This is a genomic window from Microbacterium oxydans, from assembly GCF_006540085.1.
GTDB lineage: Bacteria > Actinomycetota > Actinomycetes > Actinomycetales > Microbacteriaceae > Microbacterium > Microbacterium oxydans.
Window position 1 is genome coordinate 111,459 of sequence record NZ_BJOG01000009.1, and the last position, 109,231, is coordinate 220,689.

The following is a 109,231-nucleotide window of genomic DNA, read 5'->3' on the forward strand; positions in this document are numbered from 1 at the left end:
GTGATCGATGTCATGCTGGTCGGATGAGTTTCCCTCACCTCGACGCGGCCGGCCGCGCGCACATGGTCGACGTGACCGCGAAGCAGCCGACCGTCCGCACCGCCACCGCCCGCGGCTTCGTGCGCTGCAGCACCGATGTGATCGCCGCCCTGCGCGACGGGACGATGCCGAAGGGCGACGTGCTCGCCGTGGCACGCATCGCGGGTATCCAGGCGGCCAAGTCCACCCCTGCGCTGCTGCCGCTGGCACACGTGATCGGGGTGCACCGGGCGAGCGTCGACCTCGAGATCGTCGACGACGGCGTGCGCATCGAGGCCACGGTGGGCACCGCCGATCGCACCGGTGTGGAGATGGAGGCGCTCACCGCCGTGTCGGTCACCGCTCTGGCGGTCGTCGACATGATCAAGGGCATGGACCGCGCCGTGGTGATCGAGGACGTGCGCATCGTGGCGAAGTCGGGTGGGCGCTCCGGCGACTGGGTGCGTCCCGGCGAAGCATCTCCCGGAGAGACCCACGCCGATGGAGACGCCCGATGACTCGGGTGCGCTACTTCGCCGCGGCCGCGGAGGCTGCCGGTGTCGACTCCGAGGAGCGCGCCGAGACGACACTCGTCGCGCTGCGCACCGCCGTGGTCGCCGAGCATCCGGCGCTGGCCGACATCCTTCCGCGCTGCGCCGTCATGGTCGATGGAGTGCGCAGCGACGACGACCTCGCCCTCGACGACGCCGAGCTCATCGACGTTCTCCCGCCCTTCGCCGGCGGCTGAGCGCACGCGACCTGCCGCGTCTGCTGGTCACATGCATGACCGGGGGACACCTGCATGATCGCTGGGCGGCGTTTCCTCCGGCAGACGTCAAAAGCTCATGCAAGTGCCGCAACGGAGTCAGCCGCCGATGCCCTTCCACGACGAGGTCCCGTCGACCTCGAGCTGACGCTTCCACACGGGGAGGTCGCTCTTGATCGCCTCGATGACCGCTCGGCACACCTCGAACGCCTCGGCACGGTGTTCGGAGGCGACCGCGATCACGACAGCCGCATCGCCCACATCGAGCCGCCCGATGCGATGACTCACCGCCACCACGGCAGGGGCTTCGGATCCGGCCCCCGCTTCGGCGGCGATGCTTCGCAGCGCGGCTTCGGCATCGGGATGGGCGCTGTACTCCAGCCCGACGACCGGCGTCTCGGCATCCGGGTCGTTGTCGCGCACCCGGCCGACGAAGGTGGTCACCGCGCCGAGTCGAGGGTCTTCGACCGCGGCGAGGTGCGCGTCGAGGTCGAGGCGCTCCTCCGTCACCGCAGCGATTCGTACGTCGTTCATGAGTGGTCTCCGCCCTCCACCTGGTCCAGGATGTGCCCGGCGACGCCGAGCACCACGGGTACGCCGGAGGCCACGGCTCGCGTGGATCCGGGCAGGTTCACCACGAGCATCCCCGCGGGATCGACGACGCCGGCGAGACCGCGCGACAAGATCGAGAGCGGGGTGTCGGCGAGTCCGCTGCGACGCAGCTCCTCCGCGATCCCCGGGATCTCCCTGGTGATCACGCGCCGGGTGCCCTCCGGCGTCAGATCACGCGGCCCGACACCGGTACCGCCGGTGGTCACGACCAGGCGGATGCCACGGGCGACGGCTCTGCGCAGGGCGTCCGCCACCGAATCGATCCCGTCCGCCACGATCTCGGCGTCGGGGCAGTGCCATCCCGCGTCACGCAGCAGCCCCACGGCGATCGGACCTCCCCGATCCTCACGCTCCCCCGAGAAGGATCGGTCGGAAACCGTGATCACGAGTGCGGGGAGCGGGCCCATGGCTCCCACCCTAGGCCCGCGAGGTCGGCTGTGCACCGGACTCAGTTGACCCGGATGAGCGAACGCTGCCATCCCGAAGATCCGTTCGGGGCGATGGGGGCGCGCTCCTCGATCTGCAGATCGCCGTTCTTGTTGACCGCGCGCACGGCGACGTAGTGCGTGCCAGGGGTGGCATCCCACTCCATGAACCACTGCACCCACGTGTCGTCGTTGATCGGAGCCGACAGCGTCGCCGGCATCCAGTCACCGTTGTCGATACTGACCTCGACGCGTTCGATCCCGACCGACTGGGCCCAGGCGACACCGGCGATCGGGATCTTCCCCGCCGCGACCGCCTCCCCGATCTTGGGAGTGTCGACGCGCGAGGCGAACTTGATCGGGGCCTCTGCGCTGTACCCGCGGGGCGTCCAGTACGCCTCGTCCTTGTCGAAGCTCGTGACCTTCAGCTCGGTGAGCCACTTGGTCGCCGACACGTAGCCGTAGAGCCCTGGCACCACCATCCGCACCGGGAAGCCGTGCTCGAGGGGCAGCGGCTCTCCGTTCATGCCGACCGCCAGGATCGCATCGAGGTTGTCGTCGGTGAGCGCCGAGAGCGGCGTGCTCGCGGTATAGCCGTCGACGCTGCGCGAGAGCACCATGTCGGCCCCGGATTTCACGCCCGCCTTCTTCAACACGTCGCGCAACGGCACTCCGAGCCACTTCGCGTTGCCGACGAGCTCGCCGCCGACCTCGTTCGACACGCAGGTGAGCGTGATCGCATACTCGTCGAGGCCCATGTCGAGGAGATCCTGGAAGCTCATCTCCACGCGCTGGTCGACCATACCGTCGATCACGAGTCGCCAGGTGTCCGGGTCGATCGAGGGGACCGTGAGCGCGGTGTCGACGCGGTAGAAGTCCTTGTTGGGGGTGAAGAGCTTGCTGAGGCCCGGGATGTCGAGCTCCGCACCCTGCGGCACCGTGACCCTGGTCTTCGGGGTGGGGAGCTTGAGCGCGCTACGGATCGCCTCGACCGACGACACGGCCATGCTCACCGTCCGTGCCGTGATCCCCACGACCAGCGCGGATGCTCCGGCGAGCGCGGCGAGGACGAAGAATCGGCGTCGGTCGATGCCGGGTCGAGCGGGCTCGACATCCGCCGGCCCGACACCGCCGTCCTCCGGCTCGGCGATTACCGCGCCGGAGTCATGGGCACCGGCGGCTTGCGCCCCGGCGGTGCTGCCGGCTTCCGCCCCGGCGGTTCGGCCGGCTTCCCCGACGGCAGTGCGGGCGTCCCTCCACCCGCGCAGACGGCGGCTGAGGAGCACGAGGATGATCGACCCGGCGACGGTTCCGAGCACCGGAGGCAGGAAGGCCAGGGGTGACACGGCCGCCCTGGTCACGATGGCGGCGGTGGAGAGCACCCCGGCGACGACGAGTGCGATCACGCCGAGCGGCGGGCGCACGAACTGCAGGATGCCGGCAATCGCCGAGGCGATGAGCACAGCGAGACCGAGTCCAGCCAGCAGAGCGATCTTGTCGTACTCGCCGAAGGTGGCGATCGCGAACTCCTTGAAGGGCTGCGGCACGATGTCGATCACGAACCCGCCGACCGCGAGGATCGGGCTGGCGGCACGCGCGAAGAGCAGCGCGAACAGCTCGGCCGTGGCGAGGAACACCCCGCCGCCGATCACACCGGCCAGGGCCGCCCAGACGAGGAACCTCTTGCCACTGCGGCGTTGCGCCATGATCGTCTCCTGTTCCACCGTCTCCGATGTGCTCCCCGCTTGTTCGGAGCGACGGCGAGATCGGATGTGACCGATCAGGAGTCGGTGTCCGCCGGTCAGAGACGACGCACGGTGATGGCCTCGCGTCCCTGGAACTGGCGCAGGGTGCGCATGCACCTCGAGCACAGGATCTCGACGCGACGCGGGTGGCCCTCGCCGCACACGCAGTCCACGGTGACACGCCACTTGGCCTTGCGTCCGCACGGCTGGTAGCCGTCGTCGTCGCCGTGGTCGCACTCGCATCGCTGCGACCCACGATCGATGCCGGGGAGGTCGTCGACGTCGAGTCTCTCGTCGACGGCGCGATCATCGTCGACGGACACGGCTTCCTGCGTTCTCACCACCTGCCGATGCTCCCAGGGCCGCCCCGTGGGCGCAACAGCGTCGCGCACGGGCGCGCCCCGGTCAGACTCCGACGACGTGGGGACTGGAGGGTGCGTCCGGGGTGGACTTCGGAGCCGGAGGCGGCGGGGGCGCGAGCTGGCGCTGCGGCACCCCGTGCGCCTCACGGTGCAGGCGCTCCATGCGGCTGTCGAGCTCCGACGCCGCTTCCGCCGCATCAGAGAGGCTGTCGACGAGGTGCGAGGGCACCTGGTTGGAGAACTTGTAGTAGATCTTGTGCTCGAGGCTCGCCCAGAAGTCCATGGCTATCGTGCGGAACTGCACCTCGACCGGCACCGAGAGCGCACCTGTCGACAGGAAGACGGGCACCTCGATGATCGCGTGCAGGCTCTTGTAGCCGTTGGCCTTCGGGTGGGCGATGTAGTCCTTGACCGTGCGCACGGTGACGTCGTCCTGCGCGGTGAGCAGGTCGAACAGCCGGTACACGTCGGCGACGAAGCTGCAGGTCACCCGCACGCCGGCGATGTCGGTGATGTCGGCACGGATACGGTCGAAGTCGGGCTCGTCGATGCCCTTCCTGGCAAGCTTCTCGACGATGCTGTCGGGCGACTTCAGACGGCTCTTCACGTGCTCGATGGGGTTGTACGCGTGGTCGTGCGTGAACTCGTCTCGCAGGATCGAGATCTTCGTCTCGACCTCGCGCATCCCGAACTCGTACTCGCGCAGGAACCGCTGCAGCTCGTCGCGCAGCTCGCGGGCCTGGTTGATCGTGTCCTCGGTGACGTGAACGGTCGTCATGTCCTCGACGTTACGGCTTCGTGATCGGAAACCGCTGTGGATGCCCGATGTCCCTACGGTTCCCCTACAGCTGCCGTTCCCCCCGCGCATCGGCCCTCGCGTCGGTGAGGTGCTGGCCCGCCAGGAGCCCGGGAAGGCCCCGGCCGAGGCGAGTGGTGAACAGCATCACGACCGCGACGAGGATCAGGACCGAGGAGGCGAGGTCGAACAGGTTGCCACCCAGGGCGAGCGCGCTGAGGCCGCCGATGCCACCGACCCAGCGCAGCAGGCGGGCGAGCGGGGCGGGCAGCCGCGAGCCCGCGTAGCGCAACTGCACGGCGAAGTCGCCGACCGAGCGTCCGGTCGCCAGGATCAGCACCAGGAACAGGCCGGCGGGGACGACGGCTCCTGCCGTGGAGGCGATCGACCCGTCGAGCACGGCCGCCCTGTCACGCACGACATACTCCAGCCACACCTGCACGGTCACGCCGATGCCGGTGCTCAGGAATCCGTAGGCGAGGGCGTCGCACAGCATGGCGAGGGCACGACGCCCTCGGGTGACCGGGCGCGGGCGGTCGGCATCGGGGCTCGCCTTCGCACCACGGAGTGTCCGCGGCACGACGAGCGCCAGCGTGCAGCCGACCACCGCACCCAGGGTGTTCGTCATGAGGTCGCCCACATCGAAGAAGCGATACGCGCACGGGTAGACGCCCCACACCCCGGTCAACTGCGTCGTCTCGACCAGCAGCGACAGGCCGAAACCGGCGGCGAGCGCAGTCACCACGCCGCGCCCCGCGAGCACGCGGACGAAGAAGCCGAGCGGGACGAACAGCAGCACGTTGAACACCAGCTGGAGCAGTGCCGGCTGACGAAGGGGGTTGCCCGGCGCCGCGAAGGCCTTCTGCACATCCCGCACGACCGACATCGGATCGGTGATCGCCCCGACGCAGCGGATCGTGTCGGGGTCGGGCAACGGGAGCAGGGTGTAGGTCCAGATGGCCCAGAAGTAGATCAGCGCGGCGAGCCACAGCACGGTGCGACCGAGGCCGAGACGTCCGCGGCGGCGATAGCTGATCGCCACGAAGGGCACGAACAGGAGGATGCCGAACGCCACCCCTATCGCGATCGCGATGAATCCGAGCAGCACCTGATCTTCCACCGCGTGCCAGTGTAGCTTTGCGCGTAAGGATTCCGTGAGGACCGCGCCATCCCACCGTAGGGATTCCGTGAGGATGGCGTGAGGATGCCATCAGGAGGCGTAGTGTCGCCGGACGTGTCAGACGAAAACAGGGAGGGCGCGGAAGCACCGCCGCGCGCCAAACGCATCCTCATCGGCGAACCGCTGACGAGCCAGCAGGTCGACGACCAGCTGCTCCCGAAGCGGATGGCTCTGCCGATCTTCGCGTCCGACGCCCTCAGCTCTGTGGCTTACGCCCCGCAGGAGCTCGTGATGATCCTGCTGATCGGCGGGCTCACCTTCCTGTCGTTCACGCCGCTCGTCGCGGGCGCCGTCGTGGTGCTGCTGGTCGTGGTCGTGCTCAGCTACCGCCAGCTCATCAAGGCCTATCCGTCGGGCGGCGGTGACTACGAGGTCGCGTCGAAGAACCTCGGCGAGATCCCCGGCGTGATCGTTGCTGCGGCCCTCCTGGTGGACTACGTGCTGACCGTCGCCGTGTCGGTCGCCTCCGGTGTCGACAACATCATCTCGGCGGTGCCCGGTCTCGACCCGTTCCGCGTGGAACTCGCCGTCGGCTTCGTGATCCTCATCATCGTGGTGAACCTGCGTGGCGTGCGCGAGGCGTCTCTGGTCTTTGCGATCCCGACGTACGTGTTCATCGGGTCGGTCGGCATCATGATCGTCACCGGACTCATCCGCACCTTCCTCGGCGATGCCCCCGTGGCCTCGAGCCACGATTTCAGCGTGCAGGCGGAGAGCCTCGGCCAGGCGGCCGTGATCCTGCTGATCCTGCGCGCGTTCTCGAGCGGATGCTCGGCCCTCACCGGTGTCGAGGCCGTCTCGAACGGGGTGCCCGCCTTCCGCGCCCCGAAGATCCGCAACGCCCAGTCGACCCTCGTGCTGATGGGCAGCATCGCCGCGTGCCTGTTCGCCGGTCTGACCGCGCTCGCCCTCATCACGGGTGTGCACTACGCCGAGAACCCGTGCGACCTGGTCGGCTTCGACTGCACGAACCCGCAGCCGAGCCTCATGGCGCAGATCGCCGCCGCGACGTTCGGCGGAGGCAGCATCCCCTTCTTCATCATCCAGGCCGCCACCGCGTGCGTGCTGCTGCTCGCGGCGAACACCGCGTTCAACGGCTTCCCGCTGCTGGGGGCCGTGCTCGCGCGTGACGGCTACGCGCCCAAGTCGCTCAACACCCGCGGCGACCGCCTGGTGTTCTCGAACGGCATGATCCTGCTCGGCATCGGCGCCATCGTGGTGCTCCTGGTGTTCCAGGCGAAGCTGACCACGCTGATCCAGCTGTACATCATCGGGGTGTTCGTGTCGTTCTCGCTCGGCCAGATCGGCATGGTGCGGCACTGGCGACGCGTGCTGCGCGGACCGACGGAGGACGAGGCCGGCCCGGGGATCGACGGCGCATCGGCCGCGGACCGCCGCTCGGCGAAGGTCGGGCTCATCATCAACTCCACCGGTGCCGTGATGACCGTGCTGGTGCTCGTCATCGTGACGATCACGAAGTTCACGCACGGTGCGTATCTGGTGTTCTTCGCGATCCCGATCCTCGCCTTCCTGATGCTGGGCGTGAAGCGGTACTACCGCGATGTCGAACACGAGATCGCGATCGACGACACCACGAAGTTCGGCGCGACCGGCGACCTGGCGATCGTGCTCGTCAACCGTCTGCAGAAGCCCGTCGTGAAGGCCATCGACTACGCGATCGCGGCGAAGCACGGCAAGACCCTCGCGGTGCACGTGGCCGTGGCCTCCGACGACGCGGCGCAACTGCAGAAGGACTGGGCCGACCATCTGGTGCCGATCCCGCTCGTGATCGTCGAGTCGCCGTATCGCTCGTTCGCGCAGCCGGTGACGCAGTTCATCAAGCAGTACCGCGAGAAGCACGGCTCGTCCGTCGTGACCGTGTACCTGCCGCAGTACATCGTGGGCCACTGGTGGGAGTCGTTCCTGCACAACCGTCGCGCCCGCCGGCTCGCCAACCAGCTCATGCTCGTGCACGGGGTGTCGATCACGCTGGTCCCGTGGCTGCTCGACTCGTCGGAGCTCATCTACGGTCGCCGCTCCCGTCCGCTGCCCGGTCAGGAGCGGGGCGGTCGCCCGGTGGTCGTCAGCGGTCGGCGTGCGCACCGTCCCGCTGGTCCGCCCCAGGACGGCGTGCCCGAAGCGTGAACTCTTCGGGGCGGATCGCGCAATACAGAGTATGAGCACTCTCGACGACGCGATCTTCCGCCCGGCCCTCGACCCTGCGTCGGTCTCGCTACCGAAGACGACCTCGGTGGATCTCACCTGGCTCTGGGCCGACCTGGGCGCGAAGCCCGAACAGCGCTGAACGCCCTCAGGCTCCGTCGATCACGGCACCCAGGATGACGGCGGCCTCGGAGAAGCGGGCAGGGTCGGCGTTGGCATAGTTGAGTCGCACGTAGGAACCGGACGGTTCGGCCGGGAACCACTCCGACCCCGGCGCGATGATGAGCCCGCGCACCTCGCACTCGCGCACGACCTGCACGACATCCGTCCCGTCGGGCAGCCGTACCCACAGGTTGAGGCCGCCCGCCGGAACGCCCTCGACGTGCGCGGAGGGTGCGTGCGTCGCCAGGCTCGCGAGCAGCAGGTCGCGGCGCGCGCGCAGGTGCTCCCGGAATCCGCGGAGGTGCGTGCGCCACGCGGGCTGGGTGACCACGTCGAGCGCGGCGGCCTGCAGCAACCCGCTCACGTACATGGACTCGGCCGCCCGATCGGCGAGGATGCGATCCCGTGCCGGGCCGCGCGCGATCACGGCGGCGACGCGCAGGGCGGGCGAGGCGCTCTTGGTGAGCGAGCGCAGGTAGACCACGTGGCCGTCGTCGTCGGACGCGACGATCGGACGCGGGTCGGCATCGATCCCCAGGTCGTGCGCCCAGTCGTCTTCGATCAGGAAGGCTCCGTGGCGGCGGACCGTCTCGAGCACGGCCTCCCGCGTGGCAAGCGGCCACTGCGCCCCGGTCGGATTCGCGAACGTCGGCTGCGCGTAGAACGCCCGAGCCCCGGTCTGCGCGAACGCCCGCTCGATGTCGTCGGGATCGGGGCCGTGCGCGCCGGAGGGGATCGGCACCAGCGTCACACCGGCCTGCGCCGCGGCGAGCAGCGCGCCCCAGTACGTCGGCGACTCGATCAGCAGCGGTTGCCCGACGCCCACGACCGCGCGGAAGATCGAGCTGAGCCCGCTCTGGCTTCCCGAGATGATGAGCGCGTCCCGCGCGGAGGCCGGGGTGATGCCGACGGGAGCGGCGGACGCGAGCTCGCCGGCGAACCAGGCTTGCAGCTCCGGAAGACCCGCAGCGGGGGAACGGGTCAGTGCCGCGTCCGAGCGAGCCGCGCGCACGAGCGCCTGCCGCACGAGCCGCTCCGGCAACAGGTCGACCGCGGGATAGCCCGAGTGCATACCGATCGCGTCGGGGGCGACAGTGCGCTGCGTCGACGACAGGCCGATGAGGCCCGTGGGCGCCGCGCCGAGGGCAGCCGTCTGCCAGCCGTAGTCGACCGAGCGGGCACGCGGCACGGCACGAACGAACGTCCCCGCTCCGGGTCGCGACTCGACCAGGCCGAGTCGGACGAGCTGCTGCATCGCCTTCTGCACCGTCACCGGGCTCGCCCCGTACTCGGCCATGAGGGCCCGGTTCGATGGCACCCGTGCACCGGGCGACGCCGAGGCGATCCACGCGCGCACGCCGGCGACGATGCGGTCACTGCTATCCTGACTCATGAAAGTAGACAGTAGCGTTATCGCCTCGCGATCGACAGTGCTATCGACGCGCGACGGCCTGTGGTGGGGGCTCCTGGGCGTTCTCGCCTTCTCCTTCACCCTCCCGTTCACGCGCATCGCGATCGGCGGGCTCACGCCGCTCTTCATCGGATCCGGCCGCGCGGTCATCGCCGCCCTCCTCGCCGGGATCGCCCTGGCCGCGACCCGCCAGCGGACACCGACCGGACGGCAATGGGCACGCCTCGCGATCGTCGCCGGCGGAGTGGTGGCCGGGTTCCCCCTGCTCACCTCCTTCGCGATGACCACGACCCCCGCCAGCCACGGCGCCGTCGTGATCGGCCTGCTTCCCGCCGCGACCGCGGTCGCCGTGGTGCTCCGCACCGGGGAACGCCCCGCCCGATCCTTCTGGGTGTTCGCGCTCCTCGGCGCCGTCGCCGCGGTCGCCTTCGCCGCACTGCAGAACGGCGGGCTCGGCTCCCTCACCGGAGCAGACCTGCTGCTGTTCGGTGCCGTCGTCGCCGCGGCGATCGGATACGCGGAGGGAGGACTGCTCGCCCGCGAGCTCGGCTCCTGGCAGACCATCTCCTGGGCGTTGATCGTCGCTGCTCCGCTGATGGCCGTGCTGACCGTGGTGGCAGCGGTCCAGCAGCCTCCTGCAGCGACCCCCGTGCAGTGGCTGGCGTTCACGTACCTTGCTGCGGTGAGCATGTTCCTCGGCTTCTTCGCCTGGTACCGCGGTCTCGCGATCGGGCCGATGGCACAGGTGAGCCAGATCCAGCTCGTCCAGCCCGTGATGAGCATCGCCTGGGCTGCACTCCTGCTGCACGAGCCGATCGGCTGGGCCACCGCGGTCGGCGGATTCACCGTAATCGCGTGCGCCGCGCTCGCGGTGCGCACCCGCCTGATCGGTCACCCGACAACCACCCGCCGCACGCCCACGCCCCACACGAAGGAGTCCTGATGCGTCACACACCCCGCTACCTGATGACCGACCCCGTCGAGGTGAAGCGCCTGATCCGCGGCAACCCCTGGGCGACGTTCGTCTCCCCGACGACCACGGGACTCATCGCCTCGCACTACCCCGCGCTGCTGGTCGAGGACGAGGACGACATCGTGATAGCGAGCCACTTCGGACGGCCGGATGAGCAACTCCACGAACTCGGTCGGCACGAGATACTCGTGATCATCCAGGGACCGCATGACTACGTGTCGCCGAGCCTCTACGCGCCCGGCGACCTGGTGCCGACCTGGAACCACGTCACCGCGCACCTCTACGGCATCCCCGAGATCCTCAGCGAGGAGGAGAACTACGCCATGCTCACGCGGCTGACCGACCACTTCGAGGACCACCGGGCGCACGGCCGCCACCTGTCGGAAGACGAGGAGGGCACACGACGAGCGGCGAAGGGGACGGTCGGTCTGCGGATGCGCGTCGCCCGGTTCGACGCCCGCGCCAAACTCAGCCAGAACAAGTCACCTGAGGTGCGAGAGCGCATCACCGCGCAGTTCACCGAGACCAACGCGGCCCTCGCAGCCGAGATGCGTCGGGTCGGCGAGGCTCCCCGCTGACCGGGTCGTGACACTAGTCACCCCAGCCGGTGGCACGATGTCGACCCTGAGCCTGACGCGGCAGGTGAGCGGGCTAGCCCGCGACCAGCATCAGCACGAGCACCGCGGCGAGCACGGTCGGGATGGCGGCCACCACGCCCCACAGCATAAAGCGGCTCCACCGGATCGTCACGCCCAGCGCGACGATCCGGTTGTGCCAGAGCAGCGTCGCGAGCGATGCCCACGGGGTGATGAGCGGGCCGATGTTCACGCCGATCAGCAGGGCCATCAGGGCGACGGGATCACCGGCGGCAGGCTCGAGCACGAGGTACGCCGGGAGGTTGTTGATCGCATTGGCGCTCACGGCCCCGAGCGCGGCCAGCCGGAACAGGTCGCCGGGAGAGTCGCCGCTCGCGGTGGGCGAGGTCAGGAAGTCGAGCAGCCCCTGCGCGTGCGCGGCCTCGACCAGCACGAACAGCGACGCGGCGAGCGCGATCGCCTGCCACGGGACGAGCGAGAGCCGCAGGGCGCGGCGTCGACGGACGGCGAAGAGCACGATCAACGCGAGAGCCGCGACCGTGGCCGGGATCCACACGTCGTGGGTGAGCGCGAGCAGCGGCATCAGCACGAGGAGGATGCCGGTGGCGCTCCAGAACAGCGTCGGATCGGCCGGCCGCCGCGGCACGGGCGTCTCATACGCACCGAAGACCGTGCGCCGATGCAGGACGGTGAGGATCGCGACCGGCACCAGGATCCCCACGAGCGTGGGCGCCCAGCTCAGCGCGATGAACGCCCCTGGCCCTTCCCCCATGGCGGGCGCGGCGAGCAGGTTCGTGAGGTTCGAGACCGGCAGCGCGAGAGATGCCGTGTTGGCGAGCCAGACGGTGGCCAGGGCGAACGGCAACGGGGAGACGCCGATGCTCTGCGCCAGCACGACGACCACCGGGGTGACGATCACGGCAGTGGTGTCGAGCGAGAGGAACACGGTGCTCACCACGGCGAGCACGACCACCAGCGCCCACAGCACCGCGACGCGGCCCCGGCCCCAGCGTGCGAGACGCTGGGAGACGACGTCGAACACCGCCGCGTCGCGGGCGAGCTCGGCGACGATCGTGATCGCGACGACGAACCCCAGCACGGGTGCGATCCGTTCGCCGAGCGCACCGGCATCGGCCCGCGGCAGGAACCCCGTGAGCACGCACACGAGCGCCGCGACCACGAGGGCGGCGACGATCCACGTCCCGGTCCCGATGCGCATCCTTCTGATTCCCACCTCGTGAGCATAGGGCCCAACCGTGAGCAACCCGCATGCATCGGGGCGGAGGGCGTAGGGGAAGCGTGAGGATCGCGGCGATGGGGGCCGTGCGGGAGTTGTATCGGATCCGTGCTCGACATCATCTACATCGCGCTGACTCTCGCGCTGTTCGCCCTCGTCTCCCTGGCGGCCAAGGGGGTGGAGCGACTGTGATCGTCTTCGAGATCCTCGCGGCCGCCCTCGCGGTCGCCGCCGTCGTCTACCTCGTGGTGGCGCTCGTCGCCCCGGAGAGGTTCTGATGGACGCGACGATCTGGTTCGGCATCCTGCAGGTGGCGGCCGTCGTGGTCGTGCTCGTGCTCCTCTACCGCCCCCTTGGCGACTACATCGCCCACGTCTACACCTCGGCACGCGACCTGCGGGTCGAGCGCGGCGTCTACCGGCTGATCGGGGTCGACTCGTCGTCCGAGCAGACCTGGCGCGCCTATGCCCGCAGCGTGCTGGCGTTCTCGGTCGTCGGGGTTCTCCTCGTCTACGGGCTTCAGCGGCTGCAGGCGTTCCTGCCGCAGTCGCTCGGGCTCCCGGCCGTGCCCGAGGGGCTCTCCTTCAACACCGCCGCCTCCTTCGTCGCGAACACCAACTGGCAGTCGTACTCCCCCGAGCAGACCATGGGCTACACCGTGCAGCTCGCTGGTCTCACGGTGCAGAACTTCGTCTCGGCGGCGGTCGGTCTCACCATCGCGATCGCCCTCATACGCGGTCTCGCCCGCCGGGGTTCGACCACGATCGGCAACTTCTGGGTCGATCTGATCCGCGGTCTCGGCCGCCTCCTCCTCCCGATCGCCCTGATCGGCGCCGTGGCCCTGCTCGCAGGCGGCGTGATCCAGAACTTCGCCGGTTTCACCGACGTCACCACGGTGTCGGGCGGCACGCAGACCATCCCCGGCGGCCCTGTCGCCTCGCAGGAGGCCATCAAGCTGCTCGGCACGAACGGCGGCGGCTTCTTCAACGCCAACTCCGCGCACCCGTTCGAGAACCCGACCGGCTTCACGAACCTGCTGCAGGTGCTGCTGATCCTCGTGATCCCGTTCGCACTGCCCCGCACGTTCGGCCGCATGGTCGGCGATCATCGTCAGGGCTACGCGATCGCCGCGGTCATGGGCACGATCTTCCTCGTCTCGACCTTCGCCCTCTCGGCGCTCGAGCTCGCGGGCCGCGGTACGGCGCCCGAGCTCGCCGGGGCCGCGATGGAGGGCAAGGAGGTGCGCTTCGGCATCCTGGGTTCGACCCTGTTCGGCAGCGCGAGCACCCTCACCTCGACGGGCGCCGTCAACTCGATGCACGACTCGTACACGGCACTCGGCGGCATGATGCCGATGCTGAACATGATGCTCGGCGAGGTCGCTCCCGGTGGCGTCGGCTCGGGCCTGTACGGCATGCTCGTGCTCGCGATCATCGCGGTGTTCGTCGGCGGACTGCTGGTCGGGCGCACCCCGGAGTATCTCGGCAAGCGGATCGGGCCGCGGGAGATCAAGCTCGCGAGCCTGTACATCCTGGTGACGCCGACCCTGGTGCTGGTCGGCACCGCGATGAGCTTCGCGATTCCCGGTATCAGGGAGGACGTGGAGTCCACCAGCATCCTGAACCCCGGGGTGCACGGCATGAGCGAGGTGCTCTACGCCTTCACCTCGGCGTCGAACAACAACGGCTCCGCTTTCGCCGGACTCACCGCGAACACCCCGTGGTTCAACACCGCCCTCGGCATCGCGATGCTGCTCGGCCGGTTCCTGCCGATCGTGCTCGTGCTGGCCCTCGCCGGCTCGTTCGCGGCGCAGGAGCGCATCCCCGCCACCTCCGGCACCCTGCCGACGCACCGACCCCAGTTCGTCGGTCTGCTCCTCACCGTGACGGTCGTCGTCACCGCGCTCACCTACTTCCCTGTGCTCGCACTGGGCCCGCTCGCTGAAGGACTCGTCTGACCATGACCCTCATCACCACCCCCGCGGAATCCTCCTCCGAACAACAGGATGCTGCGGCATCCGCCCCCACCGCACCGCGCTCCTTCGGCTGGTCGCAGCTCGTGCAGGCCCTTCCCGGCGCCGTGCGCAAGCTCAACCCGGCAGCTCTCGTGCGCAACCCCGTCATGCTCCTGGTCTGGGCCGGCGCCGCGTTCACGACGGTGCTCGCGATCGCCGAGCCGTTCGTGGGCGGCCCGGCGGACTCCGGCGGCACCCCGGTGCCCGCGCCGTTCACCTGGGGAATCGCCATCTGGCTGTGGCTGACGGTGCTGTTCGCGAACGTCGCCGAGTCTGTCGCCGAGGGCCGCGGCAAGGCGCAGGCCGCGAGCCTGCGCAAGACCCGCACCAGCACGATGGCCCGGCGCGTGGTCGGCTACGACGGCACGGCGGATGCCGCGACCGAGCACGCAGCGACCGCCCAGGTCTCGTCGGCCGAGCTGCAGCGCGACGACATCGTGATCGTCACGGCGGGCGAGCTGATCCCCGGCGACGGCGACATCGTCTCGGGCATCGCCACCGTCGACGAGTCGGCGATCACGGGCGAGAGCGCTCCAGTGATCCGAGAGTCCGGTGGCGACCGCAGTGCGGTGACCGGTGGCACCCGGGTGCTGTCGGACCGGATCGTGGTGCGCATCACCTCGAAGCCGGGCGAGACCTTCGTCGACCGCATGATCGCGCTCGTCGAAGGTGCCAGCCGTCAGCGCACTCCCAATGAGATCGCGCTGAACATCCTGCTCGCGAGCCTGTCGATCATCTTCGTGGTCGTGGTGCTGGCCCTGAACCCGATCGCGTCGTACGCCGCCTCCCCCGTCAGCATCCCGGTGCTCATCGCCCTGCTCGTCTGCCTGATCCCGACCACCATCGGGGCGCTGCTCTCGGCCATCGGCATCGCCGGCATGGACCGGCTCGTGCAGCGCAACGTGCTCGCGATGTCCGGTCGTGCGGTCGAGGCCGCGGGAGATGTCACCACCCTGCTGCTCGACAAGACGGGCACCATCACGTACGGCAACCGCCGGGCGCACGAGGTGCTGGCTCTTCCGGGTGTCGATGCAGACGAGCTGCTGCGCGTCGCGGCGCTGTCGTCTCTTGCGGACCCCACCCCAGAGGGTGCCTCGATCGTCGAACTCGCGGCCGCGCAGGGCATCCGGGTGATCGCCCCCGATGACGCCGTTGTCGTTCCGTTCACGGCACAGACCCGTATGTCGGGCCTCGACCTGGCCGACGGCACGCAGATCCGCAAGGGTGCCGGCTCCGCTGTCCGCGCCTGGCTCGGACTCGACGGCGACGACCTCGAACTCACGAGTCGCACCGACGCCGTGGCCGAGAGCGGCGGCACTCCTCTCGTCGTCGCGGTGAAAGGCCCTTCGAACGCCCGCATCCTCGGCGTCGTGCACCTCAAGGACATCGTGAAGGACGGCCTGCGCGAGCGCTTCGACGAGCTGCGGGCGATGGGCATCCGCACCGTCATGATCACGGGCGACAACCCGCTCACGGCCGCCGCCATCGCGAAGGAGGCCGGTGTCGACGACTTCCTCGCCGAGGCCACCCCCGAAGACAAGCTCGAGCTCATCCGGCGGGAGCAGGAAGGAGGACGCCTGGTCGCGATGACCGGTGACGGCACGAACGACGCCCCCGCCCTCGCGCAGGCCGATGTCGGCGTCGCGATGAACACCGGCACCTCGGCGGCGAAAGAGGCGGGCAACATGGTCGACCTCGATTCCGACCCCACCAAGCTCATCGACATCGTGCGCATCGGGAAGCAGCTGCTCATCACGCGCGGAGCGCTCACCACGTTCTCGCTCGCGAACGACATCGCCAAGTACTTCGCGATCATCCCGGCGATGTTCATGGGGGTCTTCCCCGGACTCGCGGCCCTGAACATCATGCAGCTGCACTCGCCGGCCTCCGCTGTCACCAGTGCGATCATCTTCAACGCGATCGTGATCGTGTTCCTGATCCCGCTGGCCCTGCGAGGGGTGAAGTACCGCCCGGCGAGCGCCTCGCAGATCCTGCAACGAAACCTGCTGATCTACGGTCTCGGCGGTGTGATCGCCCCGTTCATCGGCATCAAGCTCATCGACCTCGTGATCAGCCTCATCCCGGGCTTCTGACCCCGGCTCTGAAACGGAATCCAGAACATGTCATCCACTCGCACCGCTCTCCGCACCACCGGTGTCGCCGTCCGCGCGATGCTCGTGCTCACGCTCCTGCTCGGCGTCGGTTACACACTCCTGGTCACCGGCATCGGCCAGCTCCTGCTCCCGTGGCAGGCGAACGGCTCGCCCCTCCCCAACGACAGGGGAAGCGCGCTGATCGGCCAGTCCTTCACGGATGCCGACGGGGAGGCGCTGCCGAAGTACTTCCAGTCACGCCCCTCTGCCGCGGGCGACGGATACGACGGAGCCGGCTCCAGCGGCAGCAACCTCGGACCCGAGAACGCCGACCTGGTCGCCGCGATCGCCGAGCGCAAGGCCGCGATCGCGGAACGCGAGGGCGTCGACCCGTCGGAGGTGCCGGCCGACGCGGTCACCTCCTCGGGCTCGGGTCTCGATCCGCACATCAGCGTGGCGTATGCGCTGCTGCAGGTGCCGCGGGTGGCCGAGGCCCGCGGGCTGTCCACGCAGGAGGTGCGCGACCTCGTGGAGTCTAGGATTCAAGGGCGGGATCTGGGATTCCTCGGCGAGGAGCGCATCAACGTCGCCGAACTCAACCTCGCGCTCGATGACCGGGAGGGCGAATGACCGCAGCACCTCTTCGTCGAGCCCAGGGCCACCAGCGCCGGGGGCGGCTCCGAGTCCTGCTCGGGGCCGCCCCCGGCGTCGGCAAGACCTACGAGATGCTCGCCGAGGGACGGCGGATGCTCGACGAGGGCCACGATGTCGTGATCGCGATCGTGGAGACGCACGAGCGCGCCGCGACACAGGCGCAGACTGCAGGGCTCCCCGAGGTTCCACGGCGAGTCGACCTGCACCGCGGAGTCGCGCTGACCGAGCTCGACGTGGACGCCGTGCTCGGCCGCGCGCCCGAGATCGCCCTCGTGGACGAACTGGCGCACACGAACGCCCCCGGCTCCCGCAACGCGAAGCGCTGGCAGGACGTGGACGAGCTGCTGGACGCCGGCATCGACGTGGTGACCACGGTCAACGTGCAGCACATCGAGTCGCTCAACGCCGTGGTCGAGAAGATCACCGGCATCGCACAGCAGGAGACGATTCCGGACGCCGTGGTCCGTGCCGCCGACGAGATCGAGGTCGTCGATCTGGCCCCGCAGACCCTGCGTGATCGCCTGTCGGCAGGACTCGTGTATCCCGCCGAGCGGATCGACGCCGCCCTGTCGAACTACTTCCGCCTCGGCAACCTCACCGCACTGCGCGAGCTGGCCCTGCTCTGGCTCGCCGACGAGGTCGACAGCGCGCTGCGCAGCTACCGTGCCGAGCAGGGCATCGAGGGCACATGGCAGGCCAGGGAGCGCGTGGTCGTCGCCCTGACCGGAGGGCCAGAGGGCGAGACCCTCCTCCGCCGTGGAGCCAGGATCGCGGCCCGCTCCGCCGGTGGGGAACTGCTCGCCGTGCACATCTCCGCGCAGGACGGTCTGCGCGACGAGACGCCCGGTGCCCTCGCCGCACAGCGCACCCTCGTGGAATCGCTCGGCGGCACCTATCACCAGGTCGTCGGCGACGACATCCCTGCCACACTCGTCGAGTTCGCACAGGGCGCCGACGCCACTCAGCTCGTGATCGGCGTCAGCAGACGCAGCCGACTGGCCGCCGCTCTCACCGGTCCCGGCATCGGCTCGGAGGTCATCCGGCGCTCCGGCGACATCGACGTGCACATCGTCACCCATGCCGCGGCGGGCGGGCGGATGGTGCTCCCGCGCATCAAGGGCGGGGCTCTGGGCTGGCGGCGGCAGCTGCTGGGGTTCGGCGTCGCCCTGGTGTTCGGTCCGATCCTGTCGTGGATCATGTACACGTATCGCAGTCCCGAGTCGATCACCGCCGAAGTGCTCGCCTACCAGCTGCTCGTGGTCGTGGTCGCCCTCATCGGCGGCATCCGTCCCGCGGTGTTCGCCGCCGTGCTCTCGGGCATCACCCTCGACTTCCTCTTCGTCGCGCCGCTCTTCACGATCACGATCGCGCACCCGCTGCACGTGCTGGCTCTCGCGCTCTACGTCGTGATCGCGATCCTGGTCAGCATCATCGTCGACCAGGCTGCCCGTCGAGCCCGCACCGCCCAACGTGCGGCCGCCGAAGCCGAGCTGCTCGCCGCCGTCGCCGGCAACGTGCTGCGCGGTGACAATGCGGTGCTCGCCCTGGTCAGCCGCACCCGAGAGGCGTTCGGCCTGAGCGGCGTGCGCCTGCTCGCACCGGATGGCGAGGTGCTGGCGAGCGACGGCGAGCCCGTGGCCGACGGACGCGCCACGACCATCCCGGTCGGAGTGGTCACCGGCGGGGGTCCCCGTGCGGTGCTCGAACTGAACGGAGAGCCGCTCGCCGGTCCCGAGCGTCGGCTGCTGGATGCGATCGTCGCCCAGCTCGCCGCCGCGATCGAGCACACCGATCTGCGGGCCACCGCCAGGGAGGCTGAGGCTCTGGCCGAGACCGATCAGGTGCGCAGCGCTCTGCTGTCGGCCGTGAGCCACGATCTGCGGCGTCCGCTCGCCTCCGCGGTCGCCGCGATCGGTGGCCTTCGCGGTGCCCACGGACTCTCGGAGTCCGACCGCGCCGAGTTGCTCGCGACCGCCGACGAGAGCCTCGCGACGCTGTCGACGCTCGTCACGGATCTGCTCGACGTGAGCCGCGTGCAGGCCGGAGTCCTGGCGGTCTCATCGTCCCGGATGGACGCTGCGGGCATCGTGCTCGCAGCCGTCGACGAGCTGGGTCTCGGCCCGTCCGACGTCGAGCTGGCCCTCGACCCCGATCTGCCCCCGCTGCACGCCGACCCCGTGCTGCTCCTTCGCGTGCTGGTCAACGTGATCGCCAACGCCCACCGGCATGCCCCTGACGACTCACGCATCATCGTCTCCACGAGCGCTCTCGGCGACCGTGCCGAGATCCGCATCATCGACCGCGGGGAAGGCGTCTCGCCCGAGCGACGCGACCGCATCTTCCAGCCGTTCCAACGCTTCGGCGACACCGACAACACCACGGGACTCGGTCTGGGACTCGCCCTGTCGCGCGGGTTCACCGAGGGCATGGGCGGTACCCTGACACCCGAGGACACCCCCGGCGGCGGCCTCACGATGGTCATCTCCCTGCCGCTGGCCGCAGGATCCCGCGACATGGAAGGCACGGAGTGAAGCTCCTCATCGCCGACGACGATCCGCAGATGGTCCGCGCCCTGCGGATCACCCTCGCCGCCCACGGCTACGACGTGGTGGTCGCCCCCGACGGAGCGGCCGCGATCGCCGCAGCCGCGCAGACGCATCCGGATCTCATCATGCTCGATCTCGGCATGCCCCGCCTCGACGGCATCGAGGTCATCCAGGCGCTTCGCGGATGGACCAACGTGCCCATCATCGTGGTGTCGGGACGCACGGGGTCCGCCGACAAGGTCGAGGCACTCGACGCCGGTGCCGACGACTTCGTGACCAAGCCCTTCCAGGTGGACGAGCTGCTGGCACGCCTGCGGGCGCTGTCACGACGGTCTGCTCCGGCGGGCGGCGAGTCCACGGTGGCTTTCGGCGATGTGGTGGTCGACCTCTCGACCAAGACCGTCACCCGCGGAGGCACGAGGGTGCACCTCACGCCGACCGAGTGGCGCATGCTGGAGCACCTGTCCCGGCACCCGGGCGCACTCGTCACCCGCCAGGATCTGCTCAAGGAGATCTGGGGCAGTGAGCAGGTGTCCGACTCCGGCTACCTGCGCCTGTACATGTCGCAGCTGCGCAAGAAGCTGGAGCAGGAGCCGGGTGCTCCGGTGCATCTGCTCACCGAATCGGGCATGGGCTACCGGCTCGTGCTCTGAGCCCCCGCGCTCCGGGCGCGCGACCGGCGCACGACCGCCGCGACCCCGGTGAGCACGAGCAGCACGGCCACGATGATCGCGGCGATCGCCGTCGCGGTGCTCTCGGGTTCTCCCGTGAGGCGACCGACCGCGAGCCAGGCGAGACCCCAGGCCGTCGCGAGGGCAGGAGCGATGCGTCCGGTGGCCCACGCCGCGGCAGCCCCGATCACCAGGACCACGATGAGCACGGCGATGGCCCAGGCATCCGCTGCCTGCGCCCAGCTCTCCGGAGCGATCTGCGTAAACCACGCGGCCGTGTTCGCCACCGTCGCGATGGTGACCCAACCGAAGTGCAGGCCGTTCGCGCCGTCGGTGAGGATGCGGTCGGCGAGGTTCCGGGAGGGAAAGCGGCCGAGCAGCACGATCACCCGCGCGAGCACGGCCAGGAGCGCCGCGATCACGACGACCGTGAGCCACAGCGTCAGGAACCGTGCGGTCACCAGCCACAGCCCGTTCAGCACCATCGAGGCGGCGATCCACCCGCCCACGGCCTGCTGACGCGGATCCTGCCGCTGAGCGGGGAGCGCCTGCCACACCGTGTAGGCGATCAGCCCGAGGTAGATCAGCGACCAGATCGAGAATGCGGGCCCCGCCGGCGCGAGGTACGAGCCCTGAGCCGAGAGCGCCCCGTCCTGAAGATCGTCGACGGACGCGCCGCCGAATGCTCCGGCCCCGACAGCGGCCGCGATCACCATGAATGTCGCCGCCGCGATGATCAGCGCCTGACGACCGATGCCCTTCGTGCGTGATTCCATGCCCCGAAGGCTACGGCTGTCCTTCCTCGATCGCACCGGCCTTGACAGAGGTGCGCCGTTTCGCTAACCAGGTTAGCCAAAATATGGATGATGCGCCGGGCGAGAGTTCAGGCGCGGGCGAAAGCCGCGTCGATCAGCACCTCGGCCGCACCCCGTGCCTGTGCGGCGACGGCCGGATCGGCCGAGATCGCCGCGGTGCTCTGCGCTCCTTCGGCGAGGATCGACAGCTGCGCGGCGAGCGCGGGCGGAGCTCCGGTGTCGGCGACGAGGCCGGCCATGTACTCCTGGAATGACGCCTTGTGCGCCCGCACGATCTCCGCGACCTCCACATTGGTGCCGCCGAGTTCGCCGAACGCATTGATGAAGGCGCAGCCACGGAAGTCGTCGGCGCAGAACCAGTTCTCGAGGTACCCGTAGACGGCCAGGATGCGCGCACGGGGGTCATCCCCCGCATCCGACACCGCCCCCGAGAGGCCGGACTCCCACTCCGCGTGCTTGCGCGCCAGCACGGCCGCGACGATGTCGCTCTTGGCAGGGAAGAGCGCGTAGAGGCGGCGCAGCGACACGCCGGCGGCCGAGCGCAGCTCGTCCATGCCCACAGCGGCGTAGCCCTTGCGGTAGTAGAGCTCCTCCGCGGCGGACAGGATGCGCTCGCGAGCCTCGTCTTCGGTCATGTCCAGAAGTCTACTTGACACGAGAACGAACGTTCTCTAGATTGAGGACATCGAGCGAGAACGACCGTTCTCACCGGAACCGAAAGGATCAGGACCATGGGCTACATCACCGTCGGAAACGAGAACAGCACCGCGATCGAGCTCTACTACGAAGACCAGGGAGCCGGTCAGCCCGTCGTCCTGATCCACGGCTACCCGCTCGACGGGCACAGCTGGGAGCGCCAGACCCGCGAACTCCTCGCCCAGGGCTACCGCGTCATCACCTACGACCGCCGCGGATTCGGCCAGTCCTCCAAGGTGAACTCCGGGTACGACTACGACACGTTCGCCGCCGACCTCAACACGGTGCTCGAGACCCTCGACCTGCGCGACGTCGTGCTCGTCGGCTTCTCGATGGGCACCGGCGAGCTCGCCCGCTACGTCTCCCGCTACGGACACGAGCGCGTCGCCAAGCTCGCCTTCCTCGCCTCGCTCGAACCGTTCCTCGTGCAGCGCGACGACAACCCCGAGGGCGTGCCGCAGGAGGTCTTCGACGGCATCGAGGCCGCGGCGAAGGGCGATCGCTTCGCGTGGTTCACCGACTTCTACAAGAACTTCTACAACCTCGACGAGAACCTCGGCTCGCGCATCAGCGAGCAGGCCGTGACCGGCAGCTGGAACGTCGCGATCGGCAGCGCGCCAGTGGCTGCCTACGCCGTCGTGCCCGCCTGGATCGAGGACTTCCGCTCCGACGTAGAGGCTGTGGCAGCGGCCGCGAAGCCCACGCTCATCCTGCACGGCACGAAGGACAACATCCTCCCGATCGATGCCACCGCGCGCCGCTTCCACCAGGCGGTCCCGAAGGCCGACTACGTCGAGGTCGAGGGCGCCCCGCACGGCCTGCTCTGGACCCACGCCGACGAGGTCAACGCCGCGCTGAAGACCTTCCTCGCGAAGTAACCCCTTCCCCGCCAGCCGTCCACTCCGGGGCAGGCAGGCCGAAACGGAGACGACCCGGCATCCGGGCGGCGCGCCCACACAAGACACGCCGGCGGATGCTCGGGTCGTCTCCGTTTCGGCAGGAAGGAGGAAGGGCAGGAAGAGGGAGGAGGGGGGTCAGCCGCGCATGGCGACACCGCGGCGCCAGTAGCCCATGAAGGCCACCTGGCTGCGGTCGATGCCGAGGTCCTTGACCAGGTGGCGACGCAGCGTGGTGACCACGCCGCTCTCCCCCGCGATCCAGAAGTAGCGTTCGGCCGGAGCGTCGGCCGTGGCGATGTCCTCGCCGAGACCGGAGTACTCCGGCGTCTCCCACAGCAGGTCCTCGCCGTCGATGTCCTTCACCCGGATCTCGTCCGCAGCGTCGGCGTCTCCGAGGTAGCCGAGCACGGCGGGGATCAGTCGCAGCCCGTGCGGCTCGCCGGCATCACGGGGAAGCCAGTGCACCTCGACCCCTGAGGGCACGTCGATGCGCAGGATGTCGGCAGGCGAGGGCACCTCGATGAAGGCGACACCGCGCAGGTCGCGAGGCGCATCTTCCAGGATGCGGGCGATCGCCGGAGCAGCCGTCTCGTCGCCCGCGAGCACGACCGATACCGCGGTACCGGGGGCGAACTCGGCCCCTCCGTGCGCGTCCACGTCCACGCCACGACGCGGACCGACCAGGTACAGCTCCTGCCCGACCGCGGCCTGGCTCGCCCACAGGGAGGCCGGCCCGGTCAGACCCGGCTCGAGGTGCAGCACGAAGTCGACGTCGACCTCGGTCCCGGTCTCGTCGTCGACCCGCAGCTCGCGCACGGAGTAGGTGCGCATGGACCCGCGCTCCTCCTCCGGCACGGCGAGGAAGGCCTGCCACCAGTTGTCCGACGTCCGGTCGAGGTCGGGCAGCACCCCGGACGCGGGCGGGAAGACCAGCTTGATACGGCTGTCGAACACCTCGCCCGGTGTGCCGAACTCGCTCAACTCGTCTCCACCGAAGGTCACCCGCACGAAGGAGGGCGAGATACGCGCGACGGCCCGCACCTCGGCGCGGGTGAGGATGTAGGTCGGGCGCTCGGTCGTGGTCGTCTCAGCGGACATGGTGCCTCCCGATGGGTGTGACCATCGGCTTGCCGGAGACCGGATCGATGGTGATCTGATTAGCGAGGCCGAAGACCTCTTCGACGAGTTCGGCGGTGACGATGTCCTGCGGCGCACCGGTCGCGTGCACCCGCCCGTCCTTCATCGCCACCAGCTCGTCGGCGTAGCGGGCCGCGAGGTTGAGGTCGTGCAGCACCATCACGATCGTGGTGCCGCGCGAGACGCTCAGGTCGGTGAGCAGGTCGAGCACCTCGACCTGGTGGGCGACGTCGAGGAAGGTGGTCGGCTCGTCCAGCAGCAGGATGTCGGTCTCCTGCGCGAGCGCCATCGCGATCCACACGCGCTGGCGCTGACCGCCCGAGAGCTCGTCGACGCTGCGGTCGGCGAGATCGGAGATGCCGGTCGCGTCGAGGGCGTCTGCCACCACCTCGTAATCGTGCGTGCTCCAGCGGGCGAGCATCTTCTGATGCGGGTGCCGTCCGCGGCCGACCAGATCGGCGACCGCGATGCCCTCCGGCGCGACGGGCGACTGCGGAAGCAGCCCGAGGATGCGCGCGACCTCCTTGGTCGGGCGTGCGTGCACCGACTTGCCGTCGAGCACGATCTGCCCGTCGCTCGGCGACAGCAGACGGGCGAGCGAACGCAGCAGCGTCGACTTGCCGCATCCGTTCGCTCCCACGATGGTCGTGATGCGGCCGGGGGCGATCTGCAGGTCGAGACCGTCGATGATGGTGCGGTCGCCGTAGGCGAGCGTGACGCCCTCGGCGGACAGGCTGTGCGAGACGGTCAAAGCGAACCCCCGGAGCGGTTGGTGCGGATGAGGAGATAGATCAGGTACGGCGCACCGACGACGCCGGTGATGACTCCGACGGGGTAGCGGGTTCCGAAGGCGAACTGGCCGATGAGGTCGCCGGCGAGCACGAGCAGAGCCCCGACGAACGCCGACGGCAGGAGCAGGTTCGCGCCTGGACCCGTGATGCGCGCGGCGATGGGCCCCGCCATGAACGCGACGAAGGCGATGGGCCCGGTGGCGGCCGTCGCGAATGCGAGCAGCGCGACCGCACCGAGGATCAGCAGCAGGCGGGTGGCGTTGACGCGGATGCCGAGTCCCGCCGCCGAATCGTCTCCCAGCTGGAGCGCTCCGAGTGCGCGGCCCTGCGACAGCATCAGCGGCACGATGATCAGCGCGGCGATCGCCATCGGCAGCACCCGCTCCCACGACGCGTTGTTGAGGCTTCCGGTGAGCCACTGCATCGCGGTCTGGATGTCCCAGTTCGCCGCGCGCGACAGCAGGTAGGAGATGACGCTCTGCAGCATCGCCGCGATGCCGATCCCGATCAGGATGAGTCGTGTGCCGGCGAAGCCGCCCTTGATCGAGAGGAGGTAGATCACGAAGGCCGTGACCACGGCACCGACGAGCGCGAGCAGCGACACGACCGGCCCGTTGACGGAGAGCACGATGATGCCGAACACGGCTGCAGCTCCGGCGCCGTTGGAGATGCCGATGATGTCGGGCGAGGCGAGGGGGTTTCGCAGCATCGTCTGGAAGCAGACGCCCGCCATGCCGAAGGCGATGCCGGTGAGCACGGCGAGCACCGCGCGCGGCAGCCGCAGGTCGCCCACCGTGAACGACGCCCCCGGCACGGTCTCGCCGAGGATCACGCGGATCACCTCGTCCGGCGTGTAGAACGTGTTCCCCACCATGAGAGCGACCGCGAAGAGGGCGAGGACCAGGACGCCGAGCACGATCGTGGCGATCGCGTGACGACGGTGGCGCGAGCGTCGGCCCGCGACGATCCGCGTGATGCGGGCGGAGGCGGACTCCTCGCCGCGTTCGAGGGTGTGCTCGGTGTGCTCGGTCGTGCTCACAGCTCACGCACCTTCTGCCGACGGACGATCCAGATGAAGAACGGCGCTCCGATGATGGCGGTGATGATCCCGACCTGGATCTCCTCGGACGACGGGGCGATCACGCGGCCCACGATGTCGCTCGCCGTCAGCAGGGCGGCGCCGGCGATGGCCGAGAACGGAAGCAGCCAACGGTGGTCGGTCCCCACCAGCATGCGGCACACGTGCGGGATGATCAGCCCGACGAATCCGATGGGCCCGGCGATCGCGGTCGCGGCCCCGGCGAGGATCACGGCGCCGAGTGCCGAGATCATGCGGGTGCGGAACACGTTCTCGCCGAGACCCTTGGCCATCTCGTCGCCGAGGGCGAGGGAGTTCATGCCCCGCGAGCACAGGAAGCAGATGAGGGCGCCGACGGCGAGCACCGGCGCGGTCAGGGCGATGCGCGGCCACTCCGCTCCGCCGACGCCGCCGATCTGCCAGGACTGGAACGTCTGCAGCAGGTCGACGCGGGGCAGCATCACGGCGCTGATGAGCGAGGCGAAGGCGGCCGATGTCGCCGCCCCCGCGAGTGCGAGCTTGAGAGGTGTCGCTCCCCCGCGCCCGAGCGAGCCGACCGTGTAGACGAAGACGGCGGCGACGCCGGCGCCCAGGATCGCGAAGGCCATCTGCCCGTAGGGGTCGGCGAGTCCGAAGAAGGCGATGCCGCAGACGACCGCCAGGGAGGCGCCGTTCGAGACGCCGAGGATGCCGGGGTCGGCGATCGGGTTCCGAGTGACCGCCTGCATGGTCGCTCCGGAGAGGGCGAGTGCAGCGCCGACGAGGAGGGCGAGCACGGTGCGCGGTATGCGCTTCACGATCGCGGCCTCGGCGATCGTGTCGGTGTGGCCCGTGAGCGCGGCGACGATGTCGTCGAACGAGACCGCGCGCACGCCGAAGGAGATCGACAGGACGCTGAGGACGACGAGCACCACCAGCCCGACGAGGAGCCAGATGGTTCGCACCAGCACCGGGCGCCGCAGGTCTGCGGCGCCCGGTTCTGGTGCGATGACGGTTGCTGAGGTCACTGAGCATTCACTCCGCTGCTGCGGATGGAACGGCTACTTGGACAGCGGCGCGGCCAGGAGTGCGAGGTAGTCGCTGAGTCCCCACGGGATCGACAGCGGCGACGGGTTCGCGGAGGCCGCGATCGGGGTGGCGTCGGGAAGGACGGCGATGCGTCCCTCGGCGATGGCCGGGATCTTCGACAGCAGCGGGTCGGCCTGCAGCAGCGGGATGATCGACTCGTCGCCATACGTGATGAACAGGTCGACGTCGTCGAACTTCTGCGCCTCTTCCGCGCTGACGGTCAGGTAGAACTGGTCGCTGTCCTTGTTCTCCTCGACGATCGAGGGGAACGGCAGGCCGAGGTCGTGGAGGTAGCCGGGGCGGGTGTCGATCGCCGTGTAGTAGCCGATCTGGCTGAGATCGGTCGGGTCGATGTAGGAGAACAGGACCTTCTTGTCCTTGAGCACGCTGTTCGCTTCGAGGGCCTTCTGCGCGTCGGCGTCGAGCTGCTCGATCAGGGCCTTACCCTCCTTCTCGAGGCCGAGGGCCTTGGAGTCCATCTCGATCATGTCGTCGACCGAGGTGCCCCAGGCGACCTTCGGGTAGGCGATGACCGGGGCGATCTTGGAGAGGGTGTCGTACTCCTCCTGCGTCAGACCGGAGTAGGCGGCGAGGATCACGTCGGGCTCGGTGTCGGCGACGGCCTCGTAGTCGATACCGTCCGTCTCGTCGAACAGCACCGGCGTCTCGGCACCCAGCTCGTCGAGCTTCTCCTCGACCCAGGGCAGCACACCGTTGTCGTCGTCGTCGCCCCAGGCGGCCTTGCTCATGCCGACCGGAACGATACCCAGCGCCAGCGGCACCTCGTGGTTCGCCCAGGCCACGGTCGCGACGCGCTCGGGCTTCTCGGTGATCGTGGTCTCGCCGTAGACGTGCTCGACGGTGACGGGGAAGGCGTCGTCGGAGGCGGGGTTGCCGCCGGCGGTCGAGGTCGACTCCGGCGCGGAGGATGCGCAGGCGGATAGGCCGATGGCGAGCGCGGCGGCCGCGCCGATGGCGAGGATTCGAGAGGTGCGCACAGGCGTTCCTTCGGTTCGGGGTGAGGGGGCGGCACGGGTGATGCGCCCAGCCTTTGGTAAGCCTGGCCTAATCTAACACGGAGGTTAGGTGATCCTCACCCTGAGATTCCCCGTTCGAATCGCGCGAATGGAAGTGAACTGCCGCCGGATGGAACCATCCGCGCGATTCGAACGGCGGCAGCGCACGAAAAAACCGGCCGGACCCGTGAGGGTCCGACCGGTTTCAGGAAGTCAGCGCGCGCTCAGAGAGCGCGGATGTTCGCCGCCTGCATGCCCTTGGGGCCACGCTCAGCGTCGAATTCGACCTTCTGGTTCTCGCGGAGCTCCTTGAAACCGGAGCCGGCGATAGCCGAGTAGTGGGCGAAAAGGTCGTCCGAGCCGTCATCGGGAGCGATGAAGCCGAAGCCCTTTTCCGCGTTGAACCATTTCACAGTGCCAGTGGCCATGTGTTTCTACTTTCTGTTGACTTAGCCGTTTTCACGGCCTACGCCGAACCGGAACATCCGAGACGCGCGCACTGTCACGCTACCACGGCAGGCTCCGCCGCAGTGCGGGGCTGGTCATTCTTCTTCAGGAGAGCTGCTTCGGTGCGTGTGCTCACGCCGAGCTTGCGCAGCACGGCGGACACATGCACGCTCACGGTCTTCACGCTGATGAACAGGCGCTCACCGATCTGGCGGTTGCTCAGGCCTTCGGCGATGAGCTCGAGCACCTGCCGCTCCCTCGCGGTGAGCGGGTCGGTGCTCGACGCTGACACCGCGTCTCCCCTCAACCCCGCGTCTGTGGCGAACCGGGAGACGGCGGACTGGAGCTGAGCGTTGCCGAGAGACTCCGCGAGGGCTTCAGCCTCGGCGAGCACAGCGCCCGCAGCGATCCGGTCTCCTTCGCGGACCAGCACGCGTGCCTGCTCCAGACGGAGGACGGCGCGGAAGATCACCGGCACGTCCTCCCCCTCCGCGCACCGCAGCGCCTCGGCGAGAGCGTCAGGGTGCGGGTCGAGGAGGGCGTCGAGGATCGTCTCCCATGCGTCGTGCTGCAGCTGCGCCGGTTGGCTGGACCACGCGGCACGGATCGCGGTGGACGCCCCCGAGACGTCGACTCCTGCCGCCCGCAGCTCGGCGATGATCGCGCCTCCCTCCAGCAGCAGACGACGCTGGTGCAGCAGCGCCGGCTCATCGTTCTCCAGCATCTCGAGGATCGTATCGAGCGCCCCGCGGAGGTCTCCTCGACTCTCGGCGACGGCGACGATCATCATCACGCGGTCGTACCAGATCTGCCTTTCGGAGACGCCCGTCTCCTCGAACGCGGGAAGCCAGGCCCGCAGGAGCTCTGCGGCCTCCGCCGACCGCCCGCGCCACGCCAGCACCCGCACGCGCGTCATGCTCATGTACATGCGGAACACGCGCAGAGTCCCCTGCACGAAGTCCCGCGACAGCATCTCCTCGACCCGGTCGATCTCGCCGAGCTCGAGCAGGGGGACGACCATGTTCTGCGCCATGATCGACCCCGAGGTGCGTTCGACCCTGAGTTCGCGAGCGCGCCGCAGCCCCTCCTCTGCGACCTCGACGGCCTCTCGGTAGCGCCCCAACAGCGTGAGCAGGTCGGAGTAGTTCACCCGATAGCGCATCTCGGCGTTGGAACCCGTCGCGAGCTCACGCGCACGCTCGTACTCGCGCACGCCTTCGTCGATGCGACCCAGGTGCGCCAGCGAACCTCCGCGCACGTTCGCGGCGATCGACAGCTGATCCGTGGATTCGGCTCCGGCCGCCCCGCGCTCGGCTTCGTCAGCGAGCCGGATCGCCTCCTCACGATCGCCCGCGATCATCCGGCGGCTCGCCAGCTGGTTGAGCAGTTCCGCCCGGAACACCTCATCGCCGATCCGCTCGTCGGCGATCGCGAGAGCCTGCTGCAGCAGCGGGATGGCTCCGAGGCGCCCGAGGTTGACGAGATACAGCGCCTTGTTGCGGAGGAGGCGAGCGTGCAGCCGCGGATCGACCGTCTCCGGGTCGACTTCGGCGAGCGCGACGTTGGCCACGGCGAGCGCCCGTTCACCATCACCCGCATTGCGCAGGATGGAGCCGAGCACCAGCAGCAGCTCGAGACGCTCGATACGGGCCGCGTCTGCGGGGTCGGGCACGAGCGGCCAGAGCTCCAGGGCCAGCTCGCCGAAACGGGCGGCACTCGCGAACGCGTACTGTCCCTTCGCGTGACGCATCGCGTCGGCGGCGGCGACCAGGGCCCTCCGATCGTCCTGCGCCAGCTGCCAGTGGTACGCGAGCGCGGCGGCATCGCTGGAATCGGACCCGGCGCACTGCGCTTCGAGCGCCTCGGCGTATGCGCGGTGCAGTCGCGCCCGCTCGCCGGGGAGCAGGTCGTCATGCACGGCTTCGCGCAGCAGAGCGTGCCGGAAACGGTAGTCGTCGTCGCCGACAACGAGGATGCCGCTGCGGGTCGCCTCGCGGATCGCTTCGTCGAGCCGCTGCTCCGGCAGCTCGACCAGGCTCGTGATGAGCGGATGCGAGAGCGGGCGTTCCGCACCGGAGACGACCTGCACGACGTGGCGCGCGTCGTCGCCGAGGCGATCGAAACGAGCCAGCAGCAGATCACGAAGGCCATCGGGGAGCGGGCCGTTCGAACATCCGGCGATCTCCTCGATGAAGAAGGGCACGCCCTCGGCCCGCTCCTGCATGCGGTCGAGCGCACTCGCGGTGAGCGCACGGCCGGTGATCTGCTCGGCCAGCTCCCGCACGGCGGTCTCGTCGAGGCGGCCCAGAGTGAGGCGCTCGAGCAGCCGGGCTCTGGTGGCCTCGCCGATGAAGCGGCTCACGGCATCGCCACGACGCACGTCGTCGGTGCGGCAGGTGAGAAGCAGCAGGATGCGGCCGCGGCTGAGGGCCCGCAGCAGGAAGGAGAGGATGGCGAGAGTGGACTCGTCCGCCCAGTGCAGGTCTTCGACCACGAGCACCTGAGGGGCACGTTCGGCAGCCGCTTCGATGAGTGAGGCGATGGCGTCGCGCAGACGCTCGGGGCTGGTGCGATCGCGGTCGGTCGGGGAATCGACGAGCTCGGGGAGCAGCATGCCGAGAGCCTCGACACCCACACCCACCGACTCTCGCACCCGGTCGACACCCATGCGCAGCACGATCGAGCGGAGGATTCCGGTGAGGGGACCGTACGGCGTGCGCGAAGCGCCGAGGTCGAGGCACCACCCCACGTGCACGTCGGCGGTCGGTGCGATCTCGGTGGCGAACTCCCGCAGCAGCCGCGACTTGCCGATACCCGCCTCGCCCTCGACGAGCAAGGCTGCGGGGATGCCGTCGCGCACGCCCGCGAACGATCGACGCACCTCTGCCAGCTCGGCCTCACGGCCGACCATCGCAGCGCTCGACGCGAAAGGGGGCATGGACTCATCGTCCCACCCCCGACCGACATTCGGGTCCGTCGGATGTGCGCTGTGCGCGATGGTTCTGCTCACTGCGCGTGCGCCGCCGCTGCCGTGTCGCACGCGGCCGTGACCCGCGCCTTCCCCGGCGTCGTCGCTGCCGAGTCGCCCGCCGAGCGACCGAACGCGTGGCGAAGCATCCGCCGGATCGCTCCTTCCGGCCGCGGCACGATCTGGTCGGCGTGCTCGATCAGGGAGAGGCGCCTCGCAGCGGCGCGCTCCATCTGCTCCTGGTCATGCCTGGTGAGCTGCTGGTGGAGATAGGGGTGCTCGAACATGGGGTTCTCCTCGACGGTTCGCTGTATCCCTACACTCCGCTCTGAGGTACCCCCGGTACATCGGACAGATGCCCTATCTTTCGCCCGGCCCCGCGCCCGCCCGCATCAGCCGCAGACGCCCGGATGGTCGAGACCTGGCCGGCACCAGGATCGCGAGCACACGCACGAGTGTCGCCATCCACAGCAGCCCGAGTCCGACGACGATCGCCTCGACCGCAGTGGTGGAGTACACGCCGAAGGGCACCCACAGGACCAGCGCGATCACGACCAGCAGACCCACACCGACCGAGGTGATCGACAGCGCGCGAGGATGTCCAGGGACCCTCGCGACCGTGGTGGCAGCGGCCGCGGCGAACAGCACGAGCGCGCCGAGAGCCGCGATGTCGTGCGGAACCGGCACGCGGTGCAGCGGCAGCAGCCCGACGGCGGCGAGCGCGATCCCGGACGCCGCCCACAGCGCCACGACGAGGGCGATGCGGGAGAGCACGGCGTCGCCGAGCATCCGGTGCAGGTCGCGGCCGATGTACGAGCCGACGGTCGCGACGAGCAGACCGGCGACCACGAGGGTGCCGTTGAACGCCCATCCGACGCCGAGCTGGGAGAAGTTCTGCTCCCACCAACGCGGATCGGCGGCGGTGACCATCGCGAAAAGCGTGCCGATCACGAGGAAGCCGAACAGGAGCGCAGCGAGGGCGGACGTGCGCAGGTCGATGCCGGCCCCGAACGCGAAGCGCCCGCCGACCGCCGCGGCCACGCCGGTCAGGACCCCGCCACCGACCGCCGCGAGCTGCAAGCCCTGGAGACCGGCCGCCAGCACCTCTGCCGCGAGCAGCACCCCCATCACGGTGACGGCCCCGAACGCGATGGTCAGGGCTCCGGTCGAGAGATCGGACACCACCGCCTGCCACCGCGGCATCGAGGCGGTCTCGCCGCGGCGGTGCACCAGGGTGCTCGTGAGGAACGCCCCCGCTGCGATGCCCCCGGCGACCACCGCCGCCGGCATCGCGAGCGCACCTTCCCCCGTGAGCGGGCGCGCGTCACCGCCCAGCACGAGCATGCCCGCGACTGCACCGACCACGAAGCAGAGCGCGGTCGCCCAGATCGCCCTCGTCTCGCCGCGCAGCTTCGCGTCGTGCTCCATGCGCCCATGCAAGCACGCGCCTCGGACGGGCGGAACCCCACCCGTCCGAGGCGTGCGGCGGGGACGTCAGGCGGCCAGGCGCCCCACCGCTCGAGCGCGGATCAGCACGGCCGTACCGTCGGAGTACGCGACGGGCAGCTCCTCCACCGCGACGACCTCGATCGTCGCCGGGTCGGCACCGGCGAGTCGGGCACGCTCTGTCGCCTCCGCCGCGGCATCCGCCCGAGAGGCCCGCTGGTCGGCGGAGTCCTCGCGGTAGATCTTCTCGATCTGTCCGGCGACCTCGCCGAGGGCGGCGCCGACCGCGTTGGCAGCCCCGAAGTGGTCGGGACGGATCAGCTCGGCGACGCCGTCGAGCACGGTCGGGGCGATGATCCCCCCACCGCCGACCAGGATCACCGGGACGGGGGCGGCATTCGGCTTCATCCGGTCGATCGAGTCCTCCAGGATCGCCCGCATCGCGCTCCAGGCCGCCGCTCCTACCGTTGCGGGGACGACGGGCGCGTCGATGCCGTCGATCGCAGCCCCGCCGACCGCCAGGGCGACGTCAGTCGCCGTGAGCGTGGAGCCACCGAAGGCGAGGCCCTCCTGCGGGAGCCGATAGCCGACGCTGTCCGGACCGACCGTGGCACCCGCCGGGGTCCCACGGATGATCGTGCCGCCGCCGAGGCCGACCGAGAGCACATCCGGCATGCGGAAGTTCGTGCGGATGCCGCCGATCTCGACCGCGTGCGCCGACTGGCGGGGGAACCCGTCGACGAGAACGCCGATGTCGGTCGTCGTACCGCCGATGTCCACCACGAGGGCGTCGGTGGCACCCGAGAGGTGCGCGGCTCCGCGGATGGAGTTCGTGGGCCCGCAGCCGATGGTGAGCACGGGGAACTCGAGCGCGTACTCGAGCTGCATGAGAGTGCCGTCGTTCTGGCCGAAGTACGGCGTGGCAGGGATGCCCCGGTCCCGCAGAGCCGCGACGAAGCCCGCGGCCATCTGCCGGAGCGTCTGCATCAGCGCGGCATTCAGCACGGTCGCGTTCTCGCGCTCGAGCAACCCGAGCGAGCCGATCCGTGCCGACCGCGAGACCGGGACGCCGAGCTCCTCGACCACGACCGTGGCGACGCGTTCCTCCTGGCTCTCATCGATGGGGGAGAACACGCCGACGACGGCGACCGCGTCGACCTCGCCGCGCATCTTCCGACAGGCTGCGCGCACCGCCTCCTCGTCGACAGGGGAGAGCACGCGGCCGTCGACCTCGAATCCGCCGGCCAGCAGGTGGACGTGCTCGCCGATCGCCGCCCGCAGATCGTCCGGCCACCCCTCCAGGGGAGGGACAGCCGTGGTGGCCGGTGCCCCGAGGCGGAGGATGCCGACGCGGCCGAGACCGCGCCGTTCGACGATCGCGTTGGTGCAGTGCGTCGTCCCGAGCATCGCATGGCCGATGAGCGCGGCGTCGACACCCGAGGCCGCCAGCACGGCGTCGATCGCAGCAGCCACGCCATCGCCCGTATCGGCCGTCGTCGGACGCTTGACCGAGGCCACCACCTCTAGACGCTCGTCGAGGATTACGGCGTCGGTGTTCGTGCCACCGACGTCGATGCCGATGCGATACCTGCCGGCCATCACGCGACCTCCCCGTCCGTCGTGCGCGCAGCGGACCGCTGTGCGATGTCCTCCACCGGAACCCACTGCACGTCGTAGCCGAAGTGAGCGGGTCCCGCTGTCTCCAGACCGATCGGCGTGCGCCACTTCTCGTGACTGGGGATCGCGATGACCGCGACCCGAGCGCCGTAGCGCAGGGACTCGGTCGTGATCGGCATGCCCGTGGCCAGGTCGAGCACCGCGATCAGGTCGGGAGTGACGGCAGCCAGCACACCATCCCTCCGTCCGAGCAGCATCTCGTTCTGGAAGTCGAGCCGGAACGCGCTCCCCCGGTCGTCGCCGACACCGACGAGCTCAGCCGCACCGCGGGTGAAGCCGCCGTCGACGGCGCGCTGCAGGTCGGCGACCTTCCCGTCGAACAGCCGCACGGCGTCGAGGTCGGCACACAGGGCGTCGATGCGCTCGTCGTCGCGCAGCTCCCTGCCGGCCGCATCCCGTCCGCGCAGGATACGACCGATGCGCTGGGCCAGCCCGAGCGTGCCAGGGATCGCGCACTCGCGCACCACGTCGCCGCCGTACGCGTAGTCGATCATGGTCGCCCCTCCGCCCATCTCGACGGTGACGGACCGCGCGATGCGCTCCGACCATGCACCGTCGACAGGACGGCTGACCACTTCGTTGCCGTGATGGTCGACGAGCACTGTCGTTCCTGGTCCATAGCCGGCCAGGTGGAAGGTGACCATCTGCGCCTCGGGGAAGGCACGACCCATGGCGTCGCCGTCGACCACCGGCAGCCCGGCGAGGGCGGCCGCGGCGATCGGGATCATCGAGTTGCCTCCGCCGACCTCGATGGGCATCACGGCCGTGGGCGTGCGACCGACCGCGCGTTCGATGGCGTCCAGCGCCGCCCTGAGCTCGGACTCGGCCTGGATGCGCTCCACGCTCACCGATGGCGCGCCGATGCCTCCGATCGGGATGACGAAGTCGTCGTCGGTCAGCTCATCGACCGCGAGCAGTCGTACGGGTCCGTGCAGGCGGATCAACCGCTTGGCCATGAGCGATCCCACGTGCGGGTCTCCTCCACCACCGGTGCCGAGCACGGCGGCCCCGAGCGCGATCTCGTCGATGTCGGCCTCGGTGATCATGGGCGTCGTGACGACAGCGCTCATGCGATCACCTCGTCCGTGGCCGGAGCCGGCGCATCGGGAGCGACGCGGCGGCGAAGCGGAAGCAGCACGAGGTACGCGACGAAGCCGACGAGCAGTCCGTCGAGGGCCGAGATCGACGTGAGGGTGAACCATCCGAAGCCGGGTCCGTCCGCCGGGTTCGTGGTCGCGACCGCCACGAAGATGCCGACCACCCAGGCGGCGATCGACCAGCCGTCGACCATCGGCACGGTGGCGCCATGGGCCCAGCGCACCGTCTTGCGGCCCGTGAAGAACGATGCCAGGTACACGCCGCCGTAGGGGGCGATGATGGTGCCGATGACGAGGATGAACTGCACGAAGTAGTCGGCGGCCCCGATCACACCGACGACGATGCCGATCACGCCGAGCACGACGGTTACGGTGCGTCGGCTCAGCCGCTCGCTGATCGACGCGAACGAGAGACCCGCCGAGTAGAGGTTGGTCGTGTTCGTTGTCCACTGCGCCAGGATCAGCACGATCACCGCGACGCCACCGAGGCCGAGCGCGAAGAAGATCGCCATCAGCTCGGTGCCGTCCATGATGCGGGCGAGCAGGATCGCGACGACCAGGATGATCGAGTTGCCGAAGAAGAAGCCGACGAAGCCGGCGATCATGGCCTGTCTCGGGGTCTTGGCCCAGCGCGCCATGTCGGGGGCGAGCACGACGCCCAGGATGAAGATGCCCATGACGAGCGAGACCGCGCCGCCGAACGTGAACGTCGCCTCGACCGGAGCATCGAGCCCCGCCGCACCGTTCACCGTGAATGCGACGATGACGCCGACGATGAGGAGCAGGAGCAGCAGCGGCACGGCGAGGGTGCTGAGGCGGTTGATCGAGCGGTAGCCCCAGAACGCGGTGATGGCCATCAGCACGCCGCCGATCGCCGTGAACACCTGCACGGGCACATCGATGCCGGTGAACTCGGCGAAGGCGATCTGCGCGTTGGCGCCGAAGAAGCCCGCCTGCACGGCGTACCAGCCGACGAGGCTGACGGCGATCGCCAGGGCGAGGATCGCTCCGCCCACCCGGCCGAACACGGCGCGCGAGATCATCGCGGTGGAGAGTCCGGTGGCTGCGCCGACGTACGCGCATGCCATCGCGAGCAGACCGAGCAGGAGCGAACCGAGCATCGTCGCGGCGATCGCCGGCCAGAAGGCCATTCCGGATGCGAGCGAGACGCCGAGGAACGCCCCGGAGAGGTCGATGCCGATCGCGATCCACACGGTGGCGATCGACAGCCAGCTCTTGCGCTGGTCCTGGGGCACGACGCCGTGCTCGTAGTCGGTGGTGGTCATCATCATTCCTTGGGATGTGGCCCTGCGAGTGCGTCGGCGGGGATTCGGGTTCCCGGAGTGCGGACGCCTCGCAGGGCGGGTCGGGGGGGGCGGCTCGCGGTGCGGCCGGGTGACGCGGTGCCGGAGGGAGCTCGTGGCTCCCTGCCGGCGATCGTCGAGGGTCACCGCATCTGTGCGGCAGGGTTCATCGGGAGAGGATCGTGGAAAGGTGTCGCCAGGCCTGGTCGAAGCGCTCGCGGTAGATCTCCGGCGTGTAATGGGTGAGTTGCAGGAACAGACCATCCATGACGACGAACACCAGCGCGGTGAAGCCGTCGGCATCGCCGGGGACGAAGGCCCCAGCCGAGACGCCGTCGTCGTAGGTCTCGCGCACGGCTGCAGCCAGGGTCGACTCCGAGTCGAGGAAGATCTGACGCAGCTGCTCGCCACCGGGCCCGTACTCGGAGACCGCGGCCCTGAGGCTGAACTCCGCGAGGTCGGGACGGTCGCGGTAGTACGCCTCGATCCCGCCCAGCAGGTGCTGCAGACGAGCGAGCGGCTCGAGGGTGCTGCTGCTGCGCACCAGCTCGTCGAAGAAGGCGGTGTGCTCGACCGAGACCGCGGCGTACACCTCCGCGTACAGCGCCTCCTTGCTCGGGAAGTGCGCGTAGAGCGAGGGGGTCTTGATCCCGACGGCCTCGGCGATCTCGCGCAGGCTCGTCTCCGCGTAGCCCTGGCGCGCGAAGATCGTGCGTGCTTCCGCGAGGATCGTTGCTCTGGTCATGTGAGTGCCTAACGACTATTAGTTAGGCAGAGCGTAACCCCGCACCTCCTGGTTCGCAAGACCGAGCCCGACATCCTCCGACATGGAGAAGGCCCGACGGCTGAGCCGTCGGGCCTTCTCTGCATCTGATCTCCGGTCAGGCTTCCACGTCGCCGCGCCATGAGCCGGTCTCGACTCCGCGGCCCTCGATGAACTCCTTGAAGTTCTCGAGGTCCTTCTTCACGGCGTGTCCCCCCACGCCGACCAGCGAGCCCAGCTTCTCGAGCAGTCCCTCAGGTTCCCAGTCGAGCTGCACCGTGACCCGCGTCGAGGTGTCGGTGAGCGTGTGGAACGTCACCACGCCCGCGTGCTCGGTCTCGCCTCCCGTGCTCTTCCACGCGACACGCTCGTCCGGGTGCTGTTCGGTGATCTCGGCGTCGAACTCGCGAGTCGCGCCACCGACCTTCACCTTCCAGTGGGTGTGCGTGTCGTCGATCTGGGTGATCGATTCGACCTCGTCGAGGAACTTCGGGAAGCTCTCGAACTGCGTCCACTGGTTGTAGGCCGTGCGGACGGGAACGTCGACGTCGATGGTCTCGATGATCTGCACCATGGGATGCTCCTCACTGTTCGTCGTTCGTGTGATCCCATTCAGCCGCAGATCGCGGGGATCGGCGACGGGGTTGACATCCGCCGCCGGTTCCCCGACATTCCGGTCGACGCGCGATGGGCGATCCTCAGCCGACCCGTAGCGGCACTCCCCGACGCACCGACCGGCACGACTAGCGTTGAGGTCATGCGCATCCCCGCCGCGATCCGTGCCTCACAGCGCTCTCCGCTGCTGCAGGTCGTGAAGTCGGCAGCCGCGACCATCGCCGCCTGGCTCATCGCCGGATGGGTTTTCCCGGCGCAACTGCCCGTCTTCGCCGCGATCGCCGCCCTCCTGGTCGTGCAGCCCAGCGTGAACCAGTCGCTGTCGAAGGCGCTCGAGCGCAGCATCGGGGTGATCGCGGGTGTCGTGATCGCCGTGGCGCTGGGTCTGCTGCTGGGGTCGCCGAGCTGGATCGTGCTGCTCGCGATCGTCGTCGCCATGCTGGTGGCCTGGATCTTCCGCGCGTCTCCAGGCACAGGGAACCAGGTCGCGATCTCCGCGATGCTGGTGCTGGCTCTGGGGTCCTCCAGCCCGGAGTACGCATTCGCCCGCATCGTGGAGACGCTGATCGGCGTGGTGATCGGCATCGTCGTGAACGCACTCATCGTGCCACCGGTGCTGGTCGCACCCGCCCGCCGGGATGTGGGCCTGCTGGGCCGCGAGCTCGCCGCGAGCCTCGACCGCCTGGCCGACGCGCTGCCCGAACCGCAGACGCCCGCGAGACTGCAGGAGCTGATGCTGGAGGTGCGACTGCTGCGTCCGATGAAGGAGGCGGCGGAAGCCGCGATCGCCGCGGGAGAGGAGTCGCTCACCCTGAACCCGCGGCGCTCGACCCACCGCGCCGACCTGCGCGAGCTGCGGGCACTGCTCGACCGGCTCTCCCCCATCGTCACGCAGACCATCGGCATGACCCGCGCGTACTTCGACCACTACGACGACACGATCGGCGAGGAGCCGGCGGTCACGGCGATCGCCGAGCAGCTGCGGCGAGCCGGCCACGACGTGCGTCTCGCCGTGCAGATCGCGGAGGCGCTTCCGGAGCCGGACGACATGACGTCGACGATCCCCGCCCTCACCGCTCCCCTGGTGATCCGTCCGCCGTCATCACAGCACTGGATCCTGATCGGGTCGCTCATGGAAGACCTCCGTCGCATCCGCGGCGAGCTGGTCGACGAGGACTGAGCGGTCTTCGAATCGCGCAACGGGGTGGTATCCGGCGCCGGAATCGAACCATCCGCGCGATTCGAACCGGCCTACGCTGGGAAGATGAACACCGTCGAAGCGCTCGGGGAACTGGCCGCGCTGGATGACCCGAAGGTGCGCGCAGCCAACGAGAAGCGCGGGGACGACCACGGCATCAACCTCAGCCGACTGCGCGCCCTGGCGAAGCGCATCAAGACGGATCAGCACCTCGCCGAAGATCTGTGGGCCACGGGCGAGACACCTGCGCGGCTGCTCGCCCTCCTGATCTGTCGCCCCAGGGATTTCGGCGCCGACCAGCTCGACGCCATGCTGCGCGAGACCCGCGCCCCCAAGGTCAACGACTGGTTCGTCAACTACGTCGCCAAGAAGACTCCACTCGCCGAGGAGCTGCGACTGCGCTGGTTCGACGACCCCGACCCGACAGTGGCCGCCGCCGCGTGGTCGCTCACGACCGTGCGCGTGATGAAGGACGCGGAGGGGTTGGACCTTTCGCAGCTGCTCGATCTGATCGAGCGGGATCTGGCGACGGCGCCGTCACGCCTGCAATGGTCCATGAACGAGACCCTCGCCAACATCGGGATCTTCCACCCCGAGCATCGCGCCAGAGCGCGGGAGATCGGCGAGCGCCTGCAGGTGCTCGCCGACTACCCGACCGCGCCCGGCTGCACCTCACCGTTCGCCCCGCTCTGGATCGATGAGATCGTGCGCCGCCGCGAGGACTGAGCCTCCCCGGGCGATCACTCCTCGCCAGGCGTGTCCGACCGCCGTCGCGCAGCACAGTCGGTAACGTTATACACTTTATCCGTTCGTCTGCGCACTGGGGGTGGCCGCACGGTGCGGTCACCTGCGCGACGACGGAACTGGGGATGCCTCATCATGGCCACGCAAGATCAACTGAACGCACTCATCACCGACATCGCGAACGACATCAACGGGTTCATCGGAGCCTCCGTGGTGGACGTCGAATCGGGTCTGCCGCTCGCCTCGAACTCGGTCCGGCCGGACTTCGACCTCGATGTCGCCAGCGCGTACAACAGCGAGATGGTGAAGAGCAAGCGGAAGACGATCGAAGCGCTCCGCCTCGAGGCCGCACTCGAGGACATGCTGCTGACGCTCGACACGCAGCTGCACCTGCTCAAGATGATCGACGACGACACGTTCATCTACCTCGCCGCCGACCGCCAGGCGACGAACATCGCCCTGCTCCGGTCCGCCGTGAACCGCCACGTGGTGGCGCTGAACGCTTGACCGGCTCCGAAGCCTCGACCGTCGACACCGCCGCAGAACCGGCGGCCACACGCGTGCGCCGACGACGTCGGAATCTGCCGACGAGGTTCCGCCTCGTCTTCGCCGGGCCGGTCGGTGCCGGGAAGACCACGGCGGTCCGCGCGTTGAGCGATGTCGTCACCGTGGATACCGATGTCCCGATCTCGGCCGGCTCAGCGGAGTACGGCGATACGGACAAGACGACGACCACGGTGGGGCTCGACTACGGCACGTGGAAGCCCACGGACGAGATCTCGGTCGCGCTCATCGGCGTTCCCGGCCAGGACCGCTTCGCCCATGCCCGGCAGAGCGTCTCCGCCTCCGACACCCGCATGCTGCTGTGGCTGCGTGCAGACCGCGGGAGCATCTCTGTGGACGCCGACGAGTGGCTCGCGCGTCTCACCGGCGACCACGAGCGGACGGTGATCGCGGTCACGCATGTGGCCGCCGAAGCCCTCGACGAGGTACGCCGGACGCTCGGTGCGAGCCTCGAAAGGTATCGGATACCCCTCACTCGCGTGCTCGCCGCCGACGCGCGCGACCGCGAGAGCGTCATGCGGGTGGCGTGCGCGGCCCTCGACCTCCCGGGAGGAGAGTCATGAACGTCCCCATCCGAGCGGACGACCCCGCGTCGACCGGCGAGTCGGGGCCGACGCAGGACGGCGTGCTCATGCATCCGGATCTCGCGGCGAACTGGGCGCTCTGGTCGGGCGTCGTGAGCCAGGCCGCGCTCACCCGGCTGCGTCATCTCGAGGAGCGATTCCCCGAACTGACCACAGCCGTCCTCTCGACCGCCGACGGCCTGCACATCGCCTCCGTCGGCACCCTCGCCGAGACCGGAGACCGCCTGGCTGCCATGAACGGTTCGCTGTTCGCCGTCGCCAGGGCCGAGGCCGAGATCATCTCGCGCGGAACGGAGCCGAGCCTCTCCGCCGTCGTCTCGGTGTCGATCGGGCAGAGTCAGCTGTCGCTGCTCAGCTTCATCCTCGCCCCCTACGGCCAGCTGCTCCTCTCGGTCTCGGCGAAGGGCGTGCAGGTCGGGACCGTGATCGTGCAGGCCCGTTCGGCTGCATACGAGCTCATCACCGCACTGGGGCTCGCCGGCGCACCGGGGTGAGGCTGGCTACGCTGAGGCCATGAGCACGCACATCGCCGCAGAGCCCGGTCAGATCGCCCCCATCGTCTTGTTCCCCGGCGACCCGCTGCGGGCGAAGTGGATCGCCGAGACGTTCCTCGACGATGCAGAGCTGTACTCCGAGACGCGCGGGATGCTGGGTTTCACCGGCACCTGGGAGGGGCACCGCGTCTCGGTGCAGGGCTCGGGCATGGGCCAGCCGTCGATGGCTATCTATGCGAACGAGTTGTTCGACTCCTACGACGTGCAGACGATCGTGCGAGTCGGTTCGTGCGGCGCCCTGACCGAGCGGGTGAAGATCCGCGACATCATCATCGCGAACGGCGCCAGCACCGACTCCGGCATCAACCGCGTGCGCTTCCACGGACTCGACTACGCACCCGTGGCCGACTTCTCGCTGCTGCGTGCCGCTGTCGAGGCGAGTGAGGCCGAACCGCTCGAGTCGACGGTGCACGTGGGGCAGCTGTTCTCGAGCGACCAGTTCTACAGCACGCGCCCCGAACTCACGGAGCCGTTCGTGCAGCACGGCATCCTCGGTGTCGAGATGGAGGCCGCCGGGCTCTACACGCTCGCGGCGTACCACGGTCGGCGCGCCCTCGCCATCTGCACCGTCAGCGACCACATCATCACGGGCGAGGAGACCACCGCGCAGGAGCGCGAGCAGACCTTCGGCGACATGATCCGCATCGCGCTGCGCGCCGCGACCCGCTAGGGGGTGTCGCCGACCGCGTGCGGACGCGGCAGCGCCACCATCGCGCCGGTGTCGGTGAACTCCTGCTGGATCTCCTCGTCGTGCCGGTATGTGAGCAGGCTCACGACGACCGCCGCGAGCATCGCGAACACGAACGCGGGAAGAAGCTCGTAGAGCCCGGTGTCGAGCGCCTTCCAGATGAACACCGTCGCGGCTCCGACGAACATCCCCGCCAGCGCACCCCAGTTGGTGAGTCGACGCCAGTAGAGGCTGAGCAGGATGACCGGCCCGAACGCGGCGCCGAATCCGGCCCAGGCGAACGAGACGAGGCCGAGGATCGTGTCGTTCGGGGTGATCGCCAGGACCGCTGCGACGATCGCGACGCCGAGCACCCCGAGCCGCCCCATCAGCATGAGCGTCTTCTGCGAGGGCGGCGTCCGGCGGAACACCCCGTACAGGTCCTCGACGAGCGCCGAGGAGCAGACGATGAGCTGACTGGAAATCGTGCTCATGATCGCGGCGAGTACCGCGGCGAGCACGAGGCCAGCGACGAACGGATGCAGCAGCGTCTGCGACATCAGCAGCACCACGGTCTCGGGGTTGGCGAGGTCGACGCCCGTCTTGGCGATGTAGGCGATGCCGACCAGGCCCGACAGCACCGCGCCGCCGAGGGAGACGATCATCCAGGAGATGCCGATGCGTCGAGCGCTCTTCGCCTCCTGCGGCGAGCGCAGTGCCATGAACCTGACGATGATGTGCGGCTGCCCGAAGTACCCGAGTCCCCAGGCGAGCGACGAGACGATGGCGAGGATCGTGCCGCCGGTGAGCGCAGTGCCCGAGAGCAGGGACAGATGGTCGGGCGCGACCTCGTTGATCAGCTCCCCCGTCTCTGCCAGCCCTCCGATCGCCACGATCGCCGCGACCGGGATCACCACGAGGGCGACCACCATCATGAGACCCTGCACCACGTCGGTCAGCGATGCGCCGAGGAACCCTCCGAAGAGCGTGTACGCGAGGGTGACGCCCGTGACCAGGAGCATGCCGGTCAGGTAGTCGCCGTCGAACGAGCTCTCGAAGAAGACTCCGCCGGCTACCATGCCCGAGGAGATGTACAGCGTGAAGAACACGAGGATGACGATTCCGGAGACCACCCGCAGGAGTCGCGTCGTGTCACGCAGCCGGTTCTCGAAGAAGCTCGGCACCGTGATCGAGTTCCGGGAGACCTGCGTGTACGCCCGAAGCCTCGGGGCGACGAGCAGCCAGTTCAGGTAGGCGCCGATCGTGAGGCCGATCGCGATCCAGGCCTCGATGAGTCCCGAGACGTAGATGGCGCCGGGGAGTCCCATCACCAGCCAGCCGGACATGTCGGAGGCTCCCGCGCTGAGGGCGGCCACCCACGGCGGGAGATTGCGCCCGCCGAGCATGTAGTCCTCGTGATCGCCGGTTCGCCGGAAGGCGATCCAGCCGATGAGCAGCATCGCGGCGAAGTACAGCGCGAGTGCGGCGAAAGTGAAGATCTGGTCGGGCATCGTCGTCCCCCCCTGGGCGGTGCAGCCTCCGGTTGTCGTCGTTCGATGATGTCAAGCGCGGCCTCGCGCATCCCGAGGCGCCTCGGCGCGGCGTGACTTCGGCGCGGTCGGCAAGATCTGACCTCGCGCCGCATCAGGCACTCATCGGCGGATGGGATGATCGAGGGATCATGACTACCCCTCCGCGGCTCGACCCCGCCCTCGTTCCGGACGCCGCGGATCCGGACGCCGTCTACCTGGCGTTCGTCGAATGGGCGGAATCGACGGGCATCAGTCTGTATCCCGCGCAGGACGAGGCGGTCATCGAGATCGTGTCCGGCAACAACCTGATCCTGTCGACGCCGACCGGCACCGGGAAGTCACTGGTGGCGATCGGCGCGCACTTCAGCGCGCTCGTGGCCGGCCGTCGCAGCTACTACACGGCACCGATCAAGGCGCTCGTGAGCGAGAAGTTCTTCTCCCTGGTCGACGTGTTCGGCGCCGAGAACGTGGGCATGGTCACGGGCGACTCCTCGGTGAACGCCGACGCCCCCATCATCTGCTGCACGGCGGAGATCCTCGCGAACCTCTCGCTGCGCCAGGGCACCGACGCCGACGTCGGGCAGGTCGTGATGGACGAGTTCCACTTCTACGCCGACCCCGACCGCGGATGGGCGTGGCAGGTGCCGTTGCTCGAGCTGCCGCAGGCGCAGTTCATCCTGATGTCGGCGACACTCGGCGATGTGACCGAGCTCGCCGCCGACCTCACGCGGCGCACCGGCCGCGAGACGGCCACCGTGACGGGAGTGGAGCGCCCCGTCCCCCTGCACTTCTTCTACGAGACGACTCCGATCCACGAGACGATCGACGACCTGCTGAACACCGGGCAGGCGCCGATCTACGTCGTGCACTTCTCGCAGGCCGCAGCGATGGAACGCGCCCAGGCACTGTCGAGCACCAAGGTGGCCACCCGCGAGCAGCGCGACGAGATCGCCGCCCTGATCGCCGAGTTCCGGTTCACGACCGCGTTCGGGAAGACGCTCTCGCGGTTCCTGCGTGCGGGCATCGGCGTGCACCACGCGGGCATGCTGCCGAAGTACCGGCGCCTCGTCGAACAGCTGGCGCAGCGCGGTCTGCTGCGCGTGATCTGCGGCACCGACACTCTCGGCGTCGGGATCAATGTGCCGATCCGCACGGTGCTGCTCACCGCCCTCACGAAGTTCGACGGTACGCGGATGCGGCAGTTGAACGCCCGCGAGTTCCATCAGATCGCCGGCCGCGCTGGTCGTGCGGGATACGACACCGCCGGCACGGTGGTGGCCCAGGCTCCCGAGCACGAGAGCGAGAACGTCGCGGCGGTGAAGAAGGCCGGCGACGACCCGAAGAAGAAGCGCAAGATCGTGCGCAAGAAGGCACCCGACGGCTTCGTGTCGTGGGGCGAGCCCTCGTTCCGCAAGCTCATCGACGCCGTGCCGGAGACCCTGACCTCCCACATGCAGATCACGAGCGCCATGATGCTCAACGTGATCGCCCGCGGCGGCGACGTGTTCGCCAATATGCGCGCGCTGGTATACGACAACCACGAACCGCGGAAGCGTCAGCGCGAGCTCGCACTCAGGGCCATCGGCATCTACCGCACCCTGCGCGGATCGGGCATCGTGGAGAAGACGCCGGATGGCGACATCCGCCTCACCGTCGACCTGCAGCCGAACTTCGCACTCAACCAGCCGCTGTCGCCGTTCGCCCTCGCGGCCTTCGAACTGCTCGACCCCGATCCCGCCGCCGGCACGGGTACGGGCTCCTACGCGCTCGACATGATCTCGATCGTGGAGTCGACACTCGATGATCCCCGCGCCGTGCTGAGCCAGCAGGAGTTCCTGGCACGCGGCGAGGCGGTCGCCGTCATGAAGTCGGAGGGCATCGAGTACGACGAGCGCATGGAGCTGCTCGAGCAGATCACGTACCCGAAGCCGCTCGACGAGCTGCTGACCGCGGCCTTCGAGACGTTCAGCGCCGCTCAGCCCTGGATCCGCGACTTCGAGCTGCACCCGAAGTCGGTCGTGCGCGACATGTACGAGCGGGCCATGTCGTTCGGGGAATATGTCGCCTACTACAAGATCGCGCGCTCCGAGGGCGTCGTGCTGCGCTACCTCTCCGACGCCTACCGTGCGGCCTCGCAGACCATCCCGGAGGAACTCAAGGACGAAGACCTCCGCGACCTCATCGAGTGGCTCGGAGAACTCGTCCGTCAGGTCGACTCCAGCCTGCTCGACGAATGGGAGGAGCTGATCGCCGGGGTGGACAACGGCCGTTTCGATCCGCATCGACCGGACGAGCCGATCGTCCCTCCCGCACCCAAGCGCCTGACGAGCAACATCCGCGCCTTCCGCATCCTGGTGCGCAACGAACTGTTCCGCCGGGTGCAGCTCGCCGCGAGGGAAGACGTGAACGCGCTGGCCGAGCTCGATCCGGGGTTCGGCGCCGACGCGTGGTCGGACGCGCTCGACGGATACTTCGCCGACCACGACGACATCCTCACCGGAGCGGATGCACGCAGCTCGAAGCTGCTGATCCTCACCGAGGGGCCGGCGGTGTGGACCGCGCGGCAGATCTTCGACGACCCGGCAGGCGACCACGACTGGGGCATCTCCGCGACGATCGATCTCGCCGACTCCGACGAGGCGGGCGAGGCCGTCGTCACCGTCACCGGAGTGGACCGGCTGTAGGCGCAGGCCCGACCACTGCCCCCACCCGCTCCACACCGACGACCCTGCCGAACCTCCCCAGCGTCTCGCGTCGGTGCGAGGCGGCGATCACGGTCCCGTCGAACCGTGCGAGCACGTCGGAGATGATGCGCTCGGACTCGGCGTCCAGGCTCGCGGTGATCTCGTCGACGATGAGCACCCGCGGCGCACGACACAGTGCCCGTGCCAAGGCCAGCCGGGCGCGCTGACCTCCCGACAGCCGGGCACCGTGCTCACCGAGCTCATCATCGAGGGTGATCCAGTCATCGGCCCCCACCGCTGTGAGGGCTTCGAGCAGCTGCTCGTCGGTGCGGGGGTCCGCTCCGCGCACCAGGTTCTCTCGGACCGTGCCGTGGAAGAGACGGGCGTCCTGCTCCACCACTGCCACGACACGGCGCAGCTCGTCGTCGCGGATGCGGCCGAGCGGATAGGCGACGCCTGCCGCGTCGACGAGCGCGACGGTGCCGGCTGAGGGGTCCCACAGGCGGGCGGCGAGCGCGATGACCGTGCTCTTGCCCGCTCCGGACGGCCCGGCAAGACCGACGTGCTCCCCCGGATCGACGTCCATCGACCACCCTCCGAGCACGTCGGTCCTGTCGTCGTAGGAGAACGACACCTTTTCGAAGCGCACTCCGACGGGGCCATCGGTCAGTGCGATCGGGCGCTCGACCGGCACCACGACCGGAGGACGGTGCAGACCCGCCCCCACACGGTCGGCGCTCGCGATCAGCGGGTGCAGCTCCGACACCGTGTGGGCAGCCTCTGCCACCGCCGCCACCCCGGCGACCGCGAGAGCGATCACCGCGGGAAGCAGCGCGGCCTGAGCGCCGCCCACCGTGCCGCCCGCCGTGCCGCCGAGGATGAGGGACGCCGCGATCACGCCGATCACCACGGCGGTGAGGATCAGCTCGCGCGTGCCGTCGACGAGATGGGCGATGGCCTCCCTCCGACGGCTGAGCGCCGCCGACCTCCGGGTGCCGGCGACCGCCTCGCGCACGACGCGACCCTGCAGGCCGTAGGCGAGAACCTCCCGCACGGCGCCGAGAGCATCGACCAGCCGTTCCGACTGATCCTCCCGTTCCTGCTGCTCGCGCGCCCCCACCCGGCGCGCCGGACCTGCTCCCGCCCAGGCGGTGAGCGCGACGGCTGCCGCTCCGCCGAGCATCACGAGCGCCGCCACGGGCATCACGACGAACGCGCAGACCACGGCTCCCAGGAACAGGGTGAGCGCGGCTCCGATCTGCGCCACCGTATGCGCGTAGAAGAACTCCAGCTTCTCGATGTCGGTCATCGCCACGGAGGCCGCGCGGCCCGAATGCTCCCGGCGCCGCCCAGGAACGCTCCGGGAGTAGGCGTCGAAGAGAGCCATCCGCAGCCGCGCCAGCACCCGGTACGCGAGGGCGTGCGACACGTCCATCTCCCGCCAGGTGAGGAAGGTGCGCAGCAGCACGAGGGCACCGAGCGCCACCCACGAGACAGCCGGAGGCCAGGTGCCGTGAACGACGGCGCCGCCGACGCCGAGTGCGGTGAGCACCCCGATGGCGGCGAGGGCGCACAGACTCGTGGTGGCGATCAGGTAGCTGCCGATGATGCGACGCCGTTCCGGTCGCAGCGGCGGAAGGAGCCGGGCGAGGATGGCCCATGACGAGGTCACGGAGCCTCCTCCACGAGCACCCCGTCACGGAGCACCCGCACGTCGGCCACGCGGGCGAGCGCCTCGGGGCGGTGGCTGATCATGAGCACGATCCTCTCTTCGGCGACGCGTTCGAGCGTCTCGGCGACGGTCAGGGCGCTGCGGTCGTCGAGGGCGCTGGTCGGCTCGTCGACGAGCAGCACGGGACGACCGGCCAGCAGCGCTCTGGCGAGGGCGAGGCGTTGGCGCTGTCCTCCCGACAGACTCGTCCCGGCCTCCGCCACCATCGCCTCGAAGCCGCCGGGGATGGCCCTGATCTCGTCGAGCACACCCGCCGCGGCACAGGCGCGTTCGACGTCCTCCCGATCCGCACCGAACAGATCGATGTTCTCCCGGATGGTGCCGGCGAAGAGGACGGGCCGCTGCGAGACGACCGCCACATCGCTCGGCTGGAGCGGACGCCCGTCGAACTCGACCGTTCCCGCTGCCGCGGGCAGGAATCCGAGGACGAGGTCGAAGAGCGTGGACTTGCCTGCGCCCGAAGGCCCGGCGATCGCGTGGACCTCTCCGCGCTCGGCGAGGAGATCGACACCGCGGAGGACGTCACGATCGGCACCGGGGTAGCGGTACGAGAGGCCGGAGATGCGGAGCACCTGACCTGCGGGACGAGCGTGCGCATCGGCGTCCGCCTGCACCGGCACGGGAGCGGGCGAGCGACGGAACGCCCCCAGGGTCGCGAGCCCGGGAACAGCAGTCAGACCGAGGAAACCCGCGTGCCAGTGTCGGGAGAGCTCACGCACCGGACGGAACGCCTCGGAGGAGAGCAGCAGCAGCGCGTAGACCTCGACGGCCGGCGGCTCACCGGTCAGGACCGCGACGACCGCGAGCCCCGCGGCGACCACCACGCCAGCCTGCACGGCGAGGTCTGTGATGGCCGTCTCCGCGAGCGACGTGCGCATCACGCGTTCGGTGGCCAGGCGCAGCGCCTCCGATCTCGTGTGCAGGCGTGCCCGTGTAGCGGGGACGTCTCCCAGTGCGCGCAACGTCGACATTCCGCGAAGGGACTCGAGAAGGTCGCCGCTGAGAGCCTCGTAGCTGTCCCAGTGCTCGAAGCCTCGACGGGCGAGCATGCGCTTCCACAGCAGCGGGCCGAGCACCGCGAGCAGGATCCCCGCCGCGACGCACAGCGCGATCAGCGGGGACAGCACCGCCACGAGGCACACGGCGATCAGGCTGCCGACGACGAGCTGCACCACGGCGGGGATGTACTTCGACACATAGGCGTCCGTGCCGTCGATCCCGTCGCCGAGCGCGAGCTGCGTCGAGCCGTCCCTGAGACCGGCATCATGCAGTCGCTCCGGCACGAGGACCGCGGAGACGGCCGCGCCCCGAAGGTCTTCCCTCACCCTCCCGCCGAGACGCGCGGCGGCATCGCCCTGCACGATGGTGAGCAGCATCCGCGTCACTCCGATCACGAGGATCACCCCGATGCCGACGACCGCGCCCTGCCCCTCACCGCGCACGAGAGCAGCGAGCGACCACGCGAGAGCCAGCGCCTGCAGCAGGTGCGTCGCGTATACGAGGAGAAGGAGGAGGGTGCTCCAGGCCAGCAGCCAGGGGTGCCGTCGCGCTTCGCGCCACAGCTCGGGGACGATCATCATCGTGAGCCTCCGGGAGAGTCGAGGAAGGCGATCGCATGGAGGATCCACCGCCCTCCGGTCGAGGAGAAGCCGGACACCGGGCGAGCGCCACAGCCTCCGTCGAGGGCCGCGCGGTAGCAGAGACCGGCCGCGGTGAGGTGGGCGTTCCAGAGCGCGGTGCCGATGACCGGTGCCGGAGCCGTGGTCGGCACGGACCAGGAACGGACGGCGCTCGCACCCCGCACCCAGGCTTGTCCGGAGGCGCGCGCGACGCGATCGATCTCCCCGCGCGGGGACAGGCGATCTCGCGCGGAGGTCCGGACGAGGAACTCGGACGTGGACGGCGAGCGCCTGGAGCCGAGAGCACGACGTGCCGCGTCGATCGGCACCGGGGTGTGCGGGAGCTCGACCGCGGCGAGCGGGATCTCGGGGACGAGCCCCCGCCGCAGCCAGCTGTCGACGTCGGAAGCGCGGGGCACGCCGAGCAGTCCGCGCAGCCGGGACGACGGCCCGAACTGCCCGCGCCCCGCCCGCGCACCCAGCAGGAAGCGCACCGCGGCGACCGCGTAGGCGGTGTCGGCGATCCAGAGCGGCCAGGCCCGATGCCGGTAGCGGCCGAAGGATCGACCCGGCTGGACCGTGAACACCACCCGCGCGATGCCGTCCCCCGCGGTGGTCGACGGCCATCCGTCCACACGATCGGAACGCGGATCACGCCGCAGGAACAAGCCTCCGTCGTGGTCGACCGCCCAGCGCACACCGACCGCGTCGACGAGGTGCGTCTGCACCGGGTAGCACGCCCCGGCTGAGGGCACCGGGCGACGGCGGATGCTCGTGGCCGTGCCGTCCTCCACCCGATGGAACTCCCCGGGGTGCCACAGTCCGTCGACGAGCTCGCGCACACCGACAGGAGGTTCGTCCGCCACGGCTCCGGTCCGTCCCCAGGCGTTCCCCCTCGGGCCGGGCGGCAACGGGCCGGACGGCACCCGCGTCGAGTGCACCTGGTCGAGCGGTGCGGACACGCCATGCTCTTCCCGCAAGCTCTGCGCCATGGTCGGCCTCACATGTGCGGGGCCGGGAGGAGCGTGAAGTCCTCCGGTCCGCCGCTCCAGGTCGTCCGCCAGCCGCGCTCCTGCGCCGCCTCTCGGAACCGGGGCATGCCGAGGTACGAGAACGCGGCCGGTGCGTTGGGGACCAGCCCCGTCACGATCGAGCGCACCACGCGCAGGTCGGTGCGCCGCACGTCGGAGGTCGTGAGGTCGCGCGTGAGCACGCGGTGGCCGCGATCAGCCAGGCGCGCATGGACCTCGTCCATCGTCACCGGTTCCACTGCGCTCAACGGGAGTACTCCCTGCACCGGATCCTGGAACCGGCGCGCCTCTCCGTGCACGGTCGGGTCCAGCCAGACCTGCACGTGTGCGCCGAGGTCGATCACCTTCTCGAACTGGACTCCGGCCGCGGTCGTGTAGTCGGCGTCCGCACGGAACTCGAGGGTGAGTCCCTTGGCCATCAATCCCTCGGCGACGGCGCGGAACACCCATCCGTCCGCCGTCGTGCAGCCCTGCGTGTAGATCCAGGTGTGCACGGCTTCCAGCACGGCCTTCCGTGCGGCGCGTGCAGGATCGAGTGCGGCCGAGAACCCCGCGGCATAGAGGCCGCGCTCCGGATCGTGCACGAGAGCACCGATCGCCGGGGCGAACTCCGACGGCATGGCGACCAGCCACACACGCAGGCTGCTCCCCTCCAGATCGTCGAGGAGGCCCGGGACCGTCGCAGGGTCGATGCCGAACGTCGGCCCGTCGAGGTGCCACCACACCTCGAGCGCATCCCGCTCGACCACCTCGATCACCCCGCGGTCGCGCGCATCGTCGAAACCCGCCCCCGTGGCGATGCCGGCGTAGTTGAGATGATGCGTGCGGGGCAGGGAGCGGAAGCGGGATTGCCGCCAGTTCAGGTGCACGAGGGAATCCGGCATCCACACCGAGCCCCCGTCGAGATCGTCGCAGCGCGCCCACAGCGTCGGCGTGGACGCCTCCAGCCGCTGATAGGGGAAGCCCGGACGGGAGAGCTGCCAATCGGCGAAGCGCGGAAGATCCGCATCGTCGATGACGGTCTCCCCGCCGGCGCGCAGTTCTTCCGCTGAGGCGACGCGGAGGTCGTGCGGCGGCAGCACGTCGGGCAGCCAGTTGCCGCAGTACCGCTCCACGCCTTCACCGATGGCCGCGATGCGCGCCTGTGCGGGGTCTCCGAACGAGGTGCCGAGCGAGACCCGATCAGCGGGCCATTCGCCGAGCAGGCGGGCATCGGCCACCGATGCGGTGAGAGCCAGATACCGGTGCGGAGCGCCGATCGGATGCGGAACCTCGCGCACGGAGCGGATGATGCCGGCCTCCGCGTCGACGAGCGCCTCGGCAGGCAGAGTCGCTCGAGCGGTGCGGTGATTCGGGGTGTCGTGCGCGTTCATGCTGTCCTCTCGTAGCGCCAGCGACCGGTCTCGGGCTCGAAGGCCGATCTGGTGCGGCGGGTCGGATGCCGATCGACGCCTGCGGGCTCGGATCCCGACGCTGTTCCCGCCGATGGCAGACCGGTCTCGGTGAGCCAGGTGTCCAGCACCCCGCCGATGCCGCCCGCCCTGCGCAGTCGGGAGCGGACGTCGTCATCGTCGATGTCGGCGGCGAGCCGGTGGCCCCAGGGCCCGTCGACCAGGTGCAGCGGCCCACGCCAGGCATCGGCGAGCCGGCCCGCATCCGTGAAGAAGAAGTCGTGGTCGCCGCGGATGAGCAGCAGGGGTACGCGGAGGTCGCCGTATGCACGGTGCAGATCGACGGCGGGCGCTGACCACAGGCGACGCCAGCCGGAGAGCACCTCCCGCGACCACCCCCATTCCGCAGCGGCCCGGTGCACGCCGACCTCGGATGCCCGCGCCACCCTGGCCTCGAGCTCCTCATCGTTCAGCGGGGGAAGGGAACGCGCCCCACGACCGTGCTGGTGCCACCACCCGATCCGGTCTCGCAGGTGTGGTCGCCCGTTCTCGTCCCACGCGGTCTCGGCGAGCCCGAGAGCCGGAACGAGGAGCACGAGTGCATCGACGTCGACCGACCTCGCCGCCTCGAGCGCGGTGTGGGCGGCATACGACCCGCCGGAGAGCACGAGCGGCAGCCCGGGGCTCTCGGCCCTGACAGCATCGACCACCGCGCGGCCGTCTGCACGCTCGGAGAGGTAGGGGTGCCATTCGCCGTCGGACGAGTGTCGGCCGCGCACGTCGTGGATCACGCAGCGGTAGCCGCGCCTCACCCACGCCCGCGCGGTGTCGGCGTGGCGCCAGGCCCCGTAGGGAGTGCGGATGACCACCACGCCTCGCGTCTCTGCGGGCGACCAGGCCCATCCGCGCAGCAGGGCGCCGTCATCGGCGACGACGATATGAGGACGGGCATCGCGCGGCGGGGTCATCGGAGCAGCCTCGGCGGTGCCGCGGGGAAGGGGAGCACCGTGTGCTCGGTGACCGCTCCGGTCGACGGCACCAGCTTCCACAGGGTCGTGCGCAGGTGGTCGAGGTCGGCGTCGGCTCGCGCCCAGGTGAGGATCACCTGCAGCAGCCGGGCGAGCACGAGCACCGCGGTCGCGTCGTCGACGGGCGTGGCCGGGGCAGGCCCGGACTTCTGCCATGCCTCGGTCGAAGCCGGCGCGCTGCTCGCGGCCAGCCGTCGCGCTGATACCTGGGCCGAGGTCGGGTCGTGCTCGTCGAGCGCGAGCGGATCGATCAGGATGCTCTCGCCCTCGCGGTGCACACGCAGCCAGGCGACACCCTGCAGGGGAAGCATGTCGAGGTCGGACCACCGACGGCGGTCGAGCGCGTCGTCGGCGTAGGCGACGACGAGGGAGGTGTCATCGGGCAGTGCGGACTCCGGATCGAGGACGGTGACCCGCGCACCCCAGGACTGGAGGACGCGTTCGAGCCCGTCGACCAACGCGCCTGCTCCCAGCACGCAGACGTCGCGGCGCTCGTCCGGCCAGCGGCGGAGCGCGTCCACCGACTCGCGCTCCTGCACCTCGAGCATCAGGCGGTCGAGGAGCGCGGAGGCCGCACCGTCCGAACCACCGTCCGGAGTCTCGAGGGCGTCGAACAGCTCGGCGGGTGGTGCGTCGATCAGGGCGAACCGTCCGGTGCGCAGGCGGATCCGGGGGCGACCGTCTGCGCCGAGGACGAGATGGGCTCCCGAGTCGGGGAGCGGCAGGATGCGGGATTCGGAAGTCATGGAGTCTCTCGGTGAAGGGCCCGGCCGGGCGCGAACGCCCGGCCGGACTGGAGTGCGCTCGAAAGCGCGGCGGAAGGATCCGCGATCAGTCGAAGGGGTTCTCGACCAGTGCATTGGAGTGCGATGCCGACAGGTGCGCCAGCTGCTCGGACTCTTCGATCTCGGCGAGGATCTGCTTTTCCATTTCGTTCTCCTTCAGTGAGTTTCCGACCCGCGGTGTGCGGGGCGGGTCCACGGTGGGACGAGATCGACCCTAATTGATAATGATTCTCAATATCTACTAGTCTGGCGAACATGCCTTCCTCCCTCCCCCTCCTCGCCGCTGATCACCGGGCCGGGACCGTCTTCGAGATTCATGGCGACTCCCGGCGTGTCGCGGTGGCCGACAGCTGGCTCGCCGAGCACGCCGGATTCCTCCGCCTGCCCTCCGGCGCGAACGACCGCTGGGCGTTCGCCGACGACCGCGGCGGCGCTCTGGTCGTCGGCGGCGACGCCGTACGACGCATCCCGATCGCCATCCCCGCCGAGCACCTCGCCTGCGACCCGTCCGGTCGTCACGTGGTCGTCACCTCCGGCCTGGGCATGAACGACGAAGCCTGGAGCGACCTGGTGACCGTCGTGGATCTCGCGACCGACTCGTCCACGCGGTTCCGCGCCCGTGTCGGCGAACCCGGGGTCGCCGTGGCTCCCGACCAGGCCTCGGGCGAACCGACGATCGTGCTCCGTCACCGCGAACCGGGAGCCGTCGAAACGATCCCCCTCGCCGCGGCGCTCGCGGTCGGCCCCCACGCGCCGGTACTCCGCGGAGGCCTTCTCACCGACCTCGCCGCAGACGGCCACGGCGACGTGATCGACCCCGCCTCCGGCATCCTCGGCATCGCGACGAGCCGCGGCCTCGAGCGCTTCGTCGTCGACGGCGGTGCGCCCCGGGCCATCGGCATCGTCCCCTGGCCCGTCGACGGACGGGCGTACTACCTGCGTCTCGCCGGTGACACCGGGCGGGTGACGGGGATCGTGCGCGGGGGTCCGGCCTCGCCGGGATCGTGGCCGGAATGGACGAACACCTTCGTCGAGATCGACCTCGCATCCGGAACCTCCCGCGCCGTGCCGCTGCCGCCGGGGCTCGCGTTCCGATTCGCGCTGGCTGCGGGTGTTGCAGCCGTCTCGGTCATCCACCCCGACGGAGACGCGGTGCTCGTGATCGATCGCGAGGAGGCACGTGTCTCCCGGGTCGTGCCGATCCCGGCGATGACGCATCCCCCTCGCGCCGGACGGCTGCCGTGGGACGGCGTCGACGGTCGCCCCGCGCAGCGCCGGTCCATCGCGATCGACCCCGTCGGCGGCACGATCGCGGTCACCAGCGGTGGCGACGGCACGATCCTCCTCCTCGACGGAACCGAGATCTCGACGGTCGAGCTCCCCACCCCGCTCGACGAGGGCGGGCATCTGCTCTGGGCGTCCGATGGCGACCGCGTCGACGACCTGGTGGGCCGATGAGCGCGCATCGGGCCGTGCTCGACGATGCCCTCGCGCGCGCCGAACGCCACGGTCGGCCGGGGCTCCCGGTCGGCGGCTTCGCCCTGGGGCGGGCCGCCGACCGCAGCCGCCGCGGCATCCATCGCCTCGACGGCTCGACCGTGATCGAGCCGGACGGCCACCTCCATCGCATCTTCCCCTCCCCCGACCGCAGCCGCATCGCGGTGGAATGGGCACCCACCGCCGACGAGAATGCCGTCTTCGGCCTCGTCGATGTCGCCGCCGGCACGCTGCGCCTCCACCCCGACATCCGTCTCCGGTACGACACCGTGCTCTGGGCGGCCGATTCGCGGAGCCTCGACGTGGTCGCCAGCCGCGACCGCCGGCTCGTGACCCTCGACGTGGAGACGGGCGAGACAGAGGTGGCTCCCCTGCCGAGCGAGGGCCGGCTGCGACTGTTCCCCGGAGGAGAGAGCGGCCTGCGCGCCCTCAGCTCCGCCGGTGCGGGAACCACTCTGACCGACCGGGCGACGGGGACGCCGCTGGGACGGTGGTCCGCGCTGTTCCGCGCCTGGCGACTCGGCACCGGGGTGCTCGTATGGCATGACCGGGGTCTGGATGCCGTGCTGATCGACGCCGCAGCCGATGCGGCAGATGACCGCGCGCCCTGGCACTGGCACGACCCCGATGTACGGATCGTCGACGTCGCGGTGCAGGACGACCGGGTGGTGGTGCTCGCCGTCACGGAAGGGCGGAGCGTGCTCATCGACCTCGACGACGGCATCGAGGTCGGCCGCACAGAACCTGCCTCCTCCGACGCCGATGTGCTCACCACGACGATGATCGGCGTCGACGACGGCGTACTGCGTCTGGGCGTCGAAGGCCCCCTCACGCCACCCCGCATCGTCGAGCGCGCACAGCTCGGCACCACGATCCTGCCGCCCTCCTCCTCCCGCGCGACCACCGTGCGCCACGACATCCCGGCCGGCGACGGCGCGACCCTCACGGTTCACGTGACGTCGCCGAGTGCCGCGGAGGGGATCCCGGGCGCGGGGACGACGGGCCCGCTGCCGCTGATCCTCACCTGCTACGGCGGCTTCGGCGTGCCGCACCTGCCCGTGTTCGAACCGACCGTGCCCGCATGGGTCGGGTTCGGAGGTGCCTACGCCTCCGCACAGCTCCGTGGCGGAGGCGAGCGCGGTGAGGCCTGGCGCCAGGCAGGATACGGCGAGCGCAAGCGCCGCACGGTCGCCGACCTCGCCGACGTCGCCCGCGGTCTCATCGCGGCCGGTGTCACCCGCCCGGATCTGCTCGTCCTCGCCGGGGCCTCGCTGGGCGGGGTCGTCGCCGCCGCGTGCGCGCTCGAACATCCGGAGCTGTGCGCGGGGTTCGTGACCACAGCGGCCCCGCTCGACCTGCTCGCCCTCGAGGATCATCCGCTCGGGTCGAGCTGGCGTGCAGAGTTCGGCGACGACGGCACACCCGCGTCCCGTGCCCGGCTCGGCGCGCTGTCTCCGCTCGCACGCGCCGAGTCGCTTCCGGTCGGTGCGCCGGTCCCCTCCTACCTGGGAGTGGTGCTCGGCGAAGACAGCAGGGTCCTCGCACGCGACACGCATCGGATGGTCGAGTCGCTGCGTCGAACGGGCGGCTCGGCCCGCTCATGGACGGCAGCGGGGGCAGGCCACGGCGCGAACGAGTCCGTCGCCCTGCACGACCTCGGCCTCGCAGTGCTCGACTTCGCAGCATCGGTCACGGTCACGGCCACGAAGCGCATCGCGTCAGGCAGCACGACCGGAGGCACCCGATGAGCGATTCGACGGCCGTTCTCACCGAACGACGCGCCAGACGCCTGCCCTTCCGACGGCAGCCGAGCGAACAGCGCACTCTGCCCCGCAGGGGAAGTCGACGGGTGCTCCCGGTAGGCCCGACCGTGACGACGATCGCCGTGCTCGCCGTTCTCGTCCTCGTGGTCTCCGCAGCCACCGGCCCCGTCGCCGTCTCCCCCCTCGATGCCGCCAAGATCGTGATCGGCCACCTGATCCCCGGCATGCCCTGGATGACGGACGGAACGCTCACCCCGCTGCAGGACCAGGCCGTGTGGCAGTTCCGGGTGCCCCGGTCGCTCCTGGCCGCACTCTCGGGAGCGGGACTGGCTCTCGCCGGAGCGATGATGCAGGCCGTCGTGCGCAATCCCCTCGCCGAGCCTTACATCCTCGGCGTCTCCTCGGGCGCGAGCGTCGGCGCCGTGCTGGTGATCGTCTCGGGCGGTGCCACCTTCCTCGGTCTGTCGATGAGCGGTGCGGCGTTCGTGGGGGCTATGGTCGCCTGCCTCCTGGTGGCCATGCTCGCACGCATCCGCGGAGAGCTGTCCCCGACCAGGATGATCCTCGCCGGGGTCGCGCTGGGCGCCCTGCTGAGCGCGGTGACCAGCTACCTCACCCTCACCACCGACGCCCAGAACGTCGTGAGCGTGATGTTCTTCCTGCTCGGGAGCGTGTCGGCCGCCGACATGTCGACGCTCTTGATCCCTGCGGTCGCGCTCGCGATCGCCTGCATCGCGGTGTTCGGACTCTCCCGCTCCATGAACGCGCTGCTCGCGGGCGACGAGTCGGCGATGGCCGTCGGAGTGCGCACGACCCGGGTGCGCGGCGTGCTGCTCGTGCTCGCCTCGCTGCTGACCGGAGCGATCGTCGCCGTGAGCGGCGGCATCGGATTCGTCGGGCTCGTCGTGCCGCACATGGCCCGACTCCTCGTGGGCTCCGACCATCGGCGGATGCTGCCCATCACGATCCTCGGCGGTGCACTGTTCCTGATGGTCGCCGACCTGCTCGCACGGACGGTCGCGATGCCCACCGAGATCCCGCTCGGCATCCTCACCGCCTTCGTCGGGGCTCCGTTCTTCCTGTGGTTGATGCGCAGCGGAGGCGATCGGGCGGGGTTCGACCGATGAGCGTGCACTTCGACGGCGTGAGTGTCGCCCGCGGTGGCCGCACGGTGCTGCACGGGGTCGACCTCGAGGTCGGCACAGGCCGCATCGTGGGGCTCCTCGGCCCGAACGGCAGCGGCAAATCCACCCTGCTGCGCACCCTGTTCACGGGTCAGCGTCCGCAGCGGGGGCGTGTCCTGATCGACGGGGTCGACGTCTCGCAGCTGCCGCCGCGTACGCTCGCGCGCACCGTGTCCGTCATGCTCCAGGACGCCCCGTCCGAGTTCGATCTGACCGTGCGCGAGACGGTGCTGGTCGGCCGCTCACCCCACCGTCCGCCGTTCAGCCGGGACACCCCGGAGGATCAGCGCATCGTCGACCAGGCCCTGCGCACCGCGGACGTGCACGATCTCGGCGACCGGCTGGTGCGTCGACTCTCGGGCGGTCAGCGCCAGCGGGTGATGCTCGCCAGAGCCCTCGCGCAGAGCGGCGAGATCCTCGTGCTGGATGAACCGACGAACCACCTCGACATCGCGCACCAGCTCGATCTCATGCGTGTGGTGAGCGGACTCGGCACGACCGTGATCGCCGCCCTCCACGATCTCAACATCGCCGCCGCGTTCTGCGATGACGTCGCGGTGATCGACGAGGGCAGGATCGTCGCCTTCGGCGCTCCGGACACCGTGCTCACCCCCACGCTCGTCGACGAGGTCTTCCATGTGACCGCCCGCATCGCCGTCGAGGTCGACACGGGAGCACGCGCGATGACCTTCCACCCCAGACAACACCGACCCCTCACCTAGGAGAAGAAGAATGACACCACGTACCCGACCCACCCGCCTGCTCGCCGCCGTCTCCGTCGGCCTCGGCGCGATCGCCCTCACCGCCTGCGGGAGCGGAGTCTCCACGGGAGCAGCGCCCGCCTCCTCCGGAGAGGCGATCAGCATCGAGAACTGCGGCCGCACGGTCGAGATCCCGGCCACGCCGACGGCCGTCGTCGGACTGCACCCCTCGCAGACCGAGCTGCTGCTGCGCCTGGGCCTCGCCGATTCGCTCGTCGGACAGGCGCAGGCCACCGCGGACGAGCTGCCGAGCGACGTCGCAGACCTCGCGGCCGATGTGCCCGTCATCGGCGGAGACGCACCGCCCAGCCGGGAGGAACTGCTCGCCGTCGAACCCGACTTCGTCTACTCGCCGACCACCTACGAGTTCACCGCGGAGCAGGGCTTCGCCAGCATCGAGCAGCTCTCCGAGGCCGGCGTCGCCGCGTACACCGCGACCGGCGGATGCTTCGACCGGCGCATGGAGGGCACGGTCGACGACCTCTTCATCGACCTCGAGAACCTCGGCGAGATCTTCCACGTCGAGGACGAGGCGAACGACCTGATCGAGTCGTCCAAGGCCGAGCTCGCGACCGTCGATGCGGCGCTCGAAGGCAAGGATCGCCCCCGCGTCGCCCAGGTCTTCGTGGAGGGCACGACCCTCACCGCGATCGGTGCCGGCATCGAGTACGACATCCTGAAGCGCGCCGGCGCCGACAACGTCTTCACGCCGGACGATCCCGCGTTCGCCGACTTCTTCGCCGCCGAGATCACCCCGGAGTCGCTCGCGTCAGAGGCACCGGACGCGATCGTCTTCGCGGTGTCCGATCCCGCGCACGAGGCGGCCGTCCGCTCCTACCTCGCCGCGACGTTCCCCGACATGCCCGCCGTGCGCGACGGTCGACTGATCGCGGTGCCGTCGACCGACCTGTTCCCCGGCACACTCGGGAACGTCTCGGCCGTGCGGCTGATCGCCGAGGGCCTCCACCCGGACGTCGTCTTCGACTGAGCATCACTTCCTCCGCCCGCACCCCCGCGTGGCTGCGCCCCCGGGAAGCTCTTGTGCTCCCGGGGGCGCAGTCTCCGCGCTAGGCCTGCATGACGGCGAGGACGTTGCCCGCGGGGTCGCGGAACCACGCGATGTCCGGCCCTCGCCCGTTCCCGCGGACGATGCCGCGCTCGTCGGAGGGGAACTCCTCGTCGCTGTAGATCTTCGTCTGGACGCCCCGGGCGATGAGCTCGTCCACGGCGGCGTCGACATCCGCCACCGGGAAGTTCAGGATCGTGAAGCTCGCCGGCGTGTGGTTCGGCTTCGAGTACACGAGGATCGAGCCGCCACGGGGCAGGCGCAGGTCGAGGAACCCCATCGCGTTGCGCTCGACGTCGAGCCCGAGCGTCGCGCCGTAGAACTCCTCCGCCGCGTCGATGTCGTCGACGCTGAATCCGCTGAACGCGTTGTCCGCTGTGAAAGCTGCCATGGCTCCAGCATCCGCCTCCTCGGCGCGCTTGTCGATGCCTTCTCGGCTCCCTCTCACCCCGCGGCGCGCACGAGCCTGCCGACCAGGTCGACGTAATCCACTCCCGCCGCGGCGAACATCCGCGGCACCTGCGACGCCGCGGTCAGCCCCGGCATCGTGTTCACCTCGTTCAGCAGGGGACCCCTGTCCGTGAGGAAGAAGTCCATCCGCGCGACGCCGTCGCACCCCAGGGCGTCGAACATCGCGATCGCAGCGCGCTTGAGGGCCGCCGCCTCGCCCGCGTCGAGCTGCGCCGGCACCGTGAAACGCGCACTTCCGTCGTACTTCGTCGCCGTGTCGAAGAGACCGGTCGCGTGGATCTCCAGCGGCGGAGCCGCCCACCGGATGCCCCCCTTCTCGCGCAGCACGGCCACGTCGATCTCGCGCGCCCTGACGACCTCCTCGACGAGGATGCGCCGGTCGAAGCGCGCGGCCTCGTGCAGCGCGGCGAGCAGATCCTCCTCCTGGGTCACGAGACTCACGCCGTGGCTCGACCCCGCCGAGACCGGTTTCACCACGACCTCGCCGTCGAACTCCACATCCCCGATGTCGTCCGCCGAGATCAGCCGCCCGCGGGCGGTGCCGATCCCCACCGCGTCCGCCACCAGCTTCGTCGTCCATTTGTCCATGCCGATCGCACCGGCGCGCAGCCCCGAGCCCACCACGCGCACTCCGGCGAGGGCGCAGAGAGCCGCCAGCGCCCCGTCCTCGCCGAGCGCACCGTGTACGGCCGGGAAGACCACGTCCGTGCGAGTGAGCAGCGGAAGCGCGAGCGCCAGCGACTCGGCGGCGGATCCCCCGTTCGGGCGCCCGTCGACGCGCCAGATGCCGTCTCGATCGATGGTCACGCACGTCACCTCGTGACCGCCCAGCCGCAGGGCTGCACCGACCGCGGCCGCCGACGCCAACGACACGTCGTGCTCGGCGTTCTGCCCTCCCCCGATGACCAGCACCCTCGTCATGCCGCGCTCCTCCGCACTCGCGCTCCGATCCCGGTGACGATGGTGTGCGGGATCGTCCCCGCCCACCGCGCCCACTCCTGCACCGAGGGCACCGCGCCCCCGTCCGGCCCGAACACGGTCGCGATCGTGCCGCGCGGGAACAGCGCGGCACCCGTGTCCACCACGATCTGATCCATCGACACCCGTCCGACGATCGGATACCGCACGCCGCCGATCTCGACGCCGGCGCCCGGCGCGAGCTCTCGCGGGATCCCATCCGCGTAGCCGACGCCCACCACCGCGAGGTGCGTCTCCGCACGGCTGACATGCGTTCCCGCATACCCGACAGCCGTGCCCGCCGGGGCGAGAGCCCCGTGCACGACGGGCGCGGTCCATCGTGAAGCCCCGATCAGTGGCGTCGTCTCCGAGGGGTCGATCCCGACGAGTCCTGCGCCGATCCGCACCATCCCGAAATGGGTCGCGGGATCGGTCAGCGCCCCGGACGTCGCCGCCAGATGCACGAGCACCGGTCCGAGGCCGGCACGCAGGACCGCATCCCTGCCCTGCCGCATGCGCAGCACGGCCGCGGCGTTCGCGCCCGGATCGCCCTCGTCGGCGCGCGGCAGATGACCCATGACCCCCACGACCTCGATCCGCCCTCTGCCGGCGCGCGCCAGTCGGAAGAGCTCTGGCCACTCGTCCAGCGGAGACCCGCCGCGGGCCATCCCGGTGTCCAGATGCAGGTGCACCCTGACCGGGCCCGACGTCTCAGCACTCAGCTGGCGAAGCTCTTCGGCGGAGCCCACCGCGATGTCGATACGATGCTCCGCCGCTGCCTCGGCGTCGATGCCCGCCGGGTTCAGCCAGGAGAGGATGGGCACCGCGAGTCCGGCGTCGCGGAGTGCGACACCCTCGGCGACCTGCGTCACCCCGAGCCACTCGGCGCCCGCCGCGACCGCAGCCGTTGCCACGACGACGGCACCGTGTCCGTAGCCGTCGGCCTTCACGACGGCCATGATCGGCACCGGAGTCGCCGCCCTGACGATCCGGAGGTTCTCGGCGACGGCGTCGGGGAGCGTGGTCAGCGTCGGCGCGTGCAGGCGCGAGGCGATCGCGGGACGAGGGGCGGTCATGGTGGTCATCGCTGCATCCTCGGGTCTTCGGTGGGATCGGCGTACATCTCGGGGCACCCCTGATCGATCGCCTCGGGGCGCAGCTCGTAGTGCCATGACTCGTTCGCGTACGTCTGGCACAGTCCGTAGTCGGAGCCGTGCTGGGCGAGCCAGTCGAGCGTGGGCAGGGGGCCGACGTCCACGGCGTCGCCCGACACGTGCGCCGAGGTCTGCGGCGTCGCCACCCAGCGGCGCGCTTCGCCCTCCGAGCCGTAATCGACGATCGCGTCCTGGAGCATCCGTTCCTGCAGCCCCGGCGAGCGCCATCCGCTGTTCACCAGGAACGTGATGCCATCGCGCTCGGCATCCGAGGCCGCCCGCTGCAGGGCGTCGAGCAGCGCGGGGTCGAGGTTGCCGACCGCGACGCGGTCCACGTCGAACACCGTGGGCTGATCCCCGTCACGGATCGCTCCGTCGGCGTCGCCCGGCACGTCGACGGGCTGCACCTCGTCGGGCACCGGGGTCGGCACGGGCGTGGGGAACGTCTTCGCCGTGTCGGCGAAAGCCACGGACAACGACTGCTGCACCGCGAACGCCAGGATCACGGCGGCGGCGAGCGCGACCACGACGCCGGCGGCCCGACGGCGACGACGTGCCCGCAGCGGGAGGGACGAGCTGTTGGTGTTCATGCTCCCAGTGAAGAAGGGAGCCGGTTGCCAGGGCGTATGCGCTTTTCCATATGCTCGCGATATGCCGGGGTGCGTAGGATCGCTGCCATGCGTGTGCTGATCGTCGAGGACGAGCCCTACCTCGCCGAGGCGATCCGCGATGGGCTGCGCCTCGAGGCGATCGCGGCCGATATCGCGGGCCACGGCGACACGGCGCTGGAGCTGCTGAGCATCAACTCCTACGACCTCGCCGTGCTCGACCGCGACGTGCCCGGGCCCTCCGGCGATGACATCGCCCGCTGGATCGTCGCGTCGGGAAGCGGCATCCCCATCCTCATGCTCACCGCAGCCGACCGCCTCGACGACAAGGCGAGCGGCTTCGAGATCGGTGCGGACGACTACCTCACCAAGCCGTTCGAGATGCGCGAGCTGGTGCTGCGTCTGCGTGCTCTCGACCGTCGCCGCCAGCGCAGTCGACCTCCCGTGCTGGAGGTCTCCGGCCTTCGCCTCGATCCGTTCCGCCGGGAGGTGTACCGCGACGACCGCTACGTGGCGCTCACCCGCAAGCAGTTCGCCGTGCTGGAGGTGCTCGTCGACGCCGAGGGCGGTGTCGTCAGCGCGGAGGAGCTGCTCGAGCGCGCCTGGGACGAGAACGCCGACCCGTTCACGAACGCCGTGCGCATCACGGTCTCCTCGCTGCGCAAACGCCTGGGCGAGCCGTGGATCATCCTCACCGTGCCGGGTGTCGGATACCGGATCGGAACGGATGCCGATGCCTAGGCGCCGCGGGATGAGCGCTCGCCTCAAGCTCACCCTCAGCTATGCGGGCATCGTGGTGGTCTCCGGGCTGCTGCTGCTCGCCGCGGTGGCCCTGTACCTGCTGCGCTACGTGCCCGACGTGCAGATCTCCGCGGACATCCGCGTTCCCAACCGCTCCGACCTGATCAGGGCGTTCGTGCCGGTCGCCTCGACGGTCATGGTGGCACTGCTGGCCATCGGGCTCGGCGGCGGATGGCTGCTGGCCGGACGCATGCTGGCACCTCTGGAACGCATCGGCGACGCTGCGCGACTGGCGGCGCAGGGCTCGCTCTCGCACCGGATCGCGCTCCCCGGCCCTCGCGACGAGTTCCGCGATCTGGCCGATGTCTTCGACTCGATGCTCGAGCAGCTCGAAGCCCACGTCGCCGAGCAGCAGCGGTTCGCCGCGAACGCCTCGCACGAGCTGCGCACGCCTCTCGCGATCTCGCAGGCGCTGCTCGAGGTCGCCCGTGACGACCCGGACCGCGACGTGGACGAGCTGATCGCCCGACTGCAGCGGGTGAACACGCGTGCGATCGACCTCACGGAGGCGCTGCTGCTGCTGAGCCGGGCGGATCGTCGGACGTTCCCGCGCGAGATCGTCGATCTCTCCCTTCTCGCCGAGGAGGCCGTCGAGGCGCTGGTTCCCCTCGCCGACCGTCGAGGAGTCGCACTGGAGGTCGGCGGCGTCCCCGCGTCGGTGCTCGGGTCGGCGGCGCTGCTGCCGCAGCTGGTCATGAACCTCGTCCTCAACGCGATCGTGCACAACCTTCCGACCGGCGGGGCCGTTGCCGTGCGCACGCACTCGATGCCGCACGCGGTCGCGCTGGTCGTGGAGAACACCGGTGAACAGTTGCCTGCACATCAGGTCGCCACCCTTGTCGAACCGTTCCAGCGCGGGGCGGAGCGCACCCGCGGCGACGACCATGCGGGGGCGGGGCTCGGCCTTGCGATCGTCGACCGCATCACGCAGGCGCACAACGGCACGCTCGTCCTCACCCCGCGGACGGACGGCGGTCTGATCGTGACCGTGTGGCTGCCGCACCCCTACCCGACGGGCCTTCCCGGCTGACTGTCCGCAGGTGTTTCGAATCGCGCAAACGGTCGGATGCGGGGCCCAGAAGGAACCATTTGCGCGATTCGAAGACGGGGCTCAGGCCACCCGCGGGTCGCGTGTCGCGGCGAGCTCGCGGCCGTAGGTGCGGGCGTCGGCTTCGGCGTTCTCCTTGAGCTCGCGCGCGGTGTCGGCGAACGCGTCGAGCGCCGGGTTGACGCCGACCAGCGTGAACGGACGCTGCACGACGCGCAGATCGAGACCCCAGACGTCTTCGAGCACGCGTCGCAGCCAGCCGGTCGAGTGGTCCCAGCCCTCCTTGGGCGAACCGGGCGCGTAGTTGCCGCCGAGCACGGTGACCAGGGTCGCCGGCTTGCCGTTCAACGCGGTGCCGGTCGGATCGATGCGTGCGTCGGTGTAGGCGAGATCGAACCAGGTCTTGAAGTGCTGCGAGACGCCGTAGTTGTAGAGCGGCACCGCGAACAGCAGAGCGTCGGCGCCGATGAGCTCGTCGGCGAACTGCGTCGCGAGGGCGCGAGCCTCGTTCTGCGCAGGGGTCCGCTGGGCCTCGTCGACGAATCCACCCGTCACGGCATCCGCCCACGCGGTCGCGGGCACGGGGTCGCTCGCCAGATCGCGACGGAAGACGGTCGAATCGGGGTGCGACGCGGTCCACTCGGCCTCGACGATGTCGGCGAGCGCACGACTGGCGGACGACGCGGGAAGGATGCTGGCATCCAGGCGGAACAGGGACATGAGCCTACCTCTCGTTTTCGTAGTCGCTCTGTTTTTCTTAGCGACATCGGTTAACGTAGCACGGGTAGGATGGGGGGATGTCCGGGACCGACGAAGGGCGTCAGGTGTGCGACGCCGCCGTCACACTGGCCTTCAGCGTGCTCGGGAAGCGGTGGAACGGCATGATCGTGTCGTCGCTCGGGGGCGGACCCATGACCTTCGTCTCGCTGCGCCGCGCCGTTGACGGCATCAGCGACACCGTGCTCTCCGATCGCCTGGCCGAACTCGCCGACGCCGGACTCGTCGCGCGCACGGTCGAGGCCGGCCCGCCGGTGACCGTGTCGTACGCGCTCACGCCAGCGGGGGAAGGACTCCTGCCGATCCTGAACCAGCTGGGGCAGTGGGCGTCGGCGAACCTCGGCGAGCGCGCGCACTGACGCCTTTGCAGGCCGCGCCCCTCACGCCAGGGGCAGCCAGATCTCGGTGACGGAATCGGTCGGCGCCGTGGTTGCGGGATCGCTCAGGTACTCCTCGAACACGGGGTGATCTCGCGGCACCTCTCCGGAGGCCGGCAGCCACCTGCCGTAGAGCCACCGATACGCCCGATGCATCGACGAGTACGGCCCGGAGTACTCCAGCACCGCATGACGTCCCGCGGGGATGGTTCGCACCTCGAGTGATTCCGGTGCGTCGGCGGCATCGGCGATCACGACCCCGGCAGCAGAGCGCAGACTCCGCGCGGGGACGGCATCCGGATCATCCTCGTAGACCGCGACCATGCGCCCTCCTTGCGGGAACCGGTCGCGCACACGTGCGAACGCGCGGCCGATCTCGAGGTACGGACCACGGTGGGGCGAGACTGCGAGCACAACGGGGCCCGTCTCGCGAATCTCCACGGGGTGCGACTCGAGCAGTTCGCCGCCAGGGCGCTGGAACGCCGCGTGCGCCCCAGCCTCCCTGAACCTCGCCGGCGGCATCCCGTATCCACGGGACAGCGCCCGGCTGAACGTCTCGACGGTGGAGAACCCGGCACGGCGCGCGATGCGGGTGATCGGCAAGCCGGTCTCGACCAGCAGGGAAGCCGCGCGCTCCAGGCGCAACCGCAGCACGGTCTGAGCAGCTGTCTCGCCGCGCACCGCACGGTAGATGCGGTGCCAGTGATACGGCGAGAATCGAGCGACCTCGGCGAGGATGCTCAAGTCGAGATCGTCATCGAGGTGCCGGTAGATGTACTCGGTGACGTCGTCGAGCTGCTGCTGGTACTGCGCGGCCTTCACGATGCCGAGCGTAGCCCCAGCGAGATCTCGATCGCCCCGTCCTGGCCGTAGCGCTCCACGTCGGCGAGGTAGCTGAGGTCGAGATCGTCCCGCTCCCAGATGCGCTGCCACGCCTCGGCGACGAGGTCGGGTCTGCCCGGTTCGAGGATGATCACCTCGCGCTCCGATGCGGGCACGGTGACGACGACCAGGCCGTCCGAAGCAGCCACGCCCTCTGGCACCCGATGCCCGATCACGAGCGTGTAGTCGCCGAGGTTGTCGACTCCGGCGTGCTCGTGCTCGGTGTACACCGCGTAGACGTCTCCGCCTGCACCGAGCCTCCCCGCCACATCTGCCTCGACGAATGCGGCCCAGTGCGGCGGGATGGTCTCCATCGCCTCGCGGTTGTTCGTGCGCAGGGGGATCCCTGCGACGCGGAGCTGCTGCTGTGTGATCCTCATGAGATCAGGATGCCGCCGACGGATTGACGATTCTTGCGGCATCCGATCCGCTCACCAGGGGCTGGGCTCGTAGTCCTTCAGGAACACGCCCTGCACGTCTTCGCCGGCCTCGCCGCGCACGATCGGGTCGTACACGCGGGCCGCGCCGTCGACCAGATCGAGCGGTGCGTGGAAGCCCTCCTCAGCGAGTCGCACCTTCGTGTAGTGCGGGCGCTCGTCGGTGATCCATCCGGTGTCGACGGCGGTCATCAGGATGCCGTCCTTCTCGAGCATCTCGCCCGCGCTCGTGCGCGTGAGCATGTTGAGCGCGGCCTTGGCCATGTTCGTGTGCGGGTGGCCAGGCCCCTTGTAGCGACGAGAGAACTGGCCCTCCATGGCCGAGACGTTCACGACGTACTTGCGACGGGAATCGGATGCCGCCATCGACGCGCGCAGACGGCTGATCAGCAGGAACGGCGCTGTCGTGTTCGCGAGCTGCACCTCGAGCATCTCGAGCGGATCGACCTGCTCGATCGACTGCACCCAGCTGTTGACGCGGTTCACGTCGGGCACGAGGCCGCCGGCGTCGATCGCGGTGCCGTCGGCATGCTTCTCGAGCGACGACGATCCGGGCGCCATCGCGAGGCGCGCGAGATCTTCGGCCGTGAGTGCCTGACCACCCTGCTCGGCGACCGTGCCGCCGAGGGCCGCGACCGAGAGCAGCGGATGCGCATCGACCGAGGCCTGCAGCGCCTGCGGGTGCGGGTCGGCCGTGTGCCCGAAGGTCTCCATCTCGGGCAGGGGCCCGTCGGGGAGGGGCTGCAGCTCGGCATCCGCCAACAGGGAGTAAGCACCCGGCGAGCGGCGTACGGTCTGTGCGGCGTTGTTGATGAGGATGTCGAGCGGGCCCTGAGCGGCGACCGAGTCCGCCAGGCCGATCACCTGAGCAGGGTCGCGCAGGTCGATGCCGACCACGCGCAGGCGGTGCAGCCAGTCGGCCGAGTCGGGCAGGGCCGAGAAGCGTCGCACGGCGTCGCGCGGGAAGCGGGTCGTGATCGTGGTGTGCGCGCCGTCACGCAGCAGCCGCAGCGCGATGTGCATGCCGATCTTCGCGCGGCCACCCGTGAGCAGGGCGCGCTTACCGGTGAGGTCGGTGCGGGCGTTGCGCTTGCCGTGGCTGAAGCGGGCGCAGTCCGGGCAGAGCTGGTGGTAGAAAGCGTCGACCTGTGTGTACGGCTGCTTGCAGATGTAGCAGTTGCGGGGCTTCAGCAGCTCGCCCGCGATCGGGGCGTCGACGACGCTGGTGGCGAGATCGTTGCCACGGGTCTCATCGTCGATGCGGTCGGGGGCACCCGTGGCGGTGCGGGCCACCACGGCTTTGTCGGCCTCGGCGATCGCGTCACGGATCTGCTTGCGGCGCACCCGCTTCACGTCTTTGAACATCGCCGCGGTGGCCTGGCGTACCGCGATGAAGTCGGGGTGCTCGTTGTCGATCCGGTGCAGCTCGCGCAGCACGCGCAGCGTGGTGGCGAGATCTTCGGGGTCGACGCCCGGTCCGAGGTCGGGTGCAGCGTCGGAGGGGGCGTCGGTCATTGTCCCGATTTTACGCGAGTGTCCTGGGACAGGCTTGATATGCAAGCATCCACTTGCCTATCGTGATCCCATGGCCGATCTGTTCCACGCGCTCGACGACGAGACGAGGCGACTCATCCTCGATGAGCTGTCGCGGCGGGACGGACAGACGCTCTTCGAGATCTGCTCGACGTTGACGATGCAGCACGGTGTGACGCTGACCCGGCAGGCGGTCTCCCAGCACCTCGCGGTACTCGAATCCGCCGGACTGATCTCCACGGAACGACAAGGCCGTTCCAAGTTCCACTTCTTCCATCCGGAACCCATCGCCCGCATCGCCGAGCGGTGGCCGACCACACGGAGCACCCCATGAGAATCGAACTGACCAGCATCTTCGTCGATGACCAGCGCAAGGCCCTCTCCTTCTACACCGACGTGCTCGGCTTCACGAAGCACCATGACATCCCCCTCGGCGATGCCGCCTGGCTCACGGTGACCTCGCCCGAAGCGCCCGGCGGACCCGAGCTCCTGCTCGAGCCTTCGGAGCACCCCGCGGTCAAGCCCTACCGCGACGCGCTCGTCGAAGACGGCATCCCACTCGCGCAGTTCGCCGTCGACGACCTCGCCGCCGAACACGCACGCCTGACCGGGCTCGGCGTCGTGTTCACCCAGCCGCCGACCGACATCGGTGCCGCCTGGGTCGCGGTTCTCGACGACACGTGCGGCAACCTGATCCAGCTGATCCAGATGAAGGCCGACGGACAGGGCTAGGCGATCCCGCCGCCGTCCACGACGAGGGCCGAGCCGGTGACGTACGAGGAGTCGTCGCTCGCCAGCCAGACCACCGCCTGTGCGACCTCGCTCGGCTCGCCCATGCGGCGCAGCGGGCGATCGGCGGCTTCGGCGAGGAACGCGTTGGTGTCCTGCGCCAGCTGACGCGCTTCCTCCCGCAGCATCCCGGTGTTCACATCGCCGGGGTTGACCGAGTTCACGCGGATGCCGGCGGGACCGTGGTCGATCGCGAGCGCGCGCGTCATGTTCACGACCGCGCCCTTCGAGGCGCAGTAGGAGATGGCCTGGCCACCGCCCTTGAGGCCCCAGCCCGACCCGGTGTTGATGATCGAGCCTCCACCCGCAGCCTCCATGACCGGAACGATGTGCTTGCACATCAGGAAGATCGAGCGCACGTTCACGCCGAACACGCGGTCCCACTCCTCGACGGTCGTCTCGACGGCGGTGGTGCGACGGATGATCCCGGCGTTGTTGAAGACGACGTTCACTCCGCCGAGTTCGGCCACCGACGTGGCGATCACCCGTTCGATGTCGGACTCGCTCGCCACATCCGCCGCGATCGCGATGGCCATGCCACCGGCCGCACGGATCTCCTCCGCGACGGCTTCGGCCGCCTCCGTGTTCAGGTCGACGACGGCGACCGCCGCGCCCTCGGCAGCGAGTGCGAGTGACGTGGCGCGACCGATGCCGCCGGCACCGCCGGTGACGATGGCCTTCTTGTTCTCGAGACGCATGGGGTGTCCTTTCGGGTACGTGCAGACGGGTCTGTCGGGGTCGGGATGTGTCAGGTGAGGGAGAGTTCGGGTGCGGTCACGGCATAGAGACTCGTGGTGCCGACGCCGGTGATGATGCGGACATGCCCGGCGAGTCTCGCATCGAGTTCCGGGTCGCCGGTGTCGACGAGGAGCGGCCGACCCTGCAGGTCGATGAGCTTCTGCTCGGGGGCGACGACGAGGAGCGGGTCGTCGCCGAGCGCACGAAGAACGGGTGCCGAGAGCTGTTGGTTGCCGCGCCCGAGCAGGAACCCCTGCCCGCCGATCACGGTGACGACGGCCCGCGCCGGGCCCTCGGCGATCTGGGCGAGCAGCTCCTGCTCACTCGCGCCGTGGACGAGGACGGCACCGTCGAGAACGACGTCGACGCCGAGTGGCGATCCTTCGACGCCGAGCTGCCGAGCGATCTCCGCGGTCGTGCCGCCGGGGCCGAGCAGATAGCGCACGCCCGGTCGCATGCGGGAGACAGCCCCGCGGGCCGCAGCTTCGACCGCAGCCGCCTCGGTGACCGGCGTCGGCGCCTTGCGTGCCTGAGTGCGGCCCGCACGATGCGGCACCCGGAGCATTCCGTACAGCGTGGGGTCGACGCGGGCGCGCCGCATCGCGGCCTCGTCGATGTCGAGCACCTCACGCTCCTCGGTCGGGAGTCCGTTGTGCTCGATCCAGTCCGCGGCGATCGATCCCGCCGCCCGCGGACTGACCGCGAACACGGGCGAGTACATCTTCACGCCTGCCGGAACTCCGAGCACGGCCGGCAGACCGTGCGCCTGTCGGCAGCTTTCGGCATCGAGCGCGGATCCGTCGTCGCACCTTCCGCCATCGGGCTTTTCACCCGACGGATGTGCCACGGCGCCGAGCCCCGTGACCGCGTCGCGAAGGGTGCCGTCGCCGCCCACGACGAGGATCAGATCGACCCCCGCCGCGGCCAACGCTGCGACCGCACGCGAGGTATCCGCCGCCTCCGTCACCTCGGTCACACCCGCCTCGGTCACGCCCGCATCGCTCGAGCCGGCCCCGACGACGCACGGCACGAGACCTGCGACGCGCACCGCATCGGCGCCCATGGCTCCGGGCACCGTCGCGACCACGAGTCCCGGATGCCGTTCGGCGAGCGTCGTCAGGGCGAGGACCGCCCGTTCCTGCACGCGCGAACGGGCGCCGCGCGCGATGGCGAGGCGCTGCACGTCCGCACCGTCGGAGCCGGCGAGCCCCGCGGGCCCTCCGACTCCGGCGACAGGGTTGACGACGAGTCCGAGCATCGCGGTCAGTCCGCCAGTGCGGCCAGCTCCACCGCGTACTTCCGCTGGTACGCGCGCCAGGTGATCGCCCACCGCTCCGGGTCGTCCAGATCGTCATGGTGCGTGTGGTGCACGGTCTGGTTGTGCGGCGCGGTGCGCACCACCTCGGGGGTCTCTCGCGCCTCACGTGCCACCTCGGCGAGGGTCGCCGCATACTCGTCGAGCTCCGCCATGGAGTACGACTCGGTGGGCTCCAGCGTGAACGGCTGCGGCACCACGTAGGGGTGGTGACTCGTCCAATAGTGCATCCCGAAGTCGGACATGCGCACGCCGATCTCCTCCGACGAGATGCCGGTCTCCTGGTACAACTCCTCCCACGAGTAGCGCACCTGTTCGATGCGGCGGCGACCCGTGGCATACGGCGCGGATGCTCCGGGGATCGCGAGCACACGAGCCATCAGGTAGTTGTTGTTCAGCACGGCGGTCTCCGCGGCGGCGAGCAGCCCCGGAGCCCCCAGTGCCATGATCCAGGAGTAGGCCTTCACGAGCGCGGGGATGACGCCGAAGAACGGGCCGACCGCGCCGATCGACAGCTCTCCGGCCTCCACCACCCCGAAGGTCCCGTCATCCGCCCGCACCACGCGCGGTCCCGGCAGGAACGGGGCGAGCGCCGCGCTCACGGCGTTCGCGCCAGAGCCGGGTCCACCGGAGCCGTGCGGGGTGCCGAAGGTCTTGTGCAGGTTGAAGTGACACACGTCGAAGCCGGCGTCGCGGGCGCGCGTGACACCGAGGATGCCGTTCGCGTTGGCCTGGTCGTACGAGGCGAGGGCTCCGACCGCGTGCGCGGCGTCGACCCACTCCCGGATCGCCGGATTGTAGATGCCGGTGTCCTCCGGGTTCGTGACCATGATCGCCGCGGTGCGGGGCGACAACGCGGCCTTCAACGCGTCGAGCGACGGATAGCCCTCGGCGTCGGGGTAGACCGTGATGACCTCATAGCCTGCCGCCTTCGCCGCGGCCGCGTTCGAGGGGTGGCTGAAGATCGTGGTGATGACCTCGCGGCGCTGCTCGCCTTCGCCGTTCGCCTCATGGAAGGCCCGGATCATGGCGATGTTCGACCAGATCGCCGCCGAGCCGCCCTGCGTGTGCAGCGACACCTCGTCCATGCCGGAGATCTCGGCGAGCACCCGTTCCAACTGCCAGACGATCTCGAGCACGCCCTGCGCATCGGCCGGATCCTGGTGCGGGTGCATCGCGGTGAGCTGCGGGGTGTTCGCGAGCTGGTCGTTGATCTTCGGGGCGTACTTCATGGTGCAGGTGCCCTGGCCGATGTCGACGTTGAAATCGGCACCGAGGTTCTCCTGCGACAGACGCAGGTAGTGCTTGAGCACGCGCATCTGCCCCATCTCGGGCAGCTTCGGCTTCGCGGCGCGGCGCAGGGAAGCCGGCAGCGCGGCGACCACATCGCCCACCGCCTCGCGCACGCCCGGCTCGACCTGCGACACCAGCACGCCGCGTTCACCTGGTGTGGTCAGCTCGAAGATGATCGGCTCGTCCCAGCGGGCCTGCTGGAATCGGCGGAGCGCCGGCTTGGGCGCGACGGGGAGGCTCACTTCTGCTCCTCTGCGAGTTCGGGGGCGACGACTGCGGCGAGCGCGCCGGCCAGGACGTCGATGTCGGATTGGGAGACCAGTTCGGTGACGCAGACGAGCAGGCGGTGCTCGCCCACGACCACGCCGGGTTCGATGCCCCGGGCGCGGAGCGCCGTGACGACCTCCGCCGCTGGCACCGGAAGGGTCACCGTGAATTCGCGCAGATGCACGGCGTCGTCATCGAGAGAGACACCGGGAACGGCGGCGAGGGCCTGCTGCGCGTACCGGGTGCGGGCGAGCAGCACCTCGCCGAGCTCCGCCATGCCGGTGGGACCCATGAGGGCCAGGTAGACACCGGCGGCGATGCCCCACAGGGCCGCGGCCGTGCCGACCCATTCCTTCCCCTCCTCGCGGTGTGCGAACGAGGTGCGGTCGTAGGCCACGTCGCCGAAGCCGTACTCGCCGGGCACGTCGGTGGTCGCGAGCCCGAACAGGCGCGAGGGCATCTCCATCACGAAAGCGGGGTCGTCGTGCACGGCGATGAAGCCACCGTGGGCTCCGCCGAACCACTGATGCAGGCCGAGGGACTGGATGTCTCCGGTGACGATGTCGGCACCGGAGACCGAGGGCGGGGTGAGCACCCCGTAGCCGATGGGATCGGTGCCGACCACGAGCACGGCGCCGGCAGCGTGCGCGGCATCCGCGATCTCCTGCAGCGCCGCCTCCACTGCGCCGGTGGCGCTGGGCGTCTCGACCCACACGGCGGCGACATCGTCGCCGAGTGCGGTCCTGATCCCCTCCACGTCCGCCGTGCCGTTCACGGGCGGCACGTGCTCGAGCGTCAGGTGGGCCCGCACGTAGTCGTGCACCTTCGCGAGCTTCGCCGGCAGCACGTCACTGACGACCAGCACGCGCACGCGGCCGGTGAGACGCCCCGACATCGTGAGACCGGTCGCCGTCGCCTGGTAGCCGTCGTAGACCGGCACGTTCACGACGTCCATCTCCAACAGCTCCGCCATCAGCGACTGGTACTGGAACAGGGCCTGGAAGCGGCCGTGGTCCTCGTAGGGTTCGCCGGCATAGGCGGTCAGGAACTCGCTGCGGCCGATGACCTCATCCACCACGGCGGGCACGTAGTGGTTGTAGGTGCCCGCGCCGAGGAAGCTCAGTCGTTCCTCGGTCGAGCGGTTCCTGGCGAGCAGTCCGCGCACGTGACGGGCGAGGTCCTGCTCGGCCGCGAACGGTGCCGGCAGATCGAGCGCCCGGCCGAGTCGCAGCGACTCCGGCACATCGGCGTAGAACTCGTCGACCGACGCGGCGCCGACGGCCTCGAGCATCGCCGCCCTCGACTCGGGGGCGGTGTTGGGGATGTACGGATGCACGAACGGAGTGGTCATGCGTCCTCCTTCACGTCATCAGCGCCCGAGGGCGGGGTCAGGGTGGCAAGAGAGAGGGTGTCGGCACGGGGAGCGGCGAGCACCGCGACGCCGAAGCGTCCGAGCTCCAGACGGCCCGCATGACGCACGCCGGTGAGCAGGTCAACGCCCGGCGACGGGATCTCGAACGCGACGGGCGAGCGCCCGTGATTCAGGTAGAACGTGTAGTCGGTGGCGTCGTCTGCTCGGGTGACGACCTCGACGTCGACGTCCGTCTGCTCGCGAGCGGGAAGGCCCGCGGTGCGCAGGACGTCGCGGAACACCGTGAGCAGACCGTCCGGTTCGAACATCGCACTGACGTACCAGGCCGACCCTTCCCCCGCCGCGCGACGGGTCACCGCCGGCAGGCCGTCGAGCTCACCACTCGCATACGTGGCACGCGCCTCGACGTCGTCATCCGCTTCGAGCCATTCGCTCCAGGAGGTCACCGTCAGGAGCTCGCCCGCGAAGTCGATGCTCTCGGTCAGCCCGTCGGCGATCGGCCACTGCTCGTCGACCTCGATGCCGAGCAGGTCGCGCAGCAGTCCTGGCGCTCCGCCGTCGTGCACCTTCTCGGTGGCATCCACCACTCCCGAGAACGGCCCGACCACGAGGTGCCCTCCGCGTTCGACGAACGCCTGCAGCGCCTCGGCCTGCGGCTGCTCCACGATGTAGAGGTTCGGCACCACGACCACGTCGTAGCGGTCGAACGGTCCCGTCGCACGCACCGCATCCACCGGCTGGCCGAGCGTGTACAGCGCCCGGTGCCAGGCGCGGGCCTGCTGTGCCCACTGCAACCGCTGCGAGGGCAGCGACTCGACGGCGCTGGTGCCCCACCACGAGTCCCAGTCCACCACCAGCGCCACGCGCGAGCGCACCCGGGTACCGCGCACGGGTTCGAGCTTCTTCAGCTCATTGCCCAGCGCCTTGGTCTCCTGGAAGCTGCGCGAACGCTCGCCTCTGTGGCCGAGCATCGAGGAGTGGAACTTCTCCTGGCCGTACTTCGCCTGGCGCCACTGGAAGAACATCACGGCGTCGGAGCCGTGGGCGACGGCCTGCAGGCTCTCGACGCGGATCTTGCCAGGAGCCTTGGGCACGTTCACGTCGCGCCAGCTCGTGGCGCTCGCGGACGACTCCAGCAGCAGCCACGGCTGTCCGTCCTTGAGCGAACGCATGAGGCCGTAGTTGAGGGCCGCGCCGACGTGCGAGGTCGGGTCGGCCGGCTCGGGGTAGGCGTCATCGGTCACGACGTCTTCGACGGCGGCGAAGTCCCAGTAGTTCAGATCGCGGAACATGCTCATGAAGTTCGTCGTGACCGCGATGTCGGGGGTGACCTCGCGCAGCACGTCGATCTCCACCTGGAACAGCTCCAGCAGCGCATCCGACGAGAAGCGCTCGAAGTCGAGCAGCTTGGTGGGGTTGACCGGGCCCGGAGCCTTCTTCGGCGTCTCGATGTGCTCCCACGAGGTGTAGCGCTGGCCCCACACGTTCACGCCCCAGGCCTCGTTCAGGCCGTCGAGGTCGCCATAGCGGTGCTGCAGCCAGCGGCGGAAGTGCCGGGCCGACTCGGGGCACCAGCAGCGCGAGGTGTGGTCGCCGTACTCGTTCGAGATGTGCCACATCGCAAGGCCCGGGTGCTCGCCGTATCGCTCGGCCATCGCCCGAGCCATCCGTGCGACGTTCTCGCGCCAGATCGGCGAGGAGGGGCAGTAGGTCTGGCGGGATCCGAATTCGAGCCGGTGCCCGTCGGCATCCCACGGGGCCATCTCGGGGTGCGCGCGCAGCAACCATGACGGCGGGGTCGCGGTGGCGGTGGCGAGGTCGATCGCGATGCCCGCCTCCCACAGCAGATCGATGATGCGGTCGAGCCAGGCCCAGTCGAAGACGCCCGGCTCCGGCTCCAGCTGCGGCCAGCTGAAGATCGGCAGGCTCACCATGTTCACGCCCGCTTCGCGCATCAGACGGATGTCTTCGTGCCAGGTCTCTTCCGACCACTGGTCGGGGTTGTAGTCGCCGCCGTAGGCGAGGGCGTCGAGGCGGACGCGTCGGGTGGGCTGGTCGCCACCGGGTGCGGGCACGAAGTCTCCTCTCTGAGTCGTCACCGGCCGAAATCGCGGGAGCACTGGTGCGAATCCGGGATCGGCTGTATTCTGTATACACACACTAAGACGTCGTCAGAGGCCCGTCAACCCATAGGCTGACGGGCAGGCGGCAGAAGAGGGGATGCATGGCGATCGAACGCAAGAACCTGCGCTCGCAGGTTCGGCAAGAGCTGCTGACCCGCATGCGCGCCGGACTCGTGCAGCCCGGCGAGGGCATCAATGAGGTGCAGCTCGCCACCGAGCTCGGCGTCAGCCGCACCCCGCTCCGCGAGGCGCTCATCGCCCTCGAATCCGAAGGACAGATCGAGAGCGAGAACGGCAAGGGCTTCCGCTTCGTCCCGCTCAGCGCCTCGGAGTTCCGCGACCTCGCCCCTGTGATGGCGGCCCTCGAGAGCCTCGCACTCGAGCTGAGTCCGCCCGACGAGCTGCGTCGCATCGGCGCGCAGCTCAAGGAGATGGCCGACGCCTTCGCCGACGAGCTCGTCGAGCATCAGCTCGTCATCACCAAGGACGACGAGTGGCACAGCATGATGCTGTCGGCCTGCCCGAACGCCCGCCTGCTCGCCGTGATCGACAACGTGCGCAGCTCATTCCACCGCTACGAGTCGCTCCTCGTGCCCGAAGACGTCAAGGTCGAACGCGTCGCTGCCGAGCACGCCGAGATCGCCCGGCACCTCGCCGACGGCGATATCCCTGGGGCGGTCGAAGCGCTCAAGCTCAATTGGATGCACGGCATGCAGCGCATCCTCGACAACGCCACGAGCTCTTACTTCACGGCGTAGTCCTGCTCCACCCGCACGTCCTTCTGTTCCCATCCGGACGCGACTCTTCCTCGCTCCGAGCACCCTCCGCGGAGTACCGTCTGAACCAGTACGCCTGACGCGCAGGGTCGCATCCACCGACAGGAGCAAGATCATGGCCGTGATTTCCCGAGGTTTCGGCGCTCGACGCAGGGAGAGCACCCCGGAACTCCCGCCAGGGCAGTACCTCACCGAGGACTTCCCCGTGCTCTCCGCAGGGCCGACACCGAACATCCACATGTCGGAGTGGAGCTTCGGCATCCGCAACGAGGTCGGCGAGGTCGCCTCCTGGACGTGGGATCAACTGCACGAGCTGCCCATCGAAGACGTGCACACCGATATCCACTGCGTGACGCGATGGTCGAAGCTCGGCACCTCCTGGCGCGGAGTCTCTCTCGACACGCTCTTCGAGGGGATCGACACCGCCGCCTCCTTCGCGATGGCCCATTCCTACGGCGGGTACACCACGAACATCCCCCTCGACGATCTGCTGGGCGGGCAGTCGTGGATCGCATTCGAGTTCGAGGGTGAGTCGCTCGCCCCGGAGCACGGCGGCCCCGCCCGCCTGATCGTGCCGCACCTCTACTTCTGGAAGAGCGCGAAGTGGCTCAGGGCACTCACCCTGATGGAGGAGGACGCCCCGGGCTTCTGGGAGCAGAACGGCTACAACATGCACGGCGATCCGTGGACGGAGGAACGCTATTGGTGACGGTCGGCGGCTGGCGTGAGGCGCGGGTGACGGGCGCGCACGCGGAGACCGATTCGGCCCGCACGATCCGACTCAGCGTGCCGGGCTGGCCGGGGAGCGATCCAGGACAGCACGTCGATATCCGGCTCACCGCCGAAGACGGCTACCAGGCGGTCCGCTCCTACTCGCTCGCCTCTTTCGGCGACAGCGAGACGATCGAACTCGCGGTCGACGAGATCCCCGACGGGGAGGTCTCCCCGTACCTGGTGCGGGACGTCCGCGTCGGCGATGAGCTCGAGGTGAAGGGCCCACTGGGGAGATACTTCGTGTGGCGTCCGGAGACTCCCGGTCCTGTGCAGCTCATCGCCGGCGGATCCGGCATCGTGCCGCTGATGTCGATGGTGCGGGCGGCTCAGGCCGCAGGGGCGACCGACTCGGTGAGGTTGCTCTACTCGGTGCGGGCTCCGCACGACGCCCTCTACCGCAGTGAGCTCGAGGCAGCACCCGCAGGGGCGGCAGCCGATGTGCGATGGGCGTTCACCCGTACTGCTCCTGACGGATGGGCGGGCGCTGTCGGGCGCGTCACCGAAGAGGTGCTCCGAGATGCCACCTGGCCAGCGGAACGCGCTCCCCTGGTCTTCGTGTGCGGGCCCACCGGGTTCGTCGAACATGTGGCCGACCTGCTCGTCGGCCTCGGGCATGCGCCGGAACGTGTGCGCACCGAACGATTCGGAGGAAAGTGATGGATGCTGCCGCCCCCGCACAGACCGTCGACGGAAACGCGATCGCCGGCATGCTCTGGGACCTCTTCGGCGCGGACGTCACCGCACTGGTCGGCACCTGCGGCGGATGCGGCGCGCTCGCGGCCCTCGCCGCGACCGTGGTCGAGCTGGATCGCCACGCCGCCATCGTGCGGTGCCGCACCTGCACCCGCACACTCTTCACCGTGCTGCAGTCCCCCGACGGCACGTCGATGCGCGTCGGGCTGCTGCGCGCGGTCCACTCCTCCGGTTAGCGCCCCGGGGCACCGCGCTCCCGATGATGGAGCCCGTCATCGATCTCCCGACGGGGACGGCGCAGCCAGCTTCTTCGCCAACTGGTGGTGGGCGTAGGGCGAGTCGGAGAAGGGCGCGACCGGTTCATATCCGAGTCGCTGGTAGAGCCGGTGCGCCTCGACGAGGTCGCGACGCACGGTCAGCCGGAGAGTGTGCAGGCCGCGCTCGGCACTCATCGATTCGAGTTCCTGGATCAGGGAGCGGCCGACACCACGCCCGCGCGCGGCGGGGGCGATGTACACCCGCGTGATCTCGCCTGCTCCCGGTCCGACGAATCGAACGCCTCCGCAGCCGACCGCCTGCGCGCCGTCTCGAACGACGAGCAGGAACCCGGTGTCATCCCGGAGGTCGTCGCTCGGGTCGCTCTCCATCTCCTGCTCCACCTCCGCCGCCGTGGCCGGCCGATCCCAGTACCGCCCGATGACTTCCGCGAAGAAGGACTCCAGGATCCCTCGACCTTCCGGCGAGCGCGGGTCTTCGAGCGTGATCGTGCGCGGTTCGTGCATCACAACAGCTAACCAGGCCCCGGCGTGGCGGAACGACGCCGAAGGCGCTCAGCTGAGCTGCACGGCGAGGTCGATGAAGAGCGCAGCCGACCAGCCGAACGCGGTGGTGGCCGTGCGCGCCTTCTGACCTGTGCGCGGGTTGAAGTACTCGTGCGGACCACCGCCGTGGATCACGAGCGCCACGGTCTGCTCCCGCAGCTCCCGCGCCCGCTCGGCGTAGCCCGAAGCCTCGAGCCCTTCCGCGATGAGCGTGCTCGTGTTGACCCACACCGGGCCACGCCACATGCGCTCGTCCGAGAAGTCCGGGTCAGAGGCCGCGACCGTGGGCAGACCCCAGGGCAGGCGGAAGCGTTCGGGGTCGTCGACGGCTGCGCGCAACGCCTCGGCGATCGACGTCGGCAGCGTGCCCGTGAGCAGCGGCATCAACCCGACGACGGTGTCGCTGAGCTGCACCTCCCCTCCGCCGAACGCGAGGAAGCGAGCACGCTCGGGATCCCACATGCGCAGCAGCAGCTCCTGCGTGGCCTCGGCCCGCTCGCGGAACCGCGAGACGTCGGCATCCGGCTCGTACCTCTCCAGCAGCGACGCGAGTTCCCGATCCTGGCGCACGAGGTACGCCCCGAGGTCGGGGGCCGCGGTCGGCAACGGACCGTCGAAGATCGGGCTGTCGTCGAGGCCGGAGGAGTACGGGTGACCGTACTCGGGCATCCCGTCGTGGTCGAGGTCGCTTCCCGCGAACCACCAGTCCTGCGAGCGGACGATGCGCGCCAGCTGCGTCCTCGCGTAGTCGGGGGCGTCCTCGGCCTCGAGCACCTTGCGCACCGCCCAGGCGGCGAGCGGCGGCTTCGTCAGCGGCACCGGGGCACTCGGATCGGCGATCTGCGAGCCGGCGCGACGCAGGTTGGCGCGGTCACTCTCGGGCAGATCATCGCTGGTGGCCAGCACCCCGAGCTCGTGCACCACGTCGGGCAGCTGCCCGTCGGACTGGGCGAACCGGAAGGCGAGGTCGAGCTGTTCGCGCGCGAGCTCCGGGTCGCCGTGTCGCAACCCGACGGCGATGAAGTACGCATCCCACTGCCACAGGCCGACATATCCGATCTTCGACGGGACGATCGCCCTGGCGTCGCCGAGAGAGGGCAGCTCGACGATGTTCGCCCCGAGCACCCACCAGCAGAACGCGGTCATCTCCTGCAGGTCGTCGCGGACGGTCGGGCACTTCGCGAACCAGTCGGCCCAGACCTCCTCCGTCGCGGCGAGCGCGGCAGCATGGTCGCCGGGCTCGACGACGACGGCACGATCGGCATCGATGCGGAGTCGAAGTCCGTCACCGAGCGGATGCTCATCCACACGCCCGTCCGGTCGCCGCAACCGCACCCGCAACCCGGGTTCTCCCCCGAGGCTCAGCGTCGACGGATCGGCGAACGTCAGCGTCGCCGCCGCATCACCGAACGTCACCCGCGCCGGGAGCACGTCGGTCACCGGAAGCACCGCTCCCGCGGCATCCACCACAACGAGCGCGTCCAGCACACGGCACTCCGACAGCCGCCTCTCGTACTCCGAGGTGTGCACGCGCACGCCCTCCCCGTGCTCCGCGCGGAACACGAGCACCCGTGAGCGGGGCAGTGTGAACGGGGCGGTGACGAGGTCTAGGCGACGCCCGGCGAGTGCTGCAGCATCCGTCATCATCGTCCTCCCAGTCCCGACGCAGCCATGCTGTTGAGGATCTTGCGCTGACCGATCACGAACACGATCAGCATCGGCACGGTGGCGATCGCGGAGGCCGCCATCACGAGTCCGTAGTTGACCGACCCCTGCTGGCTCTCGAACGCGTTCAGCAGCAGCGGCACCGTGAACAGGTCGGGCGAGTTCAGCAGCACCAGCGGGAACAGGAAGGCATTCCACACGTCGAGCGCCACGATGATGCTGAGGGCTGCGAGACCGGGCTTGAGGTTCGGGAGCACGACGCTCCAGAAGATGCGCCAGCGGCCGGCGCCGTCGACGATGGCCGCCTCTTCGAGCTCGCGCGGCAGCGCCAGCACGAACTGACGCATCAGGAACACCGCGAACGGGTTCGCCATGATCCCCGGCACGATCAGCGCGAGATGCGAGTCGACCCAGCCGAGGTTCGACATCAGCAGGTAGAACGGGATCAGCGTCACCTGCTTCGGGATCATCTGCGTCGCCAGGAAGACGATGAAGAGCACCTTGCTGCCGCGGAATCGGATGCGCGCGAACGCGTAGCCGGCCATCGAGGCCGTGAGCAGGGTGCCCACCACCACGAGGATCGCGATGTAGGCGCTGTTCAGGTAGGCCTGCCCGAACGGCACCGCGTTCCACGCCTCGGTGTAGTTGTCGAAGGTCCAGGGGTCTGGCAGGAACTGCAGGGGGTTCTTCAGCAGCTGCGGCAGCGTCTTGAACGAGGTCAGCAGCATCCAGATGAACGGGAACACCATCGCGATCCCGGCGATGATGAGAACGACGTGCAACGCGGTCGAACCGAGCCGGCGGCGCGCGCGATCGGCGGCAGGACCACCACGGCCACGCGAACGGTAGCCGGGCGCGGTGATCGCGACGGTGGAGTCGGTCGCCGGAGCGGGGCCGGTGAGGGGAGGCGTCTGGATGCTCATGCGGGGTCATCCTCGTAGTGGACGAACTTCTTCTGCGCGCCGAACTGCACCGCGGTGATGACGAGGGTCAGCACGAGCAGGATGATGCTCGCGGCACTGGACGGACCGAACTCGAACCGCCCGAAGCCCAGATCGAAGATGTGGTAGACGATCGTGCGGGTCGCGTTGTCGGGGCCCGCGTCCTGCACGAGCACGTAGACCGTGTCGAAGGTCTGCAGGGAGGAGATGAACGCGACGACCGACGAGAAGAACACGATCGGCGAGAGCAGCGGCAGACGGATGCTGGTGAACAACCGCCAGGGGCCGGCGCCGTCGATGCGCGCGGCCTCGATCACCGAGGGCGAGATGTTCTGCAGCCCGGCGAGGAAGATCACGACGTTGAGCCCCATCGACGACCAGATCGTGACGATGCAGACGGCCAGGAGGGCGAGCTTCGGATCCTGCAGCCAGTCGGGAGGGGTGACCCCGAAGACCTTCGAGATCGTCGTGGAGAGCAGGCCGTCGGAGCGGAACATCTGCTGCCAGATCATCGCCACGGCAACCGTCGAGGTCACCACGGGCGCGAAGAACAGGATCAGGTAGAGCGTGCGCGTCTTGAGCTTCTCGAGCGCGACCGCGACGATCACCGAGAGGCCGAGACCGATGGGGACCGTGACGATCGCGATGATGAGCGTGTTGATGATCGCTCGCCACAGCAGCGGATCCGTCAACTGGTCGGCGAAGTTCGCGAACCCCACCCACGTGAGGTCGGACAGACCGTCCCAGTCGGCGAACGCCAGCACCAGGCTGGCGGCGAACGGCAGGACGACGAACAGGCCCATGCCGATCAGCTGCGGGCCGACGAAGACGTACCCCCACCGCCAATCACGGCGGCGCCAGAGCGCCTCCTTGCGCAGGGGCGGGGCGGATGCCGCAGGGGTGACCTGCGGCATCCGCCCGTTCTCGGTGACAGTGCTCACGCCTACTTCTCCGACCGGTCCTTGACCACGTCGGCGATCGTGTCGAGGGTGGCCTGCGCGTCGGTCTTGCCCTGGTAGAGCTTCAGGAACTCGTCCGCGATCGCGGTCGGCAGGCCAGGCACGCGCGCCTCGGCGGGGTAGTCCTCGAATCCGATGTCACGCATGTCGAGGAAGGTCTGCGCATGCGCGGGGTAGTCGCCCTCGAGCACCACATCATCGGCGCCCTTGATCGACGGGACGGCATTGCCGCCGCCCTGCAGACGGAAGGTCTGCCCCTCCGCCGAGAGGAACTCGGTCCAGAACGTGAACGCGGCGTCCTTCACCTTGGTCTTGCCGTTGATGGCGAGGAAGCTGGTCGCGACTCCGGTCGGAGCGGCTTCGCCGTCGGGAGTCGGCCACTGCACGATGTCGTAGCTGTCCTGCTCGCCCGTCGCGCTCACCGTGCCGATCGTGTAGCGGCCCTGCACGAAGAAGCCGGCCTTGTGCGTCACGAACACGCTGTCGGCCCCGGCCCCGTCCGGCAGGGTGTCCGCCACGACGAAGGTGCCGTCTTCGAACAGGTCGCCGAGCTGCTGCACGGACTCGACGGTGTCGGCATCCTTGTTCGCGACGAACGCACCGGAGTCGTCGTACGGGGCGTCGAGGCCCTGTGAAGACAGCCAGCTCCAGTGCGTCGCCCAGTAGTTCCAGTACATCGTTCCCGTCAGGCCCGCGTCGTGGAGCTTCTTGTTCATCTCGAGGAACTTGTCGGTCGTCCACTCGCCGTTCTCGGCCAGGGTCGCCGGGTCCTCGGTGATGCCGGCGGCGGCGAGCGCCTGCTTGTCGTACCAGAACACGTCGGGGTTCGAGTCGTTCGGGGCGGCGTACACCTCGCCGTCGTTCTCGGCAGCGCCGAAGAGCCCGGGGAAGAAGTCGTCCTTCTTCGTCTTGCTCTCCTTCGAGTCCATCAGGTCGCTGAGCGGCATGAGCCGGTTCGAGTCGACGAACTGGCCGATCTTGTCGTCGCCCACGTAGAACACGTCGGGGGCGGTGTTGCTGGTGAGCTGAGCGAGCAGCTTGGAGTGGTAGTCGCCGTAGTCCGCCACGGGCTGCAGCTTGACCTTGATGTCGGGGTGGCGCTCCATGAAGTCCTTGTTGAACTCCTCATAGCGGGTGAGCTCGTCGGCCGTGCCCCAGGTCGACCAGACGACGGTGGCGTTGCCGTCGGCGTCGACGCCTCCACCGCCTCCTCCACCTCCACCGCTGCACGCGGCGAGTCCGAGTGCCAGAGCGCCGGCGGCCCCCAGTGCCAGAAACCGCGTCACGTTCGCACGTGCCATCTCGCTACCTCTTTCATCATTGGAAGATCAGGTCGGGAACACCCTTCGGGCGTACTGGTATTCTGTATACAGAACGCAATCCTGTCAAGGAATCGTGGTGTGGACCGGGCCATCGAGACCATCCCGTGACGAACGAGCGGGGCATGACGCAGACTGGCTCCATGACCGATCCTGATCCGCACCTGATCGACCCCGCACTCCTTCCGACACCGTTCACCGCCGCGGAGATCCGCGACGCCATCGGAAACGGCACGACGATCCACCTTCTCCTGGAAGGTCCGGATGGCCCGCTCGGCGAGCACGTCAACCGCTATCACGACGTGGACGACGAGGGTGCGACGCTGGACCGCTGGTCGGTCGAGGACCCGAAGGCAGTCGTCTCGAACCGGGTGACCTGGCTCGAACTCCAGGGCCACTCCGCGTTCGATCCCGAGACCACGAGTGTGTCGACGGTGAGCCTGACGACTCCCCTCGGCGCGCTCACCTGCCGCAGGTACGACACCGTCGACGGTGTCTTCTGGTTCTCTGTCGACCACCCCGGCATGCCGGTGCAGTTCGAATCCGACGGACTGCGCACGACAGTGCTGAGCATCGAGCGCGACTGAGACGAGGACCGCGAGGGGCGAGCGCTGCCCGCAGGGCTCTCGCGAACACAGGCCAACACGCGAGAACTGGCCGTCCTGCGTCGGAACTGCCTGTTTCGACGCGTCTGCCTGATCCCGCGCGCGGCTGACCGCGCCGGGAGTGGGACGCTCCCGAACGTCGGCACCCCGGCGTAGGGTCGCACCATGAGCAGCACAGCATCCGGAGAACGTCATGGAGTGGTCCCCTCCTATCTGCTCGCGCGTCTGGCCGAGTCTGGCCGCTTCCCGAAGGCCGCAGCTGCCGCGCGACAGACCCTGACCGCCGGGCGTCCGCCGTTCCGCGCCCGCATCGACCTGTCGATCGACGAGAACGGCGATCTCGTCGCGCAGCTGTCCGACGCCCCCAACCGCACCATCAGCGACGCGGGCAACACTCAGCAGCTGCCCGGCGCTGTCGTGCGCGACGAAGACGACGCCCCGGTCGAAGACACCGCGGTGAACGAGGCCTACGACGGACTCGGGGCCACCTTCGAGATGCTCCTGGCAGCGTTCGGTCGCAACTCCCTCGACGACGCTGGAGCCCCGCTGGATGCGACGGTGCACTACGGCGTCGACTACGACAACGCGTTCTGGGACGGCGAGCGCATGGTGTTCGGCGATGGCGACGGCGAGGTGTTCCAGCACTTCACCGGCTCGCTCACCGTCATCGGCCACGAGCTCGCCCATGGCGTGGTGCAGCACACCGCCGACCTCGAGTACCAGGGGCAGCCCGGTGCCCTGAACGAGTCGATCGCCGACGTGTTCGGCGCCCTGACCGAGCAGTACGCCCTCGGCCAGACGGCCGACCAGGCGACCTGGCTCATCGGCGCCGAGATCTTCACCGATGCGGTCGAAGGCGCGGCGCTGCGCTCGATGATCGCGCCCGGCACCGCCTACGACGACGACGAACTCGGCCGCGATCCGCAGCCCGACCACATGAGCGGCTTCGTCCGCACCACGGAAGACAACGGCGGGGTGCACATCAATTCCGGCATCCCCAACCGTGCGTTCGCCCTCTTCGCCACCGACCTCGGCGGCAACGCCTGGGAGCGCGCGGGAAGCGTCTGGTATCGCGCCCTCACCGGAGGCCTGTCGAGCACCGCGACCTTCACGCAGTTCGCCGACGCCACCGTCGCCGCAGCCACGACCATCGATGCCGCCACAGCCGCAGCCGCTCGACGGGCGTGGACGACCGTGGGAGTCTATGAGGATGAGCGAGTCCCCTCCACCGACTGACGCGCAAGTCGTCATCGCGGTGGTGCGCACGGGCGGCATCGCCGGCATCCGCCGTCAGTGGCGTGTGGAAGCGGAACCCGACGACGCCGTTGAGTGGATCGGCCTGATCGACAGCTGCCCGTGGGAGCAGGAACCGGACGGCAGCGTCGGTGCCGACCGGTTCATGTGGAGCATCCGAGCGCGCACGCCGTCCGAGAGACGCGAACGCGAGCTGCCGGACTCCGCGCTCGACGGCCCCTGGCGCGCGCTCGTCGACGCCGTGCGCGCGGCCTCCACCTGACACGCCCGGCGCGCGGCGGCATCCGATCAATCGCGTGTGAATCCGGCGCCGTCTCGGCCGCACGGGGTCACAATGGACCCCATGGGACTGTTCCAGCAGAAGCCTGAAGAAGAAGAGAACCAGTGGGTGCTGCCCTCGGAACCGCTCGAGCGCTCCGAATCGGAAGTCCTCGACACGGCACCCGTCGTCGATCCGCTGTCGATCGGACTCGGCGCAGAGACCAGCGGTGACCTGAGCTCGGTCCTTTTCCCGGTCGCCCCTCCCATGCCGGAAGCCACCGCGACCGAGAACCGGGAGCCCCAGGACGACGACACGGAGAAGGACTGACAGACCGGCCGGAGCCGCCGACCTCAGCCCCGCGCCTCACCCAGCCGCCAGTAGCCTGAGAACGTGATCCGGTCCTTCGAGACGCCACGGTCGACCAGGTGACGGCGCAGCTCCTGCACCGCGAGTCGCTCTCCGCACACCCACGCATAGTCGATCACCTCGGGCAGCGCAGCAGCCCGTACCGCCTGCTGCAGTCGCGCACCGGGCAGCTCACCCCGGCGCTCGACCCACGTGACGGCGCCCGCGAGATCCTGCTTCTCCGCGGCATCCGCGATCTCGATGAAGACATGCGTCTCCGCAGCTTCCGTCGCCTCGAGGATGCGGGCGATCGCGGGCAGTGACGACTCGTCGCCGATGATCACTCGGGCGCGGGTCTCGGGCAGTGGGGCATACAGGGCCGTGCACTCGCGGATGCCGAGGGCCGACCCGGCGCGCGCTCGTCCAGCGAATCGGGTTCCCGGGCCCTCGTCGCCGTGCACGACGAAGTCGACGTCGATCTCGCGAGCCTCGGGGCGGTGGTCGCGCAACGTGTACCAGCGCAGATCCGGCCGCTCCTCGTCGGGGATGGCCGCGACAGCCGCACGGATGTTCTCCGTCCCATCGTTCGCGGGCAGCACGAGCGGAACGCTCTCGTCGCGGGGCAGCAGCAGACCGAGGTACTCGTCCGGTCCCGCGGGCGCGTAGTCGGCGAACTCCGCCGCGGAGATGGTGAGCCGCCGCATGTGCGGGGTGAGATCGCGCACGGCCGTGACGCGGGCGGCGAAGACGCGAGCTCCGGAACGGCGAGGACGCTGTGGAGGACGGACGCGGTCGATGGTGTGCTCAGCCACGCCGAGCCCCCTCTCTCCAGAGCAGCCACAGGAAGAATGCGCCGCCGACGGTGATGGTGACGACGCCGACCGGGATCGGCGCCGGGAAGACGTTCTGCGCGAGCAGGTCGCTCGTGAGCAGCAGCAGCGCCCCCACGAGCCCCGAGGCGAGGAAGCTCGTCGCACCGGTCAGACGCCGGGCGATGTGCGGGGCGATCAGCGCGACGAACGAGATCGGCCCGGCCGTGGCGACGGCGACCGCCACGAGCAGGGTCGCGGCGACGAGCAGGATCCATCGCGCCCGCACCGTCCGCACGCCCAGTGCGGTCGAGACACTGTCGCCGAGTGCCATCATCCGCGCAGCCGGCGCCGCCCAGACGAGGAGCGGGATGATCAGGAGCAACGCGATCAGCGCAGGCAGCAGATCACCCCATCCCCGGCCCTGCAGCGATCCGATCAACCAGGTCTGCGCCGTGGTCGCGCTTGCGACGAACACCTGCGTCAGCACGTAGTCGACCACGGCCATGGCGGTGGCCGACAGCGCGACGCCGGTGAGGATCAACTGCACGCCGTGGAGCCCGGAACGCGCGGTGAACACGACGATCACGCCCGCGATCACGAGGGAACCGATGACCGCTCCGAGGGCCGCCTGCGCCAGGGATCCGCCCAGCACGAGCATCACGACCACCGCGCCGACCGAGGCACCGCTGCTGATGCCGATCACGTCGGGGCTGGCGAGCGGATTGCGGGTCAGGCTCTGGAACACGGCCCCGGCGACGGCCAGGCTCGCGCCGACGACGATCGCGACGAGGCTTCGCGGCAGGCGGCGCCCGAGGACGAAGAACTCGTCGAGTCGCTCCGGCGGGCGACCGAGGAGCGTCTCGATCAGTGCGGCCGGGGTGACGATGTACTCGCCGATCATGAGCGCGGCGACCAGCAGCACCAGCAGGACGCCGGCGAGGATGCCGCACACGAGGGCCGTGCGATGGCTGAACCGGAAGGACCAGCGCTCTCCGCGGAGGACACGGTCGTCGGACGTCAGCGCGACGGTGCGCAGGCTCATGAGATCCCCGCCGTCCGCCTGCCGACCATGAAGGCGATGAGCAGCGGGCCGCCGATCAGAGCCGTGACGATGCCGACCTGCACCTCGCCGCCTCCGCCGATCACGCGGCCGAGGGTGTCGGCCAGAAGCAGCATCGCCGGGGCCGCGAGCAGCGACAGCGGCAGCACGATGCGGAGGTCGGGTCCGACGAGGCGACGGAGCAGATGCGGGATGACGAGACCGACGAACGCGATGGGACCGGCGACCGCGGTCGCCGTGCCGCACAGCAGCGTGACGGCGAGGAGCACGAGCGCGCGCACGACACCGGGCTTCACCCCGAGGGCGATCGCGCTGTCGTCGCCGAGTGCCATCAGGTTCAGTGCGGGCCCGAGCAGCAGAGCGAGGATCACCCCGACGATGATGAAGACGACCAGCGGCAGCGCTTCTTCCACAGGTCGGGCGGTGAGGGAGCCGACTCGCCAGAAGCGGAACGCGTCGAGCACCGTCTCATCCGTCAGCACGATCGCCTGCGAGAGCCCGGCCAGGATGGCCGAGAACGCGACGCCGGCGAGGATCAGTCGCACGGGCGAACCGGAGGCGAACCGGGTGCCCGAGAACCAGAAGATCACCGCAGAAGCGAGAGCGGCTCCGGCGAGCGCGAGCCAGATCGTGCCGCCGACGCCGAGGGCGCCCAGCACGCTCATGCCCGCGACCACGCCGAACGAGGCGCCGGCGCTGACCCCCAGCATCCCGGGGTCCGCGATCGGGTTGCGGGTGAGCGCCTGCATCAGCACACCGGCAGCACCCAGCGCGACGCCGCAGATGACCGCGTTGACGGTGCGGGTCACGCGCAGCTCGCCGACGATGTTCAGGACGTTCTGGTCCCCCGTGCCGAACAGCGAGAGCACCACCTCGCCGAGGGGCACGAACCGCGCACCGACGGCGAGGCTCAATGCCAGCGAGATCGCCAGCACGGCCACGACCAGGGCGATGCCGAACCACACGGGGAAGCGGGATGCCGCGAGCGGGGCACGACGGCGCGCGACGACGACCGGTTCGGAACTCATATTTGGATAGCCTAACCAAACATCACTAGGGTTGTGAGACGTGAACAGACCTCATCGAACGCGCTTCCGTCCGCTCGCCACCGCTGTCGCCTCTCTGGCCGCGATCACCCTGATCGCCACAGGATGCTCGAGCACCCCCGCAGCGGAGGAATCCGCTCCCGCCACGGACACGAGCTATACCGTGGAGCACGCGATGGGCGAGACGGAGTTCGAGTCGGTACCCGAGCGGATCGTCGTGCTCGACTCCCCGCAGATGGACGCGCTGGTCGCCCTGGGCATCACTCCGGTCGGCGCACCGGAGATCGGGGCCGGACGCGGTTTCCCGGCCTACCTCGCCGATGATCTCGACGGCACCGAATCGATCGGCTTCATCGCCGAGCCCGACGTCGACGCGATCGCGAACCTCGCCCCCGACCTGATCATCGGCTCGAAGGTGCGGCACGAGGCACTCTACGAGGAGCTGTCGGCCATCGCGCCCACCGTCTTCTCGGAGGACACCGGCACCAACTGGACCGAGCAGGCCGTGCTGACCGCCGCCGCCGTGGACCAGAGCGACAAGATGGACGAGCTCATCAAGGGCGTCGAGGACCGTGCGTCCGAGGTCGGCTCGGCGGTCGAAGCCGACGGCACCACCGCATCGATCGTGCGCTTCCGTGCCGACAACTTCCGCCTGTACGGGCCCGGCACGTTCTCGGGCTCGCTGCTCACCGACATGGGGTTCGACCTGGGAGCCGACCGCGACTGGAACGAGTACTCGATGATGGAGCTCAGCCCCGAGCTCTACGAGCAGATCGATGGCGACGTGGTGTTCTACATGAGCCCCGGCGGAGACCCGACCGCGACCACGCAGGAGCGGATCACCGGACTGTGGGGCGCCCAGCCCGGCCCCGCCGGTGACAAGGCCTTCGAGGTGGAGGACGACACCTGGATGGTGGGCATCGGCGTGATCGGTGCCAACCTTGTCATCGACCAGGTCGAAGACCTGCTCGGCTGACCCCTTTCGAATCGCTCGATTGGTTCCATTCCACCCGGAAACGGAACCATTCGGGCGATTCGAACACCCGGAGGAACAATGACCACGCCGCACCCGGCACTCGAAGCCCGTGGACTCGTCGTCGCCTACGACGGCAAGGTCGTCGTAGACGGCGTCGATCTGGCGCTGCCGGAGGGGTCGTTCACCGTGATCCTCGGGCCGAACGCCTCGGGCAAGTCCACCGTGCTGCGCGCCCTCGCCCGGGTGCTGAAGCCCGAATCAGGCGACGTGCTGTTCGACGGACGCGCGCTCGGCGAGTACGGCTCCAAGGAGCTCGCCCGCAGGATGGGACTCCTGCCGCAGGACGCCATCGCCCCCGAGGGGATGCGCGTCGCCGACCTGGTCTCGCGCGGCAGGTATCCGCACCACTCCGCACTGCAGCGGTGGACGTCCACCGATGACACCGCCACGCGCGAGGCGCTCGCCGCAACGAACACCGCCGACCTCGCCGAGCGCTACGTGGACCAGCTGTCCGGTGGGCAGCGGCAACGCGTCTGGGTCGCGCTCCTGCTCGCCCAGCAGACCCCGGTGATGCTGCTCGACGAGCCGACGACCTTCCTCGACATCGCGCACCAGTACGAGCTGCTCGATCTGCTGCGGGACCTCAACACGCAGGGCAAGACCGTCATCGCGGTGCTGCACGACCTCAACCAGGCGGCTCGGTATGCGGACAACCTCGTGCTCATGAAGGAGGGGCACGTGATCGCCACCGGCACCCCGTCCGAACTCATCACGGCAGAGCGCGTCGGCGACGTCTTCGGCATCGACGCGGTGGTGACACCCGATCCGGTCACCGGCACCCCGATGGTGGTCCGGCGGTGAATTCCGCGTCGTCCCCCACCGTTACGGTTGAAGGATGACGATCACCGCCGCCGCAGACGGCTCCGCCCTGGGCAACCCCGGCCCCAACGGCTGGGCCTGGTACATCGACGACGCGAACTGGGCGGCCGGCGGTTCGCCACACGGCACCAACAACCAGGGCGAGCTGCGCGCCGTGCTGGAACTGCTGCGCGCGACGGCCGGCACCGACGAGAAGCTGCTGATCGAGTGCGACAGCCGGTACGTGATCGACTCCGTGACCAAGTGGATGCCGGGGTGGAAGCGCAAGGGCTGGCGCAAGTCCGACGGCGGACCGGTGCTGAACCGCGACCTGCTGGAGGGCATCGACGAAGCCATCCGCGGCCGTGACGTCGAGTTCTCCTGGGTCAAGGGCCACGCAGGTCACCCCCTGAACGAGGCCGCCGACGAGCGGGCGAACGCGGCAGCGAAGGCGTACCAGGCCAAGCAGGAACCGCGGCGAGGACCGGGCTTCACGATGGCGACGGATGCCGGAGCTGCGGTCGCCGCCTCAGCTGCGGTCGCCGCGTCCGCCCCCTCGGCTCCGGCCTCCACTCCCACAACACCGGCGCCCGGCGCAGACACCCTGTGGGCCGAGGCCTCCGATCTCCTCGACGGGCTGGATGCGCCGGAGGACGACCCGATCGAGCTGCGCATCCCGCTGTCGTCCGACGAGCACGCGAGGCTGCGAGACCGTGCAGAGGCTCAGGGCGTCTCGCTCGAAGAGGCGCTCCGCCGGCTGATCTGAGCGCAGTGGCGGAGGCGTACACTCGCACCATGTCGACTCCTGCCCGCACCATCGGCCGTATCTTCCTCGGCGCATCGCTCGTCTTCGCCGGCGTCTCCCACCTCACGGTGGCGCGCGAGGAGTTCCAGGCGCAGGTGCCGGAGTCGCTGCCCCTCGACCCCGACACCACGGTGCTGGCCTCCGGCGTGGCCGAGGTCGCGCTCGGTTCCGCTCTGCTGCTGGCACGCCGCCGTCGGCGCACCGTCGGCACGATCGCCGCCCTGTTCTTCGTCGCCGTGTTCCCCGGCAACGTGGCGCAGTGGATGCACCACCGCGACGGATTCGGTCTCGACACCGACATGAAGCGCTTCGTCAGACTGTTCTTCCAGCCCGTGCTCGTCGCTCTGGCGCTGTGGTCGACCCGGGAGCCGCGGCGCTGAGCGACCGTCGCGGGTGAGGGCGCCCGCTGCGGCACGGCGGCTCCTCCGAGGAGCGGTCCGTAGACTCGGCGGATGACGGAATGGGTGGTGACGCAGCGGTGAAGGCCCGCACCGTCTTCGGCCTGCTCCGCCTCGGCGCCGCCGCCGTCTGCCTCGTGGCGCTCATCCATCGACTCGCCTGGGGCCTGGCGTCGAACACCATCGCCAGCCAGAACTTCTTCGCCTATCTGACCAACCAGTCGAACATCGCGTTCGTGGTGCTGTTGAGCATCGCGGGTGTGATCGCCCTGCGCACGGCACGCGATCCGCGCTGGCTCACGGTCGCGCTGGCTCTCGTGCTGACCTGGACGATCACGGCTGGACTCGTGTTCGCGATCCTCGTCTGGCAGGCCGGGGTCCGCGGTATCCGCATCGACGTCCCGTGGTCGGATCAGGTGCTCCACTTCTGGCTGCCCGCAGTGACGGTGGCGGCATGGGCACTCGCCCCCGGGCACCGTTCCGTCCCATGGCGGGTGGTGCCGGTGACGCTCGCCTATCCCGTGCTCTGGGGCGTGTTCACGATGATCCGTGGGCCACTGATCGGCTGGTACCCCTACTACTTCCTCGACCCGCGACAGGTGAGCGGGCCGCTGGAGTTCCTCGTGTCGTCCGCGATCGCCCTCGCGACGTTCGCCCTGGTCGCCTCGGTGCTCGTGCTCATCAGCCGCATGCCGCTGCCGCGAACGCCGCGCAGGGAGAGCGAGCAGAGCACGGAGACTCCGACGGTCGTGCAGGCCTCGATAGACGAGCGCGTCGGTCAGACGTAGAGGGAGAGCGAGGCGAGGGCGGCTTCGATGGCCTCGTCCTCGTCGAGTTGCGCGAAGTCGGCGGCAGCTGCCCCGCCCACGATCCCCACGAGCACGTTCTCCCCGGTCGCGGGTCGCAGGTTGATCCAGGTCGGGATCGCCACATCGGCACCGACAGCGTGCCAGATCGCCTCCTCGCTGTCCCAGAACGCCTCGTCCCAGCGCAGCCACACCGTCTCGATCGCGCCCATGCCGAGAGCGGAGACCGCGCCGCGGTTGGAGAAGGGCAGGGGCGGGTCGAACTCGATGCTCCGGTCCTGCAGCACCCCGAGCGGCACGGTGACGACGACGCGGTCGAACGACAGCGCCTCCCCGGTACCGAGACGCACGCTCACCCCCGAGTCGTCGTACGCCAGTCTCGCGACGGGCGAGTTGAGGCCGACGGTGACGCCGTCGAGCGTCTTCTCGATGAACGGCGTGAGGTCGCCCGTCGCCGCCTTCGGGTCTCCTGTGGGCAACGGCGGCGCGAACCAGCTCGAGAGTTCGTCGGCGCCGGCTCCGGTGCGGGCGGCGAGGATCGCGAGCAATGCGGCGGTCGCGGGGTCAGCAGGGTCGATACCCGCGGCGGTCAGCGCGTCGGCCACGGAGGTGTCTTCGGGAGCAGCCTGGGCCGTCGTGATCGCGGCGTCGAAAGGCTGCGGGTCGACCGGGTCGATGTCGCCGTCGGCTCCACGCCAGAGTTCGCCGGAGAGATCGACGATCCCGACCTCCCCGCTGCTCAGACGATCGAGCACCTCGCTGTCGTCCGGGCTGAAGAGCCAGGCCCCGAGCTGTGCGGGTACGGGCCAGGAGTCGTCGAGGTGCGAGTGGATCCTCCCGCCGACACGGTCTCGTGCCTCGAAGACCGTGACCTCCATGCCGCCCTCGGCGAGGAGCGCGGCGACCGTCGCACCGGCGAGTCCTGCGCCCACCACGGCGATGCGTTCGCCCGAGGTCGCCGGGACCATGACTTCTTCGGCGGCGCGGGTGCCCGAGGCGATGGCTCCGCGCACCGTGCCGGGAGCGTCGACGTCGGTCGCCTCGCCGGCGAAGAACAGCCGCTTGCCGACGGGCCGCGACAAGGCGGAGCGGGTATCGGACAGCACACCGACCGGGGTGAAGCTGACGGCGCCGAGAGAGTACGGGTCCGTTGTCCAGGTGCTGCGCACGCTGCCGGCTGCGGCGGGGACACCGGGCGGAGGCTCCGGCTCACGCGTGCGGGTGGGGGTGGGCGTGGGCGCAGGTTCGGGGGTACAGGAGACGAGCAGCACCGAAGCGACACCGGCTCCGGCGCCGAGGAGCAGAGTGCGGCGCGTGATCCTCATCGTGACGCCACCCTATCCCGCCTCATCGGGTTCCGCCTGCCGACTCCGCGTCGGGTGCGGCAGGCGGCGCGTGAACAACTCCTCAAGAACAGTGCGCCGAGAGCCGGAGAACCGGCTGGACCGCGGGGGGGTCCGGCCGGTTCGGAGGAGTTGTTCACACTCAGACGGCGAGCAGCTCCCGCTCCAGACGGGCGAACGACGACTCCATGCCGTCCACCATGCCGGTGGCGAGGATCATGTCGCGCGTCTCCTTGTCGGGGTACTCGATGAGCAGCGTGACGAGGGTCGCGCCGTCCTCCTCATACAGGTTCAGATCGTTGAGGGTCTCGGTCGGCAGGCCCTGCATCCGCTCGGTGGTCACTGCGCGGCGCGGAGCATCGATCAGGAGCGCCTCCCCCTCGAACCCGAACGGCTGCCCCTCGGTGTCGCCGACCGGCGCCCACGAGTTCCGGTACGACTGGCCGACCTCGGTGGCGGCGACGCACTCCGTCATCTCCCACCCGTCGGGTCCGAGCATCCACTTGCGGATGAGCTCGGGCTCGAAGTGCGCGCGCCACACCAGCTCGCGCGGTCCATCGACCAGGCGGGTGATGCGCACGTGCGTGTCGTCGAGCAGTTCCAGTCGCGTGCCCTTGCCCTGCGCGTAGTCGCGGAGGTCCTGCAGCACGGTGTCGAGCTGCGCCATCGCCATCTTGATCCCCTCGACCTGGCCCATCTCGACGACCTGCTCGAGGGCGTCGACCGAGTCGAAGTGGCTCGTGGTGGTCATGCGGGTGCCGTCGGCGGTGGACTCGAAGGCGAAGGTCATCCGCTGGGCGGGGAAGCCGTCGAGCGGTGTGCCGTTCTCGTCGACGAACGAGTCGATGACCTCGAACGCGTTCGGCGCATCGATCGAGATGAACTCCCACGACCCGGACGACTTCTCCCCGCGCGGACCGTTCATCGAGTACTGCGCACGACCGCCGACGGTGTGGTCCCACGCTGTGAAGGTGGCCGGCCATCCGGGAGGGCCCCAGAAGCGCTCGAGCTGCCGCGGGTCGGAGTAGGCGCTCCACACCCTCTCGATCGGGGCGGCGAAGTCGGCGACCACGGTCATGGTCAGGTTGTCGGCATCGGTGATGACGTCGGTGACAGGCATGTTCAGTCTCCTTGTTCGGTGTTCGTGCTGTCGCTGTTGTCGGACGAGTTGGACCGAGCAGTCTCGGCCAGCAGATCGTCGAGCCGGGCGATGCGCGACCGCCACAGCTCTTCGTATCGGGCGAGGAGCGCCCTGGCGCGGGCGATCATCTCGGGGTTCGCGCGGACGAGCCGCTCGCGTCCCTCGGCGCGCTTGACGATGAGGTTCGCGGCCTCGAGCACGGCGACGTGCTTCTGCACCGCGGCGAACGACATCTCGTATTCGGAGGCGAGGGTCGAGACCGACTGCTCCCGCTCGATCGTCCGGCGCAGGATGTCGCGCCGGGTCGACGTCGCCAGTGCGTGGAAGACACGGTCGACCTCCGCTTCGCTCAGTTCTCTTTGTGCAACCATTTGGTTGTACGTTATGCCTGTGCGGCGGGTGTGTCAAGGGGGCCGAGTGTTGCGACGACAGTTGAATTCGCCGGCATGAACGACGTTCCCGTGTCTCCCGTTTCAATAGGGTGGGAAGGACGTCGGGAAAGGATGACGACCATGGTTGAACTGGACGCCCTGATGACGGCGCTGCCGGCACTGCTTGGGCAGGTGCAGCGTGAGCAGACAATGACTCGTGAGCAGCTAACGGCTGAGCTGGGCACGCTGGGTTTGCATCAGCCGGTCTACGACGACGGTCTGCCCGAGGATGACGAGGTCAACGAACACCTGTGGGTGCGCGCGCCGCTGACCGGGGTAGGTGACACAGCGGCAGCGGAAAGGCAGCTTCGGACGGCGATTTCCCGGAAAGCGGGGAAGACGATTGGGTCCGACAAGCACTGGGACCTTGGGCCGTTCAAGGTGACGGCTCGGATCCGGCGTGATGGGGAGCTGGAGCTGTGGTTCGTGGGGACTTACTCGCTGCGGGTGCTGCGCGATGCCGCGAAGGACTACCTCGACGGTGCTGACCCGATGACGTGGCTGCTGGCCCATGAGCTGATCGACGAGGGCGCGGAGGAGAACGAGCGGGGCTTCTTCCCGAAACCGAAGTGGGTGTCGCAGAACCCGACGGCACGGTTACTGCCGGATGGGGGCGTGAGCGCCAGTTTGACGTTCCCGGCGGCTCGACGGCCGCCGGGTGCGACAGCGAAGAACGACGATGACGCGTATGCGGCGACTCTGGCGTACCTGGAGGAGGCGCTCGGGGAGAGGGACGACCCGTCGCCGAACCGCACTCCGGTGTGGACTCGGGGTGCGAGGAAGTTCACGTTCTACCGGATGCGGTCATCGACACGGTCGGCCAGGTTCGGGCAGGTCGGGATCGAGGAGCCCGAGGAGTCGGAGGGTGGCGCGTGAGCTTCGCCCCGATGAATTCCAGGTCCCGGTCGCTGGGATCGTGGTTCGCCACGCACTCTGACAGGTTCGTTGCGGAACGTTCCCGACCTCAGATGACCTTCTGGGCGGCTGTGTCCGCCGCGATGGTGGTTGTCGCTGTGGCCGTGTACCTGAATCCCGAGGCGACGGTCGAGTTGCTCGGCGGTCGCGTGCGGTCAGGGCTCGCTATGGCGGGGGTGTTTGCGTTGCCGCCGGTGATCTTCGTCGTGTCCGTGGTGATGATCGCCCGCCGGAAGCAACGGTGGCGTGTCCGCGGTGGCGGGGTGCTCACGAACCCGATCGTGGTCGGAGTGGATGCCGGGTTCCCGACAGCGCCGCTTGTGTCGGCGATCCGTGGCGGCAGCGACGATCAGATCATGTCGGAGCTGACGTCCGCGCACCGGCGGCTCGGTGATGACCGGATCGTGACGGTGTTCGCGTCGGAGCCCGACCAGGTGATGTACGTCGGCGTGCTGCGTGTGGACGGCAACTCGGTGTGGATCGACGAGGAGCCGGTGCGAGTGGACCGGTTCGTGGACCTGAAGCGATTGGACGCGGTCGCGCTCCGAGCGTCTGCGACGGCACCAGCCGGGCAGGGGAACGGGCGATGAAGCATGGTCTGCACGGGACGTTGAACGGTGTGGATTACAAGCTGGTGAGCACGTTCGGGTGGTCGTTGTGGTCCTTGGACCCAGCGCCGGGGTTCACCCGGCGGCCGGGGAAGACCGGCTTCTACCGTGCGGTCGATAAGGACATGCCGTGTTTCGACATCGACCATCGGGGCACGTACCGGGGAATTCCCGTCGATGTGGGGTCCAGCACTGGCCCGCAGGTGACGTTGTCCTCGTCCGACCGGCGTGCCGGTGCGGCAGGGTTCATTCAGAAAGGCCGTGCGGAGTGGATGCGGGTGGCTGACCGGTCAGACCCGGAACTGCAGTTCGAGGAGGTCCGCACACCGGTGCCCGCCCCCTGGTTCACATCCGACTAAACCGGCGCGACTTACGTGACATCTCATGTCATCTCACCGCATTCCCGACAGCCGACCAGATTACGAAGAACCCGAGACACGCTCCGGATCCTCTCCTGGTCTGCGCGCACGACGCGCTCCCGCCCACGCGCGTGCCTGACGATGAGTCCCGCGCGTTCGAGCACGGCGACATGCTTCTGCACCGCCGTATGACTCATGTCGTAGCGGCGCGCGAGCTCCGTCACCGACTGCTCCTCGAGAACCGTGCGTGCGAGGATGTCGCGACGTGTGGCATCGCCCAGGGCTCGGAAGACCCTGTCCGCGTCTCCGGGGCCGAGCCCGTCGGGAATCACGGACATCGACACTTCGCGACGGGCTCAGCCCCGGAGATGATCAAGAGCGGACCTCACCGAGGAACGACACCATGGACGGGATCAGGGCGGCCGGCTTCATCATCGGCGTCGCGTGGTGCGCCCCTTCGATCGACTCGTAGCGGGCTCCGATCAGCGACGACAGCTCCCGGGTGCCGCTCTGCACGAACGGTTCGCTCCTGCCCCCGACGAGCACGAGAGAGGGTGCCCGGAGCCGGCTCCACCGTTCGCCGGTCAGAGGTTCTCCGTCCTGCAGGCCCGCGCAGAGACGCGTGTCGTACACCGTCGTCCTGGCCATCGCGACCATGCTCCGCCAGGGGCCGATCATGAGGCGCATCGCACCGATCATGAGTGGGGATGCGCCCAGGGCAACGCGGGTGAACTCGCGAACGGCATCCGAGCCCCTCCCCTCATCGACGAGCTTCCCGAGACGGTCGGCGAGGTCGCGAGGCACGGGTGGGCGGCGATCGTCCACGATCACCGGCGGCTCGAAGGCGATCACGGCCTCGACCTTGTCAGGAAGAGCGGCGGCAGCATCCAACGCGAGGACCGCGCCGGATGAGGTGCCGAGAAGTGACGCTCTGCCACCGTGGGCGTCGATGAGCGCCTCGATGTCTCCGATCTCGCGAGCCACACTCCATGCTCCGGCGTCGCCGCTGCCGCCGCGGCCACGACGGTCGTGGTTCACGACCGTGTGATCGTCGGCGAGCAGCCCGGCGAGGCGACGATTGTCCCGGAGATCGGAGAGGGCCTGCGCGACCAGGATGACGACCGGACCCTCCCCGTGCCGTTCATACGAGATCTCCGTGCCATCCGCAGAGACGACCTGGTGCAGCGAACGATCGGAGGAGGACTTCTTCGGCATGCTGGTTCCGCTCTCTTCGGAAGGAGACGACTCAACGGCGGGTCATCGTGGACGGATAGCCGCCGTCGCCCGGGTACACCCAGGCACCGTCGAGCACACGATCGTCGTCACTGAATGTGCCGGAGAAGTACGCAGGGCTCCCCTTCGATCCCGCCCAGATGGTCAGCGTGTCTCCCTCGAGTTCGTAGACGTAGTCGAGTGTGTTGCCCAGCGAGTCGTAGAACCGGGAGACGACGTCGGTGCCGGCGGGCTCGCCGAACGGACGTAGTTGACCGATGACCTCGAGACCGGTGATCGCCTGGCCGAACTGTTCGAGCTCGACGTGCTGGAGCAGGAAGAACCGTCCGCCCATCCACTCGTAGCGGATGACGCCCTCGGCGCCACCAGTGACCTTCCACTCGCCGACGAGCCGGTCGAGCGCCGCGACGGCACTGCCAGGCGTGGCCTGCTCTCCGAGCCCGTAGGCGTCGATCTGCTCGGCAGTGATGTTCTCCAGCGGGTTCTCGTTCATGAGACGTCCTTTCTCCGGCAGCCCGGCGGGCCGCGTTCTCAGATACCTCGGAACCGAATCCTGCACATTGACATCCGCGCGTGACCTCGCCGGAGTCCGCCTCGGGCGCGCCGAGAGGACGGCGCGACAGTGTGATGTCAAAGTTCGCCGCGCGGCTCCGAGGTATCAGTGCAGAAGCACTCGCCGCAGAAGACCCAGAAGAGGAGCACGCCCAGTGATCAGGAACTCGACGACCCACCGCGCACACAGAGAGGTCCAGACCCTTCCGCGTTCGACCCGCCTCTTCCTCCTCGCAGGAGCCCTCGCGGGACCGCTGTTCTACGTGTCCGCACTCGCTCAGATGCTGACGCGTCCCGGCTTCGATATCCGCATCCACCCGATAAGCCAGCTCTCCACCGGAGACCTCGGCTGGATCCAGGTCCTCACTTTCGTTCTGGCGGGACTGGGCTTGATCTGCCTCGCGATCGGTCACCGGCGGATCGTGACCGACGGGCTCGGTCGCGCTGCCATCCCGATCCTCATCGCGATCAGTGGGGTGGGCTTCATCGCCGCCGGCCTCTTTCGGCAGGACCCCGCTAACGGCTTTCCCCTCGGGGTCGCCGACGGCCCCGCGGCCGAGCCCACGGCGACTGCCGTCATCCACATGGCGGCGGCGATCATCGCGTTCACCGCCCTGGCGGTGGCGGCCATCGTCGCGCTCATCCGCGCCATCCGCGAACGGCGTGTGGCCGCAGCGATCGGGAGCGGGATCGTGGCGATCGCCCTGCTTGCTCCCGTCGTTCCCGAGACCGCGAGTATCCAGGTGGCGGTCGCGGGACTCTTCGCCTTCGGTTGGTGCTCCGCGACCGCCGTCTCCCTGCTGCGGTCGCCGCGTGCTCCTCGCTAGCCTGGACTGCCACCGACTCGAGGAGATGAGATCGTGAAGTTCCTCATTCTCGGCTACACGCCGAGCAGCAGCTGGGACGCCGCCACCGCGGATGCCCCCACCGAGGACGCGCTTGCCGCCTTCGCCGCGTATCAGCAGTTCGAAGCCGAGCTGCGTGCCAGCGGGGAGTTCGTCAGCACCGAGGGGCTCGGGCACCCCGCCATGTCGACGACTGTCCGCAAGGTCGACGGAGGGATCGTCATGACCGACGGTCCCTTCGCGGAGCTCAAGGAGGTCCTCGCGTCGTTCGCCGTCATCGACGTGTCGGGCGTGGAGCGTGCGCAGGACATCGTCGCGCGGATGGTCGACATGCTCGGCGAACCGATGGAGATCCGTCCCATCATGGGTGACGACTTCGCGTGACCGCCCGGCCTGACGCCATCGAGGAGCTGCTGCGCACGGAGGCACCGCAGGTCCTCGGGGCCCTGGTGCGTCGCTTCGGTCACTTCGACATCGCCGAGGAAGCCACTCAGGACGCACTGCTCGCCGCAAGCCGGCAGTGGCGCCCGGACGCGATCCCCGATCAGCCCCGATCCTGGCTGATCCGTGTCGCCTACCGCCGCATGATCGATGCGCTGCGCGCCGAATCGGCTGACCGCCGGCGCGAGGAGCAGTACGTGGCCTCCGAACCGAACCCGCCCTCGTCGCACCTGGGCCCGGCGGACCACGACGACAGCCTGAATCTCCTGCTGCTGTGTTGTCACCCCGCCCTGTCGTCCGCCTCCCGTGTCGCGTTGACTCTGCGAGCCGTGGGCGGGTTGACCACCGCCGAGATCGCACATGCCTACGGGGTGACCGAGCAGACGATGGCGGTGCGGATCAGCCGTTCGAAGCAGCAGATCCGCAAGAGCGGTGCCCGATTCGAGTGGGGGCCCGATGAGGACTTCCCCGGCCGCCTCTCCGCGGTCATGCGGGTGCTGTATCTGATCTTCAACGAGGGATACACGGTGACCACCGGCACCGATCTCACCCGAACCGACCTGACCGGCGAGGCTATCCGACTCACGCGACTGCTCCACGCACTCGTCCCCGATGACCCGGAACCGACGGGCCTCCTCGCCCTCATGCTGCTGATCGATTCGCGTCGGGCCACGCGCGCCGGCGCGGATGGCGAGCTCATCCCCCTTCCGGATCAGGACCGCACTCGGTGGGATCAGGAGTGCATCCGAGAGGGATCGGATCTCATCCGTGCCGCATGGTCGAGGGGGAACGTGGGGACGTACCGACTGCAAGCCGCGATAGCCGCCGTGCATGCGTCCGCAGCGGTCGCCGAGCAGACGGACTGGGCACAGATCGCCGCTCTGTATCTGGCGCTCGAGCAGGTCGAACCGAGCGGTCTGGTCATGCTTGCACGGGTCGTCGCCGTAGCCCATGCCTTCGGGCACGCGCGCGCCAGCGCCTTGCTCGAGGAACTGGATCGCGAGCATGGACTCCTCCAGCACCCCTTGACCCGGCACCGGGCCCATGCGATCCGTGCCCACCTGCGTGAAGCGGAGGGTGATCCGAAGGCGAAAGGGGACTTCCTCGCCGCCGCCGAGATGACGACGAACGAACCCGAGTCCCGCTACCTCTTCCGGAAGGCCCTCGGCGACTGACGCCGACCGCATTCGGTGCCATCTCAATACGCTCCCGGGGGTTTCGTGAATCGCGCCTCGGTGTCGGTGCCCCGCGATAGCGTCGCATCACAGCCCACGCCGTCCAGGAAGAGGTCTCCCTTGTCCCGACACTCCCTCCTCGACGTCGGCGAGCATGACCTCGAGGATCTGCGCCGGCGGCTGCGCAACACGCGCTGGGCCGAGCCGTGGCCCGTGGAGGGCTGGGAGGCGGGCACCGAGCAGGCGGAGCTTCGCCGGCTCGTCGACGTGTGGCTGAACGGCTTCGACTGGCGCGCGCAGCAACAACAGATCGAGGAGCTGCCCTGGCGGCAGGCGGACATCGACGGGACGCCTGTCGCTTATCTCCGGTTCGATGCCGAGCAGGGAGGGACCGGCGTTCCCGTTCTGCTCACAAACGGCTGGCCGAGCACAGCACTCGAACTCGTGGATGTTGCTCGGCGCCTCGCGACGCCGTCGCGTTTCGCGGGCGATACTGCCCACGCCGCCACGGTGATCGTGCCCGCGCTTCCCGGACTGCCGTTCTCACCGCAACGCCCCCGACTCGGCGTGCAGACGCACGACCTGTGGCACCTGCTGATGACGGATCATCTCGCCTTCCCCCGATACCTCGCGCACGGCGGCGACCTGGGAGCGGGGATCACCTCTCGTCTCGCGCAGGCATACCCCGACGAGGTGGTCGGCATCCACTTGCTGTCCACAGCCGCTCCCGCACACGTGGACGAGGAGTCGATCACCGCCGAAGAGCAGGCTCACCTCGACCGGGTACAGGAGTGGTCGGCGTCCGAAGGCGGATATCAGCATCAGCAGCAGACGCGGCCGCTCACACTGGCGCCGGCCGTCTCGGACTCCCCTGTCGGATTGCTGTCGTGGATCCTGGAGAAGCATCGATCCTGGAGCGACTGCGGCGGCGACGTCTCTTCCCGCTTCAGCGACGACTACCTGCTGACACTGGCGTCCGTGTACTGGTTCACGAACTCGATCGGCACGTCGTTCCGCCCCTACTACGAGCACGCCGCGGGATTGGCCTCACGCATAGAACGGGTGGAGGTGCCGACCGCCGTCGCCCTGTTCCCGCACGACCTGGCGTCGCCGCCGCGGAGCTGGATCGAACGCACGTACAACCTCGTCCGCTACTCCCGGATGCCACGCGGGGGCCATTTCGCACCACATGAGGAGCCGGCCCTGCTCGCCGACGACATCTCCGCATTCGCACGCTCACTGCCGCACGCATCCCCCGCGTGAGTCCACCTCCGCCACCGCTGTGCACGCAGAGCCGCGGCCGTCGACCACCGCATCGACTGGTCACAGCATCGACGTGAGCACCCCGCCGTCCGCGCGCACAGCCGCCCCGTTCGTGGCCGACGCGCGGGGACTCGCGAGGTATGCGACCAGGTCGGCCACCTCGGTCGGGTCGAGGAACCGCTCCAGCAGAGTGGTGCGGTTCTGGCCGATGATGACCTGCTTCATGGCCTCCGGCGACAGATCCTGCACCTGCGCCACAGCCTCGACCGCCGCAGCGACCCCATCGGAATAGGTCGGCCCACCCAGGACCGTGTTCACCGTGACCGAGGTGCCGCGGGTGAGCTTCGACAGACCGTTGCCGAGAGCGATCATCGCCGCCTTGGTCACGCCGTAATGCACCATGTCCGCGGGGACATTCACCCCCGACTCGCTGCTGACGAAGATCATCCGGCCCCATCCTCGCTCGATCATCCCGCCCAGCAGGTGTCGTGCAAGCCGGACTCCGCTCATCACGTTGACCTCGAAGTAGCGCTGCCACCCGGCGTCGTCGACGGCCTCGAACTCCGCGAGCCCGAACAGGCCCACGTTGTTGACGAGGATGTCGACGTCTCCCAATTCATCGAGGAGTCTCGCGATGTCCTCCGCATTCGCGAAGTCCGCGACGATCCCCGACGCGGTCACCCCTGGGTGCGCGGCTCGCAGCCGCCCGACGGCCGCATCGACTGCCGCGGCGTCGCGTCCGTTCAGGATCACTCGCACGCCCTCGACGGCGAGCGCATCGGCGATCGCATATCCGATCCCTCGACTCGAGCCACTGATGAACGCCGTCCTGCCCTGCAGTTGCAGATCCACTCCGCTTCCTCCTTCCGACGCCGAAGACGTCGCTTTACTTGCTCAGGAAAGTCACTCTACGTCTTTTTGCTTGCTTGGGAAAGTGAAGGTCCGCGGAGACCCGAGCCCGAATGCCCTATCCTGAAGGCATGTCCGAGCGGCCGAATGCCCCGCACCTGAGCGACGATCAGCTGGCGATCTGGTCCTCCGTCGCCACGCTGTTGGAGCGCCTCCCCACAGCTCTCGATGCGCAGCTGCAGCGCGACAGCGGCCTCACGCACTTCGAGCACGGCATCCTCTTCGCGCTCGATTCCGCACCGGATCGTCGCCTTCGCCTGAGCACCCTCGCCACCTATGCGAGCTGCACACTGTCACGCCTGTCGCGCGCGATCTCGCGACTGGAATCCAAGGGATGGGTGCGACGGGAGATCGACGCGACCGACGGGCGATTCACCCTCGGCATACTGACGGACGACGGCCACGCGAAGGTCGCCGAGTCCACGCCGGGCCATCAGGGGCTGGTGCAGCGCCTCGTCTTCGACACGCTCACCGCCGCGCAGGCGCGACAGCTGGGGTCGATCAGCACCCGTATCTCCGCGGCGATCAGTCCTGATCCGATCTGGACACCGGGAGCGGGCGATTCCGGGCGCGACTAGTCCATTCATGTGAATCCACCTCCGCGTTTCAGGCGTAGGCTGGAGTGAAGGACGGACCGTCCGAGAAGATCTCCCGGCACCGTGCCCGCCCGGAAGTGGAGTCTCTCGTGGCTCAGTACGACGTCTCGAACCGCTCGGCGATCGTGACGGGAGCAGGCAGCGGAATCGGTCGCTCGACCGCCCTCCTGCTGGCGAAGAACGGTGCATCCGTCGTGGTCAACGACCTGAACGCGGATCACGCGAACGCGGTCGTCGAGGAGATCCGCGCCGCCGGCGGCACGGCCGAGGCCTCGGTCGGCGATGCAACCGATGCCTCGTGGATCGCTTCTTCCATCGAGCTGGCGAACTCCCTCGCCCCGCTGCGCATCGGCGTCAACAACGCCGGCATCGGTGGAGCGTCCGCTCCGACGGCCGAGTACGAGGACGAGGCCTGGGACAAGGTCATCGCGATCAACCTCAACGCGGTCTTCCGCAACATGAAGGCGCAGATCCCCTCGATCCTCGCGAACGGCGGCGGCTCGGTCGTGAACATCGCGTCGATCCTCGGCAGCGTCGGGTTCGCCAACTCCCCCGCCTACGTCACCGCCAAGCACGGCGTCGTCGGCATGACCAAGTCGGCGGCACTCGAGTACTCGGCACAGGGCGTGCGCGTGAACTCCGTAGGCCCCGGATTCATCGACACCCCGCTGCTCGCGAACATGGGACCCGAGGCGAAGGACTTCCTCGTTTCGAAGCACCCGATCGGACGCCTGGGGCAGGCCGACGAGGTCGCGAACCTCATCGCGTTCCTCGCCAGCGACGCCGCGAGCTTCATCACCGGCAGCTACCACCTGGTCGACGGCGGCTACACCGCCCTCTGAACGAATGGCATCCGACCCCGGGACCCGATTCCCGGTGGTCGGATGCCATCAGCAGCGACGCAGACACCCCCCGATGTCGTCGCTGCGAGCCTCGGCCGTCGTCGCGCACGCCTTGCCCAGGAGCACGTCGGCGGCGGAGGCGAGTTATCAGGCGACCGCGTGCATCGCAGGCGCCGGAGAGAGGAGCGGCGCCAGCTCCATGTCCGTCAGGTCCAGACCGTGCGCAGAACTCGCTGCGGCCATCATCTTGACCAGCAGCGGGCGCTGAAGCTCGATCTCCTCCGCGACGGCGAAGCGTACGGGAATCGAGGCGTGCATCCACAGCGTCTCCGTGCCCGATCGCGACGTGCGCAGGGTGAGCGGGAACGATTCTCCGCGGCGGAGCTTGGTCACGGTGACGAGTCGAAGGTGGGCGAGTGTCGCATCGTCGATCTCCACGATCTGCGATTCCCCGGCGTAACTGAGCTGGCCCATGAGTCCCTCATTCCTGTGCGTTTTGTACAGGAATTAGATTACTAGTTTAGCTAGCTAAATGGCAAACGGGACTATTCGATCGCATCGATCTCCGCCGTGAGCCGCCGCAGGAACCTCGAGATCACGGCGAGCTCGGCGGAGGTGAACTCCTCTTCCACCCGCGCCACCCGCCGCGAGACCTCGTCCGCGGGCGAGTTGATGTCGCGGAGTGAAGGACGGATCACCTTCGAGCGCCTGTCGTCCGGATGCGCCGTCACCACGATCTGGGCGCGATCGGACAGACGCCTGATCACGGAGGTGATCGCCGCAGTACTGACCCCCAGGTGAGCGGCGAGATCACTCGGAGTCACGGGCGCATCGACCGGGGCCGCTGCGATGAAGCGAAGGGCCGAGCGGTCGGTCTCGTTGGGCTGGCGCCCCGCCACGAGGCGCCGCGCGAGCCGCGCCTCCACGCGCAGCAGTTCATCGACGTCGCGGTCGAGCCGAGACGCCATGACCCCCAGACTGTTCCCCATCACACCCCTCATCGATTCCGAAACCCATCTTAGCTCGGAAGTCTTTTTATCTGTCTGACTAGCAAAATCCCGCGTGCATCACACCGTCGCACGGGTGAGAGGATGGATACACCGCAAGAAAGGACGTCATGGTCGAGCGATCCGCACTCGATGACGAGAAGTACATCGACTACGCCGCTCTCCTCGAGCGCCTGGAACGACAGTTCCCCACCGTCCCGCGCGATCGGATCGAGCAGATCATCGTGGCCGAGAACGACGCGATCACGGGCGGCTTCCTCCTGATCGTCCCCGCCGGGGTCGCGACAGGTGCGATCGAGATGCTGACGCGGGAGTCCTCTCCCGTGGCAGACGGAGAGGCGGTGGCCTGATGACCGAGCCCCAGGAGTACGCACGCTCGGGGTACTGGTACCCCGACGCCGAGAGCGCCAGCACCGTCGATGTCCTGAACATGCTGCGGCGTTACCGCGCGGCCGAGACCGCGATGCGTGCGCGCACCCGCGCTTCGATGGGCATGAACGAGACCGACCTGATGGCGCTGCGCTTCCTGCTGCGCGAGCAGCGCGCGGGCCGCATCGTCCGTCCGATCGACATCGCCAGGATGCTCGACATCTCCACCGCTTCGACGACCACTCTCATCGACCGCCTCGAGAAGGGCGGACACGTCCGTCGCGAGGCGCATCCGACGGACCGCCGCGCCGGAGTCGTGGTTCCGAGCGTGAGCAGCGACGAGGAGGTCAGGGCCACCCTCGGTGCCATGCATCGCCGCATGCTCACCCTGGTCGACGAGCTCTCCGACCAGGAGCGGGCCGTGGTCACACGGTTCCTCGCCGGTATGACCGCGTCGATA

General features: G+C 69.3%; 117 protein-coding genes (2 of these 117 only partly in view). 55 read left to right on the forward strand and 62 right to left on the reverse strand.

Annotation, left to right across the window (positions count from 1 at the left end; genetic code table 11):
- The 3 genes in view from MOX01_RS17145 to MOX01_RS17155 are tightly spaced (each overlapping or abutting the next) and all read left to right on the forward strand, a layout consistent with a single transcriptional unit that may run on beyond the window.
- Positions 1–27, forward strand: partial view of a molybdopterin molybdotransferase MoeA gene (locus tag MOX01_RS17145; RefSeq protein ID WP_141370723.1) — the end only. 1,209 nt of this gene lie to the left of the window's left edge; only the last 27 of its 1,236 coding nucleotides appear in the window; its start codon lies beyond the left edge, outside the window; its stop codon occupies positions 25–27.
- On the forward strand, positions 24–536 hold the full coding sequence (moaC, locus tag MOX01_RS17150) for a cyclic pyranopterin monophosphate synthase MoaC (protein ID WP_046746789.1): 513 nt from the start codon (positions 24–26) through the stop codon (positions 534–536). The genes MOX01_RS17145 and moaC overlap by 4 nt, the downstream gene beginning before the upstream one ends.
- Positions 533–766: a MoaD/ThiS family protein gene (locus MOX01_RS17155; protein WP_046746788.1), complete on the forward strand. Its 234-nt coding sequence runs from the start codon at positions 533–535 to the stop codon at positions 764–766. The genes moaC and MOX01_RS17155 overlap by 4 nt, the downstream gene beginning before the upstream one ends.
- A 117-nt stretch (positions 767–883) precedes the next feature.
- Here the strand turns inward: MOX01_RS17155 and MOX01_RS17160 are convergent, their stop codons facing one another.
- The 6 genes from MOX01_RS17160 to MOX01_RS17185 form a co-directional block, all read right to left on the reverse strand.
- A complete protein-coding gene (locus MOX01_RS17160; RefSeq protein WP_046746787.1) occupies positions 884–1,318 on the reverse strand; it encodes a molybdenum cofactor biosynthesis protein MoaE in 435 nt (144 codons plus the stop codon).
- The gene (locus MOX01_RS17165) at positions 1,315–1,803 is read right to left on the reverse strand and encodes a MogA/MoaB family molybdenum cofactor biosynthesis protein (RefSeq protein WP_061016217.1); all 489 of its coding nucleotides are present in this window, start codon (positions 1,801–1,803) and stop codon (positions 1,315–1,317) included. Before MOX01_RS17165 ends, MOX01_RS17160 begins: the two co-directional genes overlap by 4 nt.
- Before the next feature lie 41 nt (positions 1,804–1,844).
- Positions 1,845–3,527 carry a molybdopterin-dependent oxidoreductase gene (locus tag MOX01_RS17170; protein WP_141370725.1) on the reverse strand — a complete coding sequence of 561 codons (1,683 nt, stop codon included), beginning with the start codon at positions 3,525–3,527 and terminating at the stop codon, positions 1,845–1,847.
- A 95-nt stretch (positions 3,528–3,622) separates the two neighbouring features.
- Positions 3,623–3,910, reverse strand: coding sequence for a hypothetical protein (locus tag MOX01_RS17175; protein ID WP_141370727.1), 288 nt, complete (start codon positions 3,908–3,910; stop codon positions 3,623–3,625).
- Positions 3,911–3,971: 61 nt separating this feature from the next.
- On the reverse strand, positions 3,972–4,706 hold the full coding sequence (locus tag MOX01_RS17180; RefSeq protein ID WP_141370729.1) for a GTP pyrophosphokinase: 735 nt from the start codon (positions 4,704–4,706) through the stop codon (positions 3,972–3,974).
- Positions 4,707–4,770: 64 nt separating this feature from the next.
- Positions 4,771–5,844 carry a VanZ family protein gene (locus MOX01_RS17185; RefSeq protein WP_170224306.1) on the reverse strand — a complete coding sequence of 358 codons (1,074 nt, stop codon included), beginning with the start codon at positions 5,842–5,844 and terminating at the stop codon, positions 4,771–4,773.
- A gap of 84 nt (positions 5,845–5,928) precedes the next feature.
- Between MOX01_RS17185 and MOX01_RS17190 the strand changes: the two genes are divergently transcribed.
- Both MOX01_RS17190 and MOX01_RS19520 read left to right on the forward strand, forming a co-directional pair.
- Entirely contained in the window at positions 5,929–8,049 is a 2,121-nt protein-coding gene (locus MOX01_RS17190; protein ID WP_230977979.1) for an APC family permease, read from the forward strand.
- A 31-nt stretch (positions 8,050–8,080) separates the two neighbouring features.
- Positions 8,081–8,209 (forward strand): hypothetical protein, encoded by a 129-nt coding sequence (locus MOX01_RS19520; RefSeq protein ID WP_257022224.1) that lies wholly within the window; start codon positions 8,081–8,083, stop codon positions 8,207–8,209.
- Positions 8,210–8,215: 6 nt separating this feature from the next.
- On the opposite strand, the gene MOX01_RS17195 is transcribed toward MOX01_RS19520, so the two are convergent.
- Positions 8,216–9,622: an aminotransferase-like domain-containing protein gene (locus tag MOX01_RS17195; protein WP_141370733.1), complete on the reverse strand. Its 1,407-nt coding sequence runs from the start codon at positions 9,620–9,622 to the stop codon at positions 8,216–8,218.
- Here MOX01_RS17195 and MOX01_RS17200 point away from each other — a divergent pair.
- Both MOX01_RS17200 and MOX01_RS17205 read left to right on the forward strand, forming a co-directional pair.
- Positions 9,621–10,583, forward strand: a complete 963-nt coding sequence (locus MOX01_RS17200) for a DMT family transporter (RefSeq protein WP_058632006.1) — start codon at positions 9,621–9,623, stop codon at positions 10,581–10,583. The two genes, MOX01_RS17195 and MOX01_RS17200, sit on opposite strands and share 2 nt — an antisense overlap.
- Complete coding sequence (locus tag MOX01_RS17205; protein ID WP_046746778.1) at positions 10,583–11,191, forward strand: FMN-binding negative transcriptional regulator; 609 nt, start codon at positions 10,583–10,585, stop codon at positions 11,189–11,191. The genes MOX01_RS17200 and MOX01_RS17205 overlap by 1 nt, the downstream gene beginning before the upstream one ends.
- A 73-nt stretch (positions 11,192–11,264) precedes the next feature.
- Here the strand turns inward: MOX01_RS17205 and MOX01_RS17210 are convergent, their stop codons facing one another.
- Positions 11,265–12,428: an SLC13 family permease gene (locus MOX01_RS17210; protein WP_141370881.1), complete on the reverse strand. Its 1,164-nt coding sequence runs from the start codon at positions 12,426–12,428 to the stop codon at positions 11,265–11,267.
- Between the two features lie 206 nt (positions 12,429–12,634).
- On the opposite strand from MOX01_RS17210, the gene MOX01_RS17215 reads away from it, so the two are divergent.
- The 6 genes from MOX01_RS17215 to MOX01_RS17240 are packed head-to-tail and all read left to right on the forward strand — an operon-like array spanning position 12,635 to position 20,406.
- Positions 12,635–12,724 carry a potassium-transporting ATPase subunit F gene (locus MOX01_RS17215; RefSeq protein ID WP_017201862.1) on the forward strand — a complete coding sequence of 30 codons (90 nt, stop codon included), beginning with the start codon at positions 12,635–12,637 and terminating at the stop codon, positions 12,722–12,724.
- Positions 12,724–14,403, forward strand: a complete 1,680-nt coding sequence (gene kdpA, locus MOX01_RS17220) for a potassium-transporting ATPase subunit KdpA (protein ID WP_141370735.1) — start codon at positions 12,724–12,726, stop codon at positions 14,401–14,403. The genes MOX01_RS17215 and kdpA overlap by 1 nt, the downstream gene beginning before the upstream one ends.
- Before the next feature lie 2 nt (positions 14,404–14,405).
- Positions 14,406–16,553 carry a potassium-transporting ATPase subunit KdpB gene (gene kdpB / locus MOX01_RS17225; protein ID WP_174799800.1) on the forward strand — a complete coding sequence of 716 codons (2,148 nt, stop codon included), beginning with the start codon at positions 14,406–14,408 and terminating at the stop codon, positions 16,551–16,553.
- Positions 16,554–16,580: 27 nt separating this feature from the next.
- Positions 16,581–17,183: a K(+)-transporting ATPase subunit C gene (gene kdpC / locus MOX01_RS17230; protein ID WP_141370737.1), complete on the forward strand. Its 603-nt coding sequence runs from the start codon at positions 16,581–16,583 to the stop codon at positions 17,181–17,183.
- On the forward strand, positions 17,180–19,738 hold the full coding sequence (locus tag MOX01_RS17235; RefSeq protein ID WP_058632011.1) for an ATP-binding protein: 2,559 nt from the start codon (positions 17,180–17,182) through the stop codon (positions 19,736–19,738). The genes kdpC and MOX01_RS17235 overlap by 4 nt, the downstream gene beginning before the upstream one ends.
- Positions 19,735–20,406 carry a response regulator gene (locus MOX01_RS17240; protein WP_046746772.1) on the forward strand — a complete coding sequence of 224 codons (672 nt, stop codon included), beginning with the start codon at positions 19,735–19,737 and terminating at the stop codon, positions 20,404–20,406. The genes MOX01_RS17235 and MOX01_RS17240 overlap by 4 nt, the downstream gene beginning before the upstream one ends.
- Here the strand turns inward: MOX01_RS17240 and MOX01_RS17245 are convergent.
- Together MOX01_RS17245 and MOX01_RS17250 are read right to left on the reverse strand one after the other, a co-directional pair.
- On the reverse strand, positions 20,388–21,200 hold the full coding sequence (locus MOX01_RS17245) for a TspO-related membrane protein (protein ID WP_141370739.1): 813 nt from the start codon (positions 21,198–21,200) through the stop codon (positions 20,388–20,390). The two genes, MOX01_RS17240 and MOX01_RS17245, sit on opposite strands and share 19 nt — an antisense overlap.
- Before the next feature lie 107 nt (positions 21,201–21,307).
- A complete protein-coding gene (locus MOX01_RS17250) occupies positions 21,308–21,874 on the reverse strand; it encodes a TetR/AcrR family transcriptional regulator (protein ID WP_046746352.1) in 567 nt (188 codons plus the stop codon).
- Between the two features lie 96 nt (positions 21,875–21,970).
- Between MOX01_RS17250 and MOX01_RS17255 the strand changes: the two genes are divergently transcribed.
- A complete protein-coding gene (locus tag MOX01_RS17255) occupies positions 21,971–22,813 on the forward strand; it encodes an alpha/beta fold hydrolase (RefSeq protein WP_141370741.1) in 843 nt (280 codons plus the stop codon).
- Positions 22,814–22,969: 156 nt separating this feature from the next.
- On the opposite strand, the gene MOX01_RS17260 is transcribed toward MOX01_RS17255, so the two are convergent.
- From MOX01_RS17260 to MOX01_RS17325, 14 genes are all read right to left on the reverse strand, one after another.
- Positions 22,970–23,932, reverse strand: coding sequence for a siderophore-interacting protein (locus tag MOX01_RS17260; RefSeq protein WP_141370743.1), 963 nt, complete (start codon positions 23,930–23,932; stop codon positions 22,970–22,972).
- A complete protein-coding gene (locus MOX01_RS17265; RefSeq protein ID WP_045262087.1) occupies positions 23,922–24,722 on the reverse strand; it encodes an ABC transporter ATP-binding protein in 801 nt (266 codons plus the stop codon). The genes MOX01_RS17260 and MOX01_RS17265 overlap by 11 nt, the downstream gene beginning before the upstream one ends.
- Positions 24,719–25,801: a FecCD family ABC transporter permease gene (locus tag MOX01_RS17270; RefSeq protein ID WP_058632017.1), complete on the reverse strand. Its 1,083-nt coding sequence runs from the start codon at positions 25,799–25,801 to the stop codon at positions 24,719–24,721. The genes MOX01_RS17265 and MOX01_RS17270 overlap by 4 nt, the downstream gene beginning before the upstream one ends.
- Positions 25,798–26,847: a FecCD family ABC transporter permease gene (locus MOX01_RS17275; protein ID WP_141370745.1), complete on the reverse strand. Its 1,050-nt coding sequence runs from the start codon at positions 26,845–26,847 to the stop codon at positions 25,798–25,800. The genes MOX01_RS17270 and MOX01_RS17275 overlap by 4 nt, the downstream gene beginning before the upstream one ends.
- A gap of 33 nt (positions 26,848–26,880) precedes the next feature.
- Positions 26,881–27,906, reverse strand: a complete 1,026-nt coding sequence (locus MOX01_RS17280) for an iron-siderophore ABC transporter substrate-binding protein (protein ID WP_061016188.1) — start codon at positions 27,904–27,906, stop codon at positions 26,881–26,883.
- 242 nt (positions 27,907–28,148) lie between these two features.
- Entirely contained in the window at positions 28,149–28,352 is a 204-nt protein-coding gene (locus MOX01_RS17285) for a cold-shock protein (protein WP_017831237.1), read from the reverse strand.
- Positions 28,353–28,426: 74 nt separating this feature from the next.
- Positions 28,427–31,309: a helix-turn-helix transcriptional regulator gene (locus tag MOX01_RS17290; RefSeq protein WP_141370747.1), complete on the reverse strand. Its 2,883-nt coding sequence runs from the start codon at positions 31,307–31,309 to the stop codon at positions 28,427–28,429.
- A gap of 68 nt (positions 31,310–31,377) precedes the next feature.
- Entirely contained in the window at positions 31,378–31,626 is a 249-nt protein-coding gene (locus tag MOX01_RS17295; protein ID WP_141370749.1) for a hypothetical protein, read from the reverse strand.
- Between the two features lie 73 nt (positions 31,627–31,699).
- A complete protein-coding gene (locus MOX01_RS17300) occupies positions 31,700–32,767 on the reverse strand; it encodes a DUF998 domain-containing protein (RefSeq protein ID WP_141370751.1) in 1,068 nt (355 codons plus the stop codon).
- A gap of 66 nt (positions 32,768–32,833) precedes the next feature.
- Positions 32,834–34,384 carry a hydantoinase/oxoprolinase N-terminal domain-containing protein gene (locus MOX01_RS17305; RefSeq protein ID WP_141370753.1) on the reverse strand — a complete coding sequence of 517 codons (1,551 nt, stop codon included), beginning with the start codon at positions 34,382–34,384 and terminating at the stop codon, positions 32,834–32,836.
- Entirely contained in the window at positions 34,384–35,532 is a 1,149-nt protein-coding gene (locus MOX01_RS17310) for an S-methyl thiohydantoin desulfurase family protein (protein WP_046746881.1), read from the reverse strand. Before MOX01_RS17310 ends, MOX01_RS17305 begins: the two co-directional genes overlap by 1 nt.
- Positions 35,529–36,845 (reverse strand): cytosine permease, encoded by a 1,317-nt coding sequence (locus MOX01_RS17315; protein WP_230977980.1) that lies wholly within the window; start codon positions 36,843–36,845, stop codon positions 35,529–35,531. The genes MOX01_RS17310 and MOX01_RS17315 overlap by 4 nt, the downstream gene beginning before the upstream one ends.
- Before the next feature lie 184 nt (positions 36,846–37,029).
- Positions 37,030–37,608: a TetR/AcrR family transcriptional regulator gene (locus MOX01_RS17320; RefSeq protein WP_052748621.1), complete on the reverse strand. Its 579-nt coding sequence runs from the start codon at positions 37,606–37,608 to the stop codon at positions 37,030–37,032.
- Between the two features lie 136 nt (positions 37,609–37,744).
- Positions 37,745–38,200 (reverse strand): SRPBCC family protein, encoded by a 456-nt coding sequence (locus tag MOX01_RS17325; RefSeq protein ID WP_046746883.1) that lies wholly within the window; start codon positions 38,198–38,200, stop codon positions 37,745–37,747.
- A gap of 183 nt (positions 38,201–38,383) precedes the next feature.
- Between MOX01_RS17325 and MOX01_RS17330 the strand changes: the two genes are divergently transcribed.
- The 6 genes from MOX01_RS17330 to deoD all read left to right on the forward strand — a co-directional run bounded on the left by MOX01_RS17330 (position 38,384) and on the right by deoD (position 42,555).
- Positions 38,384–39,421, forward strand: a complete 1,038-nt coding sequence (locus MOX01_RS17330; RefSeq protein ID WP_141370757.1) for an FUSC family protein — start codon at positions 38,384–38,386, stop codon at positions 39,419–39,421.
- 84 nt (positions 39,422–39,505) lie between these two features.
- Complete coding sequence (locus MOX01_RS17335; RefSeq protein ID WP_141370759.1) at positions 39,506–40,165, forward strand: DNA alkylation repair protein; 660 nt, start codon at positions 39,506–39,508, stop codon at positions 40,163–40,165.
- Positions 40,166–40,318: 153 nt separating this feature from the next.
- Complete coding sequence (locus MOX01_RS17340; RefSeq protein ID WP_141370762.1) at positions 40,319–40,690, forward strand: roadblock/LC7 domain-containing protein; 372 nt, start codon at positions 40,319–40,321, stop codon at positions 40,688–40,690.
- Entirely contained in the window at positions 40,687–41,310 is a 624-nt protein-coding gene (locus MOX01_RS17345; RefSeq protein ID WP_141370764.1) for a hypothetical protein, read from the forward strand. The genes MOX01_RS17340 and MOX01_RS17345 overlap by 4 nt, the downstream gene beginning before the upstream one ends.
- Positions 41,307–41,825 carry a roadblock/LC7 domain-containing protein gene (locus MOX01_RS17350; protein WP_058632026.1) on the forward strand — a complete coding sequence of 173 codons (519 nt, stop codon included), beginning with the start codon at positions 41,307–41,309 and terminating at the stop codon, positions 41,823–41,825. Before MOX01_RS17345 ends, MOX01_RS17350 begins: the two co-directional genes overlap by 4 nt.
- Positions 41,826–41,844: 19 nt before the next feature.
- Positions 41,845–42,555 carry a purine-nucleoside phosphorylase gene (gene deoD, locus MOX01_RS17355; protein ID WP_061018067.1) on the forward strand — a complete coding sequence of 237 codons (711 nt, stop codon included), beginning with the start codon at positions 41,845–41,847 and terminating at the stop codon, positions 42,553–42,555.
- On the opposite strand, the gene putP is transcribed toward deoD, so the two are convergent.
- Positions 42,552–44,063, reverse strand: a complete 1,512-nt coding sequence (gene putP / locus MOX01_RS17360) for a sodium/proline symporter PutP (RefSeq protein WP_058632028.1) — start codon at positions 44,061–44,063, stop codon at positions 42,552–42,554. The two genes, deoD and putP, sit on opposite strands and share 4 nt — an antisense overlap.
- A gap of 170 nt (positions 44,064–44,233) precedes the next feature.
- Between putP and MOX01_RS17365 the strand changes: the two genes are divergently transcribed.
- Positions 44,234–46,768 carry a DEAD/DEAH box helicase gene (locus MOX01_RS17365; protein WP_141370766.1) on the forward strand — a complete coding sequence of 845 codons (2,535 nt, stop codon included), beginning with the start codon at positions 44,234–44,236 and terminating at the stop codon, positions 46,766–46,768.
- On the opposite strand, the gene MOX01_RS17370 is transcribed toward MOX01_RS17365, so the two are convergent.
- The 7 genes from MOX01_RS17370 to amiA all read right to left on the reverse strand — a co-directional run bounded on the left by MOX01_RS17370 (position 46,746) and on the right by amiA (position 54,499).
- The gene (locus MOX01_RS17370) at positions 46,746–48,440 is read right to left on the reverse strand and encodes an ATP-binding cassette domain-containing protein (protein ID WP_141370768.1); all 1,695 of its coding nucleotides are present in this window, start codon (positions 48,438–48,440) and stop codon (positions 46,746–46,748) included. The genes MOX01_RS17365 and MOX01_RS17370 overlap by 23 nt on opposite strands.
- Positions 48,437–50,080, reverse strand: a complete 1,644-nt coding sequence (locus tag MOX01_RS17375; RefSeq protein WP_170224307.1) for an ATP-binding cassette domain-containing protein — start codon at positions 50,078–50,080, stop codon at positions 48,437–48,439. The genes MOX01_RS17370 and MOX01_RS17375 overlap by 4 nt, the downstream gene beginning before the upstream one ends.
- Entirely contained in the window at positions 50,077–51,081 is a 1,005-nt protein-coding gene (locus MOX01_RS17380) for a hypothetical protein (RefSeq protein WP_141370770.1), read from the reverse strand. The genes MOX01_RS17375 and MOX01_RS17380 overlap by 4 nt, the downstream gene beginning before the upstream one ends.
- A 38-nt stretch (positions 51,082–51,119) precedes the next feature.
- A complete protein-coding gene (locus MOX01_RS17385) occupies positions 51,120–52,523 on the reverse strand; it encodes a YcaO-like family protein (RefSeq protein WP_141370772.1) in 1,404 nt (467 codons plus the stop codon).
- Positions 52,520–53,509, reverse strand: a complete 990-nt coding sequence (locus tag MOX01_RS17390; RefSeq protein WP_141370774.1) for a CocE/NonD family hydrolase — start codon at positions 53,507–53,509, stop codon at positions 52,520–52,522. Before MOX01_RS17390 ends, MOX01_RS17385 begins: the two co-directional genes overlap by 4 nt.
- Entirely contained in the window at positions 53,506–54,315 is an 810-nt protein-coding gene (locus MOX01_RS17395; protein ID WP_141370776.1) for a hypothetical protein, read from the reverse strand. The genes MOX01_RS17390 and MOX01_RS17395 overlap by 4 nt, the downstream gene beginning before the upstream one ends.
- A gap of 85 nt (positions 54,316–54,400) precedes the next feature.
- Positions 54,401–54,499, reverse strand: a complete 99-nt coding sequence (gene amiA / locus MOX01_RS19525) for a streptamidine family RiPP (RefSeq protein WP_017831216.1) — start codon at positions 54,497–54,499, stop codon at positions 54,401–54,403.
- Positions 54,500–54,609: 110 nt separating this feature from the next.
- On the opposite strand from amiA, the gene MOX01_RS17400 reads away from it, so the two are divergent.
- The 5 genes from MOX01_RS17400 to MOX01_RS17420 are packed head-to-tail and all read left to right on the forward strand — an operon-like array spanning position 54,610 to position 60,547.
- Positions 54,610–55,812 carry a hypothetical protein gene (locus MOX01_RS17400; RefSeq protein WP_141370778.1) on the forward strand — a complete coding sequence of 401 codons (1,203 nt, stop codon included), beginning with the start codon at positions 54,610–54,612 and terminating at the stop codon, positions 55,810–55,812.
- Entirely contained in the window at positions 55,809–57,599 is a 1,791-nt protein-coding gene (locus tag MOX01_RS17405; RefSeq protein ID WP_141370780.1) for a prolyl oligopeptidase family serine peptidase, read from the forward strand. The genes MOX01_RS17400 and MOX01_RS17405 overlap by 4 nt, the downstream gene beginning before the upstream one ends.
- Entirely contained in the window at positions 57,596–58,741 is a 1,146-nt protein-coding gene (locus MOX01_RS17410) for a FecCD family ABC transporter permease (RefSeq protein ID WP_197077665.1), read from the forward strand. Before MOX01_RS17405 ends, MOX01_RS17410 begins: the two co-directional genes overlap by 4 nt.
- Positions 58,738–59,520, forward strand: a complete 783-nt coding sequence (locus tag MOX01_RS17415) for an ABC transporter ATP-binding protein (RefSeq protein ID WP_061018640.1) — start codon at positions 58,738–58,740, stop codon at positions 59,518–59,520. The genes MOX01_RS17410 and MOX01_RS17415 overlap by 4 nt, the downstream gene beginning before the upstream one ends.
- Before the next feature lie 10 nt (positions 59,521–59,530).
- Positions 59,531–60,547 carry an ABC transporter substrate-binding protein gene (locus tag MOX01_RS17420; RefSeq protein WP_046746898.1) on the forward strand — a complete coding sequence of 339 codons (1,017 nt, stop codon included), beginning with the start codon at positions 59,531–59,533 and terminating at the stop codon, positions 60,545–60,547.
- A 79-nt stretch (positions 60,548–60,626) separates the two neighbouring features.
- Here the strand turns inward: MOX01_RS17420 and MOX01_RS17425 are convergent, their stop codons facing one another.
- The 4 genes from MOX01_RS17425 to MOX01_RS17440 are packed head-to-tail and all read right to left on the reverse strand — an operon-like array spanning position 60,627 to position 63,797.
- The gene (locus tag MOX01_RS17425; protein ID WP_046746974.1) at positions 60,627–61,016 is read right to left on the reverse strand and encodes a VOC family protein; all 390 of its coding nucleotides are present in this window, start codon (positions 61,014–61,016) and stop codon (positions 60,627–60,629) included.
- Positions 61,017–61,069: 53 nt separating this feature from the next.
- Positions 61,070–62,017, reverse strand: a complete 948-nt coding sequence (locus MOX01_RS17430; protein ID WP_141370782.1) for a D-alanine--D-alanine ligase family protein — start codon at positions 62,015–62,017, stop codon at positions 61,070–61,072.
- Positions 62,014–63,138, reverse strand: a complete 1,125-nt coding sequence (alr, locus tag MOX01_RS17435) for an alanine racemase (RefSeq protein WP_141370784.1) — start codon at positions 63,136–63,138, stop codon at positions 62,014–62,016. The genes MOX01_RS17430 and alr overlap by 4 nt, the downstream gene beginning before the upstream one ends.
- Entirely contained in the window at positions 63,135–63,797 is a 663-nt protein-coding gene (locus tag MOX01_RS17440; protein WP_141370786.1) for a M15 family metallopeptidase, read from the reverse strand. The genes alr and MOX01_RS17440 overlap by 4 nt, the downstream gene beginning before the upstream one ends.
- A gap of 87 nt (positions 63,798–63,884) precedes the next feature.
- Here MOX01_RS17440 and MOX01_RS17445 point away from each other — a divergent pair, with 87 nt between their 5' ends.
- Positions 63,885–64,556 carry a response regulator transcription factor gene (locus MOX01_RS17445; RefSeq protein ID WP_046746904.1) on the forward strand — a complete coding sequence of 224 codons (672 nt, stop codon included), beginning with the start codon at positions 63,885–63,887 and terminating at the stop codon, positions 64,554–64,556.
- Positions 64,557–64,566: 10 nt separating this feature from the next.
- Complete coding sequence (locus MOX01_RS17450; protein ID WP_046746905.1) at positions 64,567–65,646, forward strand: sensor histidine kinase; 1,080 nt, start codon at positions 64,567–64,569, stop codon at positions 65,644–65,646.
- An 81-nt stretch (positions 65,647–65,727) separates the two neighbouring features.
- On the opposite strand, the gene MOX01_RS17455 is transcribed toward MOX01_RS17450, so the two are convergent.
- Positions 65,728–66,384, reverse strand: a complete 657-nt coding sequence (locus tag MOX01_RS17455; RefSeq protein ID WP_046746906.1) for an FMN-dependent NADH-azoreductase — start codon at positions 66,382–66,384, stop codon at positions 65,728–65,730.
- Between the two features lie 77 nt (positions 66,385–66,461).
- On the opposite strand from MOX01_RS17455, the gene MOX01_RS17460 reads away from it, so the two are divergent.
- Positions 66,462–66,800, forward strand: a complete 339-nt coding sequence (locus MOX01_RS17460) for a winged helix-turn-helix transcriptional regulator (RefSeq protein WP_141370788.1) — start codon at positions 66,462–66,464, stop codon at positions 66,798–66,800.
- Positions 66,801–66,821: 21 nt separating this feature from the next.
- Here the strand turns inward: MOX01_RS17460 and MOX01_RS17465 are convergent, their stop codons facing one another.
- The 3 genes from MOX01_RS17465 to MOX01_RS17475 are packed head-to-tail and all read right to left on the reverse strand — an operon-like array spanning position 66,822 to position 69,652.
- On the reverse strand, positions 66,822–67,640 hold the full coding sequence (locus MOX01_RS17465) for an AraC family transcriptional regulator (RefSeq protein ID WP_141370790.1): 819 nt from the start codon (positions 67,638–67,640) through the stop codon (positions 66,822–66,824).
- Positions 67,637–68,080, reverse strand: a complete 444-nt coding sequence (locus MOX01_RS17470; protein WP_141370792.1) for a GyrI-like domain-containing protein — start codon at positions 68,078–68,080, stop codon at positions 67,637–67,639. Before MOX01_RS17470 ends, MOX01_RS17465 begins: the two co-directional genes overlap by 4 nt.
- A gap of 51 nt (positions 68,081–68,131) precedes the next feature.
- Positions 68,132–69,652, reverse strand: coding sequence for an SDR family NAD(P)-dependent oxidoreductase (locus MOX01_RS17475; protein ID WP_141370794.1), 1,521 nt, complete (start codon positions 69,650–69,652; stop codon positions 68,132–68,134).
- A 70-nt stretch (positions 69,653–69,722) separates the two neighbouring features.
- On the opposite strand from MOX01_RS17475, the gene MOX01_RS17480 reads away from it, so the two are divergent.
- Together MOX01_RS17480 and MOX01_RS17485 are read left to right on the forward strand one after the other, a co-directional pair.
- Positions 69,723–70,004 carry an ArsR/SmtB family transcription factor gene (locus MOX01_RS17480; protein ID WP_171010931.1) on the forward strand — a complete coding sequence of 94 codons (282 nt, stop codon included), beginning with the start codon at positions 69,723–69,725 and terminating at the stop codon, positions 70,002–70,004.
- Positions 70,001–70,402, forward strand: a complete 402-nt coding sequence (locus tag MOX01_RS17485; RefSeq protein WP_046746909.1) for a VOC family protein — start codon at positions 70,001–70,003, stop codon at positions 70,400–70,402. Before MOX01_RS17480 ends, MOX01_RS17485 begins: the two co-directional genes overlap by 4 nt.
- Here MOX01_RS17485 and MOX01_RS17490 read toward each other — a convergent pair.
- Genes MOX01_RS17490 through MOX01_RS17510 form a run of 5 tightly spaced genes read right to left on the reverse strand, consistent with a single transcriptional unit; the run spans position 70,399 to position 77,519 of the window.
- Positions 70,399–71,157 (reverse strand): SDR family NAD(P)-dependent oxidoreductase, encoded by a 759-nt coding sequence (locus tag MOX01_RS17490; protein ID WP_046746910.1) that lies wholly within the window; start codon positions 71,155–71,157, stop codon positions 70,399–70,401. The genes MOX01_RS17485 and MOX01_RS17490 overlap by 4 nt on opposite strands.
- A gap of 50 nt (positions 71,158–71,207) precedes the next feature.
- Positions 71,208–72,455 (reverse strand): ATP-NAD kinase family protein, encoded by a 1,248-nt coding sequence (locus MOX01_RS17495; protein WP_141370796.1) that lies wholly within the window; start codon positions 72,453–72,455, stop codon positions 71,208–71,210.
- 5 nt (positions 72,456–72,460) lie between these two features.
- Positions 72,461–74,047 (reverse strand): aminomethyl-transferring glycine dehydrogenase subunit GcvPB, encoded by a 1,587-nt coding sequence (gcvPB, locus tag MOX01_RS17500; RefSeq protein ID WP_141370798.1) that lies wholly within the window; start codon positions 74,045–74,047, stop codon positions 72,461–72,463.
- Entirely contained in the window at positions 74,044–75,423 is a 1,380-nt protein-coding gene (gcvPA, locus tag MOX01_RS17505) for an aminomethyl-transferring glycine dehydrogenase subunit GcvPA (RefSeq protein ID WP_141370800.1), read from the reverse strand. The genes gcvPB and gcvPA overlap by 4 nt, the downstream gene beginning before the upstream one ends.
- Complete coding sequence (locus MOX01_RS17510; protein WP_141370802.1) at positions 75,420–77,519, reverse strand: beta-galactosidase; 2,100 nt, start codon at positions 77,517–77,519, stop codon at positions 75,420–75,422. Before MOX01_RS17510 ends, gcvPA begins: the two co-directional genes overlap by 4 nt.
- Positions 77,520–77,668: 149 nt before the next feature.
- Between MOX01_RS17510 and MOX01_RS17515 the strand changes: the two genes are divergently transcribed.
- From MOX01_RS17515 to MOX01_RS17530, 4 genes are all read left to right on the forward strand, one after another.
- Entirely contained in the window at positions 77,669–78,325 is a 657-nt protein-coding gene (locus MOX01_RS17515) for a GntR family transcriptional regulator (protein WP_061015407.1), read from the forward strand.
- A gap of 133 nt (positions 78,326–78,458) precedes the next feature.
- Positions 78,459–79,052, forward strand: coding sequence for a sulfite oxidase-like oxidoreductase (locus tag MOX01_RS17520; protein ID WP_141370804.1), 594 nt, complete (start codon positions 78,459–78,461; stop codon positions 79,050–79,052).
- Positions 79,049–79,774 carry a ferredoxin reductase gene (locus MOX01_RS17525; protein ID WP_141370806.1) on the forward strand — a complete coding sequence of 242 codons (726 nt, stop codon included), beginning with the start codon at positions 79,049–79,051 and terminating at the stop codon, positions 79,772–79,774. Before MOX01_RS17520 ends, MOX01_RS17525 begins: the two co-directional genes overlap by 4 nt.
- Entirely contained in the window at positions 79,774–80,046 is a 273-nt protein-coding gene (locus tag MOX01_RS17530) for a DUF6510 family protein (protein ID WP_141370808.1), read from the forward strand. The genes MOX01_RS17525 and MOX01_RS17530 overlap by 1 nt, the downstream gene beginning before the upstream one ends.
- 36 nt (positions 80,047–80,082) lie before the next feature.
- On the opposite strand, the gene MOX01_RS17535 is transcribed toward MOX01_RS17530, so the two are convergent.
- The 5 genes from MOX01_RS17535 to MOX01_RS17555 are packed head-to-tail and all read right to left on the reverse strand — an operon-like array spanning position 80,083 to position 85,497.
- Positions 80,083–80,592 (reverse strand): GNAT family N-acetyltransferase, encoded by a 510-nt coding sequence (locus MOX01_RS17535; protein WP_141370810.1) that lies wholly within the window; start codon positions 80,590–80,592, stop codon positions 80,083–80,085.
- Between the two features lie 48 nt (positions 80,593–80,640).
- Positions 80,641–82,278: an amylo-alpha-1,6-glucosidase gene (locus MOX01_RS17540; protein ID WP_141370812.1), complete on the reverse strand. Its 1,638-nt coding sequence runs from the start codon at positions 82,276–82,278 to the stop codon at positions 80,641–80,643.
- A complete protein-coding gene (locus tag MOX01_RS17545; protein ID WP_082682636.1) occupies positions 82,275–83,219 on the reverse strand; it encodes a carbohydrate ABC transporter permease in 945 nt (314 codons plus the stop codon). The genes MOX01_RS17540 and MOX01_RS17545 overlap by 4 nt, the downstream gene beginning before the upstream one ends.
- A complete protein-coding gene (locus MOX01_RS17550) occupies positions 83,216–84,178 on the reverse strand; it encodes a carbohydrate ABC transporter permease (RefSeq protein ID WP_141370814.1) in 963 nt (320 codons plus the stop codon). The genes MOX01_RS17545 and MOX01_RS17550 overlap by 4 nt, the downstream gene beginning before the upstream one ends.
- Positions 84,179–84,180: 2 nt before the next feature.
- Positions 84,181–85,497, reverse strand: a complete 1,317-nt coding sequence (locus MOX01_RS17555; protein ID WP_052748624.1) for an ABC transporter substrate-binding protein — start codon at positions 85,495–85,497, stop codon at positions 84,181–84,183.
- Positions 85,498–85,658: 161 nt separating this feature from the next.
- Between MOX01_RS17555 and MOX01_RS17560 the strand changes: the two genes are divergently transcribed.
- From MOX01_RS17560 to MOX01_RS17575, 4 genes are all read left to right on the forward strand, one after another.
- Positions 85,659–86,102 (forward strand): hypothetical protein, encoded by a 444-nt coding sequence (locus tag MOX01_RS17560; RefSeq protein WP_230977981.1) that lies wholly within the window; start codon positions 85,659–85,661, stop codon positions 86,100–86,102.
- Between the two features lie 183 nt (positions 86,103–86,285).
- On the forward strand, positions 86,286–87,356 hold the full coding sequence (locus MOX01_RS17565) for a M4 family metallopeptidase (RefSeq protein ID WP_141370816.1): 1,071 nt from the start codon (positions 86,286–86,288) through the stop codon (positions 87,354–87,356).
- Positions 87,331–87,636 carry a protealysin inhibitor emfourin gene (locus MOX01_RS17570; protein WP_141370818.1) on the forward strand — a complete coding sequence of 102 codons (306 nt, stop codon included), beginning with the start codon at positions 87,331–87,333 and terminating at the stop codon, positions 87,634–87,636. The genes MOX01_RS17565 and MOX01_RS17570 overlap by 26 nt, the downstream gene beginning before the upstream one ends.
- Before the next feature lie 81 nt (positions 87,637–87,717).
- Positions 87,718–87,963, forward strand: a complete 246-nt coding sequence (locus MOX01_RS17575; protein WP_141370820.1) for a hypothetical protein — start codon at positions 87,718–87,720, stop codon at positions 87,961–87,963.
- Positions 87,964–87,986: 23 nt separating this feature from the next.
- Here the strand turns inward: MOX01_RS17575 and MOX01_RS17580 are convergent, their stop codons facing one another.
- The 3 genes from MOX01_RS17580 to MOX01_RS17590 are packed head-to-tail and all read right to left on the reverse strand — an operon-like array spanning position 87,987 to position 90,881.
- Positions 87,987–88,793 (reverse strand): siderophore-interacting protein, encoded by an 807-nt coding sequence (locus MOX01_RS17580; RefSeq protein ID WP_061015398.1) that lies wholly within the window; start codon positions 88,791–88,793, stop codon positions 87,987–87,989.
- Positions 88,786–89,835: a FecCD family ABC transporter permease gene (locus tag MOX01_RS17585; protein ID WP_141370822.1), complete on the reverse strand. Its 1,050-nt coding sequence runs from the start codon at positions 89,833–89,835 to the stop codon at positions 88,786–88,788. The genes MOX01_RS17580 and MOX01_RS17585 overlap by 8 nt, the downstream gene beginning before the upstream one ends.
- The gene (locus MOX01_RS17590) at positions 89,832–90,881 is read right to left on the reverse strand and encodes a FecCD family ABC transporter permease (RefSeq protein ID WP_141370824.1); all 1,050 of its coding nucleotides are present in this window, start codon (positions 90,879–90,881) and stop codon (positions 89,832–89,834) included. Before MOX01_RS17590 ends, MOX01_RS17585 begins: the two co-directional genes overlap by 4 nt.
- Before the next feature lie 40 nt (positions 90,882–90,921).
- Between MOX01_RS17590 and MOX01_RS17595 the strand changes: the two genes are divergently transcribed.
- The 5 genes from MOX01_RS17595 (at position 90,922) to MOX01_RS17615 (ending at position 94,724) form a co-directional block, all read left to right on the forward strand.
- Positions 90,922–91,875 carry an ABC transporter substrate-binding protein gene (locus MOX01_RS17595; RefSeq protein WP_141370826.1) on the forward strand — a complete coding sequence of 318 codons (954 nt, stop codon included), beginning with the start codon at positions 90,922–90,924 and terminating at the stop codon, positions 91,873–91,875.
- A 78-nt stretch (positions 91,876–91,953) separates the two neighbouring features.
- Positions 91,954–92,736 carry an ABC transporter ATP-binding protein gene (locus tag MOX01_RS17600; protein ID WP_141370828.1) on the forward strand — a complete coding sequence of 261 codons (783 nt, stop codon included), beginning with the start codon at positions 91,954–91,956 and terminating at the stop codon, positions 92,734–92,736.
- A 34-nt stretch (positions 92,737–92,770) separates the two neighbouring features.
- A complete protein-coding gene (locus MOX01_RS17605) occupies positions 92,771–93,499 on the forward strand; it encodes a ribonuclease H family protein (protein ID WP_141370830.1) in 729 nt (242 codons plus the stop codon).
- 29 nt (positions 93,500–93,528) lie between these two features.
- Positions 93,529–93,918 carry a DoxX family protein gene (locus MOX01_RS17610; protein ID WP_046746984.1) on the forward strand — a complete coding sequence of 130 codons (390 nt, stop codon included), beginning with the start codon at positions 93,529–93,531 and terminating at the stop codon, positions 93,916–93,918.
- 80 nt (positions 93,919–93,998) lie between these two features.
- Complete coding sequence (locus tag MOX01_RS17615) at positions 93,999–94,724, forward strand: Pr6Pr family membrane protein (protein ID WP_141370832.1); 726 nt, start codon at positions 93,999–94,001, stop codon at positions 94,722–94,724.
- On the opposite strand, the gene MOX01_RS17620 is transcribed toward MOX01_RS17615, so the two are convergent.
- The 3 genes from MOX01_RS17620 to MOX01_RS17630 form a co-directional block, all read right to left on the reverse strand.
- On the reverse strand, positions 94,715–96,067 hold the full coding sequence (locus MOX01_RS17620) for a flavin monoamine oxidase family protein (RefSeq protein WP_141370834.1): 1,353 nt from the start codon (positions 96,065–96,067) through the stop codon (positions 94,715–94,717). The genes MOX01_RS17615 and MOX01_RS17620 overlap by 10 nt on opposite strands.
- A 160-nt stretch (positions 96,068–96,227) precedes the next feature.
- Positions 96,228–97,205, reverse strand: coding sequence for an SRPBCC family protein (locus MOX01_RS17625; protein WP_113680290.1), 978 nt, complete (start codon positions 97,203–97,205; stop codon positions 96,228–96,230).
- Between the two features lie 2 nt (positions 97,206–97,207).
- Positions 97,208–97,597, reverse strand: coding sequence for an ArsR/SmtB family transcription factor (locus MOX01_RS17630; RefSeq protein ID WP_058632728.1), 390 nt, complete (start codon positions 97,595–97,597; stop codon positions 97,208–97,210).
- 75 nt (positions 97,598–97,672) lie between these two features.
- Between MOX01_RS17630 and MOX01_RS17635 the strand changes: the two genes are divergently transcribed.
- From MOX01_RS17635 to MOX01_RS19330, 3 genes are all read left to right on the forward strand, one after another.
- Positions 97,673–98,533 carry a hypothetical protein gene (locus MOX01_RS17635; protein WP_141370836.1) on the forward strand — a complete coding sequence of 287 codons (861 nt, stop codon included), beginning with the start codon at positions 97,673–97,675 and terminating at the stop codon, positions 98,531–98,533.
- 92 nt (positions 98,534–98,625) lie between these two features.
- Positions 98,626–99,162 carry a hypothetical protein gene (locus tag MOX01_RS17640; protein WP_141370838.1) on the forward strand — a complete coding sequence of 179 codons (537 nt, stop codon included), beginning with the start codon at positions 98,626–98,628 and terminating at the stop codon, positions 99,160–99,162.
- Positions 99,159–99,539, forward strand: a complete 381-nt coding sequence (locus tag MOX01_RS19330) for a hypothetical protein (RefSeq protein WP_058632731.1) — start codon at positions 99,159–99,161, stop codon at positions 99,537–99,539. Before MOX01_RS17640 ends, MOX01_RS19330 begins: the two co-directional genes overlap by 4 nt.
- A gap of 23 nt (positions 99,540–99,562) precedes the next feature.
- Here the strand turns inward: MOX01_RS19330 and MOX01_RS17645 are convergent, their stop codons facing one another.
- Genes MOX01_RS17645 through MOX01_RS17655 form a run of 3 tightly spaced genes read right to left on the reverse strand, consistent with a single transcriptional unit; the run spans position 99,563 to position 101,265 of the window.
- Complete coding sequence (locus MOX01_RS17645) at positions 99,563–99,877, reverse strand: ArsR/SmtB family transcription factor (RefSeq protein WP_058632732.1); 315 nt, start codon at positions 99,875–99,877, stop codon at positions 99,563–99,565.
- Positions 99,878–99,911: 34 nt separating this feature from the next.
- On the reverse strand, positions 99,912–100,754 hold the full coding sequence (locus tag MOX01_RS17650; protein ID WP_141370840.1) for an alpha/beta fold hydrolase: 843 nt from the start codon (positions 100,752–100,754) through the stop codon (positions 99,912–99,914).
- Between the two features lie 31 nt (positions 100,755–100,785).
- The gene (locus MOX01_RS17655; protein WP_058632734.1) at positions 100,786–101,265 is read right to left on the reverse strand and encodes a hypothetical protein; all 480 of its coding nucleotides are present in this window, start codon (positions 101,263–101,265) and stop codon (positions 100,786–100,788) included.
- Positions 101,266–101,479: 214 nt separating this feature from the next.
- On the opposite strand from MOX01_RS17655, the gene MOX01_RS17660 reads away from it, so the two are divergent.
- The 4 genes from MOX01_RS17660 (at position 101,480) to MOX01_RS17675 (ending at position 105,048) form a co-directional block, all read left to right on the forward strand.
- Complete coding sequence (locus MOX01_RS17660) at positions 101,480–102,151, forward strand: DUF998 domain-containing protein (protein ID WP_230977982.1); 672 nt, start codon at positions 101,480–101,482, stop codon at positions 102,149–102,151.
- A 33-nt stretch (positions 102,152–102,184) separates the two neighbouring features.
- A complete protein-coding gene (locus MOX01_RS17665) occupies positions 102,185–102,553 on the forward strand; it encodes a YciI family protein (protein ID WP_058632735.1) in 369 nt (122 codons plus the stop codon).
- Positions 102,550–103,785 (forward strand): RNA polymerase sigma factor, encoded by a 1,236-nt coding sequence (locus MOX01_RS17670; protein ID WP_141370844.1) that lies wholly within the window; start codon positions 102,550–102,552, stop codon positions 103,783–103,785. Before MOX01_RS17665 ends, MOX01_RS17670 begins: the two co-directional genes overlap by 4 nt.
- Positions 103,786–103,905: 120 nt before the next feature.
- Positions 103,906–105,048, forward strand: coding sequence for an epoxide hydrolase family protein (locus tag MOX01_RS17675; protein ID WP_141370846.1), 1,143 nt, complete (start codon positions 103,906–103,908; stop codon positions 105,046–105,048).
- Between the two features lie 60 nt (positions 105,049–105,108).
- Here MOX01_RS17675 and MOX01_RS17680 read toward each other — a convergent pair whose 3' ends face one another.
- On the reverse strand, positions 105,109–105,900 hold the full coding sequence (locus MOX01_RS17680) for an SDR family NAD(P)-dependent oxidoreductase (RefSeq protein ID WP_141370848.1): 792 nt from the start codon (positions 105,898–105,900) through the stop codon (positions 105,109–105,111).
- 128 nt (positions 105,901–106,028) lie between these two features.
- On the opposite strand from MOX01_RS17680, the gene MOX01_RS17685 reads away from it, so the two are divergent.
- Together MOX01_RS17685 and MOX01_RS17690 are read left to right on the forward strand one after the other, a co-directional pair.
- The gene (locus tag MOX01_RS17685) at positions 106,029–106,535 is read left to right on the forward strand and encodes a MarR family winged helix-turn-helix transcriptional regulator (protein ID WP_141370850.1); all 507 of its coding nucleotides are present in this window, start codon (positions 106,029–106,031) and stop codon (positions 106,533–106,535) included.
- 107 nt (positions 106,536–106,642) lie between these two features.
- Positions 106,643–107,395: an SDR family NAD(P)-dependent oxidoreductase gene (locus MOX01_RS17690; protein WP_045262344.1), complete on the forward strand. Its 753-nt coding sequence runs from the start codon at positions 106,643–106,645 to the stop codon at positions 107,393–107,395.
- A gap of 147 nt (positions 107,396–107,542) precedes the next feature.
- Here MOX01_RS17690 and MOX01_RS17695 read toward each other — a convergent pair whose 3' ends face one another.
- Both MOX01_RS17695 and MOX01_RS17700 read right to left on the reverse strand, forming a co-directional pair.
- On the reverse strand, positions 107,543–107,869 hold the full coding sequence (locus MOX01_RS17695) for a DUF7882 family protein (RefSeq protein ID WP_046746943.1): 327 nt from the start codon (positions 107,867–107,869) through the stop codon (positions 107,543–107,545).
- A gap of 71 nt (positions 107,870–107,940) precedes the next feature.
- Entirely contained in the window at positions 107,941–108,363 is a 423-nt protein-coding gene (locus MOX01_RS17700) for a MarR family winged helix-turn-helix transcriptional regulator (protein ID WP_227751321.1), read from the reverse strand.
- A 149-nt stretch (positions 108,364–108,512) separates the two neighbouring features.
- On the opposite strand from MOX01_RS17700, the gene MOX01_RS17705 reads away from it, so the two are divergent.
- Together MOX01_RS17705 and MOX01_RS17710 are read left to right on the forward strand one after the other, a co-directional pair.
- A complete protein-coding gene (locus MOX01_RS17705; RefSeq protein ID WP_058632740.1) occupies positions 108,513–108,752 on the forward strand; it encodes a hypothetical protein in 240 nt (79 codons plus the stop codon).
- Positions 108,752–109,231, forward strand: the 5' portion of a protein-coding gene (locus tag MOX01_RS17710) for a MarR family winged helix-turn-helix transcriptional regulator (RefSeq protein WP_046746946.1). It continues 75 nt past the right edge of the window; the window shows 480 of its 555 coding nt (coding positions 1–480); the start codon lies at positions 108,752–108,754; its stop codon lies beyond the right edge, outside the window. The genes MOX01_RS17705 and MOX01_RS17710 overlap by 1 nt, the downstream gene beginning before the upstream one ends.

What these genes read in the sequence shown, in the direction of transcription:
- amiA (WP_017831216.1), bottom strand. Translation starts at nt 54,499, where the DNA reads ATGGAAAAGCAGATCCTCGCCGAGATCGAAGAGTCCGAGCAGCTGGCG.
- MOX01_RS17235 (WP_058632011.1), top strand. Translation starts at nt 17,180, where the DNA reads ATGACCGCAGCACCTCTTCGTCGAGCCCAGGGCCACCAGCGCCGGGGG.
- gcvPA (WP_141370800.1), bottom strand. Translation starts at nt 75,423, where the DNA reads ATGACCACTCCGTTCGTGCATCCGTACATCCCCAACACCGCCCCCGAG.
- MOX01_RS17340 (WP_141370762.1), top strand. Translation starts at nt 40,319, where the DNA reads ATGGCCACGCAAGATCAACTGAACGCACTCATCACCGACATCGCGAAC.
- MOX01_RS17480 (WP_171010931.1), top strand. Translation starts at nt 69,723, where the DNA reads ATGGCCGATCTGTTCCACGCGCTCGACGACGAGACGAGGCGACTCATC.
- MOX01_RS17210 (WP_141370881.1), bottom strand. Translation starts at nt 12,428, where the DNA reads ATGCGCATCGGGACCGGGACGTGGATCGTCGCCGCCCTCGTGGTCGCG.
- MOX01_RS17475 (WP_141370794.1), bottom strand. Translation starts at nt 69,652, where the DNA reads ATGACCGACGCCCCCTCCGACGCTGCACCCGACCTCGGACCGGGCGTC.
- MOX01_RS17430 (WP_141370782.1), bottom strand. Translation starts at nt 62,017, where the DNA reads ATGACGAGGGTGCTGGTCATCGGGGGAGGGCAGAACGCCGAGCACGAC.
- MOX01_RS17575 (WP_141370820.1), top strand. Translation starts at nt 87,718, where the DNA reads ATGGGACTGTTCCAGCAGAAGCCTGAAGAAGAAGAGAACCAGTGGGTG.
- MOX01_RS17195 (WP_141370733.1), bottom strand. Translation starts at nt 9,622, where the DNA reads ATGAGTCAGGATAGCAGTGACCGCATCGTCGCCGGCGTGCGCGCGTGG.
- MOX01_RS17350 (WP_058632026.1), top strand. Translation starts at nt 41,307, where the DNA reads ATGAACGTCCCCATCCGAGCGGACGACCCCGCGTCGACCGGCGAGTCG.
- MOX01_RS17250 (WP_046746352.1), bottom strand. Translation starts at nt 21,874, where the DNA reads ATGACCGAAGACGAGGCTCGCGAGCGCATCCTGTCCGCCGCGGAGGAG.
- MOX01_RS17485 (WP_046746909.1), top strand. Translation starts at nt 70,001, where the DNA reads ATGAGAATCGAACTGACCAGCATCTTCGTCGATGACCAGCGCAAGGCC.
- MOX01_RS17425 (WP_046746974.1), bottom strand. Translation starts at nt 61,016, where the DNA reads ATGGCAGCTTTCACAGCGGACAACGCGTTCAGCGGATTCAGCGTCGAC.
- MOX01_RS17420 (WP_046746898.1), top strand. Translation starts at nt 59,531, where the DNA reads ATGACACCACGTACCCGACCCACCCGCCTGCTCGCCGCCGTCTCCGTC.
- MOX01_RS17570 (WP_141370818.1), top strand. Translation starts at nt 87,331, where the DNA reads ATGAGCGAGTCCCCTCCACCGACTGACGCGCAAGTCGTCATCGCGGTG.
- MOX01_RS17600 (WP_141370828.1), top strand. Translation starts at nt 91,954, where the DNA reads ATGACCACGCCGCACCCGGCACTCGAAGCCCGTGGACTCGTCGTCGCC.
- MOX01_RS17470 (WP_141370792.1), bottom strand. Translation starts at nt 68,080, where the DNA reads ATGAGGATCACACAGCAGCAGCTCCGCGTCGCAGGGATCCCCCTGCGC.
- MOX01_RS17320 (WP_052748621.1), bottom strand. Translation starts at nt 37,608, where the DNA reads ATGACCAGAGCAACGATCCTCGCGGAAGCACGCACGATCTTCGCGCGC.
- MOX01_RS17695 (WP_046746943.1), bottom strand. Translation starts at nt 107,869, where the DNA reads ATGGGCCAGCTCAGTTACGCCGGGGAATCGCAGATCGTGGAGATCGAC.
- MOX01_RS17325 (WP_046746883.1), bottom strand. Translation starts at nt 38,200, where the DNA reads ATGGTGCAGATCATCGAGACCATCGACGTCGACGTTCCCGTCCGCACG.
- MOX01_RS17245 (WP_141370739.1), bottom strand. Translation starts at nt 21,200, where the DNA reads ATGGAATCACGCACGAAGGGCATCGGTCGTCAGGCGCTGATCATCGCG.
- MOX01_RS17290 (WP_141370747.1), bottom strand. Translation starts at nt 31,309, where the DNA reads ATGCCCCCTTTCGCGTCGAGCGCTGCGATGGTCGGCCGTGAGGCCGAG.
- MOX01_RS17515 (WP_061015407.1), top strand. Translation starts at nt 77,669, where the DNA reads ATGGCGATCGAACGCAAGAACCTGCGCTCGCAGGTTCGGCAAGAGCTG.
- MOX01_RS17300 (WP_141370751.1), bottom strand. Translation starts at nt 32,767, where the DNA reads ATGGAGCACGACGCGAAGCTGCGCGGCGAGACGAGGGCGATCTGGGCG.
- MOX01_RS17180 (WP_141370729.1), bottom strand. Translation starts at nt 4,706, where the DNA reads ATGACGACCGTTCACGTCACCGAGGACACGATCAACCAGGCCCGCGAG.
- MOX01_RS17295 (WP_141370749.1), bottom strand. Translation starts at nt 31,626, where the DNA reads ATGTTCGAGCACCCCTATCTCCACCAGCAGCTCACCAGGCATGACCAG.
- MOX01_RS17540 (WP_141370812.1), bottom strand. Translation starts at nt 82,278, where the DNA reads ATGATGACGGATGCTGCAGCACTCGCCGGGCGTCGCCTAGACCTCGTC.
- MOX01_RS17455 (WP_046746906.1), bottom strand. Translation starts at nt 66,384, where the DNA reads ATGTCCCTGTTCCGCCTGGATGCCAGCATCCTTCCCGCGTCGTCCGCC.
- MOX01_RS17460 (WP_141370788.1), top strand. Translation starts at nt 66,462, where the DNA reads ATGTCCGGGACCGACGAAGGGCGTCAGGTGTGCGACGCCGCCGTCACA.
- kdpB (WP_174799800.1), top strand. Translation starts at nt 14,406, where the DNA reads ATGACCCTCATCACCACCCCCGCGGAATCCTCCTCCGAACAACAGGAT.
- MOX01_RS17415 (WP_061018640.1), top strand. Translation starts at nt 58,738, where the DNA reads ATGAGCGTGCACTTCGACGGCGTGAGTGTCGCCCGCGGTGGCCGCACG.
- MOX01_RS17405 (WP_141370780.1), top strand. Translation starts at nt 55,809, where the DNA reads ATGAGCGCGCATCGGGCCGTGCTCGACGATGCCCTCGCGCGCGCCGAA.
- MOX01_RS17655 (WP_058632734.1), bottom strand. Translation starts at nt 101,265, where the DNA reads ATGAACGAGAACCCGCTGGAGAACATCACTGCCGAGCAGATCGACGCC.
- MOX01_RS17190 (WP_230977979.1), top strand. Translation starts at nt 5,929, where the DNA reads ATGCCATCAGGAGGCGTAGTGTCGCCGGACGTGTCAGACGAAAACAGG.
- MOX01_RS17165 (WP_061016217.1), bottom strand. Translation starts at nt 1,803, where the DNA reads ATGGGCCCGCTCCCCGCACTCGTGATCACGGTTTCCGACCGATCCTTC.
- MOX01_RS17170 (WP_141370725.1), bottom strand. Translation starts at nt 3,527, where the DNA reads ATGGCGCAACGCCGCAGTGGCAAGAGGTTCCTCGTCTGGGCGGCCCTG.
- MOX01_RS17615 (WP_141370832.1), top strand. Translation starts at nt 93,999, where the DNA reads ATGGGTGGTGACGCAGCGGTGAAGGCCCGCACCGTCTTCGGCCTGCTC.
- MOX01_RS17200 (WP_058632006.1), top strand. Translation starts at nt 9,621, where the DNA reads ATGAAAGTAGACAGTAGCGTTATCGCCTCGCGATCGACAGTGCTATCG.
- MOX01_RS17315 (WP_230977980.1), bottom strand. Translation starts at nt 36,845, where the DNA reads ATGACCACCACCGACTACGAGCACGGCGTCGTGCCCCAGGACCAGCGC.
- putP (WP_058632028.1), bottom strand. Translation starts at nt 44,063, where the DNA reads ATGCCCGACCAGATCTTCACTTTCGCCGCACTCGCGCTGTACTTCGCC.
- MOX01_RS17560 (WP_230977981.1), top strand. Translation starts at nt 85,659, where the DNA reads ATGACCGATCCTGATCCGCACCTGATCGACCCCGCACTCCTTCCGACA.
- MOX01_RS17640 (WP_141370838.1), top strand. Translation starts at nt 98,626, where the DNA reads ATGACCTTCTGGGCGGCTGTGTCCGCCGCGATGGTGGTTGTCGCTGTG.
- MOX01_RS17490 (WP_046746910.1), bottom strand. Translation starts at nt 71,157, where the DNA reads ATGCGTCTCGAGAACAAGAAGGCCATCGTCACCGGCGGTGCCGGCGGC.
- kdpA (WP_141370735.1), top strand. Translation starts at nt 12,724, where the DNA reads ATGGACGCGACGATCTGGTTCGGCATCCTGCAGGTGGCGGCCGTCGTG.
- MOX01_RS17650 (WP_141370840.1), bottom strand. Translation starts at nt 100,754, where the DNA reads ATGCCGAAGAAGTCCTCCTCCGATCGTTCGCTGCACCAGGTCGTCTCT.
- MOX01_RS17495 (WP_141370796.1), bottom strand. Translation starts at nt 72,455, where the DNA reads ATGCTCGGACTCGTCGTCAACCCTGTCGCCGGAGTCGGAGGGCCCGCG.
- MOX01_RS17160 (WP_046746787.1), bottom strand. Translation starts at nt 1,318, where the DNA reads ATGAACGACGTACGAATCGCTGCGGTGACGGAGGAGCGCCTCGACCTC.
- MOX01_RS17685 (WP_141370850.1), top strand. Translation starts at nt 106,029, where the DNA reads ATGTCCGAGCGGCCGAATGCCCCGCACCTGAGCGACGATCAGCTGGCG.
- MOX01_RS17385 (WP_141370772.1), bottom strand. Translation starts at nt 52,523, where the DNA reads ATGAACGCGCACGACACCCCGAATCACCGCACCGCTCGAGCGACTCTG.
- MOX01_RS17645 (WP_058632732.1), bottom strand. Translation starts at nt 99,877, where the DNA reads ATGTCCGTGATTCCCGACGGGCTCGGCCCCGGAGACGCGGACAGGGTC.
- MOX01_RS17565 (WP_141370816.1), top strand. Translation starts at nt 86,286, where the DNA reads ATGAGCAGCACAGCATCCGGAGAACGTCATGGAGTGGTCCCCTCCTAT.
- MOX01_RS17520 (WP_141370804.1), top strand. Translation starts at nt 78,459, where the DNA reads ATGGCCGTGATTTCCCGAGGTTTCGGCGCTCGACGCAGGGAGAGCACC.
- MOX01_RS17390 (WP_141370774.1), bottom strand. Translation starts at nt 53,509, where the DNA reads ATGACCCCGCCGCGCGATGCCCGTCCTCATATCGTCGTCGCCGATGAC.
- MOX01_RS17375 (WP_170224307.1), bottom strand. Translation starts at nt 50,080, where the DNA reads ATGATGATCGTCCCCGAGCTGTGGCGCGAAGCGCGACGGCACCCCTGG.
- MOX01_RS17530 (WP_141370808.1), top strand. Translation starts at nt 79,774, where the DNA reads ATGGATGCTGCCGCCCCCGCACAGACCGTCGACGGAAACGCGATCGCC.
- MOX01_RS17625 (WP_113680290.1), bottom strand. Translation starts at nt 97,205, where the DNA reads ATGCCTGTCACCGACGTCATCACCGATGCCGACAACCTGACCATGACC.
- MOX01_RS17630 (WP_058632728.1), bottom strand. Translation starts at nt 97,597, where the DNA reads ATGGTTGCACAAAGAGAACTGAGCGAAGCGGAGGTCGACCGTGTCTTC.
- MOX01_RS17310 (WP_046746881.1), bottom strand. Translation starts at nt 35,532, where the DNA reads ATGAGCGCTGTCGTCACGACGCCCATGATCACCGAGGCCGACATCGAC.
- MOX01_RS17635 (WP_141370836.1), top strand. Translation starts at nt 97,673, where the DNA reads ATGAACGACGTTCCCGTGTCTCCCGTTTCAATAGGGTGGGAAGGACGT.
- deoD (WP_061018067.1), top strand. Translation starts at nt 41,845, where the DNA reads ATGAGCACGCACATCGCCGCAGAGCCCGGTCAGATCGCCCCCATCGTC.
- moaC (WP_046746789.1), top strand. Translation starts at nt 24, where the DNA reads ATGAGTTTCCCTCACCTCGACGCGGCCGGCCGCGCGCACATGGTCGAC.
- MOX01_RS17605 (WP_141370830.1), top strand. Translation starts at nt 92,771, where the DNA reads ATGACGATCACCGCCGCCGCAGACGGCTCCGCCCTGGGCAACCCCGGC.
- MOX01_RS17365 (WP_141370766.1), top strand. Translation starts at nt 44,234, where the DNA reads ATGACTACCCCTCCGCGGCTCGACCCCGCCCTCGTTCCGGACGCCGCG.
- MOX01_RS17700 (WP_227751321.1), bottom strand. Translation starts at nt 108,363, where the DNA reads ATGGCGTCTCGGCTCGACCGCGACGTCGATGAACTGCTGCGCGTGGAG.
- MOX01_RS17590 (WP_141370824.1), bottom strand. Translation starts at nt 90,881, where the DNA reads ATGAGTTCCGAACCGGTCGTCGTCGCGCGCCGTCGTGCCCCGCTCGCG.
- MOX01_RS17610 (WP_046746984.1), top strand. Translation starts at nt 93,529, where the DNA reads ATGTCGACTCCTGCCCGCACCATCGGCCGTATCTTCCTCGGCGCATCG.
- kdpC (WP_141370737.1), top strand. Translation starts at nt 16,581, where the DNA reads ATGTCATCCACTCGCACCGCTCTCCGCACCACCGGTGTCGCCGTCCGC.
- MOX01_RS17445 (WP_046746904.1), top strand. Translation starts at nt 63,885, where the DNA reads ATGCGTGTGCTGATCGTCGAGGACGAGCCCTACCTCGCCGAGGCGATC.
- MOX01_RS17440 (WP_141370786.1), bottom strand. Translation starts at nt 63,797, where the DNA reads ATGAACACCAACAGCTCGTCCCTCCCGCTGCGGGCACGTCGTCGCCGT.
- MOX01_RS17535 (WP_141370810.1), bottom strand. Translation starts at nt 80,592, where the DNA reads ATGCACGAACCGCGCACGATCACGCTCGAAGACCCGCGCTCGCCGGAA.
- MOX01_RS17400 (WP_141370778.1), top strand. Translation starts at nt 54,610, where the DNA reads ATGCCTTCCTCCCTCCCCCTCCTCGCCGCTGATCACCGGGCCGGGACC.
- MOX01_RS17155 (WP_046746788.1), top strand. Translation starts at nt 533, where the DNA reads ATGACTCGGGTGCGCTACTTCGCCGCGGCCGCGGAGGCTGCCGGTGTC.
- MOX01_RS17205 (WP_046746778.1), top strand. Translation starts at nt 10,583, where the DNA reads ATGCGTCACACACCCCGCTACCTGATGACCGACCCCGTCGAGGTGAAG.
- MOX01_RS17335 (WP_141370759.1), top strand. Translation starts at nt 39,506, where the DNA reads ATGAACACCGTCGAAGCGCTCGGGGAACTGGCCGCGCTGGATGACCCG.
- MOX01_RS17330 (WP_141370757.1), top strand. Translation starts at nt 38,384, where the DNA reads ATGCGCATCCCCGCCGCGATCCGTGCCTCACAGCGCTCTCCGCTGCTG.
- MOX01_RS17545 (WP_082682636.1), bottom strand. Translation starts at nt 83,219, where the DNA reads ATGAGCATCCAGACGCCTCCCCTCACCGGCCCCGCTCCGGCGACCGAC.
- MOX01_RS17705 (WP_058632740.1), top strand. Translation starts at nt 108,513, where the DNA reads ATGGTCGAGCGATCCGCACTCGATGACGAGAAGTACATCGACTACGCC.
- MOX01_RS17395 (WP_141370776.1), bottom strand. Translation starts at nt 54,315, where the DNA reads ATGACTTCCGAATCCCGCATCCTGCCGCTCCCCGACTCGGGAGCCCAT.
- MOX01_RS17410 (WP_197077665.1), top strand. Translation starts at nt 57,596, where the DNA reads ATGAGCGATTCGACGGCCGTTCTCACCGAACGACGCGCCAGACGCCTG.
- MOX01_RS19330 (WP_058632731.1), top strand. Translation starts at nt 99,159, where the DNA reads ATGAAGCATGGTCTGCACGGGACGTTGAACGGTGTGGATTACAAGCTG.
- MOX01_RS17555 (WP_052748624.1), bottom strand. Translation starts at nt 85,497, where the DNA reads ATGGCACGTGCGAACGTGACGCGGTTTCTGGCACTGGGGGCCGCCGGC.
- MOX01_RS17255 (WP_141370741.1), top strand. Translation starts at nt 21,971, where the DNA reads ATGGGCTACATCACCGTCGGAAACGAGAACAGCACCGCGATCGAGCTC.
- MOX01_RS17450 (WP_046746905.1), top strand. Translation starts at nt 64,567, where the DNA reads ATGAGCGCTCGCCTCAAGCTCACCCTCAGCTATGCGGGCATCGTGGTG.
- alr (WP_141370784.1), bottom strand. Translation starts at nt 63,138, where the DNA reads ATGACCACCATGACCGCCCCTCGTCCCGCGATCGCCTCGCGCCTGCAC.
- MOX01_RS17620 (WP_141370834.1), bottom strand. Translation starts at nt 96,067, where the DNA reads ATGAGGATCACGCGCCGCACTCTGCTCCTCGGCGCCGGAGCCGGTGTC.
- MOX01_RS17305 (WP_141370753.1), bottom strand. Translation starts at nt 34,384, where the DNA reads ATGGCCGGCAGGTATCGCATCGGCATCGACGTCGGTGGCACGAACACC.
- MOX01_RS17585 (WP_141370822.1), bottom strand. Translation starts at nt 89,835, where the DNA reads ATGAGCCTGCGCACCGTCGCGCTGACGTCCGACGACCGTGTCCTCCGC.
- MOX01_RS17260 (WP_141370743.1), bottom strand. Translation starts at nt 23,932, where the DNA reads ATGTCCGCTGAGACGACCACGACCGAGCGCCCGACCTACATCCTCACC.
- MOX01_RS19520 (WP_257022224.1), top strand. Translation starts at nt 8,081, where the DNA reads ATGAGCACTCTCGACGACGCGATCTTCCGCCCGGCCCTCGACCCTGCG.
- MOX01_RS17285 (WP_017831237.1), bottom strand. Translation starts at nt 28,352, where the DNA reads ATGGCCACTGGCACTGTGAAATGGTTCAACGCGGAAAAGGGCTTCGGC.